The organism is Ruegeria sp. YTSA064 (assembly GCF_059610325.1).
In genome coordinates, this window is record NZ_JBXWNK010000001.1 from 284,903 (window position 1) to 394,786 (window position 109,884).

Below are 109,884 nucleotides of genomic sequence, written 5' to 3' on the forward strand. Positions count from 1 at the left end.
GTGCACCCAGCGCCCGGTTCGAGGTTCCGACCCGCCCGTCCGGTTCAAGCACCAAATCGTTGATCGGCCATTCAAGCCCATCGCTGCGCCCGGTCACCCGTCGCAAAGGGAACAGAGAAACGGTATCTCCGGCAGTCAATTCCAGCCGGATCTGGGGAGGCGCGTGAAACACTATCTCGCGTGCCCCTAACAGGATACAGGGCCGGTCCTGCAAACGAACGAGCGTATTGAACGCGACCAACTGATGATCAACCCGAGCGCCCAGAAATCCCGCTGCCAGGACGACCGGGGCAATGACATTTCGAAGGGCTTTGTCGAAATCGGTGCTGTTCTGTTCGGATATTGGATGCAGCCGATCAGCCGGTATCTGCGCGCGATGACCGGATGAAAGCGAATCGAAATCGCCGATCACCGCATCCGGAATTCGACCCGAATCAATCAACGCGGCAGCGCCCCCATCCGCTGCAACAGCGCTTTTGACGCGATTCAGGACCAGACTCACATCTTCAGATGTGATTTCCCCCCCGCCAAACAGACCGATTGGCATTTCAGCCTGAACAATCACCCCAGATTCCACAAGATTGACCATAATTCCCGGTTTTGGACATAATGAAACCACAAAATGGTAGCTTCATGACTAGAGTTTCGAGTCGATTGCTGCTGCTGTGTCTGGCGATCGGCCTGGTAGTTTGTAAAGGACATGCGTCTGATGGTACAGAACAACAAGGTACTTACCGTTTCCTACGGAACCTTTTCATGCACGCTCGAAGGCTTCGACGATTCATTTGAAACGATGAAAGCCATAGCCGAGTATTTCCGAGATCTCGCGGCGGACGACCGCTATTTTGGTTCTGAGCCCCCTCAGCCCGATGCCGAGATGCTGACCCGCATAGCCCAGCGCGATGTCGCACGAAAGGTAGAAGCCAGTCAGAACGACAGCGGTCTGCTGCTACGCGCGACCGAGACCGACGCCCCTGCAGTACCGACCCCCGCTGCACCTGCAGTACCGACCCCCGCTGCAGTCGCGAGTGCGCCTGAGCCTGTACCTGTTCAGACCACCGATGTTGTTCCCCCCGCCCCTGCGCCCGTCGCGGCACAATCCGCTCCTGCAGTGGACAGCCCAGCGGCCGACAGTATTGCGGCCAAACTCCAGCGCATCCGAGCTGTGGTTTCGCATTCCGAAGAAGTCTCCCCCGGCTATTCAGAGGACGAAGACTCCAGCTATCTTCAGCCTGTGAAGCCAAAGGTTGATGCCATCTCTGCCGCCTTTGAAGCAGGCGCACTGGATCCCGCCGACTTGCAGGAAGCAGAAGAGGATACCTTCCCTGCGCCCAAGCCCGAGCTGGCTGCCGAACCGGAACATGTCGACGAGTTAGCCGAAGCACAGGCCGACGAGGCGGCTCATGTTACGGAACCAGAAAGCTCAGATGAATTGGTTGAAGAGACCTCAGATGAAACGGTAGAGGAGACCTCCGACGATCTAAGTGCATTGGTCGCTGCCGCGGAATCGGCGGATGAAGCTGAAGAAATCGGAGCGTCGGAACCTGCCACAGCTGATGTAACGGAAAACGACGTTCTGTTTTCTGATCTGGATGATGAGGCCCCAGAAGTCGAGGAAGAAAACCCATCAAACATTCTAGGCGATGAAGCCAGTAGTGTTGCCTCTGAGGCAATGACCGGAATCGAGCACGGCATCATCTCGGTCGAGGAAGAAGCGCTTTTGTTGGATGAGATCGCGCTTGTTGAATCCGAACTCGAAGCAATTTCTGAAGCCGATGTGCCCAGTATTTCTGGACCAGATGAGGACGTCTCGCGCCTAATGGACGAAGCAGATGTTCAGCTGGACGATCCCGCTACCAGCGATCAGCGTGAAACCTACTCGCACTTGCGCGCTGCGGTCGCCGCGACCGAGGCCGAACGCGAAGCCGTAGGCGACAAGACAAAGACACCCGAAGATGATTTTCGCGGCGATCTGGCCTCAGTCGTCAATCCACGTCGTCCCGCGGTTGAAGTCACCAGCCAGCGCCCGACCCCAGAATCGGCCGCCCCCTTGAAGCTGGTTGCCGAACAGCGCATCGATACCGAGAATGCCGATACTGGCCCTGTTACGCCGCGCCGGATCACTTCAACTGATGAAGACACGGGTGAAGAAGAAGGCGGATTTGCCACTTTCGCACAGGAACAGGGCGCCCAGTCGCTGCCTGATCTGCTTGAAGCTGCAGCTGCCTATCTGTCCTTTATCGAAGGTCAAGAGCAGTTCTCGCGCCCGCAACTTATGAACAAGGTCCGCTCGCTTAAGCAAGATGCGTTTAATCGCGAAGAAAGCCTGCGCTCCTTCGGTCAGTTGCTTCGCGATGGCAAGATCGAGAAAGCTGGAGGTGGTCGATTCGCTGCCTCAACCGACATCGGCTTCCGCCCCAATGACAACGAACGCGCTGCGGGCTAGGTCCCAGCGAATCCATTACCCCCCTCGAGTCGTAGTAGGGCCAGAGGATACTCTGGCCCTAATTCTTTTAATAGCGCGGCTTCGGCGCGACCAACCAGATTAGAATAATAAGGCCAACGCCACGTAGGGGCCGGTCAGGATCAGATCGATCAATTCACGTCCATCTTGAAACACAACATCCAGATGGCGGCACCCACCGGCGACGCTGATGCCAGGTCGTCATTTCTAGTTGGCTTGTGCCAGCGCCTCCCACTGTAACTCTGAACCATAACCAAAGCCGCCAATGTTTCCTATTGCGGTGACACTCCATCGATCGTTCAGAGCACGACTGTAGCGCGCTCCAACCAACGGGTCAGTCCAAGTTTGATCCGCGCTGAATGTGCGAACCAGCACCGTGGTTGAGACATCAAGATCCCAATGGCGCAGCCCGGCAATCGCTTCCAGCCGCGACTGTTCATCTTCATAAACCGCGAAACCGGCCCCCAGCGATGTCATGGTGCCCTCAAGCTCTCAACTGGCGGCGTTGTTAGATGGTCCGATGGAAACATAGTCTCCTAGGTTCAGGTAGTTGAACTCGCATCCAATGGACCATCCGCCATTCCGGGCCTCGCCTACAATCAGAATTGCCCCCTTTGAAATATTGAAGATCGAGGTATCCCCGTTCACCGGCGGGTTCGGCCCCACTTCAAGGGAGGTCCTGAATTCCAGCCCCCCAAAAAGGGTGCGACCGTGTAGCTCCAGTCTCCAGCCTGAGCGCCGTATGCGACACAAGACGCGGCGAACGCCGCGAAAAGCCCTTTGTTCATGCCCTAACCGCCCTTACCTGCAACGCGTTTAAGCTGCAGTCAGCGTGCCTCGCGAATGACGCACCGGCAGTCGGAAAGTCTAATTTTGATCCTGATCTGGGTCTTCTTTACCCACACCACGAAAGACAAACTTGAAGGGTAATGCCCATAGAATGCCCAACGCGACATAGACCAAAAGCTCCGGCCAGATTGGCGGGCGGTCCAGCCAGTTCACGATAGTCACAACCGCAACGATATAGACTGGCAACCCGACCAGCAGCAGTACCAGAGACCAGCGCCGCCGTGCTTTGTAGCTAAGGCCAGGCTTGTCGCTACCGCTCATCAGTCTGCAAACGGGTCGGTAACCAGAATGGTATCCTCCCGCTCCGGGCTGGTGGACAATAGGGCAACCGGGCAATCGATCAGTTCCTCGACCCGGCGCACATATTTGATTGCGTTGGCTGGCAGATCAGCCCAGCTGCGTGCACCTTCGGTTGATTCGCTCCACCCCGGCATCTCTTCGTAGATAGGAGTGCATCGCGCCTGTTGGTCGGCGGCTGTCGGCAGATAGTCCAGACGTTTGCCATCCAGCTCGTATCCAACGCAGATTTTCAGTGTCTCGAACCCATCCAGAACATCCAATTTGGTCAGCGAAATGCCGTTCACACCGCTGGTCGCGCAGGTTTGGCGTACCAGACAGGCGTCGAACCACCCGCAGCGTCGCTTGCGACCCGTCGTCGTTCCGAACTCATGTCCCCGTTCGCCCAGACGCTGGCCATCTGCATCGTCCAACTCGGTGGGGAATGGCCCCTCACCCACGCGGGTCGTGTAAGCCTTGACGATGCCCAGAACGAAGTCGATCGAGCCCGGTCCGATTCCGACGCCCGTTGAGGCCTGGCCTGCAATCACATTTGACGATGTCACAAACGGATAGGTCCCGAAATCAATATCCAGCAACGCGCCCTGCGCGCCTTCGAACAGGATACGCTTGCCCGCCTTGCGCTTCTCATTCAGCACCTTCCACACCGGTGCTGCGAAAGGCAAAATTTGCGGCGCGATCTCTTTCAGCTGCGCGATCAACGCGTCCCGATCAATCGGATCAAGCCCCAAACCATTGCGCAGCGCGTTGTGATGGACCAGCGCCCGATCCACCCGGAGCGCCAGCGTTGCGTCATCGGCCAGGTCAGCCACCCGAATTACGCGACGCCCGACCTTGTCTTCATAACACGGACCGATCCCGCGACCGGTTGTCCCGATCTTGGCGACTGAATTCTGGCTCTCGCGCGCACGATCTAACTCGCCATGGAACGGCAGGATCAGTGGGGTGTTTTCAGCAATCATCAGCGTCTCAGGCGTGATATCAACGCCTTGGGCACGGATTGTTCCGATCTCTTTGATCAGGTGCCAAGGATCAAGAACAACACCATTGCCGATCACACTCAGCTTGCCGCCGCGCACCACGCCCGAAGGCAGCGCGTGCAGTTTGTATACCTCGCCCTCAATGACCAGTGTGTGCCCGGCATTATGTCCACCCTGAAAACGCGCGATCACATCTGCACGCTCGCTGAGCCAGTCGACAATCTTGCCTTTTCCTTCGTCACCCCACTGGGCGCCGACAACAACCACGTTGGCCATATCCGGTCCTTTTGCGCTGAATAATCAAACCTGGCTCATATAGCGAGGCACAGACGGCAGGGAAACCGATATTTCGCCGCAGTTGAAAATCGCGCTGCGCGCGATGCCTCCGGCGGAGGTACTTTGGGCCAGATGAAAAACGGATCCCCTGCTTCATCTGGCCAAAAGTACCTGGGGGGAGCCGCCCGGACGGGTGGCGGGGGCAGAGCCCCTTCTGCTTTTAGCGTAAGTGTACGGGGTGACCGTGGGGTGTTGTCAGATAGGCCTCTTCCCATGCATTGCGAATATCTTGGACATCATCAGTGGGTGCTTTTCCCTGCTCAGCCAGCAGCGCCTCCAAGGTCTCCAACCAAGCGTGAAAGTAATCGTCACCACCATCCAGTTCTTTTTTGAGGCCGTTCCGTTTCAAAGTAATGGAAAACCGCTCTGCCCAGTCCGACCAATCAAACCGGCCCGCTTCGTTCAAAGCTACGGTGACTGCAAAAACCTGCGCGTGCCAGGGCTCGGCGAAAATCGGCTCCGGGGCCGAATGGGTGATACAATCGCTCATGCGGGCTCCAGATAAGATTGCCACAGATCCAATACGACCTCGTCTGATGGATGCTCAGGATTTGCCCAAAGCTCCGAGGTGGAAAACGCGACGGCGTAAAGCGGCTCAGGGGCCTCACCCAATTCATGGGCGTTGGAATCCGGCAGCACATGGGTGCCATGCAATCTGAGAATGCGACCCTTTGCGCCCGAGGCATAGGCCGGAAGTCGGGTGTGGCCGCCCTCAACCAGGCGATTTGCGCTTTGGCCCAGAGTTCGGACGGCTTGCCCGGTTTCAAACCGAACTTCGACGTTCGACGGGCGATCCGCGGGTCCACCTTTGGCCAAAGCGTCCGCGACTGCCTCAGCCTTCAGGGTGCGCTCTGCCAAAGGATGGTCACCATCCCGGTCCACACCGCGCAAATCTTCAAGCGTCAGGACACCCTTATCGACCAAAAGATCGGCTAGACCGGATATCCACTTCTCATAGTAGGAAAACCGCGCGTAGTCTTTAGGAGACAGTTTTTCACGCGCGTGGCGTGAGATATCGATATTCCATTGCCCCAGAAATCCCGCAGCGAGTGTTACCGCCAGCGCCCGACCGTGCCAGTCTTCTGCAAAGACCGGAGCGTCCTCAGCCTCCGGTACAACCGAGCCATCGCCAAAACGCCCTCCCATGTCATGAATCCGCGTCATGATGGCACCTTGGGCAGCCCGGTGCCGATCATACTGTCACGGATGACCAGCGCAGCGAGTTCTTCCTCACTCAGCCCTTCGCTGCCCTCGGGGCGCATCGGCAGGACAAGATAGCGAATCTCGGCGGTCGAGTCCCACACCCGTACGGATGTATCTTCGGGCAGCGTCACGCCAAATTCGGCAAGAACCTTGCGCGGTTCGCGTACGGCACGGGCGCGGTAGGCATCGGATTTGTACCAACCCGGCGGGATACCCAGCAGCGGCCACGGGTAACAACTGCACAAGGTGCAGACGACCATATTATGCTGTTCAGGCGTGTTCTCGACGACCACCATGTGCTCACCCTGTCGGCCGTAATAGCCCAGATCGGCCACGACCGAGGTGGCATCCTCCAGCAGCGCGGCTTTGAAATCGGGATCACTCCAGGCCTTGGCAACGACATGCGCGCCGTTCTGCGGGCCAATCTTGTTTTGATAGGTGTCGATGATTTCATCTAACGCCGCCGGATCGATCAGCCCCTTGCGGGTCAGAATCGTTTCAAGCGCCTTGACGCGAAGCGCGGGTTCAGGGGGCAACAGAGCGTGCGGGTGGTCGTGATCATCATGTGGCATGGGGCGCAGCCTGCGCGACAGAACGGCGCTCTGTCCAGTCTCTTTGGTGTGATATGAAACATCACCGCACGTGATGCCAACTCGTGACTTGCCCCCAGCATCAAACTTGCATAAGTACCACGCGATACACGCCACGCTGTACAGGACCACCATGGAAAACGTCGTTCTCATCATCCACCTTCTTCTGGCTTTGGGCCTGATTGTCGTTGTGCTGATGCAACGTTCCGAAGGCGGCGGCCTTGGCATGGGTGGCGGTGGCGGCGGGGCCATGACGGGCCGCGCGGCAGCGACCGCTCTGGGCAAGCTGACTTGGATCCTGGCTGCGTGTTTCATCGTAACCTCGATCACGCTGACGATTTTGGCCGCTCAGAAATCTTCGGGCAGCTCGGTGATTGATCGTTTGGGCGTACCTGCTCCGGCACCGGCTGAGGAAAGCGCTCCGGCGGTTCCATCTGCGGATGAACTGCTGCCGCCAGCACAAGGCGACAACGCTCCGCTGATCCCGCAGGCTGCCGACTAAGCCACAAAACCTAGAAATTCATAGGGGAACTGCAACAGCATCTTGCGGTTCTCTTGCGCTATGTGCGCGAATCCTTTATATGTGAAGTCCCGTGATGCAGCGGTTTTTTGTAAGCCGCCGGGCAGCTGATAATGACGTCTCACGGGAGCAGCCGAACAACATGGCGCGTTTTATATTCATCACTGGTGGTGTGGTTTCATCCTTGGGCAAAGGACTGGCTTCGGCGGCTCTGGGCGCGCTGTTACAGGCCCGAGGGTATTCGGTGCGTCTGCGCAAGCTGGACCCCTACCTGAACGTTGATCCGGGCACGATGTCGCCGTTCGAACATGGCGAGGTGTTCGTCACTGATGACGGGGCCGAGACCGATCTGGACCTTGGCCACTATGAGCGATTCACCGGCGTGGCCGCACGCAAAACCGACTCGGTCAGCTCGGGACGGATTTATTCCAACGTGCTCGAGAAAGAGCGCCGTGGAGATTACCTCGGCAAAACCATTCAGGTGATCCCGCACGTCACCAATGAGATCAAGGACTTCATCGCCATTGGCGAGGATGAGGTTGATTTCATGCTCTGCGAAATTGGCGGAACCGTGGGTGATATCGAAGGCCTGCCCTTCTTTGAAGCCATCCGCCAGTTCAGCCAAGACAAGCCGCGCGGTCAGTGCCTTTTCATGCACCTGACGCTGCTGCCCTACATCAAAGCCTCGGGTGAACTGAAAACCAAACCGACCCAGCATTCGGTGAAAGAGCTGCGCTCGATCGGTCTTGCGCCTGACATTCTGGTGTGTCGCTCGGAAGGACCGATTCCGACGAAAGAACGCGAAAAGCTGGCCCTGTTCTGTAACGTCCGCCCCGATAGCGTTATTGCAGCGCAGGATCTGTCCACCATCTATGACGCCCCGCTGGCCTATCACCGCGAAGGTCTGGATCAGGCGGTTTTGGACGCGTTCCAGATCAGTCCTGCCCCCAAGCCCGATCTGGCCAAGTGGGAAGACGTCAGCGACCGCATTCACAACGCAGAGGGCGAAGTGAAGGTCGCGATCGTCGGCAAATACACGCAGTTGGAAGACGCTTATAAGTCGATCGCCGAGGCGTTGACGCATGGCGGCATGGCCAACCGGGTCAAGGTCAAGGTCGAATGGGTTGATGCCGAGGTGTTCGATACCGAAGACGCCGCCCCCCATCTCGAAGGTTTCCACGCCATCCTCGTCCCCGGAGGGTTTGGCGAACGCGGCACTGAAGGCAAGATCAAGGCTGCTCAATACGCCCGCGAGCACAAGGTGCCCTATCTGGGCATCTGTCTGGGCATGCAGATGGCGGTCATCGAAGCTGCACGCAATGCGGCGGGAATCACCGAGGCCGGGTCCGAGGAATTCGACCACGAGGCCGGAAAAAAGCGTTTTGAGCCCGTTGTTTACCACCTCAAGGAATGGGTGCAGGGCAACCACAAGGTCGAGCGCAAAGTCGGTGATGACAAAGGTGGCACCATGCGTCTAGGCGCCTATAACGCCGTCCTGGCCGAAGGCTCCAAGGTCGCAGACGTCTATGGCAGCACCCAGATCGAGGAGCGCCACCGACACCGCTATGAAGTTGACATCAAGTACCGCGACAAGCTGGAAAAAGCCGGCCTGAACTTCTCGGGCATGTCCCCTGATGGCCGTCTGCCCGAGATCGTCGAATGGTCGGATCATCCATGGTTCATCGGCGTTCAGTACCACCCGGAACTGAAATCCAAACCCTTCGATCCGCACCCCCTGTTCCGCGAGTTCGTGCGCGCCGCAAAAGACACCTCGCGTCTGGTCTGATCACGGACCGATAACAGTATTGTACCCCTCGGCGCGAAATATCTTTACGCGCCGACCAGTTACACGGTTAACTGCCGCCATAGCAGCGACAGGAGACCGGCCATGACCAACCAGATTACCCAAGCAGAAACTTTTGCCGCACTGCATAAGAAGGGCGATCCGGTCATCCTTTACAATATCTGGGACCCCGGCAGCGCCGCCGCTGTGCGCGATGCGGGGGCCAAGGCACTAGCGACCGGCAGTGCTCCGGTCGCGATGGCACAGGGGTTTTCGGATGGGCAGAACATCCCCTTTGATGCGGCGCTGGACAACGCCCGCCGCATTGTTGAGGCGGTCGATATCCCGGTTACGATGGACCTTGAAGGCGCCTATGCCGAAGATACTTTCGGCATATCGGCCAATGTCAAACGCGCGCTGGAAACCGGCGTAATCGGCTTCAACTTCGAGGACCAAATTGTTGGTACTAAAGAGCTTTATGACACTGAAACCCAAGCCGCGCGTGTCGCCGCCATGCGCGAATCTTGTGATGTTGCGGGTGTGCCTGCTTTCATCAACGCCCGCACCGATATTTTCCTAAAGGCGGCTCCGGAAACGCATAACCAGGCGATGCTGGATGATGCCATGGCCCGCGCCAAAGCCTATGCCGATGCTGGTGCCAGCGGCTTCTTTGCACCGGGACTGAAAGACGAAGCGATGATTGGCCAGCTTTGCGAGGCCACCGACCTGCCGGTCAACATCATCGCCCTGCCCGGCACGCCGGTTACGCCAACGCTTGCAAAACTCGGCGTGGCGCGGATCAGCTATGGCCCGGTGCCTTATCGGCAAATGATCGCTTGGCTGCAGGACAAAGCACGCGAGGCGCTGCAGACAGGCGGTTGATCCACTTTTAAGGGATTGCATTTTATGCGGTTCCTCCGCACCTTGCATCAGATACCAGCGGAGGAATTGCCGTGGCCAGAGGTTATTGGGTCGCCCATGTCGATGTAGACGACATCGAAACCTACAAATCGTATGTCGCTGCCAACGCGGCCCCTTTTGCCGAATATGGCGGCAAATTTCTTGTGCGTGGCGGTGAAAGGACCGAGGTCGAGGGCAAAGCCCGAGCCCGTACAGTCGTGATCGAGTTTCCCAGCTATGAACAGGCCCTAGCCTGTTATGAATGTGCAGGATATCAGGCCGCCAAAACCCTTCGTGAACCGGTATCAACCGCCGATCTTGTGATTATTCAGGGCTATGAGGGCTAGCACCGCTTGGCGCACCTCGAATTACGGAATATCTTGACCTCATGTTGAAAAAATTCTTCCAGGCCTTCCGGCCTCCGCAACATGACAAGTTGCCCGATCCTGATGCCGAACTGGCTTTGGGGGCGCTGCTGGTGCGCGTGGCACAGGCCGATCGCGACTATAAGCTGGAAGAGATCAGCCTGATCGACCGCATCCTTGCGCGTCTCTACCAGCACAACGCGATCGAGGCCGCCAAGGTCCGCGCCACTTGCGAGAAGCTGCACGCAGCCGCCCCCGAAACCGACACGTTCGGCAAGCTGATCCGCGAAACCACCAATCTGAACGAACGTCTGGCCGCTCTGGACGCGCTTTGGGAGGTGGTGCTGGCCGACGGCAATACGGATGAAGGAGAAGTCAAGATGGTCGAAGAAGCCCGCATTGCCATGGGTCTCAGCTTCAACGACAGTAAGGCCGCACGCGAACGGATACAAAGCCGCTTGGAAGCGACCTAAGCAGCCTCTATATCTTTGACCATGTTCAGTGATTTCCTGTCCCGGCTCACGCAGCCGCAGCCCGACCCGCTTGTCGAAGATGACGCCCGTCTGGCCCTCACCGCCTTGTTGGTGCGAATTGCACGATCCGACAATGACTATGCCGATACCGAAATGGCCCGGATCGACCGCATCTCGGCTGAACGTTTTGGCCTGTCCCCGTTCGAAGCCGCCTCCCTGCGCGCCTGTGCTGAAGATCTTGAGGCAGAAGCCCCCGACACCGTCCGCTTTACCCGCGCCATCAAAGAGGCCATTGCCTATGATGATCGCCTAGCCGTGGTGCAGGCAATGTGGTCGGTTGCATTGGCAGATGGACACCGCAGCGGAGAAGAGGATTCGCTGCTGCGTCTCGTCGTAAGCCTGTTGGGTGTCAGCGACGTGGATTCGGCACTGGCACGGCAAAAAGCAGCCAAAGCCTGAGCCAATTGCAGCACAGCCAAGCGAAAAGCCCAACTACGAAGCTGCTGGATAATTTTACCTGAGCTGAGAAAGCTTGATGTCGGCTTCGTGTCCAATCTAGACATTGACGATTGGCTATGCGCACTGTGAATCATGGCGCTGACGGAAGACCTGAAGCAAATTCTAGAAACTGCTCTGCCAACCGATCCCAGCTTTCGTCGGATCGATAAGGCCGTGATAGACAGCTGCCTTAGTGAAACCCGGCGATACGCCTCGGAGGGCTGTATCGAAGCCTTCTTGATGTCCGCGATGCGCCTATTGGCACTCCCCCAAAATGGGCACACAAGGCTGATCCCGAATGATGCGATCTCGGTGCTGCCGCTGAGGTTCGTGAACGTGGGGCGTTCAGTGCAAGTCATGGGGGCGGCACCAGGGGTAATTGCACCGCGTGGAAAATTGATCGCGATCAACGGTGCGGCTTTGAGCAAAATTGAAGCCACGGCAGAGAATTTTCTGGCGGGAACATGCCAAAGGAAAAGGGTCATCGGTCCGATCCTTTTTGCGTGGCCGTACGCTTTGGCACATTTGGGTTTTTCGTCAAACGGCAAAGCGACCGAATATCGTGTGCAGGACGAAAATGGACAGATAGCGAATCTGAAATTGGCAAATGAACATACGGTTCCCGGATCGATGCTCTACCCGAGAAACGAGCACGGCAAGGCTGATCCAGCTTGGGAGCCCGAGATTTTTGTGGAAATACAGGACTGGCAAGAGCTTGGGCTATCAATAGTGTTACCAAGCTTCTTTGATCCGAACGAAAGTGCGCTACCCAAAGCCATCTCAGCCGCAGTGGAACATGTGCGCGCCGGCTCGACCAAAACACTTCTGATTGACGTTCGCGGAAATACTGGTGGCGACTTTCTTCTAACGATGCCTTTGATCGACGCGATCTCGGAAAGCGCAAACAAGCAGGTTGTTGTGCTCGTCGATAAATTCACGTTTTCCGCAGCGATAGTGTTTGTAGCGATCCTTAGACATCGATTGGGAAACAGGCTCAAACTCATCGGGGAAGAAATGGGTGACGGATTGACGTTCTTTGCCGAGGGCGGGTTGCTCGATTTGCCGGTTAGCGGAGCGGTCGTTCGATACTCAACAGCCTTTCACGACTGGAAGAATGGAACGTCTGACGAAACCACACCGCCCGATATCGCGCGGCAAATCGTACCCGCAGGAGCACTGAGTTTAGATTTGGAATGGGTCGCACGGCCTACTGGTGAGGATGCAAACGTCGCGTTCTATCAACAAATTCTCAAAAGCGTGAACGATTAGACGAACGGCCGGTAAGTCCCGCAATGTTGGCATTGGATATCGTTCGTATGATGGTGGTGTCGATAGCCTGAGAACCGTCACTGCAAATCTCATAAGGTTACCTGTCTGTTCGCCCTAACGGCACGCAAATCGCCCAACCAACTGACAATTCTGACAGCGTCATTGGCCAAATTGGCTATTTCTCAGCGTGAACTTGTTATTTGCGCATTGCATTAGCCCGATTTTTCAGCCCTATTACCGCACCAACACCAATCATATCTGGACAGCCCGTGACAGACGCCGCTCCCGTCATCGAGATCAAGAACCTTCACAAAAGCTTTGGCCAACTTGAGGTGCTCAAGGGCGTGGATATCACCGCGCATCGCGGCGACGTTGTCTCGCTGATCGGGTCTTCAGGCTCGGGGAAATCCACCCTATTACGCTGCTGCAACCTGTTGGAAGACAGCCAAGAAGGCGAGATTCTGTTCAAAGGCGAACCTGTCCGCTGGACCGGCAGCCACAATCACCGTCGTCCCGCCGACCCCAAACAGGTGCTGCGCATCCGCACCAACCTGTCGATGGTGTTTCAGCAGTTTAATCTGTGGGCGCATATGACCATCCTGCAAAACGTGATGGAGGCCCCCGTCACCGTTCTGGGCCGAGATCGGTCTGAGGTTGAGGACAGCGCACGCAGGTATCTGGAAAAGGTCGGCATCGGCGACAAATGCGATGTTTATCCGGCACAGCTGTCGGGCGGACAGCAACAGCGCGCCGCGATCGCGCGCGGCCTGTGCATGGAACCGCAGGCGCTGCTGTTCGATGAACCGACCTCGGCGCTCGATCCCGAACTGGAACAGGAAGTGATCAAGGTGATCAAGGATCTGGCCGCGGAAGGCCGCACCATGATCATCGTGACCCACGACATGAAGATGGCTGCGGATATCTCGAGCCACGTCGTCTTCCTGCATCAGGGCCTGATCGAAGAAGAGGGCCTGCCAGAAGATCTATTCACCACCCCTGAATCCGAACGGCTTCAGGGCTTTCTCTCCGCCACTCAGGCGGCTTAATCAACGGACAGAACCAATAAGGGGAGTAACAATGAAAAACCTGATTCTGACCACTGCAGCACTGGCGCTGACCGCCGGTATCGCCATGGCCGATACCGTGCGCATGGGCACCGAGGGTGCCTATGCGCCTTGGAACTTCATCAACGACGCGGGCGAGATCGACGGTTTCGAACGTGAACTGGGCGATGAGCTGTGCAAGCGCGCGAATCTGGAATGCGAATGGGTCAAGAACGACTGGGATTCGATCATTCCGAACCTGGTGTCGGGCAACTATGACGTGATCATCGCAGGTATGTCGATCACCGACGAGCGCGACGAAGTCATCGACTTCACCCAGAACTATACGCCACCGGATCCGTCTGCCTATGTTGCGCTGTCCGATGACGTTGACGTCGCTGGTGGCGTTGTCGCAGCTCAGACCGGGACCATTCAGGCGGGTTACATTGCTGAATCCGGTGCAACTCTGGTCGAATTCGCCAGCCCTGAAGAAACCATCGCAGCCGTCCGCAACGGCGAAGCCGATGCTGTGCTGGCTGACAAATCCTTCCTCGCACCGATCGTCGAAGAAGACGGTGAGCTGAAATTTGTTGCCGATGACGTACCGCTGGGCGGTGGCGTCGGCATGGGCATCCGTGAATCGGACGGTGAACTGAAAGAAAAGTTCAACGCAGCGATCCAATCCATGAAGGACGATGGCAGCCTGAACGAGCTGATCACCAAGTGGGAAGTGTCCTCGACCTTCTGATCTGATGATCCAAGTGGCGCGCCCTGAACGCTGGGCGCGTCCCTGCAGCGCCCTTGCCAGTCTAAGAGGCCCGCCATTTTCTCGTACTGCTCCGATCCCGATACGCTGGGTACATTCCGTTGGTTCTCATGCTACCTGACCAACGGTGTCCACTGGTCGTTCTACGCCTCATTCCTCAAGGTGCTGGCCTTGCTGGCGGTCACCGCCCCGGTTGCATTAGGTTTTGGCTTTGTCGGAGCCATGGCAGCGCGCTCGCATATCCCGCCGGTTAGCTGGTTGGGCAAAGGGTATATCGCGATTGTACGCGGTGTGCCGGATATTGCTTTTTTCATGTTCTTCGTGATCGCTCTGGATCAGGGTTTTGAGTGGGTAAGACACAAGATTCTCTGCCCCGACTGGACCGATCCGATCCGTCAGGGCAACGATTTCCTCGTCTGCCAGGCCGCCAAACTGCCACTGGGCAGCGCCCCTGAATGGGTGCACGAAACCTATGGTTTTTTCCTCGCGGTCATCACATTTTCCATTGTGTTCGGCGCTTTCGCTGCCAACGTCTTGTTCGGCGGCATGCGCGCCGTGCCGCATGCGCAGCTGGAAACGGCAGAAGCCTACGGCATGACCCGACGCCAGACATTCTGGAAAATCCTTGTTCCTCAAATGTGGGTCTATGCCCTGCCCGGTCTGTCCAACCTTTGGATGGTGTTGATCAAGGCGACCCCCCTGCTGTTCCTGCTGGGGGTCGAAGATATCGTCTATTGGGCCCGCGAATTGGGCGGCACAAAAACTTCGAAATTCACGCAGTACCCCCATGGCGATTGGCGCATGTGGTACTTCCTTGGATTGCTGATCTTTTACCTTGGTATGACGCGTTTCTCGGAACTCGGGCTTGAAAAACTGATGCGTCGCCTGTCCCACGGTCAGGCAACATCCGGCGGAGAGCTTCTGCGTAAGGAGACCACCGCATGAGCTGCATCCAGACCATACAGGATTATGGCCTCCGTTCGCTTGGCTTCGGTGAACGCCTTCTGCCCAAGACCGATTTCACATTGTGTGAGCAGTTTACCCTGATCGGCTCGGGCATGATCTGGAACGTCTATTTCGGCGCGATGGCGCTGGCGACCGGGTTCTTTTTGGCCACTGCACTGGCCGTTGGAAAAGCATCCACCAACAAATGGCTGCGCAAACCGTCCGAGTGGTTCATCTTCCTGTTCCGGGGGTCGCCGCTCTTCATTCAGTTCTTCTTTGCATATTTCTTCTTCCTGTCACTGAAGAAAACTTACCCGATGTTTGACGCTCTGACCTCGGCTTGGCTGGGCGCCCTGATTGTGCTGTTCCTGAACACAGCCGCCTATTCGGGCGAGATCTTCTATGGCGCCCTACGCTCGATCCCCAAGGGAGATATTGAAGCGGCAGATGCCTACGGCATGTCGGGCTGGTCCCGGTTCCGCCGCATCGTCTGGCCCACCATGCTGCGGTTGGCATGGCCCGCCTATACGAACGAGGCGATCTTTCTGTTCCACGCAACTACGCTGGTCTTCTTCTCGGCCTTCCCGGCCTGGCAGCAAAGGGGCGATGCGCTGTACTACGCCAGCTATTTCGCGGACAAGACGTTCAACCCGTTCATCCCCTACCCGATTCTGGCATTCTATTTCATCCTGTTGACGCTGGTGATCGTTTGGGGGTTTGGCATGATCAACAAACGCCTGAACCGCCACCTGCCAGCCGAGCGAAAAGCAAAGATGCGGTTCCGCCTGAACCTTGCCCGCTAAGCCCAGTCCACTGGATTGAGTCGGAACAGTTTCGAAAGCTGCTCGTAGACTTCTGGCACCTCGTGCTTCAACGCACGGGGGCGCTCGAAGAATACTTCGACCGAGACCGCAAAGAACTCTTCATGCCCCGTCGCACCATAGGGGTCGATTACCGTACGCCGCCCGCTCTCAACAGCGTGGACATGCGCGTCATAGGCGGTCAGGAAAACCTTTTCCCATTCGGCAAAACTCTGCCCTTCGCTCAGGATCGGCACACCATTCGTACCTCCGGACAGATCATCAATCTGATGCGCAAATTCGTGTAGCACCACATTCTGCCCATCGCGATCATCCAGCGCGCCCTGCCGACTGTGTGCCCATGACAAAATGACCGGCCCGCGATCCCAGCTTTCGCCGGTTCTCACGATCTCTTTCTCAGACACGACATAACCCGAGCGTCGCTGCTGCTTTGACTTGAACGCATTGGGATAGATCAGGATCGTCGTCAGGTTATCGTACCATAGGTCACTGTTGATCACGAGCAGACAGGCTTGCGCCGCAATCGACAGCTCCATCTCTTCGGTCACTTCCAACCCGTCGCAGCCATAAAAGCTGACCTGATCCAGAAACAGATTCACTTTGCCATCCAGGTGGCTGCGCAATGAGGCGGGTAGCCGCCGGATGATGGGCACCTGTTGTTCGATGATGTCACCCTGATGCGAGGTCAGATGGGTCGCCAGCAGTGCCGCGCGGGCCTGCTTTTTGGACCAGAGATAATAGCCGATCCCGCCAGCGATCAGTAATGCAGTAGTAAGAAAGATGAACATACCCGAGACTATAGGCATCACCGCTCCGGGCACAATCAGGTGCCTAACTGTTGTACAACTCGGAAGAAAGCGGTTTTGATCCCTGTACAAGTTGGAAGATTTCCAGCTTCGGCCCTCATCGCAAAAAGCGTTGACTCATAATTTGATCAAATTTAGTGACAAGGCGCCAATCCTGATTTAAACCTCTCGTGACAAGACCACGGAGCCCCCAATGGACCTGAGCGCCCTGCACACATTTCGCGTCGCCGCCTGTGACCTGAACGGACAGATGCGCGGCAAACGCGTGCCGCCCTCCTATGCCAGCAAGCTGGATAAGGGGGCTGTTCGAATGCCGTTCTCAGCGCTCAATGTCGATCTTTGGGGAGCCGATATTGATGGCAGCCCGCTGGTCTTCGAAAGCGGAGATGCCGATGGCGTCCTACGTCCGACGGGGCGGGGCCCAGTTCCGGTGCCCTGGCTCGACACAGCCACGGCTCTGGTGCCCATGTGCCTTTATCATGATGATGGAACTCCCTTTGCGGGCGATCCCCGGCACGCGCTATCTGCTGTACTGGACCGCTATGCAGAACGAGGCTGGTCGGTTGTTGCCGCCACTGAGCTGGAATTCACTCTGCTCGACGCTTCAGGCGACCAACCGCAAGCTCCTATCAACCCGGTCACCGGCCGCAGACTGCAGGACGAGGCCGTTCTATCGATGGCCGAGATGGATGCCTTTGATGCGTTCTTCACCGATCTTTACGATGGCTGCACCGCAATGGGCATCCCGGCCCAAACCGCCATTTCTGAGAGCGGGATTGGTCAATTTGAGATCAACCTGAATCATCAGGACGCCTTGCGCTGCGCCGATGATACGTGGCTTTTCAAAGGCTTGACGCGTGGTCTTGCACGAAAACACGGATTCACTGCGACCTTCATGGCCAAACCTTACGCCGAGGATGCTGGCAACGGGATGCATGTGCACTTCTCGGTTATAGACGCTGATGGCCAAAATATCTTTGACGACGGGGGGGCCGAAGGCACCGAATTGCTGCGCTCAGCGGTTGCGGGATGTCTGGCCGCAATGCCCGGCTCAACCCTGATCTTCGCGCCGCACGGAAACTCTTACACACGGCTTGTACCCGGCGCGCATGCCCCCACTGGTGCCAGTTGGGCCTATGAGAACCGCACAGCCGCCCTGCGCATTCCGGGCGGTGCCCCTGCCGCCCGACGGATCGAACATCGCGTCGCTGGGGGAGACATCAACCCCTATCTCATGCTGGCCGCCGTGCTAGGTGCCGCGCTGCTTGGTATAGAGGACGCCTTGCAGCCACCTGCTCCGATATCCGGAAATGCTTATGAGGTTGCAGACCTTCCGCAGCTTGCTCCCGACTGGTCCTCGGCAATTTCCGCATTTGAGACAGACCGGTTGGTTGCGCGCATCTTCCCTGCTGACCTGATCCGCTACATGGCGATGACAAAACGGCAGGAAATCGCACGCTTCGCAGAGCGGCCCCCAGAAAGCCACTGGCTTAGCTATCTCGAGAGCGTATGAGCCTCTTGCCCGCCTCGTTCTGCTCCGCTAGAATAAATTTGATCAAATTTGGTGAACTATGAAAATCGGCATCCTTGTAACCGGCCACCCACCCGACGAATTGTATGATCAATTCGGGGAATATGATGGAATGTTTCGTGCATTGCTGGGCGGCAACGGCTTCGAATTCCAGACATATGCAGTCGTCGATGGCGAGTTTCCTGAGGACGCACATCAGGCGGATGGATGGGTCATCACGGGCTCACGCCATGGTGCTTACGAAGATCACCCGTGGATACCACCGCTCGAGCAATTGATCCGGGACATTCAGAAAACCGGAAACCCGCTGATCGGTGTCTGCTTTGGTCACCAGATCATCGCGCAAGCCCTTGGTGGAAAAGTGGAAAAGTTCAAAGATGGTTGGGCCATTGGACGCACCGATTATCGTTTTGGCGATCAATCCGTCTCCCTGAACGCATGGCATCAGGATCAGGTGACCCAACTGCCCGAAGGTGCTGTGGTCACTGGCACGAATGACTTTTGCCAAAACGCCATGGTCACTTATGGCGATACGATCTGGACCGTGCAGGCCCATCCTGAATATGGAAATGACTTCATTCAGGGCTTGATGGAGACCCGAGGCAAAGGTGTGGTTCCTGATGCGTTGATGCAGGCGGCCGCGAACCGGCATGATGCCCCGGATGACAATGCCAAAATCGGTCGCCACATGGCAGAATTCCTAAAGAAAGCGAGGGCCTAATGGCCGACTGGACAGATCAACTGCCTGAAGCGGCACGCACCTACTTTGAAGGCAAACGGCTGGATGAGGTTGAATGCATCATCTCTGACCTGCCCGGCATCGCCCGCGGCAAGGCGGTCCCGGCGTCAAAGTTTGCCAAGCAATCCTATTTTCACCTACCCGACAGCATTTTCTACCAGACCATCACAGGGGATTGGGGCGAAGCTGCAGGTGAGGACGGTTTCATTGAGCGGGACATGATCCTGAAACCCGACTTCTCAACTGCGTCGGCCGCTCCTTGGACGGGCGACTGGACCTTGCAGGTGATTCACGACGCGTTCGACCGAGATGGCGAGCCGATCCCTTTCAGCCCCCGCAATGTGCTCAAACGCGTTGTGAAGATGTATCACGACAAAGGTTGGAAGCCGGTTGTCGCCCCTGAGATGGAATTTTTCCTTGTCGCGCCGAATGTAGACCCGGCGCAAGGGATCAAGCCGATGATGGGCCGCTCGGGCCGTCCGGCGGCGGCGCGGCAGGCCTATTCGATGACGGCGGTCGATGAGTTCGGGCCGGTGATCGACGACATCTACGACTTTGCCGAGTTTCAGGGGTTTGAAATCGACGGGATCACGCAAGAAGGCGGGGCCGGGCAGTTGGAGATCAATCTGCGTCATGGCGATCCTGTAAAACTGGCCGATGAGGTATTCTACTTCAAACGTCTGATCCGCGAAGCCGCGCTGCGTCATAACTGCTTTGCAACATTCATGGCGAAACCGATCGAGGATGAGCCGGGCTCGGCCATGCACATCCATCACTCAATTATCGATATGGAATCGGGTCAGAATATTTTCTCGGGCCCTCAGGGCGGAGAAACGGACGCCTTCTACAACTTCATCGCCGGCTTGCAAAACCACCTGCCCGCAGGGCTTGCGGTGATGGCGCCGTATGTGAATTCTTATCGCCGCTACGTCAAAGACCACGCGGCTCCGATCAATCTGGAGTGGGCGCGCGACAACCGCACAACCGGCATTCGCGTACCTCTGTCCGGCCCCGAGGCGCGACGGGTCGAGAATCGCATCGCAGGCATGGACTGCAACCCTTATCTGGGCATCGCATTGTCACTGGCCTGCGGCTATTTGGGGCTGACTCAGCAAGAACGCCCACGCCGCCAATTCTACGGTGACGCCTATGAAGGCGACGGCGATATCCCTCAGATCATGGGTGAAGCCCTGGACTTGTTTGATGAAGCAACAGCCCTGCACGAAGTTCTGGGTCCTGAATTCGCCCGCGTCTACGGCATCGTCAAGCGTGCTGAGTACGAAGAGTTCTTGCAGGTCATTTCCCCGTGGGAACGCGAGCATCTGCTGATGAACGTCTAAGGCAACGACGCGATGAACCTGCTGTATTCCAATGATCGCAAGGCGGAGTACCCGCCGAGCTGGTACGCCGCGACTGCGCATCCATTCGACCGCTATCCGGCACTTGTAGGCGACCACACCGCGGACGTCTGCATTGTCGGGGGCGGATATACGGGCCTTTCGGCCGCTTTGCATTTAGCTGAGGCCGGGTTCGATGTTGTCCTGCTCGAAGCTCACCGCGCGGGCTTTGGCGCTTCGGGTCGCAACGGAGGCCAACTGGGCAGCGCACAGCGGATGGACCAGGAGGATCTTGAGCGGCTCGTTGGCGATGACGACGCCTTAAAGCTTTGGGATCTGGCCGAAGATGCAAAGGATCTGGTCAAATCACTGATCTCAAAGCATCAGATCGACTGCGATCTGAAGCCAGGAATTGCGGTTCTGGGCTTCAACGACTCGGAGCGCGCTGAGCTACATGATCACGCGGCGCATCTGTCGGGCAGATACAAATACGACCAAATCGAAGCCCTGGATGCCGATGCTGCGCGCGGGCTTTGTCCCTCACCTGCCTATGCGGGTGGGTATCTGGACAATGGTGCGGCGCATTTGCATCCGTTGAACTATGCGCTTGGCCTCGCGCGCGCCGCGGTCGGAGCGGGGTTACGACTGCATGAAGACACCGAGGTTCTTGGCATCGATCAGGGCGCTCGCGTGACTGTGCGCACGGAAAAAGGCAAGATCACCGCAGATAACGTTATTCTGGCCTGCAACGGATATCTCGGCGATCTGAACCGGCAAGTTGCATCGCGTGTGATGCCCATCAACAATTTCATCACGGCAACCGAGCCATTGGGCGCCGAGGCGCAAAAGGTATTGGCCAAGGATATCGCCGTTGCTGACACGAAATTCGTGGTGAACTACTTCCGGTTAAGTGCAGATGGAAGGCTGCTGTTTGGGGGTGGCGAAAGCTATGGTTATCGTTTCCCCGAGGACATCGCCGCCAAGGTGCGCAAACCGATGACCGAGATTTACCCGCATCTGCGAGACGTCAAGATTGACTATGCTTGGGGTGGAACCCTCGGTATCACCATGCGGCGTATGCCCTACCTCGCCCGGATCGCACCGAATATCCTGTCCGCCTCGGGTTATTCCGGTCACGGCGTTGGCACTGCGACCCATGCGGGGCAACTAATGGCACTGGCGATTCAGGGACAGGCTGAGGGGTTTGATACCATGGCCCGCGTTCCTGCGCTGCCATTCCCTGGTGGACCCGCATTGCGAACGCCCCTGTTGATCTTGGCGATGACTTGGTACGCGACGCGCGACAGGCTGGGTATCTGAACACATTCCATACGACGAATTGGTGAAATCTCGCTGACGATGCGAATTGGGACTTGGCTTGTCAGAGCATCGAATTTATATTTCCCAAAGATAAAATTCGGGAAATCCAAATATGACGCTTGTACCCAACGTTCATGAAGCCGAACCTATCCCCGCAGCCGCAAGAGACGCCATCGACGCCCTGATGAAGTCAGGCGATCTGTTCCGCTATACCGCCCCGCAGGATGCGCCTGTCGCCCTGCTGGAAACAGAATTCGCAGAACTACTTGGCACGAAATACGCGCTCGCTGTTTCGTCCTGTTCCGCAGCACTATTTCTGTCGCTCAAAGCGTTGGGCTTACCCCGCGATGCGCGGGTTCTGATTCCCGGATTTACCTTTGCGGCCGTGCCGTCTTCAATCGTGCACGCGGATTGCATTCCGGTTCTGTGCGAAGTCGGCGACAATTATCGCGTCGATGTGGCCGACTTCGCCGCCAAGCTCGACAGCGTGCAGGCGGTGATCATCAGCCACATGCGCGGCCATACTTCGGATATAGACGCCATCATGGAGTTGTGTGACGCACTCGATATCCCTGTGATCGAAGACGCGGCCCATTCACTGGGCACAACCTGGCATGGGCGTAATATTGGCACTATCGGCAAGGTAGGCTGCTTCTCGTTCCAGTCTTACAAGATGATCAACGCCGGTGAAGGTGGCATTCTGGTTAGCGATGATGCTGATCTGGTTGCTCAGGCGGTCATCATGTCGGGTGCGTACGAGCATAACTGGAAAAAACACTCGGGCTCGTCAGAGCTGGAACAGGCCTTTGCCAAATGGCAGAACCGATTGCCACTGTATAACTTGCGCATGAGCAACCTCAGCGCCGCAGTCATTCGCCCGCAAATCCCCGAACTGGCCCGCCGAGTGCGCGACGGGCTGGCAAACCATGACTATGTGGCTGATCGACTGAACACGTCGCCCTATATCGATGTCCCTGCCCCTCTGGCGCCCGAGCAGCGCGCACCGGATTCAATCCAGTTTAATCTGGTTGACCTTAACGACGAAGAAATTCGCGCCTTCGCCGCTGCTGCCGAAGCGCGTGGCGTCAAAGTGCAGGTGTTTGGCATGAGTCAGGACAATGCCCGCGCCTTCTGGAACTGGCAGTTCCTGCCCGAGCAGTTTGATCTGCCGCAGACCCGCGCAATGTTGATGAAGGCCTGTGATGTGCGCCTGCCTGTGCGCCTGACACGCGAAGAGCTGGACGTCATTGCCGACATCCTACTGGCCTCGATTGGTGAAGTTGTTGGTCCGATGCCGGTTTATGGCACCTAGCTCTAACGCCTGCCCAGATCGAACTCCTGTATAGACAGAAACAATGCATCAATCCCATCGGGGGTTGGTGCAATACGCGATAGTATTCCTGCAACGGCGAGGCCCGCATCGGTTTGTACGAGGAACGGTGCACCAGAATCTCCCATCATGACCGGGCAAATCCCATGGAAAAGCCCATCACCTGACGGGTTTGGGGCACATGAGCCCGTTTGACTCAGCACATGCGGGCGCAATCCGGGGTACCCTACGACCGAACCGACCCTCTCAGCGGTCTGGAAAATCGAGAAAAAGCCCAACTGGACTCCAATCGGCTGGTCCAGTTCCAATACGGCCCAATCCAGATCAGCGCGATTGTTGAAACGACCACCGACACCCTGCTCTGCATCAAGCCGGTAGGCAGTGACGGATGAGACAGCAATGGCCTCACCGCGTTGATAACCCGATGCAAAGCGGATGCTGCCAGGAGGGATCCAGCGCTGACGGGCAGTGTTGAACAGACAATGCGCTGCGGTCAGAACCAAATGTTCAGCGACAAGAACACCCGTGCAGTGCGACCGTTGGCTACGACTGGCAAAGTTGACGCGCCCTATCGCGCGCCAAGGTTCAGTCGAAGCGTCCAGAATTTCGCGCGCGCGGATATCATCGCAGCCCGCAGCGGTATCGTGTCCTAATGTGCAGACAGGTTCCCAGATCGACGTGAACTGCCCTTGTGCTGCAGTCTGGGATGCCCAAAGCACCGCGCACAGCACAAACAGCCAACGCATCGGTAAAATCAGCTCAGCTTTGAAAGCTTCTGCTGCAAATCGGCAAGCTGCTTCTTGATGTCGTCCAGATCTTCTTTCGGCTCGGACGGTGCCTCAGGCTCTTGCTCGGGGCTGGACCAGTTGCCAGCCAAGCCCCCGGTCATTGCCTTCAGGAAAGCCTTTTGCTGCGCCTGCATCGCGTCGAAACCCGGCATCTGTGACATCGGGTTCATCGCATTCATGTTTTCCATCATCTTGGACTGGCTTTCACGCAGCATCTCGAACGAGCTCTGCAGGAATTGTGGCATCATGCCCCCGCCCGGCACCATGTAGCTACGGACCAGATCATTCAGGACGTTGACCGGCAGCACATTCTCGCCACGGCTTTCGTGTTCGGCAATGATTTGAAGCAGATATTGGCGGGTCAGATCATCGCCGGTTTTCAGGTCGATGATCTGCACTTCACGCCCGTCGCGAATAAAGCCCGCGATATCTTCAAGCGTCACGTAATCGCTAGTCTCAGTATTATACAGCCGACGGCTGGCATAACGCTTGATCAGCAGAGGTTTTTCTTGTTCCGACACCCTGTACCCTCCCCAAGGATGATGCGTTGCAGCAGAGGTTATGCGACTGCAGAACAAAAAGAAAGGGCAGGTCAAGCGACCTGCCCGCAGCGATTGCACCATTTGGGAGGAATGGGTGCTAAGTCGCAGTCTTATCTTACTTTGCAGTTGCTGCTTTCTTTGCTGCAGCAGTCACCTCGTTGGTGGCTTTTTTGACAGCTGCAGTTGCATCTTCTGCAGCGTCTTTGCCAGCCGCCATCAGCAGCTCAACGGTTTCGGTCTGAACTTTTTTCGCAATCTCAGCGAAAGCAGCCAGGTTTTCAGCAGCAACTTCAGCCGACGCGCTTGCGAAGTCGGTTGCGGCTTTTGCGTAATCTGCAGGCTCGGTTTTTGCTTTCGACATCTCGGTCAGTTTGGCCAGAGTTTCTTTGGTCCATTTGTTCGAGATTTCAGCCGATTTTTCAGCTGCGTCCAGAGCAACACCCGACAGCTTTTCGTTCAGCGAAGCGGTCGATTTGAATGCGTCTTCCAGAGCGGTTGTGTCAACCGGGAACGCGCCCATCATGTCTTTCAGGGTCGCGGTAAAGTCTTGGGTCTTTGCCATTGTCCTAAATCCTTCTAGCCGTTCCGGGCCCACCCCGGTTCTCATCAGCTTGAAGGCAATATGATTGCTGCATCGCAGCATTGCAAGTTTTTTCTTGCTGCGATGCAGAAAATTTTGAGTTTCAAAGTGATATCAGCGGTTTGCCTTGACCAAAACATAGGTCCCCGGAGCCGGACATAAGCGCGGATGATCCGAATCGCCGGTATCCCGGGCCGGAACCTGCTTGCCTGACCGCTTCTTCAACCACGCTTCCCACATCGGCCACCACGAACCTTCGTGGAAGTCAGCCTCTTTCAGCCAGGTCTCAGCATCCGCTTTAAGATCAGGGTTGGTATAGTGGCCGTATTTCTTCTTACTGGGCGGATTGACGATGCCTGCGATATGACCGGACTCAGACACGACAAAGGATTTTGATTTCGAACCCATCTGCTGCACACCGCGATAGCAGTCTTTCCAGGCGGCAATATGGTCTGTTTCACAGGTAATCGCCATAAGCGGCACATCCACATCTTTGATATGCAGCTTCTGCCCCAGCAATTCGAACCCGTCCGTCACGAAACCATTGCCCTGACATAAACCGCGCAGATACTGGATCGCCATCTTTCCTGGCAGATTGGCCCCATCACCGTTCCAGTAAAGCAGATCGAAGGCGGGCGGTGTCTCACCCATCATGTAGCTGCGGATCGCCGGTGTGTAGATCAGATCCCGTGAACGCAGGAAAGACATCGTCCGGCCAATGATCCAGGCCTTCAGCACGCCGTCTTTTGAAACCTGATCTTCGATCCCATCTACGAAATCGTTTTGCAGGAACGGCGTAAATTCTCCCTGCTCGCCAAAATCCGTCAGAGTTGTGAAGAAGGTAGCCGATTTGACCGATTTGTCGCCGCGTTGCTTCATTAGCGAAAGGGTTAGGCTGAGTGTCGTTCCAGCAATGCAGTAGCCTACCGCGTTGACCTGCTTGACCTTGCAGATTTTCTTGGCCTCTTCGATGGCAGTCAGAAACCCTTCCTGAATATAGTCTTCCATCCCGATATCAGCATGAGAGCTGTCGGCATTGACCCAGCTGACCACAAACAGGGTATAGCCCTGCTCGGTCACCCATTTAATCAAGCTGTTCTGAGCCTTCAGGTCGAGGATATAGAATTTGTTGATCCAGGGCGGGAACAGAACGATCGGGGTTTCATGCACCGTCTCGGTCACCGGTTTATATTGTATCAGTTCCATCATCCGATTGCGGTAAACGACGTCTCCAGGCGTTGTCGCGATATTGCCACCGATCTCAAAGGCGCTTTCGTCGGCGAGCCGGACAACCATCTCGCCGTCATTGGCCTCAAGATCGGATACGAGGTTTTCAAGCCCTTGTATTAATGACTGACCTTCAGTCTCGACGGCTTTCTCCAGCGCATCGGGGTTGGTGGCCAGAAAATTCGTCGGCGCCATCATATCGATGATCTGTTGCGAGAAATAACGCAGGCGCTGTTTGTCTTTGGTATCTAGGTCATCAACAGATGCGACAGCCTGAGCGATCGCATCAGCATTGGCCTGGTATTGCTGGCGGATCAAGCGGAAATAGGGGTTGGTGTCCCACATCGGGTTGGAAAACCGCTTATCTTTGACTGGGGCGTCCGGCTCTTCGCTTTCGCCAGAAGTCATCGCTTTCTGCGCTTCGGCAAAGTTGAGTACTGACTTTCCCCAATACTCAATCTGTTGTTCCAGCAGCTTTGAGGGGTTTTGCATGACATCGGCCCAATAGGCTGTTGCTGCTTTTGCAAAAAGCTCTTGATTCGGGCCGTCTAACGCAGGGGTATGCGGCGTTTTTCCCGCCATGACTTCGACGAGGCGTTTGGACAATTCTTCGACTTTGCCCATATTTTCTTTAAGTCGTTCAATATGTTCTTCAGTCAATTCTGGCGTCTGGTCGTCGGTAGTTGTCATTTTAACAATTCCCCCCTAGTCTCGCTGCTGTGCAGAATAACGTCGTAGGCGTCGGGGGGCAAAGCGGCGAATGGTCCGAATTCTCAGGCTGATACTCAGGAGGCACATTCGATGCGCTACATGATGACTTACGACCTGATGGAAACCATGCGTAACACCAACCAATGGCTTGGTGCAACCGCCAGCGCGATGGCGTCCTATCCCCTGTTTTCGATGACACCCAATCCGGCCTTCAACTGGATGGCAGCCTGGGGTGAAGTAACCGAGCGAACATTCCAACGTATGGTCGTCAAACCCGATTGGGGTATTCGCACCTTCACCTGCGAAGATGGCAAGGACCATTTGGTCGATGTCACAACAGTGCTTGAGCGCCCGTTCGGCGACCTGATCCACTTCCGCGTCAACGGGCGTGAAGAGCAGCCTCGCAAAGTTCTGCTGGTGGCACCCATGTCGGGCCATTATGCGACGCTGCTGCGCTCGACCGTCAAAAGCTTGTTGGTCAATTGCGAGGTTTACATCACCGATTGGCATAATGCGCGCGATATCCCTGTGTCCGAAGGCAAGTTCGATGTTGAGGATTACACCCTCTACCTTGTCGATTTTATGAAAGAACTCGGGCCCGACACACACGTTGTCGCCGTTTGCCAGCCTGCCCCTCTGACATTGGCCGCAACCGCCTATCTGGCCGAAGTCGAACCAAAAGCGCAGCCCAGCACACTGACCTTGATCGGTGGGCCGGTCGATCCGGATGCGACCCCAACCGAGGTCACGGATTTTGGTCGCCGCGTTACAATGGGCCAACTGGAAGAAACCATGATCCAGCGCGTTGGTTTCAAATACAAAGGGGTCGGTCGCATGGTCTATCCCGGCCTGCTGCAACTTGCCTCGTTCATGTCGATGAATGCCGAGCGTCATAGCAAGGCGTTTTCGGACCAAATCCAGCGGGTGATCCGGGATGAAGCTTCGGATCACGATGCCCACAATCGGTTCTATGATGAATATCTTGCCGTGATGGACATGACGGCCGAGTTCTACCTTTCAACCGTCGAACGGGTCTTTAAGAACCGCGAGATTGCGCGGAACGAATTTGTTGTCGCCGGACACAAGGTGGATATCGGCAAGATTACCGATGTCGCCGTGAAATCGGTTGAAGGCGCGAACGACGATATCTCGGCACCCGGTCAGTGCATTGCAGCGCTTGATTTGTGCACCGGCCTGCCGGACAGCAAAAAAGCCAGCCATGTCGAACCTGGCGCTGGCCATTATGGTATTTTCGCGGGCCGCAGCTGGCGTGACAACATCCGCCCGCTTGTGATTGATTTCATGAATGAAAACAGCCGCAAGAAACCACGCCGTCGCGCCGCCAATAGCAACAAAGTGGCATGAGCGGCACCGCAGCCAAGGAACTTTCCTTCAGCTGTGACTGCGGCGCGCTTTCTGGCCGCATCACAGAGCGCGGCGTCAAATCAGGTACGCATGTCGTCTGCTTCTGCCATGATTGTCGCGCAGCCCAGCTTTATTTCAAACAGCCAGACCCGGCCCCCGGTCCTGTCGACATTTTTCAGATGGCCCCGGAAGAAATCGAGTTAGACCGAGGAGCCGAGCACTTGGCTTTGATGCAGCTTAGTCCCAAGGGCATGTTGCGGTGGTATGCCAAATGCTGCAACGCGCCATTGGCAACAACGCCATTGACCCCCAAATTTCCATTCGCGGGGGTTATTGTGAAACGCATCCCCGACAGCAACAGTCTTGGTCCCGTTACCACACGCGGATTTGTGCCCGGGCCTGATGGCAAACAATCTCATGAAAAAATTCGCTACGCGGCCATGGGATTGCTGAAGCGGGTTCTAAAATCGCGCCTGTCGGGAAGCTGGAAGAAAACACCGTTTTTCGATTCCGAGACGGGCACCCCCGTTGCTCAACCGACCATTTTAACAAAAGAAGAACGCGCAGCTTTCTACGACTAGGTCAGCCGTAGCGGAGTTTGAACCCAGTCCTACAGCGTTTCAGTTACTGTGTCAGGAGCTTCCAGTGTTGGGAAATGTCCAGCTCCATCAATTACATGCAGCACCGCATCCGGAATGAGATCTGCCACGAAAGCGTGTTTCCGCACCGTGTCTTCGGCATCATGAGCACCGCACATGATCACGGTCGGCCTCTTGATCCGTCGCAACGTGCCTTGCTGATCCGGACGCCGCTGCAATATTCGCATCTGTCGCACAACACATCCGGTCCTAACGCCCCGGCCATCTGCAATACATCATCGAGAATCGGAATTCGTTTCGGTCCTGGGGCCAGCATGTCTGAACCGATCACGCTGCGCATGACGTCGTCCAACCGTCCCGCCTGCGCCCCTATGATCAATTCTTCGCGGTCTGCAGCGATCTGAGGCGTGTCCGCCTGCACCTCTGCCGTGATCAAACATAATCGTGTCACCCTCTCAGGCGCGCGTCGCACAATTTCAAGCGCGATGCTTCCACCCAGACCAAACCCACACAATGCGAACCGATGCGGTAGTTGATCCAGCAGACCCGACGCGATCTCCTCTATCCGCTTACCACCGGTGATTGGTGCAACCGTGACCGCACGATCATGCGACATCGCTGTGATCTGCGCCTGAAACAACCGCGCGTCACACATCAATCCGGGCAGCAAAACCAACGGCTCGATCACCCTGGCGCCCTCCGCTCGTTGTTTATTGTTTTGTTACAGGATGAGAGGATTGCCAGGGGCGGGCAAGTAAAACTTCAGGGATAACTGATCGCCCTGAATGGCGGAAAATCCGCGTAGCGCGCCTGCCTTTGTGCCAGCGTTTCTTCCGGATCGGCCCCCGCCCGCAACAAGCAGCCGCGCGGCGCAATATAACTGTCGATCCGCCTAACAGGCTTGGGCCGCCATACCAGATTGAACGCGCAGAGTTTCGGAAAAAACCAGATTTCAGAGTAATCCAGATGGTCATGCAACCACCACGCAAGATCCCGCCAATCGCGCCCTTGTTCATACCGGTCGGCAAACCATGGTATAACGACCGAAGCACCCGCGACACGCGCGTCGCCTTCGCCCCAGTCCCAGATGTGGCACTCTAATGGGTTGTCATTGCGGGCGCAGTTCAATCTGTTCTCGTTCCCGAACCGGTTCAAGGACCGAGAACGATAGCCCGAGCGTACAGCGACCCGCCCAAAGGTCTCTTCCAGTGGATCCATCAGTGTTTCACAAAACGCACGCCCCGTTTCGATCGCAAGATCGGGGTTGTCAGGTACGTTCTGTATCTCGTGAAAGTTTCCAATTTCGGAATAAAGGAAATCCCGCATGAAGAAATGCCGGGAAAGGCGCACACGACCCAGGTTCTCGAGGCTCCACATGCTGCCCGGCCGACGCACGATCAGTACCCGTTCCAGCGAAAGGAACCGTCCGCTGCTAAGGTCGAGAACGGGTTGAACGCAATTTCCCAGATCGTCTTGTCCGGAGCGCGAAAATACCCGTGATGTCCGCCCCAGAAGACGTCTGATGCTGGCTTGAGCACCTCCGCTCCGGCACGTTCCGCCTGATCAATCAGCGCTGCCACGTCATCTTTCGCTCGGCAGTTATGGCTTAACGTCATTGACCCGCCTCCCAGAGTTGCGACGTCCACTCCCATTTCGTCAGCCAAAGCGGCAAGTGGATAGAGGCCCAGCGTTTGCCCGATCAGATCAAACGCAATCACCCCATCCGGACTTTCAACACGTCGCCAGCCCAGTTTCTCATAAAAAACAGCGGCTGTTTCTAAGTCTTCGACGCCGATCGTGATCAGACTTACACGCTGTTCCATCACTCAATCCCCTGCTCCGATAGCCACTCCAACATACCTGAGACCGTTGCATCCGTCTGACCGGGCGACATCAACCGCCCCGCCACAACGTGCGAAGCTGGATCATCCCCGGGGCCCATGGTCACCAATGCAACCGAGGCCGGGCCTCCCCATGCCTTTGCCACTTCATGCGTTCTGTCCGGCCGCACGACTTGATCGTCATCCGAGAACCAGAATAGCGCGGGGATCGGTGCACCTGAAAAGTCCAACCCATAGACTGCATCTACGATGACAGACATCGGCACAACCGCCTCCCATGGGTAGATTGTTGTCCAATACCTATTCTTTTCAGTATCAGAACTGGATACATCCCGCTCGGCCCCCATCAAAAGAGGCAACCAATCTCGCGCCCAAGGCAAAGTTGGCACCCAGGCCGCAGCCATGTTCACACCGAAGTTCGGAGAGACAAAAATCATCGCGGCCACATTCGCACTCAGTTCGGTATCCAGCGCAGCTGCTGCCGCCAGAGTTCCGCCAGTAGATGTCGAGATTACAACTACCTGCTCTCCGACTGCCCGGGCTGCTGCCAACCCCTCGGCCGCATCCCGCATCCAGCCCGATGCTGTCCCTTCAGCCATCGCGTCACCATCACGCCCATGCCCTTGAAGCCGGGTATAAACAAGGTTGGCGCCCAGCGCCTCTGCGACTCGATCGGGCACCGGCCTGATCTCTTCTGACGAGGCCGAGAACCCATGGATATAAAGCACGGCGTACGGTGTTCGCTGCTCATAAAACTCATCCTGCCAGATCACACGCTTTTCGACCCCCGGCTCGATGTCGTCATAGGCAGTTTCGATGCTTTCAAAATAGACCTGAACGCCTTCACCAAATTTGCGTGGATCGAAACGGGGATGCAGGTCTACAGGCTCACGGGGGCCAAATACGAAGACCAACCCACCAATCAGGGCCAATCCCAGCAGCAGACGCCCCAAAATCCAGCCAAAGCGCTGCATCAGGTGCCTCCTATTACGTCGCGAACGGCCTGCTCGATCAAACCAAGGCACGGTCCATCCGAGAATCGGTGATCCGCGTCTTTGACTAGCAGAAGCTGCATGTCTTGACCCGACGCGTGGTTAAGCAAGCCTACTGCTGTTTCAGTGGATACCGCCGTATCTGCCGTTCCCTGCAGGAAACGCACCGGGAAGGGCAATTTAAGCGGCGTACGCAAAACCAGACGCTGCCGCCCATCTTCAATCATCCGCTTGGTAATGACGTAGGGCTCCATATAGTCCGAAGGCAGCTCCACATGCCCAACGGTCTCCAGATCAGATTTCTGCTGATCTGAAAACGAAGCCCAATACCCGTCTTCGGTAAAATCCGGCGCTGCGGCGATCGTCACCATACCCGCCATCCGCTCAGGCATAACCCGCGCAAGCAACAATGCCTGCCATCCGCCCATGGATGATCCCACAATAATCAACGGGCCCGCGGTCAACCGTGAGACTGCAGCCAACGTATCCTCGTGCCAGTCCCCAATGCACCCGTCGGTAAACTCACCGGAACTTTCACCATGCCCCGAATAATCGAAGCGTAAGAAAGACTGCCCTCGCGCCCTGGCCCAGGCCTCAAGATGCACAGCCTTGGTGCCTTCCATGTCCGATTTCAATCCGCCCAGAAAAACGATGGTTGGCCCCGTTCCTTCAGACTTGTGATAAGCCAGCCGTCGCCCCTGCGCTGTCTCAAGAAATTTCGTCTCTGCCATGAAATCCTCTTTTCTTTTCCCGCATCATGCACGTCATCACGCGCTTCGCAATTCCCCGACCCCTTTTTCATCCGGCCAAAAATATCCCGGGGTGCGCGAGGGGCAGCGCCTCTCGTTTCCACCCTTGACACGCGCATCCCCACCTGCCACATGAGCCGAACACACATAACCCGCAACCGGGCGTTCAGTGGGCGCCAAACCGACGAGGAGAGCCGATATGGCCCTGGACTCACAGTCAGTCTCCCTTACTTTTCCCGATGGCAATTCCCGTACCTTTGACGCAGGCGTCACGCCAGCTCAGGTCGCTTCCGACATTTCAACATCGCTGGCGAAAAAAGCGATCTCGGCGACGGTCGATGGTAAACATTGGGACCTGCAGTGGCCCATCGAAACCGATGCACAGATCGCCATCCATACCATGAAAGACGAAGCGCAGGCCAATGAGCTGATCCGTCACGATCTGGCGCACATCATGGCACGCGCCGTGCAGGAAATCTGGCCGGACACTAAGGTCACCATTGGCCCCGTGATCGAGAACGGCTGGTATTATGACTTCGACCGGGCCGAGCCGTTCACTCCAGAAGACCTCGGCAAGATCGAAAAGAAGATGAAGGAAATCATCAACAAGCGCGACGCCGTGACCACCGAGGTCTGGGATCGTCAGCGTGCGATCGATTTCTATGCGGCCAATAACGAGCCCTACAAAGTCGAGCTGATCGAGGCCATCCCGGGCGATGAGCCATTGCGCATGTACTGGCATGGCGACTGGCAGGACCTATGCCGCGGTCCGCATCTGCAGCATACCGGACAGGTGCCGGGCGATGCGTTCAAACTGATGTCCATTGCCGGTGCCTACTGGCGCGGCGACAGCGACCGCGCCATGCTTCAACGCATCTATGGCGTGGCCTTCACCGGCAAGGAAAAGCTGAAGGCGTATCTGCATATGCTGGAAGAAGCCGCCAAGCGCGATCACCGCAAGCTGGGCCGCGAGATGGACCTGTTCCACATGCAGGAAGAGGCTCCGGGGCAGATTTTCTGGCACCCCAATGGTTGGACCGTTTACACCCAACTTCAGGACTATATGCGCCGTCAGCAGCGCAAGGGCGGTTATGTCGAGGTCAACACGCCTCAGGTTGTCGACCGCAAGCTGTGGGAAGCCTCGGGTCACTGGGACAAATATCAGGAAAACATGTTCATCGTCGAAGTCGACGAGGAACATGCGCGGGAAAAGGCTATTAACGCCTTGAAACCGATGAACTGCCCCTGTCACGTGCAGATATTCAACCAAGGCCTGAAATCCTATCGCGATTTGCCTTTGCGTATGGCCGAATTCGGATCGTGCAATCGGTACGAACCCTCGGGTGCTCTGCACGGTATCATGCGCGTACGCGGCTTTACCCAGGACGACGGGCACATCTTCTGCACCGAAGACCAGATCGAATCTGAAACCGCCGAGTTCATTCGGTTCCTGTCCGAGATCTACAAAGACCTCGGGTTTGAAAACTTCTCGGTCAAGTTCTCGGATCGCCCCGAAAAGCGGTCTGGCTCCGACGAGGTATGGGACAAGGCTGAGGCCGCCCTGCTCAGTGCGACCCGTGCCGCAGGGATCGAACCGGAACTCAACCCGGGTGAAGGGGCGTTCTATGGCCCGAAACTGGAGTTCGTTCTGACCGATGCGATTGGTCGGGACTGGCAGTGCGGCACCCATCAGGTGGACTTTGTTCTGCCAGAACGTCTAGACGCCACATATATCGGCGCCGATGGCGGCAAACACCGTCCGGTCATGCTGCACCGCGCGACACTGGGTTCGTTCGAGCGGTTTATCGGCATCTTGATTGAAGAACACGCAGGCAAGCTGCCCTTCTGGCTTGCGCCGCGGCAGGTCGTAGTCGCCTCGATCACGTCCGAGGCTGATGCGTATGTGGCCGAAGTGGTCGAAGCCTTGCGCGCCGCTGGTGTTCGGGCCGAAGCTGATATTCGTAACGAGAAAATTAACTACAAGGTCCGCGAGCATTCGGTTGGCAAAGTCCCGATCATTCTGGCCGTCGGTCACCGCGAAGTTGATGAGCGCACGGTCAGTGTCCGCCGTCTCGGTGAAAAACAGACGCAAGTTCAGCCGCTTGAATCTGTAACAAAAGAGTTGGGTCAGGCCGCAACGCCGCCAGATCTGCTGTAACATTCGGTGCCAAATTGCCGAAAATCCGGCCCTGATTTTAGGGCCGGATTGAAACAAATACCATTTTTCATTTCAAAAACAGTTTGTTAACCTTCAAGGGGCCATGACGGTCTTTGACGGGGTTGTGAGACACGGGCTCGTGAATTCAACTCTGAGCATCAAGCTACTACCTTTGTCATTGTCACAAGCAGACACTTAAAGTCAGCAAAAGGAAAATCCGAGATGTCGAACACCGCAAAAACACTGGTTATCGCAAGCGCAGTTGCCGCCGCCGTTTCCGGCGCTGCAACAACGGCGACCGCTCAGGCCAAAGAGAAATGCTATGGCGTTTCGCTGGCCGGTCAAAACGACTGCGCGGCTGGCCCCGGTACGACCTGCGCGGGCACGTCAACTGTAGATTATCAGGGTAATGCATGGACTCTGGTTGACGCAGGCACCTGCGCGGACATTGAGCTGCCAAAAACAGCAGATGGTGCGGACCGCAAAGGCTCGCTCGAGCCGCTGGAACGCGATCTGCCTGCATAAGACTGCCCGAATTAACCGGAAAGGGCGGGCACCATCGCCCGCCCTTTCTGTGATGATCAAGGGATTTGCACATGTTAGACAATGCTCTCAGATCAAATCGATTGCCCGCCGCCCCAGGCGTCGGATATAAACCGCAGCATTTCTCGCAAATCCTTGAGCATGCTAAGCCAGTAGAATGGCTTGAGATTCATGCAGAAAACTATATGGGCGATGGCGGGCGTCCTTTAGCACAACTGCGCCATCTATCCGAACAATTTCCCATATCCGTTCACGGCGTTGGCCTCTCCATTGGTGGTGAAACACCGCTGGACCCAGATCACCTCGCACGCCTGAAACACTTGGTTGGTTGGCTGAACCCAGCAAGCTTCTCGGAACACTTGGCATGGTCAACTCATGACAGTCACTTCCTGAATGATCTGCTGCCCCTGCCCTATACCGATGCCACTCTGACCCGCGTGTGCGATCATATTGATCAGGTGCAAGGGGTCGTTGGACGGCAAATGCTGTTGGAAAATCCTTCCAGCTATTTGGCTTTCGAAGAAAGCACCTGGTCCGAGCCTGATTTCCTACGCGAGATAACGCGCCGCACCGGATGTGGTTTGCTGTTGGATGTGAACAACGTCTTTGTTTCTGCCACTAATCTGGATTTCTCACCTCAGGGCTATATCGACGCCTACCCGCTCGATAAGGTGGGTGAGATTCATTTGGGCGGTCATGACGAAGACGAAGACGATCACGGCCATCCCTTGCTAATCGATAGCCACGGGCGCGAGGTGGTTGATCCGGTCTGGGCATTGCTGGACTACGTTCTGGACAAATCGGGACCCAAGCCGGTGCTGATCGAATGGGATACCGACGTACCGGACTGGCCAATCCTGAGGGCCGAAGCCGAACGTGCCAAATCTGCTTTGGACAAGATTCCCGCATGAACGTATCGCAAACCACCTTCCATGACGCTTTGCTGGACGCCAACAAATCGATTCCGGGTGGTTTGGTGGATGCACAAGCAAACGCGGCGGGCCGTCGTTTCAGCGTGTATCGCAACAATGTCGCCGTTTCATTGACAGAGGCAATGCATCAGGCGTTTCCAGTCATTGCTAAGTTGCTGGGATCACAGAACATGGATGGGCTTGCCGGGATTTTCCTGCGCCAGCACCCGCCTACCTCACCACTTATGATGTTTTACGGTGACGAATTCCCTGCCTTTTTGGAAGGTATGGAGCAATTGTCGCATCTGGGATACCTGCCAGATGTAGCGCGGCTGGAGCTGGCGTTGCGGCGGGCTTATCACGCCGCCGATTGCCAGCCTATCGACCCCGAGGCATTGAGCGTCCCACCAGAAGATTTGATGCGCGCCAAGCTGACCCTCGCACCTGCGGCAACTGCTTTAAGATCTGAATGGCCTGTTCACGCGATCTGGTTGTTTAACACTGAAGACGGCGCCCCGAAACCTGAAGCGGGCGCTCAGGATGTACTGATTACACGTCCCGAATACGATCCTGCCCCGCAGCTGCTGCCACAAGGCGGCGCGGCATGGATCGCACGCGTTCAAAACGGGCAAAACATCGGTGAAGCATTCGAAGCCACCATGGCGGAAACGCCCGAGTTTGACCTTGGAACCACTCTGGCACTGCTTTTGCAGGGCGGTGCAATAACTTCCGTGACTATCGAAAGGCTGGACACATGACTGCCCTGATCTCTACCTACAATGACACGATGGACAAAGTGGCGAACACGTCCGGCTGGCTGACGCCTACCCTCGCTCGGGTTGTTTTTATCGCTGTCCTGTTCGTTTATTATTGGAACTCGGCAACACTGAAGATTGACGGCTCAATATTTTCGCCATCCGCCGGGGCATTTGGGCAAATCTTCCCCAAGGCGGCCGAAGCCGTCCTGTATGACGTCAGCCAAATGACTTTCTTCCAGCGAATTGTCATCTTCTTTGGAACCGTGGCTGAGTTTGTATTGCCCGTACTGCTGCTGGTCGGCCTGCTGACCCGTCTCGCCGCCCTTGGCATGATTGGATTTGTCTGGGTGCAGACCCTGACCGATGTTACTGGACATGGCGTCAAACTAGGTGGCTTGTTCGACAACGCGATCACGCTGATGGATCAGCGCGTGATGTGGACATTCCTATTGCTGGTGATCGTAATCAACGGCGCAGGCCCGCTATCACTGGATCGGCTGCTGCGCCTGAAGTGACTTAAAAATGCGCCTTGGGCTCGTCCGGTTTTCCAGCCGCGAGCCCAAGCATTCCTGCTGCTCCGGCAAAGGCAATTGGGAACATTGTGAAGACGCCAAAGCCAAAGGCGTAATACATCCCCGCCGCAGAAATTAGCAGTAATATGCCCGCGACCAGAGCACGTGAATGAGCCATCGCTCCACCCACTATCGCCAATAGTGGTGCCACAATCGAAGCGGTCTGGATCAGTTCCGGGTTATCGACCTGCTCGGCAATCCCTTCGATCTCACCAAATTGGTCGATCAGTTCCACAAAGCCATAGCCGAAAAATCCGACGACCATTCCGATCAGCCCGGCAATCACACCTAGTATCATGGCAGCGTTTCGCATTCACAGGTCTCCGCTTGTTGTCCATGTCACATAGGCAATTGATTAGGCAACACCAAGGGCCTGACGCGTTTCAGGCGTCCAGCCCAAATACATCCGGCCATCTGCCTCAATCAATGGTCGCTTCATCAAGGTAGGATGATCAACCAACAGCTCAAGCACCGGCCGATTTCGTGTATACTCATCCAATCCGCGCCAGGTTGTTGACCGCGTATTGAGCAAGGCTTTGCCGAAAGCCTCATACGCCTCCGACAGGATATTTTCGGGAACACCTTGCCCCCGCACGTCGACAAACTCCGCATTCGGAAGCGATTTCAATGCCTTGCGACATGTGTCGCAATTCTTCAATCCATAGAAGCGCATAGTTTGATTGATCCTGTCTTCACTGCAAAATCGGGCAATTCCATTGGCATGGCCCAGTTATTCTTGATTTTTTACTTCACCGTGCAATGTTGAAAAAGGCGAAACACGCGACCCGGGCTGTATCGTTTGGGCGAACAGTGATGTGTTGCGGTATTGCCATCCACTACCCCCACCAATTTGTGGGACAACGTGTAAGTAGAAGGAGACACGGGAAATGCCAACTGGCACCGTGAAATGGTTTAATACAACCAAAGGCTATGGTTTTATTGCGCCCGATGAGGGTGGCAAAGATGTGTTTGTACATATCTCGGCCGTAGAACGATCCGGCCTGACCGGACTCGCTGACAATCAGAAGGTCTCGTACGAGCTGGAAGACGGACGTGATGGCCGACAGATGGCGTCTGATTTGAAGCCGCTGTAAGGCAAGGCCCGCCCCGGCGGGAAAGACAAATAAGGTTGGCGGCCAATTTCCGGCCGTTAACCGTTAGCTACCCCTAAAAAACGCGCCCACCTCGGGACGCGCTATTTTCTTTTTTCCTGACTATTCAGCTTTCGCGGATAACGCCTTCGAACTCGCGCCACTCACGCGCTGTCATGCCTGAATTTTCCTGAGTAACGGTCTCACCGCTTAGCATGCGGCGCAGGCAGGTCACCATCTGAGCCGAGAGATTGACAGCACCCAAACGATAATCCTCGAACGCGCGATAGGCAAACGGCACCCAGTCAGCGACGATCTTACACATGGTATCAGCATAAACGCGGATTTCGTACTGCGCATGAGGGTCAGCGCGTAGACGCAAAAAGTGGAACAGGTTGTGCAGATCCACCTTCCAATACCATTGCGTATAGATATTGGCTGGCAGGTTCATCCGCGCCAGTTCTCGTGCCAACCCTTGCTGGCCATCCTGACCAATCATAGCTTCGTAGTTGTCATAGCATCGCGCGCTGTCGGCCTTCAAAATCTCCAACACCCGTGCGGCCTCTTCGCCCTGCAACGTGTCGCCACGGCCCTGATTGTTCACCTCAGACTGTGCGGCCACATGTTCGGGCGCGGGGATGTAGAATTCCCGATCCAGAATCGAGTAACGGGCCGAGTATTCGTTCACATTAGCAGTCCGATGGCGAATCCACTGGCGGGCGACAAAAACCGGCAATTTGACGTGCAGTTTGATCTCGCACATTTCAAAAGGGGTCGAATGCCAATGCCGCATCAGATAACGGATCAGGCCTTCGTCATTCTGCACCGATTTGGTGCCTTTGCCGTAGGATACCCGCGCGGCCTGACAGATCGCGGCGTCATCGCCCATATAGTCGATGACCCGAACAAATCCGTGATCCAGAACCTGATGCGCCGTGTACAGGTGATCTTCCATACCTTCGGCAACGACGCGGCGGGTCGGGCTCGATTGTGCGCGTTGCGCTTCAATCTCGGCCAGTTGGTCGGAAGACAGAGGCATGAAATCATCCTTTCCAGCAATGAGTCGCCCACCACTATATATCGGCTTATCAACCACCGGAACCGCGATATGTGCGGCGTAGCGCGCAATTTGCGAATTGTGTCATTCCTTCCCTCTCGACACCGCATCGCGGCGCGCTAAGGTGCTGGGCATCACAATCAATGTAAGGAAAGTCGCGATGGGGCTGACATACCTCCACACTATGGTCCGCGTGAAGGATCTTGAGAAATCCATGGCATTTTATGAGCTTCTTGGCCTGAAAGAGACCCGCCGCTACGACAGTGAAGCAGGTCGATTCACACTGGTTTTCCTCGCCCCTCCTGGTCAGGAAGACGCCCCGATCGAACTGACCTATAACTGGGATGGCGACGATAAACTGCCCAGCGACAGCCGCCATTTTGGTCACCTCGCCTATGGTGTCGACAATATTTATGAGACCTGCCATCACCTTCAGGACAACGGGATCGTAATCAACCGCCCACCCCGCGACGGGCGAATGGCGTTTGTGCGCTCGCCCGACAACATCTCTGTCGAATTACTGCAAAACGGAGAGGCACTGGAACCGGCGGAACCGTGGGCAAGCATGGAAAGCACCGGTCATTGGTGATCCGCCGGATAACATCTCTGGGGTTGCTCGTTTTAGGCGGCCCCGTTTGGGCCGAGCAATGTCGCCTTGCACTTGCCCTTGCTATGGACATCTCAACTTCGGTCGATGCTGTCGAAGATGCATTACAGCGCAAAGGGTTGGCCGCCGCCCTGATCGCACCAGAAGTGCAAGAGGCATTTTTTAGGTCTCCGCAGCCGGTTGCACTGGCGGTCTACGAATGGTCCGGCAGTTTCAACCAGAAACTTCTTTTGGATTGGCTCTTGATCGAGACGCCTGCAGACCTGCTTGCTGCCGCACACAGCATCGGCGATTCCGAGAGGTCTGCCAATGATTATCCAACAGCGATGGGACATGCTTTGGCATACGGTGCAACGCTCATGCAACGCGCGCCCCGCTGCCTGTTCCAAACCATCGACATTTCAGGTGACGGGAAAAACAACGATGGCTACGGGCCTCAAATCGCCTACAAGCATTTTCCGTTCCAGAACACGACCGTGAATGGTCTGGTCATCAACGCTGGCGACTTTGAGGGCGAAATCGACCTGATCCCGTTTTTTCAGTCCAACGTCCTGCACGGCCCCGGAGCTTTCCTTGAAATCGCAAATGGATTTGAAGACTTTGAAAACGCAATGCGGCGCAAGCTGGAACGAGAATTGAAGGGCATTGAACTTACCGAGCTGCACCCCTGATGAATGTTTCACATCTGCAGGCATGAGGTGCCGCTTCATTGGACAGTCCAATGAAATCTGGCCTCTGACCGCTTAGACAGCTAGTAAATATAGCGGATTTGATCTGTCCAGTACCGCTCGACCCGTCGCAATGAACCCGATATCTCTTCAATCCCATCCGCACCAATCACGCCACGATTTTGCAGCCCTTCTGCATGACGGGCAAATAGATCAGATACTATATCGCGAATCTCTCGCCCGCGTTGGGTCAATCGCACCCTGACAGAACGCCGGTCAATTTCGCATCTTTGATGGTGCATATACCCCATCTCGACCAGCTTCTTGAGGTTGTAGCTGACATTGCTGCCTTGATAGTAGCCTCGGCTCTTCAACTCGCCGGCAGTCACTTCATGATCGCCTATGTTAAACAATAATAAGGCCTGCACGGCGTTAATTTCCAACACACCGACACGTTCAAATTCATCTTTGATGACATCAAGAAGCAAGCGGTGCAGACGCTCAACCAGCGCCAGTGCCTCAAGATAACCCGTCATGAACCCTTTGGTCCCTGGCGCGGCGACCTGTAACTCCATACTCATCCGATCCTCCGATTCATCGCGCTGTTTCTGAAAACATGACGCGAATTTCCGAAAAATCGGTTAAGTTGAATTATCGCTTATTTCTGAAATGTTTGCGCAATGTCTGCGATCAAATCTGACAGCTCTGTCGGAGGGCTGGCCTGACCGGTGACCCACTGATACAAATCTTGGTCATTTTCGTGCAGCAACGCATCATAGGTATTCAGCCCGTCGTCATCCATCAAAGTCAGGTTGCGATCAGCGTAGGCTGTCAGGATCAAATCCATCTCTTTGATACCACGTCGCATCGAGCGCATTTTCATGCGCTTGATCCGAGTTTCTCGGGATTCGGTCATTGACTGCGTTCCAGCTTCAGGCGCAGCGACTTTTCCACCCTGGCCAAACGCTCTGAACCGGCACGCATCTCACCCCTGATTGTACGCAGTTCTGCCACCAGATCACGCAGCTCCGAGTCGACATCGCCGTTCAGGCTGGTCTCATCCATGCCGTCGCCTTCGCCGGTCAAAAGCCACATGATCGAGACATTCAACAGCCCGGCCATCATCGACAGCTTGTTGGCACGGGGTTCGGACAGATCATCTTCCCAAGAAATTATCGTCGCCTTTTTAACCCCTAGACGACGGGCCAATTGTGTCTGTGTCATACCCGCAACCTCGCGCGCGCCCGCGACGCGATCTCCAAAGGTTGCAGTGTCCGGTCCGAACCAGTCCGTTTCGTCGTTCATTGGGGTCTCCAATAGGTGAGGTTCAATTGGCTTGATCGATATTTCGGCGCACCCTATGACAGTCAGGCTGAACATACAAACTGAGGCCACCCATGAGTTTCCTGTCTGCGACATTGTCACGCGTAAAACCCTCGCCCACCATCGCCATGACAGCCAAAGCGGCCGAGTTGAAAGCTGCCGGACGCGATGTCATTGGGCTGAGTGCTGGTGAGCCGGATTTTGACACACCGCAGAACATCAAGGACGCCGCTGTTGCTGCTATCGCCGCAGGCAAGACGAAATACACTGCGCCAGATGGTATCCCTGAGCTGAAACAGGCGGTCTGCGCCAAGATGAAGCGTGACCACGGGTTGGATTATACGCCCGCTCAGGTCTCGGTCGGGACCGGGGGCAAGCAGACGCTTTACAACGCCCTTATGGCCACGCTCAATGAGGGGGATGAGGTCGTCATCCCCGCACCCTATTGGGTCAGCTATCCGGATATGGTCTTGCTGGCAGGCGGGACACCGGTGATTACTGAAACCTCGCTTCAGACCAACTTTAAACTGACGGCCGATCAGTTAGAAGCAGCGATTACGCCCAAGACCAAATGGTTCATCTTCAATTCTCCGTCCAATCCAACCGGTGCGGGCTACAGCCGAGCAGAGCTGAAAGAGCTGACTGACGTGCTGATGCGGCACCCGCATGTCTGGGTGATGACCGACGATATGTATGAGCATCTGGCCTATGACGGATTCGAATTCTGCACACCTGCACAAGTGGAACCGGGGCTTTACGACCGGACGCTAACCTGCAACGGCGTCTCCAAAGCCTATGCCATGACCGGCTGGCGCATCGGATATGCTGCGGGCCCGGTCGAGTTGATCGCGGCAATGCGTAAAGTGCAGTCGCAGTCCACGTCGAATCCCTGCTCGGTCAGCCAATGGGCTGCGGTCGAAGCGTTGAATGGGACTCAGGCGTTTCTTGCGCCAAATAACGAGATATTCAAACGCCGTCGCAATCTGGTGGTCGATATGCTTAGCCAGATCGATGGCATTTCATGCCCAACACCTGAAGGCGCATTCTATGTCTACCCGTCCATCGCTGGCCTGATCGGAAAGACCACCCCGGCAGGGACGGTGATTGACTCGGACGAAGCATTTGCCACTGCCCTGCTGGAAGAAGCCGACGTTGCGGTGGTGTTTGGCGCGGCCTTTGGTCTATCTCCCAATTTCCGAGTCAGCTACGCGACATCTGATGAAGCGCTGACCGAGGCTTGCACCCGTATCCAACGCTTCTGCGCGTCCCTGACCTGAGGTTTCCATGTCCACAATCCTGCCCGAATATTACTTCCGCGTACGCGAGAATGGCGCAGCAGTGTTCAAGATCGATACGGAAAACCGCCAACGTCGGATCGAAATGGATCAGATCGCAGTGGTCAACATCCGCAATGGTGAGGTCAAACCACAGGGTCGACGTAGTCTGTCCGACGCGGACAAAGCCGAAATCACGCGCTGGATGGAAGAGCGGAAAGCCCTGCTATCCCTCCGCGACTTGGATGATATTCATCGCGCCGTCGACCATCTGAATCTGACGACGCAATGGGCGCAGTCCAAGGCCACGGATGAGCAGTTGGAGGACGTCACGGATCGGCTATTGATGGCTATGCATGATCTGCGCTCGGTGCTTGTCCGCAAAAAATCAGATCGGATCAGCAAAGGTTGATCCCTTAGGCCGGAACTTCGCCAACCTCGCGCACAGACCGCAGCCAGAATCGCGACATCAAAAGGACAGCGGCACAGGCAAGGCCCAGCACCAGGCCAAGCCACACTCCGATCCCTTCCATGCCCTGAACGAAGCCGAAGTAATACGATGCAGGTATCCCGATCGCCCAATAGCTGAGCGCGGCCATCACCATCGGCACTTTGGCATCCTGCAATCCGCGCAAAAGACCCAGTGCGATCACCTGTGCGCCATCGACCAGTTGGAACAAAGCAGCCATTGCCAGCAGCCCGGTGCCAATCAACAGAATTTCTGGCCGTTTCGGATCATCAAATTCCATAAACAAGGAAATGAGAGGCTCTGCACAGGTCAAGAACAGAATAATGGTCAAGACTGAAACCACCAGCGACATTCCGGTCACTGTAATGGCGCCTTTTTCAAGATGTGCACGATCTCGACGACCCAATGCATTTCCCGCGCGGATTGTTGCTACATTTGACAGTCCCAGATGCACCATGAATGTCGCAGACGCGAGATTCAGAGCAATACCATGCGCCGCCAGTGGCACCGGACCCAGCCAGCCCATCATCACCGCTGAAATAGCGAACAAAGACACCTCTGCCAGTGTCGTCAGGCCTATCGGAACGCCCAGGCGTAGAACGCTCATGAACATTTCCCAATCCGGACGCCAAAAACGTTGGAACAGACTGTGTTCCGGCAACGCCTTCACCGCATAGATCACCACCGCCACCAGTGACACGATCTGCGTCACGACCGAAGCGATGGCCGCGCCCATCACTCCCAACTCAGGCGCACCCAAATTGCCGAAAATCAACGCATAGTTCGTCAATCCATTCACAACAGCGGCAACAACCGTGATCCAGAGCACAATCTGCGTTCGTTCAAGTGCGGCCAAATAGGACTTGAGGGTCATAACCAACAATGCGGGGAACAGTCCCCACCCTGCCACACGCAGGTAAATCGCTGCAGTTTCAGCGACTTGTGGTTCTTGCTTCAATGCAATCAGTATAGGTTGTGACCACCACAGAAGGGGCATCATCACCGTCGCATAGATCAAAGACAGCCACAGACCCATGCGAGTCGACCGGCGTATGCTGGTCTCATTCTCTTCAGCCGCAGCAGTCGCCACCATCGGCATAACGGCCAAGCCAAACCCTGCGCCAAACAGAAAAAGAACAAAGAAATAGCTGCTGGCCAGTGTCACTGCGGCCAGTGCCTCAACCCCGTACCATCCCAGCATGATGGTGTCGGTCAGACCGATCGCATATTGTGCCAAATGCCCACCAATCAATGGCAGGCCCAGCACTGTAATTGCCCGCAAATGGCCGGGATATGTCATCACCTTGTTCATCCCGCCAGCCTTAGGCTTGCCCGCAGCGCAAGACAAGAGCAGAACAGGTTTATTTCAATGTGAGACTTACTTGACTTGTACCAAGTGGGCCATCACCCTGTCTGGTGATGACCCGACCCGTTAGCCAATTTTCACATCCGGATGCAGTGCCGTTCCAAGAATATGGTCCGAGCGATGAATCACATGATGCGCCTGCCCCACGATCAGAGGGTCAGGTTCAACAACAATCTCGTGATCCTTGTCAGGATAATCCAACGTCGACAAAAAGTGACGCATGCAATTCAGACGCGCGCGTTTTTTGTCATTGGATTTTACAATGGTCCAGGGCGCGTCGGCCGTGTCGGTGTAGAAGAACATCGCCTCTTTCGCCTCAGTATAGTCATCCCATTTACTCAGGCTGGCTTTGTCAATCGGCGACAATTTCCATTGTTTCAATGGGTCGGTTTCACGGCTCCGAAAGCGCCGTTGCTGTTCTTCCTGCGTGACCGAGAACCAGTATTTGTAAAGCTGAATGCCCGAGCGTACCAACATCCGCTCTAACTCAGGAGTCTGGCGCATGAATTCCAAGTACTCGTTGGGAGAGCAGAACCCCATAACCCGTTCGACACCCGCGCGATTGTACCAAGACCGGTCATAAAACACCATCTCACCCAAGGTCGGCAACTGTTGCACGTACCGCTGGTAATACCACTGCCCTTTCTCTTCATCCGTCGGCTTGTTCAACGCAACGACACGGGCCTGGCGTGGGTTCAGATGCTCCATAAACCGCTTGATTGTCCCGCCCTTGCCAGCGGCATCTCGGCCCTCGAACAACAACACAAATCGCTGTCCGGTTTCCTGTGCCCACAACTGAACCTTTAGCAACTCGGCCTGTAACTCAGCCTTCTGCGCTTCATAATCCTTGCGCGCCATCTTTCGGCCATAGGGATAGTTACCGCTTTCAAAAGCTTGCCGAATTTTTTCGAGCGTCGGCGCAGAGGCCTCCGCACTCGGGGCAGTTGCCGAATTAATATGAGGTGATTTCTGACTGATCTGGGGCGTAGCATCCATACATTCTCTCCTCGGTTTCCTGTCGAAGAGAAATCTAGCAGTTCGGCACAATCAGCGCTTTGATTGGTGTCAAACAGACTTGTGTTTTAACTGAGCCTCCGGGCAGGCGCGCCGATCTGCCCTTCATCTGGCCAAAAACATCTCGGGGAGCGCGAGGGGCTGGCCCCTCGCTCCTGTCCTCACCGATGGCCCCAATCATCCGGATTTTCCGAGTTGTTCGGCGACAGTCCCAGAACGTCCCCATCCGTCGAGCACCCTAACCCAAGTACGGTTCGGTTCGCATAGGAAAAGTACGAGCATACCTGATTGATCTCAAGAATCTCTCCATCATCCCAACCAGCGGAGCGCAAACGCTCAACATCGGCTTCAGTCAAATCCGCCGGAGCTTCGGTCAGTAGACGTGCATAATACATCGCAGCAACCTGCGCCGTGTCCAAAGGCGCCTGCCCCGGTTCGCCTGCCTCAATCGCCGCCCAGATCGCGTTCCCTCGTGCTTCATCCTGCAACAACCGCTGCAGACCCGCGAAATGATGCTCGACACAATACCCGCATCGGTTCAGAGAGCTGACCCACACGCCCAGCACCTCAAGAAACCACTTCGGGATAACGTTGCCAGAATGATGCAGTACAGCCTTATACATCGCCATATGGCCTTCCATCGAGTGCGGGCGCAGGCTGTGCGCCATCATGATGTTGTCCACATTGTTGTCCGGGCCGGTGACCCGGTCATAGAGTTTGCGCAGCCTGCCCGTCGCCTCGACATAGGGTATGGTCTTGATCCAGCTCATTTGGGTTCCTGTTGTCGTAACTGATTAATGTCCACAGACTAGGAGTGCTTTGAGCAGGTGGCGAGACGAATTCGACATGTATCCGTTAGATATCGTTTGCGCAGAATGAAATACTACTTGCTTCCTGACGTTTTCAGCGTGCCTGACTTAGGGCGACGAAAAGTTGCGTTAAACGCAACGGTTACACGGCTGTCCTCGCTTTGATTTGGGTGGACCCAATGGGTCAGATAGGATGGAAACAGGATCATTTCACCCGGAGATGGGCGCAGCTTCTTTTTATTCCGAAATGCACTCGCCTCAAGTATCCGCCAATGAGGCAACTCATTCCGAGGGTCGAGAAATTCAATCATTCCAGACGAACCTTCTTCGACCTCGGGTTGAGAGACATAGTATACACCTGACCAATGCGCTCCGGGGTGCGTATGTGGTGCATTGTAACCGCCGGAGGGATTGGCGTTCATCCAGCCGAACAGTTTCAGACGAAGTTCGTCCGGTTTAACCTTGTCCGAGACCTTTCGTGTCATCTGGAAAACCGCATCTTTTGCTGCGTCGCGCAAAGTCTGAATGGCCGGCGCATCGCGTTCAAATAGATTCCCTCGTGAGTGCCAACCCCCGCGATTGGACTTTGAGACGCCTTCATCTTCCTCACGCATCTTTTCTGCCTCAAACAACAACGCCGCATTTAATGCTGCGCTGTTGGGCACTTGGAATCGCATCATTGGAGTGGAGAAAAGCTTCTCGAATTTCTTGGCTTCGGGCATGTCCTTGGCGTTACCTTCAACTAAACTGTTGGTCAAAATATTCAGATCACCCCGAGCGCACCTGCAAGAGTCTTCCTTGCCAGATCTCCTAGGGCTTTCCAAACCCACACCTTAATACTTTACGTGCGTTACCCCCTATCGTTGAGGAAATAGATCTTTGGTTCAAGTATGGCGAAACCATCCAAAGTTATATTCCCAGCTTCAGCGGCGAGTGCTCTAAATTAATCAGCAAAATTGTTGAGGATAGGAACATGAACAAGAAAACTATGGGTCTTACGACAACCTTTGTTTTGATGGCTACAACAGCACTCTCGCAAACCACCAAACAAGACGTCATCGACGAGCTTACTGAACAAGGTTTCCAGAGAATTGAAATAACAAACACGCTTTTTGGGAATCTCCGCTTTGAGGCAACTGGGCCTGGGATCGAGAGAGAAGTGGTATTGGGAAAAGATGGAACCATCGTCCGCGATCGATCTGAGCGTGACGATGAGTACGATGACGAAGAAGACGACGACAGAGATTTTGACGATGAAGATGATGATGAAGGATTTGATGACGAAGAAGATGACGGCGAAGGTGATGATAGCGAACGTGACGACGAAGGCGATGATGGCGAGCGTGACGACGGCGGCGAAAGCGACGGCGAAGGCGACAACGGTGGCGAAAGTGATGGCGAAGGCGACGACGGCGGCGAAAGCGATGGCGAAGGCGACGACGGTGGCGAAAGCGATGGCGAAGGCGACGACGGCGGCGAAAGCGATGGCGAAGGCGACGACGGTGGCGAAAGCGATGGCGAAGGTGACGATGGTGAGGGAGATGATGACTAAGGTGTATTTCCGCTTGCCCGCAAGTGAGTCTCAAGTTTGAACAATTGGTTTAACAAGGACGCCATGTTCAAGGCGGGGATCGCTATATATGCGATCTCCGCATTTGCGTTTGCGGCTGAATTGGTTGGCGAAATCACCGGATATTATCTTTTCTCTGCGAGCTGGGTGGTGCACGAAATCACCGCGCTCATCACCCTGTTCGGCTTTGTTATTGGGGGGGTGTTGATCTGGCAGAGCCACAAACTTTTTTTGCGGCGACATCAGGAGATCAAGCATAGTCTTCAGATGGCTCAAGGTGAGTTTTTCCGGATGCTAGAGCTGCAATTCGACCGCTGGAATCTGAGCGCTGCGGAGCGAGATGTTGCACTACTCACTGTGAAGGGTTTGTCTGTCGCAGAGATAGCTAAATTGCGTGAGACCAGTGAGGGCACAATTAAGTCGCAGAACAACTCCATCTACAGAAAGGCCAATGTTAAATCGAGAACGCAACTTTTGTGTGTTCTGATTGAAGAGCTATTGATTGAAGAGAAAGAGTGAACTCCTCAGTCCTTCGAATCTAGTTTCTTAAGTGTTCTGAAAGCCCGTCCGGAAATCGCCTAAAAGCAAACGTTCAAGAGCGTTTAAAGCAGAGGCTAAGCGTGCTTACAAAGTCCCGTTCTCGCGTAACGCAACAAGCGGTTGATTCAATGCCGCAAAAACTGCTCAGATCAATCGCAGTTCAAAACACCCACAACACCTCGCGTCCCTCTTCCCCCGGACCACATCACCTGCCATAATAGGGGAAACTCAAAAACAAGAGCAGCACCCATGCCCGACGATCTGTTGACGCCAGAAGCGACCACAACTTATGACGCCTCGTCCATTGAGGTGCTCGAAGGGCTGGAACCGGTTCGAAAACGGCCCGGCATGTATATCGGTGGTACCGATGAGCGTGCCTTGCACCATATGGTGGCCGAAATCCTAGACAACTCGATGGACGAAGCCGTAGCGGGCCATGCCAACCGGATCGAGGTCGAACTGCATTCCGATTACGCCCTGACCGTACGCGACAACGGGCGTGGTATCCCGATCGATCCGCACCCCAAGTTCCCCGACAAATCGGCGCTAGAGGTCATCCTGTGCACCTTGCACGCGGGTGGAAAATTCTCGGGCAAGGCTTATCAGACCTCGGGCGGTTTGCACGGCGTGGGTGCGTCTGTGGTCAATGCCCTATCGGATTCGATGGTCGTGCAGGTAGCGCGCGACAAGCAGCTGTTCGAGCAACGCTTTTCACGCGGTATCCCACTGGGCCCCGTCGAAAAGGTCGGCGCGGCGCCCAACCGGCGCGGCACCACTGTCACCTTCCATGCGGACGCCGACATCTTCGGCCATCACAAGTTCAAACCCGCGCGGCTGTTCAAATCCATCCGCTCCAAGGCCTACCTGTTCTCGGGCGTCGAAATCCGCTGGAAATCTGCCATCGATGACGGTGAAACGCCAACCGAGGCCACATTCCACTTCCCCGGCGGGCTCTCTGACTATCTTAAAGAAACTATGAACGGCTCGTCCACCTACGCCGAGCAACCCTTTGCTGGCACCGTGGACTTTCAGGAGAAGTTCAACGCCCCCGGCAAGGTCGAATGGGCGATCAACTGGACACCGTCGCGCGATGGGTTCATCCAGTCCTACTGCAATACCGTCCCCACCCCCGAAGGCGGCACCCATGTGGCCGGGTTCTGGGCCGCCGTCCTCAAAGGAATCAAGGCGTATGGCGAGCTGATCAACAACAAGAAGGCCGCGCAGATCACCCGCGACGACCTGATTACAGGCGGCTGTGCGCTGGTATCCTGCTTTATCAGTGAACCGGAATTTGTTGGTCAGACCAAGGATCGCCTCGCCACTGTCGAGGCGCAACGGCTGGTCGAAAACTCGGTCCGCGACCATTTCGACAACTGGCTGGCCGCGGACACCAAATCCGCCGGCGCCATTCTGGACTTTCTGATCTTGCGATCCGAGGAACGCCTGCGCCGACGGGCCGAGAAGGAAACACAACGCAAGTCCGCCACAAAAAAACTTCGTCTCCCCGGCAAGCTGGTGGACTGTTCCAGCTCAACACGGGACGGAACCGAATTATTCATCGTCGAGGGCGACTCAGCGGGCGGTTCCGCCAAGATGGGTCGCAACCGCAAAACGCAGGCGCTTCTGCCCCTGCGCGGCAAAATCCTGAACGTGCTGGGCGCGGCCAGTTCCAAGCTGGGCACCAATGCCGAGATCAATGATCTGACCCAAGCCTTGGGCGTTGGCCTCGGCACCCGCTTCAACGTCGATGACCTGCGCTATGACAAGATCATCATCATGACCGACGCGGATGTGGACGGCGCGCATATCGCCGCTCTGCTGATGACATTCTTCTTTACACAGATGCGGCCCATGATCGACGCGGGCCACCTCTACCTCGCCTGCCCGCCGCTGTATCGCCTGACCCAAGGCGCCAAGCGCGTCTATTGTCTGGACGAGGCCGAGCGGGACGAATGGCTGGAAAAAGGTCTGGGCGGCAAAGGCAAGATCGACGTCTCGCGCTTCAAGGGTCTGGGCGAAATGGACGCCAAGGACCTGAAAGAGACTACGATGGACCCGGCCTCGCGCAAACTGATCCGCGTCACCATCGACGAGGACGAACCCGGCGAGACCGGCGATCTGGTCGAGCGCCTGATGGGCAAAAAACCCGAACTGCGGTTCCAATACATTCAGGAAAACGCGCGGTTTGTTGAGGAGCTGGATGTTTGATTTTGTGCTTTGAGAAGTGAGCGTCGAAGATTGTGCATCGTCAGTCTAAATGACGCTAAAACTCTTTAGTTCTATCCCTTATAGATTCACAATTAGTTGTTAAAAAAATGAGAAAATTTAAGTTCAATATCGCAGCAGGTTCAATACTTCTCGCCTTCGCAACAGCCGCAAGTTCCGAGCTGTCAAAACCTGCGTGTGATTTCATTGAACTCTATGAGAGCATTGAGGGTGAGGGTTCCTTCTCAGACTTGGTCACGCATATGCCACATGACGTTGAGTACTGCCACTTGGCTGATGGCTGCGACAATGGACTGAAGAAAAGAACAAGCCCCATACAAATTACTATCGAAGATGGTGGTTCTGAGGAAACTAGAAAGCTATTTAATGTTAACTTGGCATACACCGTTAACATAGTGAGCCACTTGTCGGGGCTAAAGTTCTATCTTGATGAATATCCGGATACAGTAACAGGATTCATCCATGTAATTTTGGTTGGCGACTCTGAAGAGATAGATCAAACTACTCTGGTGCCAGAGTTTTTTGCAAAATTCCTGAAATCCGAAAAGCTAACCTGCCTCGCCACGAACTTTGACTGGCACAACGCTGATATTGAGTATTCCGAGGTTTGGATCAAAACATCGATTTCACCAAAGAAGTTTGCAAATTGTGTGAAAGAAGAAATTTTCAACGCAAGTGGCGTGCCGGGAGATCCGTTAGGTTTGGATTCCTTGTATTCGGAAGACACGTTCTCAAGTGAGACCTTTGGCCCCCCCATATTTCAAAATTTCGATGCCCGGCCTCTGATCGCCATGCAGTTAATATATCTGGATGAGATGGTGAATGGGCAGAGCCGCGCTCAAACAGAAGAGACGGTAAAACGTGTCATCGATGAATTCTGCTAGGCTCACGCAAGATTTCGCGCCCGCCTTGAGAAGTAGGCTAGGAGCGTCCATGACGCAAATCTCCGAGGATTGGTTGAATGGCGCGGAAGGTCTCCACAAGCGACGCATTAACACGCCCCTTGCCTAACCCGTTGATCCCGTTCACACTTACCCTCAATCTGTCATCCAAGAACGAGTTTTGAGGTTCCGAGCGTCCAAGACCCAATTGACCACCATCACATTTCCGAACGGGAGGACGACATGAAAACACTAACCCTCGGGCTGGCCCTGACCCTGCTGGCCTCGGCAGCCCCCGCGCAGCAGATGCTCAGCACCGCATCGCCCATTCCAGACGGCGCCGAGACGCGGTTTTGCTACTATGACGGCATGGCCTATTCGCCGGATGCGTTCGTCTTGCTGACCGGTGACAATACCGTCACCTCAACCATCAGCACGCGCGAGGAACGCTTGCTGCGGTGTCATCGCAATGACGATGGCTCTCTGGTCTGGAAACCGCAAAGCACGTTTCAAACCAACAACTGACGTAGGATAGGTTTCCAACCCATCAAAGCGTACCGGGAGCGATGGGGTGAAACCCCATCCTACCCCAATTTCTGGTCCAGCCAATCGGCGATCTGTCCGGCTGGGCCTTCCCAGCCCGGTTCCATGAACAGAAAATGCGCGTGGTTCTCGACTGGCAGAAACGTCGAGCGATCTCCGTAAAGATTCGCCAGCGCACGGCAGGTGTTGGGGTTCACAGCCCGATCCTCGGTGCCTGAAACGATCAGAACCGGGCAGTCGACCTTGTCGATATCCACCTTCATCGCGTGGTGATCGTCGAACATCCAGAAGAACATCTCGAACATCACCCGCCCGCTTTCCGGGCCGAGCTGGTCGAACACCTCATGCTGCTGCGCCTCGGGCATCTTGTTCAGCGCAAAGGGGGCCATCAGGTCGAAATCGACGCGCATGGACTGTTTCCAGAACGCCCCGCCCTCCATCAAAGCGCGCGGCACAGCACGTTCGTCGTCAGTTTCAGGCAAGGTGCCCCAAGCCGCGTTCGGGTTGATCAGGACAATTGCGCTGGCCAAACCGCGAGAGGCCACCTGTTGTGCCACTACCCCCGCGATGGCATGGCCCAGCAGCACCGGTTTGCTGTCCAAACCCTGAACGAATTCAGCTACGTCATTAGCGTAATCCAAGACGCTGGTTTCGGTCAGGCCCGGATCGGGTTCGGCGTTAGGGTCGCCGCCATGATACCGCAACGCAGGTGTGTGTACCGACCAGCCACGTGCGCGAAAGAACTCCGCGTAATCCTGCATGCACCACGGCCCGGCAAAAGCTCCGTGGATCAGAACAATCTCTTTTGTCATGAAAAACTCCCTCACCTGTGACCAATATGTGAGGTGAAGGACGAGGTCTGCAAGCCCGTTACTGCACTGCGCTCAAAGGACTGGGGTATTGTCCCCGGTCCGTTGGATGGCATTCGGGTCGATGAAGGCACATTCGACGAAGTCTGGCTGGGGTATTGGAAACGTTCGGATGAATGCGTCTCGCAGGCCCATGTTGGTAGATTGTGTGCCTGACAGAGCGCCGCGCCCGATGTCGCAGGATCAAATAAACTCGTCCAGTTTGATTGATAATTACCAACGAAAATTTTTTGCGCAGTTGCGACCGGCCCGCTCGCTCGCGGACCGGTCGAGTTGGGTCAGCCGTAGCGATAGGGCCGACCGGCCTTTTGCATTTCGGCGTTATATTTCTTGAAGATTTCAACAACCTTGGCCTTGGTCTCGGATTCAGCTGCAATCTCATCCCAGAATTTGACAGCCGCTTCTTCGACCTGCGCCCATTCGGCATCTGGAATTGTGGTCAGTTGCATCTTGGTGCCATTGACGCGAAGGTTGGCTTCACCACCCCAATACCACCACTGGCGATAATAGTGCGACTGATCACAGCAAGCGCGGAACAACGTCTGCAAGTCTTCGGGCAGTTCGTTCCAACGGTCCATATTGGCAAAGAAGTGACCCGCCCAGGCGCCCGATACGTTGTTGGTCAGGAAGTAGTTGGTCACATCGGCCCAACCGACGGTGTAGTCTTCGGTAATGCCTGACCACGCGATGCCGTCCAGCTCTCCGGTTTGCACCGCGACTTCGATGTCTTCCCACGGCAGGGTCACAGGAACCACGCCGAACTGCGACAGGAACCGACCCGCCGTCGGGAAGGTGAAGATGCGCTTGCCCTTCATATCCTCCAGCGAGTTGATCGGATCCTTGGTGGCAAAGTGGCAGGGGTCCCACGCGCCGGCACTGATATGCTTCACGCCGACCTTGGAATATTCCTCATCCCAGATCTCGTTCAGGCCCCACTGGTTAAACAGAACCGGTACATCCAGCGAATAGCGCGAAGCAAATGGGAAATAGCCGCCGAAAACAGTGACCTCGGTGGGTGAAGCCATCGAGTCATCATCCGACTGCACCGCATCGATGGTGCCCTTCTGCATGGCACGGAACAGCTCTCCGGTGGGCACAAGCTGATCGGCATAGAACAGCTCGATCTGCATCCGGTCACCTGCGATCTTGTTGAACATCTCGATGGCTGGATCGATCACATGGGCCGCAAGCGCTGGCCCCGCATAGGTCTGCATCCGCCATGTAATCGTACTTTGCGCCAGCGCCGGTGCGGCCAATGGTGCAGCTGCAACCCCCACCCCGGCAGTTTTCAGAAACTTACGTCTTGTCGTCATGTCAATTTCCTCTCCGTTAAAGTTCAAGTGCCCGTTTGCCGGGCCTTCTGGTTAATTTCCGTAAACATATCCGGGCAGCCAAAGCGCTATTTCCGGGAAGATCATGATTATCGCGAGCGCCAGAACCATTACGCCCACAAAAGGAAAGATCGAGCGATAGATATCGCGCAGCGTAATCTCGGGCGGGGCCATCGCTCGCATCAGGAACAGATTGTAACCGAACGGCGGCGTCATATAGGCGATCTGGGTCGTGATCGTATAAAGCACGCCATACCAGATCAGATCAAAACCCAATGCCCCCACCAGCGGTACATATAGCGGAGCAACGATGACGAGCATCGCGGTATCATCGAGGAACGTGCCCATGACGATAAAGCTGAGCTGCATCAGGATCAGGATCATCCATGGTGAAAGATTGAGTTGTTCGGTGAACAGATTGTCGATGGCCTTAACCGCACCCAATCCATCAAATACGGCTCCAAATCCCAGCGCGGCCAGAATGATCCACATGAACATGCAGGATATGGCCAGCGTTTGCTTGGTGCAGTCCTCAAAGATTTTCCACGTCATCCGGCGTTTGAGAACCGAGGCCGCTAAAGCCGCCAGCGCCCCGATCGCTGAACTTTCAACAAGCGAGGTCCAGCCATTGACGAAGGGGATCATCATGGACGCGAAGATAATCAGCGGCAGAGCGCCTGCCCCCAACAACCGGATTTTTTCGGCCCGAGGCACTTCGTGCGCGTCCTCCATCGCTGGGCCGAGCTGAGGTTGAATGCGACAGCGTATCCATATGTAGAGGATGAACATTGACGCCATCAGCAGCCCGGGCACAATACCGGCCAACCACAGCTGACCCACAGGTTGCCGCGCGATCATGGCATAGAGCACTAGAACCACGGAAGGCGGCACGAGAATCCCCAGGCTCGATCCGGCTTGAATGACCCCGGTCACCATGGTCTTGTCGTATCCGCGCCGCAAAAGCTCGGGCAAAGCAATTGTCGCCCCAATGGCCATTCCGGCGACACTGAGGCCGTTCATAGCAGAAACCAGAACCATCAGCCCGATTGTACCGATCGCAAGGCCTCCGTTCACCGGCCCCATCCAAACGTGAAACATGCGATAGAGGTCGTCAGCCAGGCGGCTTTCGCTCAGAACATAACCCATGAAGATAAACATCGGCAGCGTGAGCAGCGGATACCACTTCATCAGTTTCATCGCGGCCGAAAAGGGAATATCCTGCCCGCCTGTTCCCCACAGTGCCAGCGCCGCAATCGCCGAAACCGCGCCGATGGCCCCGAAAACGCGCTGGCCTGTAAACAGCATCAGCATCATTGAGGCAAACATGAAAATGGCGATATATTCCTGACTCATGCCCGGCTGACCCCGATTTCCTGCCCGTTGATCCGTGCGATGTCTTTGAAGAGTTCAGAAATTGCTTGCAGCAGCATAAGAAAGAAGCCGAACACCATAATTGCCTTGACCGGCCAGATATAGGGCCTCCATGCAGTCGATGAGCGTTCAAGTCTCCCGATCTCTTCACTGCCGGTCAGAAGACCTGTGAAATAGGAAACCGGTTCATCGCCCCAATAGCCGAGGCTGTAGGCGGTCGAACCAAGTCCACCGTAGAACAGCACGCCAAGATATAGGATCAGTAACAACACCGTGCAGGCGTCGAACCAAGCTTTCCGGCGCGGACTCCAATTGTGATAAAACAGATCCATCCGTACGTTCGAACCCAATTGGATCGAGTACGGACCTCCTATGATGTAGTAGGTCACCATTGCAAACTGCGCCATTTCCAGCGTCCAGAGCGAAGGTAGAAAGAACGTTTTCGAGATCGAGGACCACAGCAAAATACCCATCATCACAAACAGGCCCCACATCATGACCCGCCCGATCCGATAGTTCACCGCATCAACGATGCGCACATATGCGGCCATCATTTTCATTGCCGCGCGCCCTCGCTTTGGATCGCGCTCATCGTGTTTTCGATCCAGTGCACCAGATCATCAGCAATCGCTTGTTGTTGTTCAGGCGTCTCGATCAGATCATTGCGAATTTCGATCATGACGTTCAGCAAACCTCTTGGTTTCGCGTGAACATCCAGCGTATGTGCTACGCCATCGCGGGCTGAGTATGGCTCATTCAGGCGCGTCTTCAGCGGCAGGTCTGCAGGGGCCTTTTCCAGCATTTTCAACGCAAAGCGCTCGTCTTCGCCATGCAATAAGCCCAATTCGACGGTCCGTTTCTGTCCCCGATACACGGGCGTAAAGCTGTGTATTGTCACCATCAACTCAAGTGTTTCGCGATGACGATCCAACATTCCTGCAAGTTCCAAACAAAATGGCTTATAGACCTCATCGACTCGGGCCTTGCGATCAGCGTCGGACAGGGAGGCGTTGCCCGGAATGGCGAAATCCTCGCTGTTAGCAGGCATCGCATCGTCGGCTTCAGGTGGCCGATTACAATCATAAACAAGCCGCGAAACGCCTCCGTAGATCAATGAAGCAGACATTTGTCGTGCCATAGCCTGCGCGACAGGCAAAGCACCCGGATCCCATGCGATATGGCTGCGCAAAGCATCCGCGTTTAGACCCAAGTCCCTCAATTCTTTGGGTATCCGGCACGATGCATGTTCACAGACCACGATGACCGATGGGCTGCCCGCCGGTTCGCGTGCGTGAACAACTGGTCCAAAATCCAGATCCCCGACCGGCGAAAGGTTGTTTTGCGATTCCATGGGGAAAAATTTCTACACCCAGCCTTAACCTGTCAATAATTTTCCTGTAAAATATTCCACACAACCGTTTCAGATGTCAAAAATTGCACATCAGATGGTGGTCAACCAAAGAGGATGTAATCCGTGCGCGTAACTGAAAGACTCCTTGCCCATCGCGAAACGATGACCCCATCGGAGCGGCAATTGGTGAATGTGCTGCTGGATGATTATCCAATGGCAGGTCTTGGCAGCATTACGGAACTCGCAAGCATCGCCTCGGTTTCAACCACGACAGTCGCGCGTATGCTGCAGAAAACCGGATTTGTCGGCTATCCTCAGTTTCAGGCCGCTATCCGCAGCGAAGTGAAAGAGATGATCTCGGGTCCCGTTGCCAAGCGGGATGTCTGGCAAAATGATCTGCCAGAGGAACATATCCTAAACCGCTATTCCCGGCAGGCGCTGGACAACCAACGGCGTTCAATCGATGAGGTGGCTCCGGAAGAGTTCGACAGCTTTTGCCGCCTATTGTGCGATCCAGATCGACGCATTTTCATAACCGGAGGACGCATTACCGGGACGCTGGCGCAGTATCTGTATCTGCACCTGCAAATGATACGACCCGACGTGAAACTGCTATCAGATGCGGCCTCCTGGACTCATGATCTGCTTGAGGTGCGTGAAGGAGACGTGTTGGTGGCCTTGGATGTGCGGCGGTACGAAAACACCACGCTGCTGATCGGACAGCTTTGCCATGAACGAGGCGCCGAGGTCGTGCTGCTGACGGATCAATGGCGTTCGCCGATCCATCGGCTGGCAAAGCACACATTTGCAGCGCGTATCGCGGTTCCGTCTGCGTGGGATTCCATGGCCTCGATCCTGGTACTGTTGGAATGTGTGATCGCCGAAATGCAAGAACGTCTGTGGGACAGCGTGAAAGAACGTACGGAAGAGCTTGAGCAGGCATTCGACAGGACCAAACTGTTCCGCAAATTCGGCCAAAGCTCGGGATCCTGACGCCTTTTTCGTGGTGTCATGAGATACAACTGCGCGTGAACACTATTGTCTGAACAACCTCAGACCGTACATTCTGTACACATGACATTTATTGCCGACAATCAACTACCGTTGCTTATTCTTTCGTTTCTGATCGGCCTATTGGGAACGGGCTTCTTATTCCGGAAGCCAGCGGGACATCGAGCCTGGAAACTGGCAGATCTTGTCTGGGTGGTTTTGGGCGGGATCGGCGCATTGGTCGCCGTACTGGCGGGGCTCTATACATCAGACAGTTCACGATTGGATCGGCAAATTGACGTCGCTTATGCTGCAACTTTGGCCTTCGACCGCGATGCAGCACGCTTTCGACTGCGGTTTTGCGACCCGGCATATGATCCCGATACCGCCGTTTTGTGTGAAAAGGTGGAATTTTTGTCTGCCTCGACCGCCAGCAATGCGGATTTACCGCTCTTTATTGCGGTCACAAACGAAGTTGCACCGCTGCAAGGGCTGCATTTTCTGTTTGGCCGGACATCAAAGGACGAGATGGAAGAGGCTCGCGATATGGCCGCTAAGGCCGATGCTTTTGATATCCAGCAGTTTCTGGTGTTCACCTCTCTGGATGAAACCACGCAAGCCGCCGTTGACAACATGCGCCGCAAAGTACCTGCCATCGCAGGCGACTACCTGATCCTCGCCCAGAGCTATGACGATCTGATTGATCAGGTGGGCAAATTGAAGGAGGAATGGGAATATCTGCAGGCCAATGCGCATATTCTGGTCTTACAGATCATCGCCCTATGTCTGGTCAGTTTTGCGGCCCCGTTTCGCCTAGGGAAGTCCATTGTTGAACTGCGCACCGCCTTTATCCCCGATATGCCTTCGCCAACTTCGCCGGATCAGCCCCAAGAAAATAGCGCGCCAATGTCCAGAGATTCCGCGCACCCCGCCGAAACCAGCCCTGACGGATATAGCGTTCCGCATTCGTAACCGCATTCGCTTCTAACAGCACCGAGCGCGGCAGGGCGCGAACCAGGGCAACATCTTCCATCAATGGCTGATCCGGATACCCACCCGCCGACAGATAGGTCTGGCGCTGGACCAACAGTCCCTGATCGCCGTAAGGCAACCCGAACAGGCGGCTGCGCAAGTTCGCCCAGCCAGCAACCCAGAGTGGGGCCACACCCTTGGCGCGGAACCGCAAACGAAAGGCCGCAGGTTGGCCTGTGTTCAGATGTTCTGCAACCGCTGCGGTCCAGCCCGGTTGCAACTCGGTATCCGCGTGCAGGATCAGCAACCAGTCAGCCTTGGCCTCAGCGCATCCCCTCCGCAATTGCCCGCCGCGTGATGGGGCGCCTGACACGATCCGGGCCCCTGCCTCATCAGCGATCTCTAGCGTGTGATCATCCGAACCAGCATCGCTGACGATCAACTCGCGGATCAGTCCCTGTTGCAGACCTTCCATCAGCGATTGCAAAGTACTTGGCAGCTCCTGCCCTGCATTCAATGTCGGGATTACGATGCTGATTGGGGCGGACACGTCTGATACCCTCTGGTCATGGCGGCGCGTTCTCCTATATCACGAGGCCAGACCAAATGACGAGGATCAACCCATGCCCAATCGCCGCATTCTGCGCCTGACCGGCAAGGATACAGACAGCTTTCTGCAAGGGCTGATCACAAATGACGTACAGCGGTTGAATGAGGGGTTGGTCTACGCTGCCCTGCTGACCCCGCAGGGCAAGTATCTGGCTGATTTCTTTTTGAAACGGGACGGATCATCGGTTCTGCTGGACGTGGCAGAGGATCTGGCCGACGCGCTGAATAAGCGCCTGGCGATGTACAAGCTGCGAGCTGATGTTGCGATCGAAGCGACCTACCTCAATCTGCAGCGCGGCACAGGCCCCGCGCCAGAAGGCGCCCTGCCCGATCCAAGGCATCCCGATCTTGGCTGGCGCGGCTATTCTTCGGCACCGGAAGACGAAGATGGTACAGACTGGGATGCGATCCGCGTACGTCATTGCATTCCAGAGACAAATATCGAACTAACGCCAGACAGCTATATACTTGAAGCCGGTTTCGAAGCCCTGAATGGCCTCGACTTCAAAAAAGGTTGCTATGTTGGTCAGGAAGTCACCGCGCGCATGAAGCACAAAACCGAACTGCGCAAAGGCTTGCGTATTGTTGAAATTAAGGGCGCTGCACCGATCGGAACCGAGATACAGTCTAGTGGGAAGCCCGCCGGAACTTTGTTTACGCAATCCAATGGCAAGGCTATTGCCTATCTGCGCCTTGATCGCGCCCAAGGGGACATGCTGGCGGGCGATGCGATCGTGCGTTTGACCGACTAACCCCACGGATAGCCACGCGCCACGTTTTCGCTGGAACCCATCGCGCTGCGCGGTAACACTGGCGCCGGAACTGCAAGAGGGATGTAAAAGATGTTCCGGCTGTATCGGGCAATCTGGCGGGCCAGTGCGGGCCGGCAAGTAATACTAATCTTGCTGTCATTGGCAGTTGCAGCGCTGGCTGCAGTTCCGCTGGAATTTCAGCGCGACATCATCAATCACCTGACATCCGCAGATGTCGGGGTTGAGCGATTGTTGACATTGGGCGCTGGCATGATGGCTGTCATTTTGCTGAGCCTTGCCCTGAAATGGGTGCTGGGCTACCGGGCGGGCACTTTGGGCGAGGACCTGATCCGCCTGATCCGTCAACGCCTGTTGGTGCGCGCAGCTGATCTCAACCAAACCGGAGAATCCTTTCGCAAGGGAACCATGAGCACTGCCGTCTCTGCCGAGGCTGAAGAGCTTGGTAAATTTGCAGGCGGCGCCTTTTCCGACCCCGTTGTTCAGATCGGAACGTTGATCAGTGTGATTGGCTATATCTCATCCACACAACCCGGTCTGGGTCTGATCGCGTTTTCGATGATCCTTCCACAAATCATCATTGTTCTGGTCTCGCAACGGCGCGTGAACGTCTTTGTCGCCGAACGGGTCCGTATCCTGCGCAATTCAACCGACCGTTTGACGACCGAGGATATCGAGGCTGTATCTACAGATATCGACGCACTGTTTGATGACATTTACGAAACACGCCGTCGCATGTTCATCTGGAAATTGTCTGCCAAATTCTTGCTGAGCGTTATCAACGGTGCCGGGACGGTTGGCATCTTGATGCTTGGCGGATGGCTGGTTTTGCAGGGGCGTACGGACGTCGGCACCGTGGTTGCTGCCACCAGCGGGCTAACACGCATACAAGGTCCAACCGCATTCCTAATCGCATTCTATCGCCAAGTCAGCGCCAATCGCATCAAGTTCGAATTGATGCTTGAACTGTTCGGTCCAGACCCCGAGCGATACCGGCGACCGCGCAACAAAAAAGACCGCACCTAAAGGATGCGGTCTTTCGAATGTGGTTGGAACAAGCTTAGGCGCGTTCAGAATATTCCATGGTTTCCGTATTCACGATGATCATTTCATCCTGACCAATAAACGGCGGAACCATGACCTTAACGCCATTGTCCAAGATTGCAGGTTTGAACGAGTTTGCAGCGGTTTGCCCTTTGACGACCGGTTCGGTCTCAACAATCTTGCAGGTCACCTTTTGCGGCAGCGTCGCATTCAACGCCTCGCTCTCGTAGAATTCGACAACAATTGTCATGCCGTCCTGCAGAAACGGGCGGCGCTCGCCCAGCAATTCCGACGGCAGCTCGATCTGTTCGTATGTCTCAGAATCCATGAACACCAACATGCCATCGGATTCGTACAGGAATTGCTGATCTTTTTGCTCAAGCCGTACGCGCTCAACCTTGTCCGCAGAACGAAAGCGTTCGTTCAGTTTTGAGCCATTGCGCAGGTTGCGCAGTTCGACCTGCGCAAAAGCACCGCCTTTACCGGGCTTTACGTGATCCACCTTAACAGCCGCCCACAGCCCATCGTTATGCTCAAGCACATTGCCGGGGCGAATTTCGTTCCCATTTATCTTGGGCATGACTTAAATCCTTCACAAACGGTTGATGCGTCAGTTGTTGTCCCTATATCTGGCGTGACCACACCTGACAAGACAACGAAACTTAGTGCTGCACATGCAGCGAGCCATGCAAATGACGCAACGTAGTTATGCAATTTAGGTGTATCCGAATCGCATGTAATAGGTCATAAGGACCGTCACGCCGAAAATTGCAAGAGCAAGAAAAACAGGAAAAACGAGATGAGAGATTTCGTTGACGGCACTGCCTTCAATAACGAACAAGGCAATCGTGCACGCAAACTTTTCGCAGCCGTTGTACTGGCTGCCCTAGATGATGCCATCGCTGACGACAAGAAATACGGCAATGGGCCAGAACAAATTGCCCGCTGGGCCCGTTCGCGCGATGGTCGCGAAGTACTGTCCTGCGCCGGTATCGACCCCAATGAGCGGGTTGTTGGTGGATTGATGGAATTCGTCGGTCGCGGCGTCCGGACTTCGGTGGCTCTGTCACGCGAAGAAAGCGAACGCAGGAATGCGGCTCAGCAGGCCGAAGCGGCCTGATTGAACCCCGCATCCGATTGAAAAAACGCGCCCTGACGACGGGGCGCGTTTTTCATTGACCAGGCTAAAAGTACATTATCCATTGCCTTGCAACCCAGAGCTCGGCTGCAAGAAAAACTGCAATAAAGAGCTTAGCCCCTATCGAAAGGCCGCGTTGCCACAGCACCGCATAGGCCGCCAAACACACCGCCATGGATATGGGCGCGATCCAAATGGCGTGATGCGTACTGTCCCAATAGCTGATGGGGCTGTCGAAGACCCAAGAATTGAGCGGCCAGAATTGTGGCCGACCATCTCCTGCGTGCAATAAGAAATCCATCACCAAGTGCAGCAGCCCTGCGGACGCACCTATGGTCAATAGGTGCCAACCTCGCCACAGCCCTAGGCCAAGCGCGGTTCCCCACACAAAGAACGAGTTGTCGACGGCGAACACCGTTTGCCAGGCTGGCGAAAAGTAAAGCTGGTCGAATACAACCTGTGCCGGGATGTTCAGAATATACAGCGAGGCACTTGCCATCACATACAACGACAAGTCCGGCAACACCGATCCAAGTAACGCTGCGCATAATGCGGCTCCTTGGGCTGGGCGTGCAAAAGCGGCGGCGCCGATCAAAAGATGCGCAGGTGTGTTCATAGGGGGCTTTTCCTTTGCCCTTAAATCAGGTCATCTGCGCGTCAACATAGGAGACAGGCCATGGCGCGGTCCATCATGATTCAAGGCACCGGCAGCAATGTCGGAAAATCGGTTTTGGTGGCCGGACTGGCACGCGCATATACCCGACGCGGGCTGAGGGTTGTGCCGTTCAAACCACAGAACATGTCGAACAACGCCGCTGTCACCGAAAACGGCGGAGAAATCGGGCGCGCGCAAGCCCTGCAGGCGCGGGCGGCGAAACGGCCGACGCATACCGACATGAACCCGATCCTGTTGAAGCCAGAAACCGACACAGGCGCGCAAATCATCCTTCAGGGCAAGCGCGCAGGCACAATGAAAGCGGGCGACTATCGCAAAGATAAATCCAAGCTTCTGGGTGCAGCTTTGGAAAGCTTCGGCCGGTTGTGCAGCGACGCCGATTTGGTGCTGATCGAGGGCGCAGGCAGCCCGGCTGAGACCAATTTGCGCAAGGGTGATATTGCCAATATGGGATTTGCGTGTGCCGCTGACGTTCCGGTTGTTCTGGTCGGGGATATCCATCGTGGCGGAGTGATCGCCCAAATCGTTGGAACACAGGCAGTCCTGGACGCAAGGGATCTCGAGATGATCCGAGGCTTTGCCATAAATCGGTTCAAAGGCGACGTGTCCCTATTTGATGAAGGTCGCGATGACATCGCGGCCCGGACCGGTTGGCCCTGTGTCGGCGTGGTGCCCTGGTTTCACGATGCATGGAAGCTGCCCGCCGAGGATATGATGGATATTCGTTCTCATGCCGGAGGCGCGTGCAAGATCGTTGTGCCTCAGCTAGAGCGGATGGCGAATTTCGATGATCTTGACCCGCTGTCGGCAGAACCGGGTGTGACGGTAGAGATCATTCCTGCCGGCCGCCCCCTGCCCGGCGATGCCGATCTGGTGTTGCTGCCCGGCAGCAAATCCACGATTGGCGATCTGGCCTATTTTCGAGCGCAAGGCTGGGACATAGACCTCTATGCCCATGTCCGTCGGGGAGGACACGTTCTGGGCCTTTGCGGCGGATATCAGATGCTGGGAAAAACCATCGCGGATCCGGATGGCGTAGACGGTCGCCCAGGTCACGTCGAAGGTTTGGGGCTGCTGGATGTCACCACCACTATGGCCGGTGAAAAGCAGGTTACATTGCGATCAGCGACCACCCTACCCGGTAAGGAACCTGTCAGCGGTTATGAAATCCATATGGGTAGGACCGAAGGTCCGGATTGCGCCCGCGCGTGGCTGCAGGTCGGGGGGAGGCCAGAAGGTGCCGCCAGCGCCAATGGACGCGTACGCGGCAGTTATTTGCACGGGATTTTCACATCAGACGCGTTTCGCGCCAGCTATCTGTCCGGATTGGGCGTTGTATCAGAAAACGCCTATGAAGACGGCGTCGAACAGGTTCTGGACGACCTTGCCGACCATCTTGAGCGGCACATGGATTTGGACCTGCTTCTCTCGATGGCGCAGACACCAAATCGGGGCTGAGGATTAGTCTCGATCCCCAGCGGCCAATGCGCGCACAATTTCACGCCGAACCATCTTGCGCAGGTTCTTGGTAATCCGCTCGCCCAATGCGCCTTGCAGCTCCTCTCGGACGATCTGCGCAACAAGCTCGCGCAACTGCTGCGCCTCAAACACCGCACCGGTGGGCTTTGGTGTCGGATCCGCTTTGACCGAACGATCGCGTATGAACACGGCCTCTGTTTTGGACTCTGTGTCAGGTTGTGCGACTTTAGACTGCGCAAATCCCTTGTCCACTGGCCACTCGACAGCCTTTGTCTTTGTACCAGAGTACTCATCGTCGCTTTCACCATCCGGTTCCCACTGATCTTCAGTCCGGGCGATCGCGGCTTCCAAGGCTTCGATTTTTGCGCTCAAACTCCCCGCAAGGTCACGCTTTGGTTCTCCGGTGCTGACCTCCGCATGTTTGGCAGGCACAACATCGTTGGGCTGCAAACGCATCGGTTCGTCTGGGTTGTCAGGCGTATTCGCGGCCTGTCTTTCTGCCTCATCGCCCGCGCTGCTATGAGGCATCAACTTCAGAGGTGCCCGCTTCTTGGCAATCAGCGGTTCCTCGCTGACACGCAGGGCGTCGGTCAAAACCAGCCGCCCAGGCTTGGACGCCGGGGGCGAAGGGACAAAGATAAATTCCGATTCGCCACTGGCGTCTTCGTCGACCATTCGTTTAACCGACGAGAGAACGTCCTGAATATTGGCGTTTACAACACGATCCGACATATTTTTCTACCGCTCTAACCTTGGTTCGATTGTAGCCAATCAAAACCATCGCCACAACAGGTAGCGATACTGTTTAATCCCGGCGCAATGCCTTGAGCACCCGATCCAAATCGCGGCTTTGCTTGCTAACCTGCGATGGCGCCTTTTTGACGAGGTTGTAATACAAGGTCGGGTCATAAATCTGCACCGCCAGCCCCAAACGTTCTGCCGTCAACAAACCCTGCGCCTGCAGCAACTCATACGCAGCACGAGACCGCTCAGTCCGAGACGCAACTTCAGCCAACTGTGCGTCCAACAAATCCTGCTGAGCGTTCAGAACATCCAAAGTTGTACGCGCACCTAGCGTCGCTTCTTCGCGGATACCGTCAAAGGCAACTTGCGAGGCGCGAACACGCTCGGTCGAAGCCCGCAAGCTGGCCGTAGCGGCCTGAAATGCCGCATAGCGATCCGCAACTCCTTGCGTGATGTTTTTCTGTACATTCAGCAAATTCGCGCGAGACGCGTCACGCGTTGCCATCGCCCGACGCACTGCAGCCGCCAGACCACCGCCAGCATAGATCGGCTGATTGAAATTCAACGAGATCGTTGCATCGTTGATATAGTCATCGTTGTCATAGCTCTCGGTAATACCTGCATCAGCATTCAAGCTGACATTCGGTCCAAGATTGGCTCGCTGTTGCTGCACGATCAGATCCAGCGCGCGAACCTGATGCTGCGCCGAAAGTATAGCCGGGTGGTTACGCTGTGCCAGATTGACAGCATCGGATTCCGAACGCGGCAGATTTGGCAACCTCGGCTGGCCAGCCGTCCTTCCTGGCGTTTTGCCAACTGCATTCACGTATTCAGCCTGAGCAATGCTCAGGTTACCACGGGCAACGGCCAAGTCCGCTTGCGAACTGGCCAACTGTGCCTCGGACAGCGCAACGTCTGTACGTGTCACTTCACCAACCTCGAAACGGTCTTGCGAGGCACGGAGTTCCTCGGCTGACACTTCCACGTTGTTTTGGCGGATCGCGACAGTTTCTTCCTGCAGTAAAACACCTAAATAAGCATTCGCTGCACGAATTAGGATTTGCTGTTCGATATCGATCAAAGACTGACGCGTGGAAAGAACGGTTTCCTGCGCCGATTGCTTGCCCAGAACCGAAGCGCCACCGTCATAGATCAACTGGCTAAGCGTAAGGCCCGAGAAAAAACTGGAGGGTTCGGTCGTGTTGATTAGGCTGCTTGTATTGGTCCGCGTGTAGTCGCGGCTAACACGCACCGTCCAGTTGATGATGGGACGTAATGCAGACAGCGCAATTGCGACGTCTTCATCCGCTGCCCGCAGCAATGCACGGTTCTGTTCGAGCAGACCGCTGGTATTATACGCACCGATAAACGCATCTGTCAGATTGTCAGCCCAAACTGACCGTCCGGGTATTGCACTAAACGCAATACCAGCAGCCAAAGTGAGACCTTTGAGCAGCTTTCCTGTCGTCGTCCCGCGCATTACCAAATCCTCTCAAAGCGAAATTACGCAACCACCGGAGCAGTTTGCGCCGGTGTTTTCAAGTAATCAAGGCATCAAAAATACTTCTATTGCCAACTATAGCGAAAATGCACACTCAGCGCAAAACGCGGGCAAAACCGGAGCGCTGGCATTAAACGCATAGCGCCACGAAATCCGGCCTGCAGCCTTAATACCTACCCGCACAGTCCCAAGACTGCCCTCCATGAACAGGCAGACGATCCGTCCACCATCCTTGAGCTGATCCAGCAGCGTGGCGGGCAACTGCTCAACACCGCCCTGAACCAAGATTACATCATAAGGGCCATGCTCAACGGCACCCATTTCGAGAGGGCCTGTGTGAACAATTGCATTATCTGCATCGGCTTCCATCAGAAGTGTCTGCGCTTCTGCCGCCAAATAGTCTTCGGATTCCACAGCCACGACTAACTCAGCCATTCGCGCCACAATCGCAGTCGAATAGCCCAATCCAGGTGCAATATCCAAAACCACTTCATCGTTGGAAATATTCACTGCATCCAACATCTTGGCCAAAGTTCTGGGCTCCAGCAGGCAACGCCCGCCTCCCAATTCAATCAGATCGCCGACATAGGCTGCCTCGCGCTGCGAATCCGGCACGAAATTTTCACGTGCCACTGACAGCATCGCATCAATGATCGGGAATTTTGTCACATCCGAGGGCCTGACTTGAGTATCAACCATCGTAAGACGCCGGGCTGCGAAATCTGTCATTTGATCGCTCAATCCTTGTCATTCTGCTTATTGGCTTGTGCCACATCCGCCTGCCAGCAGCAACGGCTCAGACGGCAAATTCGGGCGCGGCAAAATGATCATATCAGAGCGCTTCGGAATTTCGTACAAGAGCAGAAACAATCGCACTTAAAGCTCTGGACGTTCACTCAGAAAGCTGTTAGAACGCCGACCACACCACAGCAAGTATTTGATATTGCTTGAAAAGGCGAGTTGGCGGAGTGGTGACGCAGCGGATTGCAAATCCGTGTACACCGGTTCGATTCCGGTACTCGCCTCCAATAAAATCAATGACTTGCGTCATCCTTCCTCTCCTTCACTGCCATTTTTGAAACAACCGTTGAAACTTTCACGTTTCGGTCTTGCTTCGTTCCATTTGATTTCTTGCCTCTTGAGCGCGCTTCGCGAGCTCTCTTTGCCGGATCGGGCCACCGTACTTTTTCAGCATCTCAACGCCTGAGTGGCCGGTAACAGCCTTGACCATCTCGTCATCACATCCTGCCAAATACAGCTCGATCGTCGCATTTTTCCTGAGCCCGTGGGTTTTGTAGTAGCTCGCCTTCTCGTGCTTCATCTTCTTTTTGATGGCACGCATTTCCTCGGCAACGATACGGTAGCTCACTGGTCGACCTTTCGCGTCGGTCACAACAGTGCCGTCCGTTCGTGCGAGCCCGTCGAGATGGGCTTTCAAGCGGTCGGTGAGCGGGATCCACAACGGCTTGTCGGTTTTTCCCTGCGTAAAATCGAATCCTTCATCGGAGAAGTGCTCCCACTTCATCTTCACGACATCGCCAATTCGTTGGCCTGTACCAATGCAAAGCTCATAGACCAGCCGCGCCCTTTTTGAAGCCAGCGCTTCGAACTCGGCCCGAACATCATCTGGCCAAGGCTCCCAGCCGTCGCTCTGCTGCTTGAAAAGCGGAATACCCTTCGCCGGATTGCCGTGCTCTTTCTTGATGAAGCCGATCAACCGGGCGTGATTCATCAGGACGACCATGACCTGGACAAGATAGTTGGCTTGCCGCCAATGATCCGCATTGGCGCGGTGCAGTTCGTAGATGTGATGGGTTTCGATCCTCGCGGGGTCTTTGTCGGCCCAGATCTCTCGAATATGGCTGATATACCGCCGATAGTCGGATCTGGTACGGGGCTTCAGCTTCTTGTAAGCGTCGCTTTCGTAGTAGCTGAGAATCAACGCCTCAAAATTGCGTTTCACCGGCGCAGGCGCTGGTTTTCCCTTCAGCAGGCGATTGTAGTGATCCCAAAATTCCGGGGTGCCCGCTTCCTCGTGCATCATGACCGAGATACCGCGTGAACGCCGGATGAACCGGAGATACCCCCGGTCATTGTAGACGTATTTGGGCAAGCTCTTGCGAGTCATTCGCCCATTCTCAGGTCACTGTTGAGAAAGTCGTCTGCCGCCTCTGGCGCGACCATGTTGGCATCGACGATCACGCTGCCATCGGGCTTGATCTCGAATTTCGCGCGCTGCCAGCCTGCCTCCCGCGCCTCGCGGATAAAGGCAGAGGCTGCCTGTTTCGCCTTTGTCTGTGCACTTGCTTTGGTCATCGTATCGGTACCCCACTAACCCTGTTAACAACGCGCATTATCACCCTGATCCATATTGATTTTTCCAACTGATCCAAGCGTGGATCGCCTGTCTTTCGCTGCCCGAATGGCACGGATCACTTCTGAATTTTGGGAGTTTCCATTTCGATCAGACTCCGCCTTGATCCACTCTTTAAGCTCTTGCGGAAGCCGAAGCTGCATTGGTTTACGACTGTTCATGAAACGCCTCCAGGTTGAAACCATAGCCCGTTAGTGGCACTTAGCCACTATTGCGTCAATCGATTTTTATGGCACAGTGCCACCATGCCAGAACAAAGCTCTCAAAATCAGGATAAATTCATCGTGCGGCTGCCAGATGGCGTGCGCGATCGAATACGCCTCGCAGCTGAGGCCAACCATCGCAGCATGAATGCTGAGGTCGTTGCCCTCCTCGAAGAAAACTACCCGGCTCCTGTGCCGGAAAAATTGGATGACCCCGCAGCGAGGTTACTCTTCTGGCTTGCCAAACGCATCCGCCGAAGGAACCCGAAGCCAGGGACGCCAAGGGACAAACAAGCCGCCCTATATGAGCGAATTGCGGGCGATATCGCGGAGCGTATGAAGGACATCGGCGACTAGCCCTAGTAGGCCACCCACTCATATCCATGGTTGCCTTCGTGATCTTCCCATTCGACACCGACCCCGCGCCGCCAATTTGATGACGAACAGCGCCGTGACGGCAGAACCCATTTCGGGGCAGCTGCTGGTGTCGTGCGCTGCCAACCGAATTCGCCCTGCGTGCCGTAGGTCCCGAGACGCATGTTGTAGCTCTCAGAGCAATCATCGTCGCGACCGCGCTCGCGATGGCTATAGTACCGCACATCCCAGACGCGGATCGAGCGGACAAAATCAAATTCCAGACCGCTAATGTCGATATCGGCACCGCTTTCAGCCACCTGAGCCTGAATAACCTGGGCGAGTGTCTGACCATTGTGGTTGCTGACCTCCCAGATCTTCGGGGCCGTGCTTTGCAAAGGCGCACGCTCAGAAACACCCATCGGACAACGCCAGATTTGCAACGGCGGCTCAATCGGCCAGGGCGTGATCCGGCGGATAAACACGGCACGGGCATGGGCACATTCTGCTGATGCAGGCCACCCACCAGCCAGGCAAAGCAGAATGGCGCAGTCGACCTGATAGGCTTTCGCCGCCTGCGGAACCACGCTGCAGAAAAGAGCCATCACGGCTCCAACAACCCAATTCCTGATGAACCAGCACCACATATCAATAGTTTCCTTTTGATTACATTACTGCATTATTGACACATTACTTCCTCCCTCCCCCTCTACACCATACGCGAGCATGCCCTTTGTGAGGCTCGCGCGCGTTTTGTGGAATATATTCCGTAGAGCGGTTCTTGTGATCTGGCCGAATAGAGGCCATGAAATTAAGGGAACGAGTAGGGTTAAATGTCCGGAATCTCAGAAGTTCCAGAGGATTAAGCCAAGAACAACTAGCGTTAGCTGCGGATGTGGATCGCAGCTATATCAGCGAGATCGAACTCGCCAAAAATTCAGCATCAATCGATGTTCTGGAGCGGATTGCGGATGCTCTCGGCGTCGATCCCAAGGAATTGTTTAACGAGAGGGGCTAGTTTTGCCCGAATTTGAGAGCGTTCGCACAACGGCCGAAGCCATCGGCCGCATTACGTGTATCAAGACAGGCGAAGAAATCGGCCTGCTGTATCAGTGGGATAACGGCGAGACACAAGCAGCGCTATACAATGACAGCCGCCCTAAAACACCACTCTGCTCGGATCATTCCCCTGAACCGGACCTTGGCGCAAAACGCAGCTAACGGCCGGAACGAGCCCATTGTATCGAATGCCGCGCAATGCGCGAATGGCAGCTTCGTTAGTTCGGTCCTGCGGCGAAGGGTGGAACGACCCCTCGTTTCGATATCATCACGATGATCGCCGTGACCGTGATCTGGACCGCTGCGAACACCACCATCGCCGACAGAAGGCCAAGCATATCGGCTAGTGCGCCACTTGCGATCACAGGAAGCGAAAACCCGAAATACGCATAGACGAATAGACCCGCGGTCGCCCGTGCTCGGTCGTCCGGCGCACGCAATGAAACTTCCGCCAATGAAGCGAGATAAGTGAAGCCGTAGCTGGCCGCACTGGTGATACAGGTGCCGACGAGAACGAATGCCAGAACCTTCAACCACACACCGGCCAGAAGGACGAGAAAGCCGAGCGGGATCAAAACGAACCCGAGGGCGAGCGCGCGGTCGTTGGTCATGCGCCGGGCAATCGGTTGACAGAGAAACCCCACGAAGATCGCCAGAAAGATGACCAGGCCCGTCCACCCACCGAGATCGTTCGCGGCAAGCTCCAGCGGGATGACCGCGATGGTCATGCCGGTCGTGGACCAGGCAAGCGCCATTGCGGCCCCGAACATCCATGTGCCGGAAGGGAAGACCGGCAGACGCAGAAGGGACACGGGGCGAGGCTTGTCCATTCGGGGCAGTCCGAGGGCAATCACGGCGAGGACCGGAGCCGCCATGAACAGGGCGATGTAGCTGGCGGGCAAAAGCGTCGGACCCTGTACCCCGAGACTGATACCGGTCGCCAGAGCGCCGCCACCAAAGCCGAGAGACGTAGCAGAGGTCACGATCAGGGCGGCGTTCTTAGCGCGGTCCAAGCCGAGAATTTCCGTCATGTAGGCCGTCCCGGCGGTAGTCGCCAGACCAGTTCCGACCCCGAGCAGGAAACGCGCGACGACAAGACTTGTCCAGCTTGGCACCTGCACGAGAAGCGCCGTCGCCACTGCGCCTAGGATCAACGCCAGCGCAATCGGACCCCGTCGTCCAATCCGGTCCGACAGCCCACCGAGCAGCAAGAGCGTCGGCATGAGACCCCCGACATAGGCCGCGAACGCAACCGTCACCGCCGTCGCCCCGACATCACTTTCCGCTGCATAGGCATCATAGAGCGGAGCCTGAAGGTTCACGGCGAACGTCACCGTGAAAAGGCCAAGAGCGAGCAGCGATACGGGGATCAGTTTGGACATGGGGCGCGGACCTCGAAGATTGACTTGAGATCGGAATGCCATGAGATAACAAGTATGACAATTTTTTGATTGTACTAAATACAGTGAGAATATGAGGAAAGCTCGTTACATACGCCTCGCCGACATGATCTCGACCGCGATTCAAGAGGGCAAGCTGGCTCCGGGCACGAAGTTGCCCACCCATCGCGCGTTTGCGGAACAGTTCAATGTGGCCCTTGCCACTGCGACTCGTGCCTACGGGGAGCTGGAGCGCAGAGGCATGATTGTCGGCGAAGCTGGTCGCGGCACCTTCGTGCGCGATCTCGGACTACCTCCTACGCTGGGGGTCCGACAGACCGCCAGCGATGGCCTCATTGACCTGGTTTTCAACATGCCGGGGGACGCGAGCGATGCGGATATGTTACGGGCGGGCCTGCGGCGACTTGCGGCGGCGGGCGACCTTGAGGCGATGCTGCGCTACCAACCTCACGGCGGGCGGACGCACGAACGCCGGATTATTGCCGAAAGCCTTGCCCCGACCCTTGGTCCTATCGACCCTGAATGCCTTCTGGTCACGTCAGGCGGCCAGCATGGGCTGGCGACCATCGCCCTCGGGCTCTTTCGACGCGGCGAGAGGATCGCAAGCGACACCCTGACCTACCCCGGCTTCAAATCCATCGCGGCGTTGCAGGGCCTCGAAATAGTTCCGGTCGAGGGACGGCGTGGCGTGATGGACCCCGACGATCTGGAACGACAGTGTCGCGCACGCAAGTTGCGGGCGGTCTATCTGATGCCATCGGTTCACAACCCCTTGGGTTCGGTCATGGATGAGGCAACTCGCCTGCACCTGATCGAGGTCGCGCGCGCGCATGACCTGTTGCTCATCGAAGATGCGGCCTACGCGTTTCTTGAGCCCGATCCGCCGCCAAGCCTCATCGCTCTCGCGCCGGAACGAACGATCCATGTAGGGGGCTTTTCCAAAAGCCTCGCGACAGGGTTGCGTCTGGGCTACTTGATCTCTCCTCTGGCCCACACAGACAGATTGCTTGAAGCGATCAGAGCGACGACCTGGAACGCCCCGGCGCTGATTTCCGGTCTGGTCTCGGGCTGGGTGGAGGACGGCACACTTGCCAACTCAGAAGAGACCCGGCGACGGGACGGCGCGGAGCGTCAGCAGCTATGCCAGACCGTTTTTGATGGACGGTCCAATCTTTCACATCGCAACGCAGGCTTTGCCTGGTTGCCGCTCGAAAAGGGTGTTCGGGCAGAACCCATCGTCACACGTTTGAAAGAGCACGGTATTTCCGCATCCGGTGCAGAACCTTTCGCAACGACGGTTGCAGTGCCCCAGGCGCTTAGGCTTGCTTTTGGCGGCGTGCCGAAAGATGAGCTGGAGGAGGTCTTTCAGATAGTTCGCAAAGCTGTCGATGGGGCTTCCATGTCGTGAGAAAATTCCGAGAGCTGACATTCGTGCAGCCGCAGCGAAATGGTGCTTCGTCCGCATCTTACCAGTTCGTTGATCGCGCCGCGAAAGGCAGCTTTTCAGGTTTTGGCCCTACCTCAGAGGAACCGCCGTACCCGCGACGAGTAGTTCTCGAATTCGGTGCCGTATTGGTCTTTGAGCCAAGGCTCCTCGGAAAATGGCGCGGCAATAAGCACCACTATCCCAGCCAGTCCGACAACCATGGCCCAAGGCGCTGCTGACAAGATCATCCAGCCACTTACGATGCCAATGTCAGCCATATACTGCGGGTTCCGCGAGTAGCCATACATGCCTTCGGTGCGCAGGGTCCCTTTGGCTCCACCTGTCTGCGGCACCCCGAAATGTGAGACTTCCATCCACACGACAATATTGCCGATCAGGATGAGCGGCAGGCCGACGCCAAACCGCAACCAACTTGGAATGACCAGATCAGCCCAACCCCAGACACCAAGCAGGATGAGAACCCCGAACAGCGTGAATGTTGGCACCCAGACAAAGAAAGGCGTGAGTGTCGTGTAGCGTCTTGGCGGCCATATCCGCCGCTCAGGAAAGGCAATCGACCAGAGGATTGCTGCTAGCGTCATGGCGGCAACGCCCAGACCCAGCATAATGAGAAAGCCCTGCATCATGCCTCCGCGTGTTTGTGGTCGATTGTTTCCCGTCGCTCTGCGAGGGCTTGCCGCACGATTTGGAAAGCGGACGACAGGAACAGTCCAGCCATAATCGTTGCGACGATCAAATCAGGCCAGCCTGTTGCTGTACCCCAGACGCCCAAGGCCGCGAACATGACGGCGACGTTGCCGATGGCGTCATTGCGCGAACAGAGCCAAACCGACCGCACGTTGGCGTCGCCGTCTTTGTAGCGCACCAGTAAGAACACACTGGCAAGGTTGGTGAGCAAAGCCAGAAAGCCAACAGCGCCCATGATCTCGGCTGTCGGAACTCCGACATAGAAGACGCGGTAGACGGTCGATCCGAAGACCCACAGCCCCATCAGCAAAAGACTGAAACCTTTGAACAGCGCGGCATTGGTGCGGGCGCGAAGTGACGCCCCAATGACGGCCAGAGAAATGCCGTAGGTCATTGCATCACCCGCGAAGTCGAGGGCGTCGGCCTGCAACGCCTGTGACTTGGCAAAGTGGCCCGCAGTCATCTCAACCGCGAACATTGTCGCGTTTAAGGCAATGACGATCCAGAGCCGTCGTTTGTAATCATCTGAAACGCCGTCAAACTTGGCGTCATGTCCGCAGCAACCAGCCATCAGATCGCCTCCCGCGTTTGAAAGTTTGATTGAACCGGAACAAGGTTCGCCTCGCCCCCGGGGATCGTTGGGACATGGCCTATCCGCATTTTCTTGACGCGGTGGTTCATCCAGTGACGCACGATTAGGCGATACAAAACTCCTTTCACACCCGACAACTGCCTGTGATTTTCATAGAACGCGTCAGGATCATCGAACGTGCCGAAGTCATGATTGATTCCGGTCTTTTGAATGTAGGTGCTTGCGCCGCGCCAAGCGACGTCAGGGTTTTGGAGGCAATTTGTCCCTGCGCCGTAAGCGCATAGCGAGTTGCGATCTGGAAAAGCACCTTGCAGCGCAGCAAGGACAGGTGGGTCCAGAATGAAGCCCTCCAGCTCGAGCCATTGTCCTTCGTGTTGGATTTCGACCCACGAATGGATGATGTTTGCGGGGGCAAGCGGGTAGACCAACTCCGGCACCACCCCGCGCTGCAACCGTTTGTCGATGGTGAAACCATGGAAGCGGCACGGCACGTCAAGGGCGCGCAGGAGTGCCATGAGCAAAGTGCCCTTCGTATTGCACTGCCCATAGCCATCAGCCAGCACCCTGGAAGCTGGCAACGCATCATCGGAATTGTAGCCGAACAGGATTTCGTTGCGGACAAAGTCATAGGCTGCGCCAATCCGGTCGGTCTGAGACAGGTTCAGCCAGCCACGGTCCGTAACGAGGTGCTGGATGGGTGGCGCTTCGAAGTCCAGAAGGGGGGTCGGGGACAGGTATTGGTCGGTCATGGTAGCCTCTTGAGTCTGTGTCCCACCCTATCTACAATCTCTAGTGACTAGAGGTTCAAGAGGTTTCTTCATGTTTTCTATCGGCGAGCTTTCAAAGCGCACCAAGGTCAAGGTTCCAACCATCCGTTACTATGAGGAAATGGGGCTGTTGGCAGAAGCTGAGCGCACAAGTGGAAATCAAAGACGGTATGACAAAACCGGATTGGAACGGCTGAGTTTCATCCGCCATGCGCGCGATCTGGGGTTTTCGATTGAAGCCATTTCATCGCTTATTGAACTACAGGAGCATCCAGACCGATCGTGCGAAACCGCGACGGACATCGCCGTGTCGCAGCTAGCGGACGTGCGTGAGAAAATCAAACGGCTCAAGCTATTGGAAAAGGAACTGATCCGAATCTCCAAGGGCTGTGATGGACAGGGCATATCTGAAGATTGCTATGTGCTGGCATCTCTGGCGGATCATGAGCTTTGTAGCAGGGAACACTGACGGGGATAGCAGACATTCCAAATCGCAACGGCAACGGCGGCAAAGTCCCGCGTTGGCGACATTCGCCGCCACTCTATCGAACGGCAACTTTCTCATCTTGGTGGCGGGCTTCATTTCCTCACACTGTCCAGAATTTCCATAACACGTGCGTAGTCTTCGCTGGCTGCGCGTGCCTGGTCAAATACCTCCCGCCGTTGCTGATCCAGGCAACGGAAGTACCGCTCGACATCGGTAAAATACGTCTCCGCATCGCGCCTCAACAGGTCCGCATATACCCGAACGTCGTCGGCATTGGTCGGCATCCACGGCTGCACAGGCGGCAGGCAACTGCCTGCGATCGCGGCAGAACCCCAGCTTAGGACGACCATAACCACCCATGTTTGTTTCAAAAGCCCCATATTATCTTGGCTCATCCACTCCATTGCAGTAAATTTGTTTCAACGCATGAAGGGCGCAACAACTCAAATTGCACCTATTGATTGCAAGATTATAATATTGTATCGGTTCGGTAGTCCATGAGGGACTGCCGGGCTCATGCACAGTTCTGCAAGGCTCGATCCTATGAATTTGATGCAAGACGCCCCAAATGTTGTCAGTGAAGACGGGCTGCGCAAACTGCTTGCCGAGGGTCATTCGGCGGATGTTGTGTGCCGGGTTACGCCCAAACGTACAGGTGCTCAGTGGTCCGGAGTTTGGACCGTGCATTGCGTCTCGCCTGATGGCGAGACGCGTCGCCTGCTCGTCACTGCACGCAACAACATGGCAGCTCGGGAATTCAAGACAATCAACGGCTTATCCAGCTTCCTTGCTGGCCTTGGTGTTTCGATTGTCTCGATCCCGATGCTTGAAGGCAAGATCGCCTCACACAAACTGGACGACGCGGGCTAAGCCACTTGCCGTCCTCGCAGCATTCCTTGCTGCACCCGCTTACTCTGAAGGCTTCGTGCTCTCCATGCGGGCCGATGGCCAGCTAGAAACCAAAGCCCCCCAATCGGGTTTTGCTCAAAGCTATGTCGACGGAATTGGTGCAGACCCATCAGAGCTGATCGTTTTCTCCGCGCCTGAGCCAGAAGATCCGCCTCCTGCACCCGCCCGCGCAGTTCCCCGCCCCGAAATTCTCACAGCACTTGAAAGCACAGCGCATCGTTATGGCGGGCACCCTGCATTGCGCCGCGCCGGTCTGTCGGTGACGGAATGGCAGGCCCTCTTCCAAGCCAATATCGAGATTGAAAGCGCCTATCGCCCGAATGCGCGTAGTTCCGCAGGGGCGATTGGCCTCGGTCAGTTGATGCCCGCGACGGCCGCGCAGCTCGGCGTGGATCCGCATGACTGGCAAGCCAATTTGGATGGCTCTGCCCGTTACCTCCTAATGATGCTGGCGCAGTTCGGCACGCCCGAACTCGCGCTCGCTGCCTACAACGCGGGGCCCGACGCGGTCGCACGCTATGGCGGCATTCCTCCCTACCAAGAAACCCAAAATCACGTGCGCCGCGTCATGGCGGTGCGTGACCGACTGACTGGAGCCTCCTGATGCACATTCATTTCCGCACGATCCTGTCGCTGGCTCTGGCCAGCTTGATGATTGCCAACCCCGCCTTTGCGCAGAGCATCGACCTCTCGCCGGTGCAGAACCTGCTGCAAGGTATCGTCGACACGATCACCGGCCCCTTGGGTATTGTCATCGGCACCTTGGCCCTGATCGGTGTGTTCCTCTCTTGGCTCTTCGGCATTCTGGATTTCCGCCAAGCCCTTTGGGTGCTTGTTGCAATTGCAGGCATCGCAGCTGCACCGACCATCGTGACCGCGATCTGGGGCGCGTAAATCCGGCATGGCAACGCAAACCCGCCTCTTTCTGGGCCTGATCCGGCCACCAAAGCTTATCGGCTTGCCCATCATGTATGCCATGGTTTGGCTCTTCGGGTTTGTGTTGCTGTTTCTGTGGGTCCAGAGCTGGCCGGTGATCATCATCGCCGCTCTGGCCTATCCCGCGCTGTGGAAAGCGGCGGACTGGGATCCGGCCTTTCTTGAGGTGATGGTCACCGCCCTGCAGGAAACGCCCCCGACGCCAAATCGCAAGATCCATTCGGGGGACAGCTATGCTGCATAACACCTCGGATGATCTTGCGACGCTACCTGACTGGGCGCGCAAAGAGCGCCCGATGGCCAGCATGCTTCCCTATGTCAGCCTCGTGAATGATGTGACGATCCGCACGCGCGGCAATGCGCTGTTCCAGTGCATCCGTCTTGATGGCGTCAACAGCATGACCAGCGATGACGCGCATTTGGAGAAGATCCGCGCGCTCTTTGCTGCGATCATCGCGCAGATCGGGTCAGAGTACAGTTTCTACGTTCACAAGGTTTCAAAAGCGATCGAAACCGGCTTGCCACCAGTGCCCAATGAGGGGTTTGCCCAAGCCCTGGACAGCCGTTGGCAATCGGCCATGGCGCGGGCAGGTCTGCGGGACAAGACGCTCACGCTGACAGTTCTGAAACGTCCTCCCCTCGGTGCGCGGCTGCGTCTGAAACGTGCAGACTCAATCTCACAGCTGAAAGACCAGACGGCCAAGCAGCTGCGCAAGCTCGAGGAGGTCGTTGGGTTTCTGCTGTCGTCTTTTGCGGAAATGAACCCACATCTGCTTGGGGCCGAAAGCGGCGAGCTACTCGGGTTCCTCGGGGCGCTCAACATCGGCCAAGAGCGACCGCTCTTCGCAAAATCGCGCTTTGGCGTCATTGCCGAAGATGTAGCCAACACGCGCGTCACTTTTCAGGGGCGCGACTTTTCCCTCGACGATGGGACGGCAGGTAAGCGGCTTGGCACCAGCTTTGCGATCAAGACCTACCCGGCCAAAACCAGCTGCACGATGTTCGATGAGCTGAACCTGCCTGTCGAAATGGTGGTTTCGCATTCTTTCACACCTATCAACAGCAACATCATGGCCAGCCGGATCAAGCGCCAACAGCGCCTAATGAAGGCCAGCGATGACGGCGCGATTTCCCTCGCCGAAGAACTGGTCGACGCGCTGGACGATCTTGAATCCAAGCGGCTCAGCTTTGGCGATCATCACATGACGGTGACGGTCTTCGCCGAGACAGAAGAAAAGCTGGAAGCGATTGCCGCTGAAGTGCGCAACATCGCCGCCAGCGAAGGGGTCAATCTGGTGAACGAGAGCTTTGCGGCGCGGACCCACTATTTCGCGCAGCATCCGGGCAACGGGCAGATGCGCAGCCGCAAGGCTGCCATCACGAATACGAACTTCGCTGACCTTGCGGCGCTGCATCGGGGTCAACTGGGCAAACCTGGACACAAAGTGCCTTGGGGCAAGCCGATCACTCTCTTCCCGACGCCTGAACGTTCGGGCTTTCTGTTCAACTACCATGAGACGGGTCAGCCGGACAAAGAGCCAACCGGCGGGCACACCTTGATCCTGGGCCGCCCTGGCTCCGGCAAATCGGTGTTGTCAGCCTTCCTCATGACCCAAGCCCGTCGCTGCGACGCGCGCGTGTTTGTGTTCGACTATCGCGCGGGCATGGAAATGGCGGTGCGCGCCAATGGCGGGCGCTACAGCGCCATCAAGGCGGGTGAAGCCACAGGTCTGAACCCGCTCCGCACGGAGATCGACGGGCGCGGGCAAGCCTGGCTTTCTGATTGGCTGGCCACGCTGCTGCATCGCGCCGACAAACCCCTGAGCCCTATTCAGATCAACCGCATTCAGGAAGTGGTACGCCAGAACGCCGGGGCGAGCGATGCCGCCCTACGCAACTGGCAGGATTTGGCCTCCCTCTTTGTGGCGGGGGCAGATGAAGGGGATCTGTTCGAACGGATTCAGGAATGGACTGCTGATGGCCGCTACGGTTGGATTTTCGGGCAAAGCTCTGAGGATACCTTTTCGCTCGATGGTGATGTGGTCGGGTTCGACCTGACCGGCATTCTCGACAGCGAAAGCGAGAAGGAACGCATGGCGGTCCTGTCCTACCTGTTTCGACGGGTGGAGCGGGTGATCGAGGACCGCAAGCCGACGCTGATCATTATCGATGAAGCCTGGAAGGCGCTCGACAACCCGTATTTTGCCGACCGGCTCAGCAACTGGCTGGTCACGGCGCGGAAACAGAATGCCGTCGTTGTGATGATGACCCAATACGCAAGCCAGCTTGAGAAAACCCGCACCGGCAAAACGATCGTCGAGGCCGTTCCGACGCAGCTTCTGCTACCCAACATCCGCGCCTCGGCCAGCGATTACACTATGCTGGGCCTCACTGAAAAAGAGCTCAGCGTTCTGCTCAGCACAGGCAGCAATTCCCGTCTGGCGCTGGTGCGTGATGATCAAGGCTCGGTGGTGATCGACGCTGATCTCAGCGCGCTCGGCCCCTACCTCACGATCCTTGGCGGCATGGAAAAAGGCGAAGCGCTGGTGGGCGCGGATTACCGCCAGAACCTCGATTTTTGGAGACAGATTGATGCGTAGACTTTGCGTGCTGACCCTCACCCTTTTGACCCTGACAGCCTGCGCGGAATATCGGCTGTCTGAAGCCGAATGCTTCAACTCCTTTGCCGAGGTCAGCCGCAGCAACTGCAATTTTGAACTGCTTGGGCCGATTGGTGGTCTCGGTGAGTAGGCACCACCTGCATATCTTTGCGGGCTTGGTGTGGTTCGCCGCGCCAATGGCCTATGCCCAAGGCGTGCCGACCTTTGATGCGGGCATGTTCTTTCAGCGCGAGCGCGTGCTGCAACAGGGCGAACAAGATCTGGCGCTGCAGCGGGATCGGTTGACCACAGAAGAAGAGCTTGAGGCGCTCGAGCAGGAACAACTCCAGGCGCTGGAAGACATCCTCGATGCCACGACGTTGGCCAGCGGGAATTCCGGCACACTGGTCGCAAGCCTAGAAGCTGGTTCATCGCCTGAAAGCGCCGCAGAAACGCTCTATGGCCCGGTAGACCCAAACCCAGGCGCTGCTCAAATGTTCGGTGACGCCTCCGGCTCGATAGAACAGCTGATCATTCGCGCGGCTCAGGAAACGCACCATATGTCCGGCGTGCGTGCGGCGGGTCTCTCGCCCAAGCAATGGCGCTGCCTGTTGCAGGCGCTGATCTGGCAAGAAAGCCGCTTCACCATCGGAGCGCGCTCCCCAGTCGGTGCATTTGGCCTGACCCAGATCATGCCCGGCACAGCACAGGATCTCGGGATTTATCCAGCCTACTATGAAAACCCCTTCATCCAGGTCACTGGCGGCGCGCGCTATCTGGCGCAGATGCTGGCCATGTTTGATGGCAACATCATTCACGGGCTGGCCGCCTACAATGCAGGTCCCGGCAATGTGCAGCGCTACGACGGCGTGCCGCCCTTTGCCGAAACCCAGCACTACGTTCAGGTGATACCTGAGCGTTATAATCTCTACCTTGCCCGCGTGGGCGGCGTCGACGCGCTTGGCACCATTGATCCAGTTTTACTCGCCAACTCCACCATGAGCCTCGCCTCGCTCAGTGCAGGGGTCTATGGCGATTACTCCTTGGTCTCCGTGCAAGCGGCCGCGCTTCGGGTGCAGGACATCATCACCCGCATTGGCGAGACAGATGACATTCACGCGGCAATGTCTCTCAACACCTATGCGCGGGCCGAACTCGCTCGCCTGATCGCCATCCGCACGCGCCTTAAGGCCGCCCATACCCGCCCGCTCAGCGCGTCAGAGCTGGCCATGGCGGCGGCACAGGCACGCGAACAAGACTTCATGCAATTCGATCTGGAGGCATTCCGATGATCCGCTTTCTTTCTGCCGTAGCCACCTGCGCATTGTTGGTTGCGTCTCCTGCAACGGCTCAAGGCGTGCCGACGGTCGACACACGCAACATCGCGCAGGAAATCCGTCAGCTGCAGCAGATGCTGGAGGATTTCGGGATTCAGACCGATCAGCTCGACACGCTTCTCGAACAGCTCGACCTGGTGCAACAACAGCTGGACACGCTCAATGAGACCTACGCAGCCCTGACCGGCGCGACAGACATCATCGAGATGGCCATGGGCGGCGACTTGGACGGGCTGCTTGATCAAGAATTCGGCGATCTTCTTGGCACCATACGGCAAATCCAGAGCGGCGATTTCAGCGGCCTCATCGGCAACTCGGCCCCTCAAATGGAAGGCCGCATGACGCAAGCTCTCGAGGAAGCAGGCTTTGACCAAGATAGCCTGTCCGACATGGCCAGCAGCGGCAATCCTGGGGCGGAGCGCATTGCGAGCCAGGCGGGTACCGGAGCGGTGATGTCGGCGGCCGCTGAGAACAGCTATGAAGAGGCTGCGCAGTCTCTTGAACGGGTCGAGCAACTGGTTTCCCTGATCCCCGACATGGAAACGCTCAAGGAAGCCGTGGACCACAACACCCGCGTCACGGCCGAGCTGGCAATTGCCATGACGCGCATGTGGGAACTAGAGGCCATTCAGACCGTCGGCGCGGGCCAGTCCGGCGTGGTGGATGCCGCCACGCTGGCCGAAGAGCGCCGCTACATGGACTTCACCCTGCCAGACCTGCGCGCGGACTGACCCCATGAACAGCGAGGCAGAAATCATCGAAGAAGAGCTCGTCTACGGCGCACGACGACGCGAGCTCTTGTGGCAGAAGCTGGGGCTGGCAGGCATGGCGTTTGGCATGGCAGGTTGCCTCGCCGCTGCCCTCGTCGCCCTGTTCGACGTGGACCCGCCGCCCATGATCGTGCCCTTTGATAGCGAAACCGGCATGGCCCTCCCGAATGCCATGGTTGAAGCGGTCTCACTCACGGAACGCCCCGCTATCATTGAGGCACAGGTCTACCGCTATGTCATTGATCGAGAGACATACAATCAGCTCGACAATGACGTGCGCGTGCGGCGGGTCCTGGACCAGTCGGACGGCGCGGCAGCTGCAGGGCTGCGTGCATTATGGACCAGCGGCCACGAAGCCTATCCGCCCGACAGCTACGGCACAGACGCGCGGCTCGATGTCGAGGTTCTGTCGATCACCCATATCAGCGCCAATCGTGCCCAAGTGCGCCTTCGTAAGCGGCTGAACTCGCCGCGCGGCACGCAAAACGGGCTCTTCACCGCAACGCTGATATTTGAGTTTCGGCCCGAGAATAGCCGGTCGATCGACGATGTCTGGCAGAACCCTTTCGGCTTCACCGTCACCGAATATGCGATCCGCTCGGATCGTCTGGAGTAACCAATGCGTCGCCTGTTCCTGACTCTCGCCTTCCTCGTGCCGCTTGCTGGCACCGCCTATGCCGAAACGCAGCCGCGCCAAGGCCCCTATGATGCACGCGTCCGACTGGCCACCTATCAGGATGGGCAGGTCTACCGGATCCGCACTAGCTTAACCCACGTGACCAGCATTGAATTCGGCCAAGGCGAGACCATCCGCTCGATCATTGCTGGCGACACTGAAGGGTTCCTCTTGGATGGCGTGCCCGGCGGTCAGGCCTTTGCGATCAAGCCGGTTTCGCGCGGAGCGCATACCAACATCACCGTCTACACCAATCGGCGCAGTTACTATTTCAACGTCACCGAGGCGAGCTCGCCGACCTTCTATGTCATCCGCTTCAGCTATCCTGAGTCCGCTCCGCAGCAATCCCGAGTGGCCGCAAGCCAACCTGCAAACCACGCCTATGGCGTCAGCGCGCGATCCGAGATCACCCCCCGCGAGATTTGGGACGACGGGACCTTCACCTACTTCCGCTTTGCTGCGAATGCGCCGTTGCCTGCGATCTTTCGCTGGTCTGCTGGCAATGAGCGGAGCGTGAATGCGCTCGCGCGACCAGACGGCGTGATCCGTGTTTCAGGTGTTAGCGATCGATGGGTTCTCCGGCTTGGGGAGGACGAGATCTGCGTCCAAGAGATGAGCGAGGCAAATCAAGATGAGTGAAACAGCTGAGCTTAAGAAGCGCCTCGAAGCGCTTGAAGGTAAACCACAAAACCTAAAAGCGCGGCCATCTTTTGTTGCCATCGCCCTGGGCATTGGGGCAATCGCGGCCCTTGGTGGTCTTTTGCTGTTGTTCTCTGACAGCTCTGAACCCGATAGCCTGCAAACAGCGTCACCGGATGAATTCCAAGCGGCAGGTCCGGGCTTTGGTGCGCTTGAGCCCACGCCTGCACCGATTGACACAATCCCGCCGCCGGAGCCGGAACCAGACAGCGAAACAGACGAGCTACGCGCGCAAATGGATGCAATGCGGAGCGAGCTCGAAGCCCTGCGCGACGCACCTGCGCCTGAAGCCCCAACCGTCGACCTCGAGGCATTGGATACCTTGGGCGCGGAGATCGATGCCCTGCGAAGCGAGGCGGCAGCAACGCAAGCCGCTTTGCGCGAAGAGTTGGAAGAACGTGCCCGACAAATCCAGCGACTGCAGAACGATCTAGAGCTTGCACGCCTGGAAACGCCGCGCACGCCCGCACCAACCGGCCCCACGGCCGAAGAACTGCGCCTTCAGGAGCTCGAGCGGCGGCGGCAAGCAGAACTTGAGGAACTCCAAGCCCGTATCGCCAGCCCGATCATCGCCTTTGGCGGCACCGGAGGCGGCAACAATGAAACCGCCGCGCAGCAGCGGCGGCTTGATGGCGACACAGAGTTTGTCCGCAATGGCGCTGAACCCGCTGAGGTGACGCAGGCCCAGTTGATCGTGAACCCGTCAAACACGGTCGTTCAGGGCACGATGATCCAGGCCGTGCTTGAGACAGCGATCGACAGCTCGCTCGCCGGTCAGGTCCGCGCGATGGTGTCTGAAGATGTCCACGCCTATGACGGCTCGCGGATCCTGATCCCGCGCGGCGCGCGCCTTATCGGACGCTATCAGTCTGGCCTCGACATCGCACAGCAACGCGTGACGATCGCATGGGACAGGATCATTCTGCCCAGCAACCAGACCGTCGAAATCAGCGCCTTCGGTGGCGACGAACTGGGCCGCTCCGGCACAACCGGCTTTGTCGACAGCCGCTTTGGCACACGGTTCGGGTCAGCCGCCCTAATATCGCTGATCGGAGCCTTGCCCGCCGTGGCCGCCCAAAACACCGAAGATGAGATCACCTCTGATGTGCTCGAGAGCATTGGCGAAGACCTTCAGGACAGCGCGCAAAGCGTGATTGGCGAATATCTCTCCGTCTCGCCCGTGATCTATGTCGATCAAGGTGCCCGCGTCACCGTGATGGTCGACCGCGATCTGGAGATTTTTTGACCATGGCGGCCAGCTATCTGCAAAGCTCGATGGACAAGATCCCCGAGGCGCGTGACCCCAAGCTGATCGAGCTTTGCATCAACCCTGACGGCACGCTGTGGGCCGAGTTTCAGGGGGATCACTTTATGCGGCGCGTCAGTCGACAGCTCTCGCAGAACGAGATCAAGGACTTGGGTAATCAGATTGCGTCCGCCGCGAACACCACGCTTAGCCGGACCAAGCCTATCGTCTCGGTCAGCATCGCCTACCGCGACCGCCCAATCCGAGCGCAGGTCATCCAGCCCCCCGCTGTCGATGGCGGCTACGCGATTTCGCTGCGGTTCTTTGCGGACCTGCCATTGGACCAGATCAAGCTGTCTTACTTGTTCGGCAAAGAACGCAGCAACGAGGGTGCAAGACGCAAGCGCAATGCCGAGCTGCGGGATGTCGTGGCCACCGGCGATATCGACGCCGCGATCAAGTTCTGCGTCACCCACAAGCTCAACATGATCGTGTCCGGCGGGACCTCGACCGGCAAGACCGTCACGGCGCGCAAGATCCTCTCCTTTGTGCCAGCCGACGAGCGCATCATCACAATCGAAGAGGCCGCCGAATTGCGTCCGACGCAACCCAATGTGGTCACGCTGATGTCTGACCGCGACGAAGCCATGCGCAGCGCTGACGTCCTGCTGACCTCCACACTGCGCATGCGGCCGGACCGTATCGTCTTGGGTGAAGTACGCGGCAAAGAGGCCATGACCTTCCTTGAGGCCATCAACACCGGCCATGGTGGCTCACTTACTACCCTGCACGCTGAAACACCTCAGCTGGCCGTGCAGCGCCTCGCCATGGCAGCCCTGAAAACCGACGTGCCCATGACCTACCAGGACATGAACGACTACATCACCCGCTCAATCGATGTGATCGTCCAGGCCGGTCGCCATGAAGGCGCGCGCGGCATCACTGAATTCTACCTGCCGACCGATCCGGCCCATTCAAAGGAAACAGCCCATGTTTGAATACAAGATTGAACAGATCAACACCGCCAAGACAAAGCCTCCGAAGATCGAAGCGCAGCTGACGGCCCTTGGTCAGGATGGCTGGGAGCTGGTCTCAGTGGTACCGGATTTCGACGGCGAACATATTCTGAAGGCCTTCATGAAACGTCGCACCAGCGCGAGCGCCTAAAGCAGACCGAGGAAGATCCGATGGGCGTCGTCACCTGGATGGTAGAAACAACCGACAGCTTTCTGGAAGACGCGGCTCAAACCACCTTTGGCAACGTCGCGGGTCAGCTTGGCGGCGTCATTGCCGTGGCATCAACGCTCGCCGTGATCGGCGTCTTCCTCAACATGGTGTTTCAGTACAAATCCATGGACGGGCGGACCGCCTTCTGGTTCGCGCTCAAACTCATGCTCATCTCGGTGTTTGCCATGAACTGGGTCCAATTCAACGCTGTGGCCAGCGCTCTCATCAACGGGCTCGACCAACTTGCGGGCGGCATGGTGGCGGGTCTTGGCGGCGGCGGTGCGGGCGCGTCCTACTTTGCCGGGGCTTTTGACGATCTCATCGAGGAATTTGGCGACTATCTGAACGCGGCCGGTGACAACATGCACTGGATGGCCGGAGCCCTGATCGGAGCAATCGGCGCGTTCCTGTTAGGTGTGATCGGTGCGCTCTGCGGGCTTGTCCTGATTTTCGCGAAGATCATGCTGGCGTTCATGATCGGCATCGCCCCAATCATGATCGCGCTGTCGCTGTTCGACGTCAGCAAGGACTATTTACACCGCTGGCTGTCCAGCACTGTGTCCTACGCGCTCTATCCCCTCGTGATCGCGGGCGTGTTTTCCACCGTTGTCGGCATGTCACGCTCGCTCATGACCGAACTCGGTGATCCCTCCGGTGCGAGCAACATCGGCGCACTGGTGCCTTTCTTCATGATGATGTTCCTCGCAGGAGGCATGATCATCGCGACCCCGTTGATCGTGCGCTCAATCTCAGGCAACTTCATGATGGCCGGACCGCCGAGCATTCCCGATCCCGGCGGGTTCGCAAAGGGCTTGATTGGCACCAAAGGGTCACGGGCGCGGGCACGGTTTGGGACCCGATCAAATGGAGAGATTGCAGGGGCTGGGATACGCCAGGCAGGCGGTGCGACTATTTCTATGGTTCAGCGGGTAGCTGAAAGAGCAAAGCGGTTGGAATAGGGATTTTCGGCCTATAGTTGCAAAACTTGAAACGCTGTGGGCTCTCAGTCAGCGGACAAAGCGGACTATTGATACGAAGAGGGCGTAAGCTCTGAAAAACATCAGATGAAAAGTTGTAAGCCCAACGGCCAGACCTGGCCCGCACTAGGGTTGGACGGCGAACTGCTAAGGCGACAGACTCGGTTCAAAACCGCCCAACCCAAAGGAATGCGCTCATCAGGTCAGGATTCATTGGACCAGTTTTTTGAGTATTGATATTATTCTTCAATGAAAAAGAAATTTGATGTCATACAGTTAAGTGCCTCTGATCTTGTCGGTCATTTGAATTGCAATCATCTCACCGAGCTCGATCTGAATGTTGCTTCCGGCACTCTTCAAAAGCCCAAAGTTTGGGACCCACTTCTGGAGATACTACGTGAGCGCGGACACCGCCACGAACAGGAATTCGTGCAGCATTTATCCGATCAGGGCCTCTCCAGTGTAACAATCGATGGCGTAGACATCACCGACGACGCCGTCGCCCAAACCAATGATGCGATGGCACAAGGTGCGGATGTAGTCATCCAGGCTGCGCTACGCGACAAACGCTGGTCAGGCCGCGCCGACATCCTCCGCCGTGTCGAAGAACCCAGTGATCTTGGGGCGTGGTCCTATGAGGTCATCGACACCAAGCTCGCCCGCGAGACCAAGGCAGGTTCCGTTCTTCAGCTATGCCTCTACGCCGATCTTCTTGATCAGGCGCAGGGCGTTGCCCCTGAATTTATCTATGTCGTTGCGCCGTGGTCGAACTTTGAACCGCAACAATTCCGATACGTTGACTATGCGGCCTATTTTCGGAAGGCGAAATCAGCCATCGAAGAAGCGACGTTGAATGATGCGCCTCCAGCGCACTACCCCGCACCAAAAGAGCATTGCGATATCTGTCGATGGCGCGAACGCTGCGAAGCCAAGCGCCGCGAAGACGATCATCTGTGCCTTGTTGCCAACATAAGCAAGAACCAAACAACCGAGCTTCAGGAGAATGGAATAACTACCGCCTCTGCCCTCGCAGCGATGCCCTCGCCCCTCCCGTGGAAACCTCAGCGCGGATCGGCTCAGTCATTTGAGAAAATTCGAGAGCAAGCGCGCATCCAGATCGAGTCCCGGAATGCTGGCGAGCTCAAATTCGAACTTCTGCCCGTCATACCAGAAACAGGCCTGTGCATCCTCCCGGAGCCGTCTGAAGGCGACATCTTCTTTGATATTGAGAGCGATGCATTCGTCGGTGAACATGGCATCGAATATCTGTTCGGCTACACATACCGAGATGCGGACGGGAACTGGGAATATACGGCTGACTGGGCTTTTGACCGAGACAGAGAGAAAGCCATCTTCGAGCGTTTCGTTGATTTCGTCGTCGAACGTCGCAAAACCTATCCCGACCTCCATATCTATCATTTTGCACCCTATGAGACCGCTGCGCTCAAGCGCTTGATGGGGCGCTATGCCAGCCGTGAGAATGAAATCGATAAATTCTTGCGCGCAGAACTCTTCGTCGATCTGCTTTCTGTTGTTCGGAATGCTGTGCGTGCAGGCGTGGAAAGCTACTCAATCAAGAAACTTGAACCGATCTACGGCTTTGTAAGATCAACTGAGCTTTCCGAAGCCAACCTTGCTCTTAAGAGCTTGCAAGCCGGATTGGAGCTCGGCGACATCGAGTCCATCAGCGACGAGCATAAAGCCACCGTGCAAGGCTATAATCTCGATGACTGCGCCTCCACCGCTGCCCTCCAAAATTGGCTTGAAGAGCAACGACAAAGCCTGATCGATCAGGGCATCGAAGTACCGCGCCCTCCGCTCAAAGACGATCAAGAACAAGAAGAACTCAGCGAGCGCCAGCTCGCGATCCTCGATCTGATCGAGCGCCTGACGTCCGATGTTCCTGTCGATATTGAGGAGCGCACTCCGGAACAACAGGCGCGGTGGCTGCTCGCCTATCTCCTAGAATGGCATTGGCGGGAAGAAAAATCGTCATGGTGGGAGTTCTTCCGCCTGAAAGAACTCACCGCAGAAGAGCTCCTTGATGAACGCCCCGCGCTCGCTTTTTTGACCTATGTTGACACCGTCGATCACACCAAGACAGGTATCCCGACAGATAGGTATCGGTTCGTGCAGCAGGATACCGATTTGCGCGGTGGAGAAAAACTCCGCTCTGCTGGCGGTGAATCCTTCGGTAGCATTGTCGAGATCAATGCCGATGCGCGAACGGTGGACATCAAGAAGTCGAAGAAGACGGCAGAGCTGCACCCTGAAGCTGTCTACGCTTTCGATAACTTTCCCGGGAAAGAACAAGCCAGTGCGATCTTCCGGATAGCGGAGTATGTCGCCAAAAATGGTATCGAGGGTGATGGGCCGTATCTCGCCGCTCGCACGCTACTTCTTCGCGAGCGGCCCCGCATTGGTGTTCAGCCGATCAGGCAGGACGGTGAGGACACGCTCGAGGCGGCACTACGTATCGCGAATGCTATCGATGGTGGAGTGCTTCCGATCCAAGGGCCGCCCGGAACGGGAAAGACATTCACTGGCGCACGGATGATCTGCTGCCTTGTAGAACGCGGCCTCAAGGTTGGGATCACAGCGAATTCGCACAAGGTCATTCGCAACCTCATTGACGGTGTCGTCAAAGCCTCGCATGAGATGGGCATTGATCTAACCTGCCTGCAAAAGCTGTCAGTGAATGCCGATGATGAAGACCGATTGATCTTCACCAAGGACAATGGAGCCGTCTTCGACTGCTTAAGCTCCGGCGCCTGCCAAGTTGCAGGAGGAACTAGCTTCCTTTGGGCGCGCGAAGACGCCCAAGACACACTTGATGTTCTGGTTGTCGATGAAGCTGCTCAGATGTCACTCGCCAATGTCGTAGCGGTTTCTCAAGCTGCACCTACTCTGATCCTGCTCGGCGATCCGCAGCAACTCGATCAGCCAAGCCAAGGCTCTCATCCCGATGGAACAGACGCCTCATCTCTCCAGCATATCCTGGGCGATGAGCATACGATCAGCGCAGATCGCGGACTTTTCCTCGAACAGACATGGCGTCTGTACCCTGAAATCTGCGCCTTTAATTCAGAGCTTTTCTATGACGACAAGCTCCATGCCAAGGAGAGCTGCGCGCTGCAACGGATCATCTCGGAGGACCAAGACGCTCTAATCAATGGCAGCGGCTTGCGCTACCTCCCCGTCCAGCACACGGGCAATAAAAGCTTCTCACTCGAAGAAGCCGACGCCACGGCACAACTGGTCAACAACATCCTTGTGGGCACACCCAGTTGGATCAACCGCGACGGCGAAGAACAGCCCCTCACCTTGGACGACATCGTCATAATCACACCATACAACGCACAAGTGTTTGAGATTCAGCAGCGCCTGCCCAACGCACGGGTCGGAACGGTGGACAAATTTCAAGGCCAGGAAGCCCCCATCGCCATCTACTCCATGGCAACATCCAGCCATGCCGATGCCCCGCGCGGCATGGAATTCCTCTACAGCGCCAACCGTTTCAATGTTGCGATCTCACGCGCCCAATGCGTCGCGATCCTAATCGCCTCCCCTGACATCTTCGAAGCGGAGTGCAAAACCCCAAGACAGATGCAGCTCGCCAATGGTTTCTGCCGCTATCTCGAATGTGCGTCACCTCTGAGCCTGGAATGAGGTGCGCGTGAACAAGATCGACGTGACAGAAAGCGTACCCCCAACGATCCGAGATTTCCTTGAGGCAGGTCAGTGGAAACACGCCCTGTTCACAACCTATGCTCTCAGCCTCAGCTACTTTGAATCCGAAGTTCTCCGCCCGCTGATACAAGCGGGATGCGACGATATTTGGCTGGTGGCAGACGCCCAAGGATATCGTGCATCTCTGCTTGAACGGCGATCAATGCGTGTCGGGCAGGAATACAGACTGGTTCCTGTCGGTCTGCCGAACGGAGTTTTTCATCCGAAATGTATTTACCTGTCATCGCCCGAACAGGATGTGCTTCTTGTCGGAAGCGGCAATCTGACGTTTGGAGGACACGGGCGGAATGCCGAAGTCTTCGAAGCCCTGACGCCTGAAAACCATGCCACCGCATTCCAGGACTATGCGGACTTTCTTCTGGGTTTGGGCACCCGCTCAGATATTCAAACTGGACTGACGGGCTGGATCGATGAGTTTGCCGCGCGTGCAGAGCAAGCATCGCGGCGCGGCACAGATGATAGTTCAACCCCACCGATCAGACTCCTGCACCCTCTAGAGGCACCGATCTCCGATCAGCTTGTGGACGCGGTGAGCATACGCGGCGCGTGCGAAGAGTTGAAAATCATCTCGCCCTATTTCGACCCAAATGGTTTTGCCGTTCAAAATCTGGCTGAGAGAACAGACGCGCAAAAAACAACAGTCGCCGTCACGTCCCCCCAGGGAAGCCCTTTCCCGTTTGCCGATGCCGCCTCTTGGAAAAAACCCGTCACACCGAAAGCGCCCGTTCTTTCAGGTCAAAAATTCGTTCACGCAAAATGGATTGAACTGACGACAGCGGACGGGACGGTGCTGTTGACAGGCAGCGTGAACGCCACACGAAAGGCCTTGACCACAACGGACAATGTCGAACTCGGCGTGCTTCGGCTGATGAACGAGCGAATCTCCTTTCTGGACTGGACGGAAAGCGACGCCCCGAGCTTTGACGCTGATACCCAAATGCCCTCCGGTCTCGGATCATCAGAGATCGTTTTCGCTCGATTCGATCAGCGCGACACACGGATCTTGAAGGGCTCACTTCTCAGTCTGCAAGAGACTGAAGGTTCATGGACGTACCGACTGACCCAAGCGGATGGCGCATCGGTTGCAGGAGATGTGACCGTCAAGGACAATGGCTCATTCGAAGTCTTCAATGAGAATCTCGATGGCTTTGCTGAGCTGCCCGCACTTCAAATCGCTCTAAAACGAGATGACCGCGAAGCCCGTGGCTGGGTTCACAATGACCTTTTGCTCAGTATTGGGTCGCGGCGACGACTGACCGCTGGTGCATTGAGCCGCCTCATGCGCCGAGATGGCACGGATGATGATATCCAGGCGTTGCTGGATTATCTTAGCGTCCAAGCTGACAAGCATTTGCGCATCTTCAATCTTCCGGTGGCAAGTGACGACGGCGAAGACGCGCCAAAAGATACGGACGAACAAACTGTCAGCGTGCTTATTGATGATCTCGCCCCAATGCCGGACTTAGACAATATTGAGGGGTTCAAAAACCCCGCGGGCAGCGCGGGCCAGGATCACTTTGAAACTGCGATGTTGCGCCTCCGACGAATGTTGCTCGGTCATGGGCGCAAGATTGCATTATCGCGCGCCGACAACGCAGATGCCGTCGTCGCTGAAGACGAAGAGAATGACGAGCGCCAAAGATCCAACGACGATGATGCCTATAGACTTGGGCTAAAAGATTTTGAACGTTCGCTCGATCAGATGATCAAGGACGCAGAAGATCGCCCTGACGCGCTCAAGGGTCTGCTCGTGATCCAGCTTGAAGTCGGCATGTGGATGCGCCTGCATCGCCTGGATGACTTGGATAGTGCGCGCGAATTCTTGGGTCGATGGTTTGTAAATGCAACAAAGCGCGGTCTTGCAGGTGAAGACAATCTATCTGCGTTGACACAGCATATCTTTACCTCTGCCGCAATCCTTGCCGCCTTTGCCGATCCTTATTCAGAGACCACTCAGTTGGTCGCCTTACATGATGCATTAGAACGATTTTGCTCCGGTATCGTCGATGAACCGAATGCACTTGAGAGTCTGGTACATGACCCGAAAACGGGCTTTGCGTCTACGCTCCTCCCCGAACTTGACGAAGACGCACTGGAAGCGGCCTTAAAATCTATTTTGAGCACGAGAACGCGTCGCAGACAGCTTGAAGACGCGCTTCGTCTTGCGGAGCGCGGGGACGATATTCCGAGCGACTGGGAAATATTTGGCACACCGCTTGGCCAATCTCTCCACGCAAAACTGATTAAACCGAATTGGAACAAGCAGATCAAACGCGCAATCCCGAATTACACGGGTTGCAGCCATTGCTGGTGCGCCTACCCCATCCAGGAACTCAATCAGTTTCAAAGTCAACGAATTGGTCATTGTATCCAGTGCAAGAAGTTTTCGTTGGATATTGAGCCATGAATATAGAAGTCCCGCAGAAGCCTTTCTTCCTTCCTCCGCTCGACCGAGAGAATAGCGGTGTCGATTTTCTGGGTCTGCGCCAAGCCAATCTCGACATGATGGGAGAGATGATCCCGTCCATCAACAACGTCACCTCCTATATTCGGCCCTTCTCGCTTCTGTCTTGGATTTACTGGAAGTTTCATGATCTCTGTAAAGAGGATGGGATCAAAGAAGCGAACAGCGACGATCTCAAATTTTTTCGTGAACGCATGGAGGTTCTCTTTACATGGGGCGCGAGCCTCCATGAAACATCCGAGCGCATTCCAGGAGTTTCGGCTACGCCGCCGCCGGACAAGGATGGCGTGAAACCTCTGACCTTTGACGCGTGGGGCCGCGTGCAAAGCAGTACGAGCTTGATCGCCGCGCTGTGGTACGGGCCTGCATCTAAAACCGTGACGGGGCTCGGATTTCTATCTCCTGTTCCAGGGCGGGGCGGCTTCTTCAGAGTATCAAGCGCAGGCGTCGCTTTGGCAAAAGCACTCGACAAAAAGCTTCGCGAGGATAGCGAGAGATATAGCAGCTTGCTGGCAACGCTCGATCCCGTCGAAGCAAGAGAGAGTGATGCCATCGCCTTATGGTCGCTCTGGTCTCCCGAGACCGTCGAGCATGAAGAAATGGCTATCTTCTCAGACGCCTTGACGTCTGAAGAAGCCATCGGCTCGACCGATACGCTTCTGGGCAAGCGCAGCACCACCTTTGCGCTGGCACGCCATCACTTACAGCAAGTTGGCGCGGCGCAGAGCATCCCAGAGATCAGACGCGGCATGTGTTTCTCCGTTCATTCTGACGGATCGACTTATGTCGTCCCAAACTCGCTGGAAGAATGCCGCCGAAAATGGGTGGCGCTGCAAATGCGCCAGCTTCAACGACTTTCCTTGGAAAGCCTGCTCAGCTGGTGCGAAGACCAGATACTTCGCTACGATCTCGTTGATCCGTCTGCGATGGCTGCGCGTTTCAAAACGTCTTGGACGCCAGCCGATTACGGTCTCGGCGAGGATCAAACCCTCGAAAATCAGATCCAGGAACTGGACGCGAAGTCTCGTTCTGTCGAAGAATTCATTGCCTCAGTCAACACAAATGCCCTCCCTGATCCCTTCTCGGTCATGGCCGAGATCACCGAAAAATTTCGCCAGCGTGATCCGGAGTTTGCCGCACCATGCTTCTTCGGACTTCTGCTCTGCGCCGCATTTGCGGGTGCAGAAAACGCTCCATCGAACATGGTTCAACTCGGCACTGCGCCGCGCTTATCTCTCAGTGTACTGCGAAACAGATTGACCGGTCTTGGCGATGTCACCGCGGCGGAAGCCTTCGAATACATTGTGGAAGCCATGGTCATCAGCCAGCACTTTTCGACAGCAGTGAACCGCTTCGATGGACGCAACCAACGCCTGCGCCTTTCTATCGAAGAGACGGGCCTGACGGCACTCGTGTCATCGCCTTGGCAGCCAACAGTCACGGAAGATCGTCTCGGTACGTTGCTGTCGCTTGCCGCTCAAAGTGATCTTATCGCAACAACTGACGATGGAGAGTATCTTATTTCGCCTCGGGTCGCCTGATACCACCCGGTTTGAGGCTTCAATTGTCCGCCTTGGTCTTGCCAAAAGATCCGCGTTGCTGATCTGAGTTCACATTCATCCCTGAGCGGCCTTTTCCATAAACCTTTCCACCCTTTTAGTTCCGGCCTGGTAGTCACCCAAAGTGGCCTTAGAAGCTGACTGTGCATTTGGAATGCCGGACGCTAATTCTTTGATCTCATCGCGCCGTTCCTGAGTACCTTCTAGGGCATCATCGGCACCTCCTATCGGCACTTCCAACGCCCCAATCTTCGCCTCCAGTGCCTTGATCTGCCCTTGCAGCCCGCGCATCTGGTCCCCCGCAGATGGATATGGCAGCTCTCCGGTCTGCTTGTCGAAGATCTGCTGAAAGAACCGGTCTTCATAGTATTTGATCCGTTTGGCCCGCACGGGCATTTGCGCGTCGACCACCAGAACGATGTCATCAAGATCCATGCGCCGCGCCTCATCCTCGGGCAGCAAAGCGGTTTCTTCGGTCCGTTCAGACATACTGCGTCCGGCAAAGGGGTTGCGACCGACAGAGCGTGAACGAGTCACAACGCGCTTGGTTGTTTTGCCGACGGCTTTGCTGAGCTCTTCGATGGTCTTTTCATCTGAGGGGGTCAGGTAGAGCTTGATACCCGCGTTGCCCTGCAAGGCGCGGCGGGCGTTTTCACCGTAGATTTCGTCCAGCGCCGGGATCGTTTGTGTGACGATCGCGAGGTTCGCCCGATATGACCGTAGGGTTTCGATGCTGTCCAGAACAATGGGCATTTTGCCCAGGCGGTTGAACTCATCGAGCATGATCATCACAGGCCAAGGTTCGTCCTTGCCAGGTTCATGGACTTGTAACGATGCCAGCAAGTCCGAGAAAAAAAGGCGGATCAGCGGGGCGAGCGGTTTCACCATGAGCGGTTCAACCACAAGATAGACCGAAAACGGCGTCTTTCGGATATCGCGAAAATCGAAGTCCGAAGTTGCGGTCGCACGGTCGATGGCCGGGTTTGACCACTGCTTGAGTCCAGATGTCATCAAGAGCGACAGGTAGGACGTTAGTGTGTCGTTGTTGGTCGAGGCCATGCGCATGAAGATCAGTTTAGCAGCTGGATTGACGACTTCGTCGGCGCGGCGGCGATACTCCTTCTGCTTGTCCCCGCCAGATGCGGTGATGCGGTAGATCTCGCCCAGGGTCGGCCGCTTTCGCTCGAACGCCAAAAGCCCTGCCGCCACGAATAGGTCGATACCGCCATCGAGGAGCCCTTGGACCCGGTCGTTATCTACTTGCAAGAACAGCGAAGCCAGAAGTTGCAGCTCCATCTGCTGGCGGTCGACATTTTCGAGCGCCGATATGCGCAACAAAGGATTGTAGCGGTGCGAGCGGCCGTCCTTCCAATCAGTTGGCGCAAACCGGAACACCTTGTCGCCTTGAGCTGCCCTGTGGCGCGCCGTTGCCTCGAAGTTTTCGCCCTTCACGTCCAGCACAACCGCGCTGCCCTGATAGGTCAGAAGGTTTGGGATGACGAAACCCGTCGTCTTGCCGCGTCCGGTCGGGGCCACGATCAAAGCATGGGGAAAAACCTTGGACATGACAAAGGGCTTTCGGCTCTTAGGCTTGCCCATTTTGCCGAGGACAAAGCCGTGGCCGGGCTTTCCGAAAAAGCCGTTCCGCTTCATCTCGGACATGTGCTGCCAGTGGGTTTCACCGAACTTGGTCAGCGCGTCGTTCATCAATACAGCGCTGAGCAAAACACCGGCACAAGTGCAGATCCCCGCGATCAAGTGAACAATCTGCATATCGCCCGGATGTGTCGTTCGAAAAACCCCATAGCTTCGCGCCAACATCAGGAAATCGATATCCGCCCCGACCCCAAACCAGCGGAATGTCAGAAAGGCCGACGCCAGAACATAGCCCAACACAGCGCCGAGAAGAGCAAAGCTCATGACGCTGAGTGCGATCCGCGTCTTACCCATGCGTCACACCCTTTTCGCCATCGGCATCGACATGCCGCTCGCGTTGAACATCAATTTCTTCATTGGCGATTTCGTCTAGGACATGCTCCATCGCAACACTGTTCGCCAGAGCGGCATCGCTCTGCAGATAGGCCTTGGCAGCATAGAGCCGGTCCAGGCGGTCTTCGATATGTTCCTCCAGCGCAGTCTCATCGCCAATCGCCAAGCCCGGGGTGTTTTCTTCACCGGCCAGATCCTCCAGTTCGGCCCTCAAGGTCTCGCGCTCCAGATCGCTGCGGAATGGATCTGCGGTCGGGTCGTCCCTCATACGGCGCAGGATATCAGCTGTGGTCGGCGGCAGCCGGTCGATGATGGCGTCCTGCCGGTCGGCTTCCACCGCCCCACTGTCTTTGAGAACGTGCGTCTCGGCCAACACACGGCCTAGATCACTGTGCACCTGGTCGAGACGGTCGATCGCTCTTTCGAGCTCATCGGCGCGAGACAGGTCAAAGCCGTCCTTCTCGGCAATCGCCTTCAAATCCTGTCCAAGCCATTGCCGCTCGAGCGCGGCATTGCTCGCGCCGATTTCAACGCGACGCGTCACCTCTTGCGCGTCAATGCCGGTGCCTTTCAAAGCCTGCTGAAGACGCTCTGCCAGAGCTGGATCCTGCAAAGCGCCTTGGGCCTCGGCCCGTATGTTCGCAGCGGAATAAATACCACTTTGGGACGCGTCTTCGAGCAAGGTGTGGGACTGCGTTCCCATTGGGCTCAGATGTGACAGTGAACGATAGATGTCGTTCAGCTCATGCTCGAGCGCCGCGCGCCGCTCTACCGGGGCGTCCGCCACAATGCGCTCAGCTTGGTTGATCTTGTCGTGAAAGGCATCCACGACCTCATCAAACGAGTGCTGTTCTTCAGCCATGCCATATACCTTTCCATCTGCTTCAATCGGTTTGCCCTGCGCCAAAAGCGTCGCGGCCTTGTTCAAGGCAGCTGCAATGTCATGCTGGTTCTCGCGCGAGGCCTCGGCAGCCAGGCCGCGATAGAGCTGCGCGTTTTGCGCCACCTCGGCCAAGGCACGGTCAAGCTCTGGCCCCACGCGCTCGCGGTCAGCCAACTTCTGTGCGGTGGTTTCGGCACGACGCTGCTCTACATCGCTCGGCCTCTTCGTCGTGATGCCACGTTCGAGCTTTCGCGTCGCCTCAAGCCTCAACCCATAGCGGTCGGACACCTCCACCATGGCCTCGCGAAAACTGTCGTAGTTGAAATGGTGCCCCTCCTTCAGGAAGAAGAACTCCCCATCCTTGCTGCGCCGGTTCAGGACGACATGGGCGTGCGGATGATCCCGGTCCTCATGCACGGCTGCGATGTAGTCAAAATGGCTGCCTTCGCCCTGAAAGAACCTCTCGCAAACCTCGCGCGTAATGTCGGCGACATCCTCGCCGCGCGTGCCAATTGGGAAGGCCATCAAGAGATGCGAGGTATGCCCCAGTTTGGGGTGGAACCCCTCATTCCACTGCGCTGAAAACCGGCGTGTGGCCTGCTCGATCTCTTTGGCTGACAGAACGCTTTGGCCGTCATAGGTGCCACGGCTGTCGATGATAAAGCTCGACTTGGTGGTCAGGTATTCCAGCTGGTTGCGCAGCTGCGCTTTGTTATGCGTGCCGCCGTCGCGAATGGCTTTGAAGATCGCGGGCGAATGCCCCATCGCCGCCCGGGCCATTTGCTTGGCACGGGCACGCGGCACGCTGCCGCGAATGCGGCTCCAGTCGCGATCGAAGAAGGCCTCCTGCGCGGCAGCAACGGCGCTATTCCGGGCCATCGGCAAAACCTCCCAGTACGCGAGCAACCTCGCCGGACAGCGCGCTTCGGCGGCGCTGCGCCATGTCCTGAACCTGGTCGGCGATATCGAAAATCAGCCCGGCCAAGGCGCGGACCTGAGCATGGGCGGAATTGCCATAAGGTGGCGTCTTGCCCTGACGTTTTGCCTCGTTCAGGCGCTGCGCAATCTGGTTGGTATTGTTGCCAGTGCGATTGAGAGAGGCCGACAATCCCTGCATCTGATTGGCCAGTTCATCATCAGGGACAAAGAGATCGTTCGAGGCATGGATCAGCCGACGCAGCCCTTCCGCCCGGCTGGCGATATCATGCCGCGTCAGCACCGCATCAAAGCCCGCCAACTCCTTAGGCGTCAGCCGGACATTCACCAGCTCAGAGCGCACACGCGCATCAAGCTTGCGGCTTTGATCGGCCTTCAAGGTGTAAAAAATGCTGCGGGTCGTGACGCCGAATTCGCGGGCCAGATCCTCGATCGGCACCCCTTCGGCACGCTTGCGCACGATGGCAAAACGCTGGTTCTGCGTCAGTCGTTTGTGCCGTGGTGCGCTCGGTCGTGCCATGTGAAGTAATCACCCCTATTTCTTGCCAGCATCATACAGGCAGCCCTGTTATGGCACTTCGCCATAATTGATTCAATATTATAATATTGCATCAACTGCCTGTATTCCGTTTGGAGCAGCCATGGGCTGCGACCGCCATATACTTGCGCTGGCAAAGACCAGCGCTACACTGGCGGCATTGATTTTGGTTTTGTGAGGTTCGAGATGGGGCGCGGCGGCTATTCAGGTGGCAGCACGATCATTTACCCAGGCGGGCGGGGCTGGTCTTATGACCCGCTTTCTCCGATGCCTGGAACCAAGGGGCAGAAAGGCAAGAAAAAAGCCAAAGCTAAGAAGCCTAAAAACGCACCGACGAACGACGACTTTCTAGAGCACTTTTCCCTATCGTGTGCCTGCTGCAGAATTTTGGGCATTGAATGGCCTAGCGCCAGTAACGACGAGCGTCGGAACCCGCTTATGGATTCTAAGAGCGACGGATACCACAAGCCGTTCCGCCAAAAAGTGGGAAGGCAAAGAAAGAAAGCTAATCGGATTCTTTCCTCCTATGCGGCTCAATGTGCCGCCTCTGACAAAAAAGGCGAGGTGCGACCCAAAATCCCAAAATCGATACGGTTTGCTGCTGAGGTTTCGAATTTTTCGTCTCGACTGGAGCAGAGGATTAAGGAGCATAAGAACCCTCCCCACCACCAAACCGATGCCGACAACTCACCCCAAACCGTGAAGTGAACGCGGTTGCCCGCGTCCACTGCCATTTTTGATCTCTTCCAAGGTCATCGCAACGCCTCCTCAAGAATTGCGAGAGCCCCAAGACAATCGTCGATATAGGGCTGCTCCTCACCCTCCAGATCGTTCAGCTCCAGCCGGTTCAACACCGCGTAAAGCGTGGCACGCGCCTCGCGGGCGGCGCTTCGCAAGCTGACGGTATCTTCCAGACGCGCGGTCGCGAAATCATCGCTGTGATAGTCTGGGGTCATCGGATTTCTCCCGCCTGGTGCTTCCAACGCGGGGCGATGTCCTTGAACGGCACAGTGAAGGGTGGCAGCGCGTCAAAGCCGTTCGAGCTCTTGGCCACCTTCACTTTGGCGCAATCATCCTCAACACTGAGGATCTCGACACAGAACACGCCGCCCAAACCTGACGGAACAACGATCTCCTTCAGCTCGTGCCGATGCTTCCCGCAATAGACGCAGGTGCTATAGAGCCCGTCGATGATGTGACCGCCGGTCGTGCGATCACAGTCGCAGGTCCAGAATTTCGGGGGCTGATACTTGTGAGCCATTTGTGGCCTCCTCTTAGGTGCTGCGGTTGGGGCTTGGCTCCCCTTCCGCCGATGGGCTGCACACCGGCCAATCTGATCTGACCGAATACGCATGTATTCGGCGGAACAGAGTGGGTGGGGGCACAGCCCGACCCACGCCCCTGGAGCGGCCAGTCAATGGGTCAAAGCCAGCAACTGGTGCGGCCCGCAGCGCGCCCGCGCGAGGACACGGATTGCAGGCTTTGACGACGCGGCCACGCCACGCTTGCCCATTGACGGGACGCGACAGGGATGTTGGGCGGACCAATCAAACTGAAAAGATTCTGAAGGAGGTGAGCGGGCTGAAAGCCAGCCGATCCTCCGCACAGTCCGTTTCTAAGAGCGGCCCGTGCGCAGCAGCACGGGCCACAATTTCTCACATGGTTCAAAATGCCTGCGCCCCGCCACATGAGGCGGGGCGCAGGTGCTCAAAGCTCAACACCGGCCTTCAAGTTGCCGTCCGGATCCAGCCATTTGCACGCCTCTGCGCAATCCAGGCAAATACAGGTGCCACTGCCTTTCACGATGACCGGCGCAAGAAAGATCACTGGGTTTGACGCGCAGCATTTGCGGCACGTCATCGGGGGTAGGATTGCGGGGCCCCTCATGCTGCGGCCGCTTTCGATTGACCTGCGGCTGCAAGGACAAAATCGGCTGCCTTCTGCGCCTCGGACGCCGCGCGGAAAATCGCTCGTTTGTCCTCTTTGAGCGCTTTCAACCACCCTTCAACATAAGCAGCGCTTTGACCGAACTCAGGCGCGACGCCAATCTGAGCACCAAGGAAACAAGCACCGATTTCCGCCACCAGCTCTTCAAAGGCATAGGCTTCGCGGTTGGCAAATTTCTTGATCCGCTCAAGCCGCTTTTCACTGCCCGTCCAGTGGGTCTTATGCCGATGTCGGCATAAGGCCCATAATGCCGAGCTTCGGATTATGCCGCGCCGATCCTTACAACCTTTTGCGTTGCGGTCAGACCGGCGCGGCGTGTCGGCATAATTCAGATCGCTTCCAGGAAAGCCAGCAGTTCATCTCCGGGTCGATAACGCCCGACCGTTTTCCCAACTGGCTTCGTCAGCGCCATCGCCCTTTCTTTCAGTTCGATATCGGCATGGATGTAGACTTGTGTCGTTTCAATCGATTCATGGCCCAGCCAAAGGGCGATAATCGTTCGATCCACACCGCTCTGGAGAAGCTGCATTGCAGCGGTGTGGCGCAAGACATGCGGTGTGACGCGCTTCAACCTGAACGTCGAACTGGTCGCAGCCGCAGTGGCCGCGTGTTTCCGAACAATTCGTTCAACCGCATCCCTGCTGAATGGTCTGCCACGAATGGTTGCGAACAGGGGATCGCTGGGTTCAGCCGCGATCTGTGCGAGCCATGCCTTCAATGCATCCCTACTGTCCGTGCGAAGCGGCGTTGCACGTTCTTTTCGACCTTTGCCCATGCATCTAAGGTGTGCTCCGGTGCCGAGCTCGACATCGGCAATGCGAAGACCTATCACCTCCGACACCCGCAAACCTGTTTGAAGCATCGTAAGGAGCAGAACTCGATCCCGCCGACCGAACCAGGTCGATTGGTCAGGTGCTTCCAGCAACGCCTCCATCTCAACACGGGTCAGGAAGTCAACAACCCGTTTTTCGTGCCTCTTGGAGGGCATCGCCAACACCTTCTGGCAATGATGCAACAATTGGGGTTCACAACCTGCGACGTATTTGAAGAACGACCTAATTGCGGCAAGGCGGGTGTTTCGACTTCGAGCGCTGTTACCCCGTTCTTCCTCGCAGAAGGTCAGGAACCGCCCAATAATATCGGCATCGATATGGGCCACATGCAGTTTGGTCGGCGGCAACCCGGTCTCTGCCGTCGCGTATTTAAGTAAGAGCCGGAACGTGTCGCGATAGCTGGCAATTGTGTTCGGGCTGGCCTGCATCTGGGTCAACAGCCGCTCAGTGAAGAACCGCTGCACGTAGACGGGCAAGGGATAGGTCACGATCATGATGCACCCTCCAGAACCCGCTGCTCTGCTCGTGCAGCGGCCAACTGCATCAGCTCGGGAACGGCCTCGATGTACCAGAACGTATGCTTGGGCTCGGAATGGCCGAGATAGGTGCTGAGCTTGTACATTTCGGCTTCGATGTCCCGACCATCCCGGAACCAGTCTAGGATGGTGTGAACGGCAAATGTGTGCCGCAAGTCATGGATGCGTGGCCCATGACCGTGCCTATTGAAGGCTTGCGGAGACCGAATGCCAAGGTTTTTGCTCACTTGCGCGAAGTTGTACCGAGCTGCGCAGTCCTTCGCATGTTGGCCATCTTCCTGGATGAAGAACCGCGATGAGTCTCGCGTAACCACCCGATCCAGTTTCCTGGCATATTCGGCCAGCCGATGGGCAGTGTCGTTGTTTATGGGAAGCTGCCGATCTCTACCATTCTTCGTGTTTCTAAGTGTGAGAAGGGCACGATCAAGATCGACGTCATTCTTTTCCAAGGACAAAGCTTCGTTCACGCGCATGCCCGTCACCGCGATCAAGCCGAACAGAGTCTGCCAAAGAGCGGCTCGGAGACCGTAAGGCGACGGAAGCCGCCCAGCCTCTGCAACAATTTCCGCAATTTGTATCGGCGCGTAAATGTACGGCACCCGTCTCCGATAGCGCCCTATGACAAGCTGGCTGGATGGGACCTCGGTCTGATCGTCGTGCTCTGCAAGCCAGAAGGCAAAGCTGCGCACCATACCAAGGCGATGAGACCATGTATTGTTATCCGCGCTGCCGTAGTTCGCCTTCCAATCAAGGAACAAGGGTGTCGAGATGTGATGGAACCCGTTCTCATCGCCAAAAGTCGTGAACTTGCGCAGCACCCGCTCATCAAACGAGAGATCAAATCCCATCGAACGTCGAAGGGCCACGTATTCGTCCAGTCGTTGATTGAGCGTCTTCATTGTACGCCTCCCAAAGTTGGCCAAGGCCGCGAGATTGAGCGTAGGGCATCCAAATCATGTTGCGCGTATATCGTCGTTGTCATCGCAGATCGGTGACGCAGAACGTCACCGATCTCGGCCAGTGATGCGCCCTTTCGCAGCATGTCAGTGGCGAGGCTGTGCCGGAGAATATGCGTGCCGATATAGGCTTGTGGCGGACTGATCCCGGTCGCATCATAAGCATCACGCAGTATCCAGCGAAGGATTTGAGCGTCCTTGAACCGCCTGAACGGCGGTTTGACTGAGACAAACAGCGCACGGTCCGGACCACGGCGTTCATTCTTGATGTAATCGACAATCGCCTCTCCAACCTCAGCCGACATTGGCATCCGATCATGCAACTGCCTTTTGCCACGGATCAGGATTTCACCGGCGCGCCAGTCGATGTCGTCCAGCTCTATCGCCGTCACTTCCGGTGCTCGCAAACCGAGCCGGGCGATCAGCATCAGCATCGCATAGTTCCGCCGTCCTGTTTTCTTGTGATCCCGCACCACCTCGATCAGACGGTCGACCTCTTCGGGCTGCAGATATCGCGGAATGCCGGTTGGCTTCGGATGCCGCGCCTTCGGAACGGCATTGCTCAGGTTGCGTTCTGTCTTCCCGCTCCAGAACAGGAACTGGAACAGGTTGCGAAGATGAGACGGGCCGGTCTTGTCCCGGGGCGCGTTTTGCGCCTCCCGCAAGCGAAGTATGAAGCCTGAGATATCATCGGGCTTGATACTATTCAGATCTCCCAGACCAGCACCAAACTTGGCTGTCAGGAACCGGTCATAGAACCGCAAGCAGTGATAGATAGTGTCCTCGGACAGGCCGCGCTGAACGCGGAGGTAGGTTTCGTATTCGCGTTTCAACACTGCCCTGGGGGACATGTCGAGCGGCGGCTCAGACCGTGGCGGTGCGCCAGCAATTTCGATCAAGTAATCCCTGAAGCGATTGAGCCGGTACCGACAGTGCTTTTGGTCTTCCGCTGTAGCGGTGTTAATGATTGGCGTTTCGAGCTCGGCCACCCAATCGTCTGTCAAGTCATTGGGGCTGAGGTTTTCCGAAAGCATTGCCGCCCAGAACGCCTCGGCTGTGGCACCGTATTTGGCAACGGAACCGCGACCGTATCCGTCAGCTTCAATCCGCAGCACAAAGCCGGTCGCTTGGTTGTCCAAGGATTCCGAGGTTCTTGCCGTCTGATCTGGTTTCGCGTCATTTTCCATAAGTGTTTCCTTCATCTGGTTGAAGGTTGTGCTTATGGCAGGTCACCGAAGCAGACGCTCACGGGTCGTGGAAAGATCGACACAATGTGGGACAAAGCACCATTTCGCTGCAACCGCCCCAAAGTCTGCTTTTGGGCGTTGGTCAAAGAAAAGACGATCGTCAGTTCTCCGGGACATTGGCCATATGGAAACCTTCAGCGAAGGCAGAACGGTAGGCCGGGTCCTGAATCGATGCGGTCGCCAAGAGCGCCTCTATGGTTGCTGTACGACCAAGTGCTTCGTATTCCATGGCCATCCACTCTGCCTCGTCTACGTTACCCAACTGGCCATAGGTCGCGATCAGAAAGCGATACGGATATGGGGCGCTCGGGTTTCGGTCACGGGCACGGACAAGGATTGCTTCGGCTTCTTCAAAGTTTCCCAAAAAGTAATTCGCCATACCGTCTGCAAGATCGTACCAGTACGGTGGGATAGGATTACGATCAAATGCTTGGTCGATAAGGGGCAATGCCTCTTCGGCCCGGCCATTAAAAATGTGAACATTGGCAAGAAACACGTAAGCGTCGTCGTAGTTGGGGTCGAGGCGAATGGCGGTTTCATATGCCTCGGTTGCACGCGCCTCATCAGGGGCAAAGTTGCGTGTATAGAGGCGACCAAGAGAGAAATGGGCAAACGGCAAATCAGGGTCGAGTTCCAAGGCCCGATTGGCATGTTCAAACGCAGCCCGAATGTCCCGGTCGCGATCACGCGTCCAGCCGTTTTCAACCCTGAAGCTATAGACCTGACCTAGATGGGCATGAGGTAGCGCAAAATCGGGATCAAGCCTGATCGAATTTTTCAAAGCGGCCTCTGCTTGGAGATTGGTCTCCATCGTATAAAGGTTTTCGAGTTCACGGCCCTGAAGATATGCGTCATGGGCGTCTACGTTGTTAGTGCCCCGAACACCGAGACGTGCGCGTTCCGTGCTTGATAGTCCGATAGAAAGCGCCCTGAGCAATTCACGGGCAACCTCGTCTTGGAAGGCGAAGACATCATCTGGCGTGCCCTCGTAGCGTTTAGCCCACAAATTGGCTCCGCTTTCGCCATCGACCAGAGCGACAGAAATGCGCAGGCTGCCTGCAATCCGCCGCACGCTTCCTTCGACAATGACATTTGCACGCAGTAGATCTGCCATCTCTTGGACGTTCATGCTTTCGGTATCGATCGAGAAGCTGGCACTTCGCGAAATTACACGAATGTCGGAAAGCCCTGACAAGTCAATTATGAGGTCGTCGGCAAGTCCGTTTGAAAAGTATGACTGGTCGGGGTCACCGCTCATGTTCTGAAACGGCAACACCGCGACTGTAACATTTTGAGATGGCGGGGCAGGTTTGCTTGACCAATAAAGACCCCCAAGTAAAACGACGACAAACATGGCGACCAGCCCTACGAGCCAAGGCTTACTTCGCAGCTTCTGAGCGTTACCCTCGCCGATGTCGGGGTCGCTTTTTTCAAGATCGAGACGGTAGCCCATTTTGGGCACGGTTCTTAAAGCCACACCGCTGACCCCGCGAAGTGCTTTGCGAATTTCTGACGCGCATTGCACCAAGCTGTCTTCGGTGACGTGCGTTTCAGGCCAAATCCGATCCAGCAGGTCGCCTTTGGAGATCACAGTGCCAGCATTGTCGATAAGCTCGGTCAAGAACCGTGTGGTTTGCGGTCGTAGGCCCGTCACGTTTCCCGAGTGATCGATCTCTCCTGTCGATGGGTCAAAGAAGGCCTCTCCGATCTGAATATGAACTTGGTTTTTCGGCATTTCTTCGGCGGTCTTTCGGGATTTTCGGAACAGGTCCCATGCAGTCTAGCAGCAGTTGGCGATCGGGCAAAGAAAGCGACGCCTTTAATGACAAATGAAGAAATGGAGACAACTCATGACCAAGACAGTTTTACTCACAACTGCACTCGCATTTGCTGTGACAACCGCACTAGCTGGTGAAAGTGTAACTTACGAAATTGATGGCGAAACGTTTGATGGATACTTGGCTCAGGCCGAAACGCCACGTGGGACAATCGTGATCCTGCCCACTTGGAACGGCTTAAGCGACTACGAAAAAGATCGGGCGCAGATGTTGGCGGATATGGGGTTCACCAGTTTTGCCGCCGATCTCTACCCTGCTGGTGAAAATCCAACGACCATGGAGGCCAAGCAGCAGGCGTTGCAGGCGCACTTGGCAGATCAAGTCGGGATGCACGCCATGCTCCGGGCAGCTATCACTGCTTCTGGGGAAGAGGGAGACGAGCCTTTGTTCGTGATGGGGTACTCAATGGGTGCAATCACGGCGATGGAGCTTGCCTGGTCAGGGCTGGGCAACGAATTGGGTGTTGACGGTTACATCATATTTTCCGGGCGCGTATCCGATACGAAAGGCAGGATCATGCCCGACGAAGTCGCGCCGTTCTTTGTAGCGCAAGGCGAAGCAGACACGCAAGTCAACGTTGGTGGGCTGACCAATTTCATCGACGATGTCGAACTAGCAGGCAGTGAGGTGACGGCACATGTTTATTCTGGTGCCGGACACCTCTTCTCTGCCTTTGGCTTCCCAAATTATGATGCGGAAGCCGACGCTGATAGCTGGGAAAAGTTGATGGATTTCCTCGCCATTCAAGGGGGGTCCTGAGGCCCTAGGATGGGTCAAATGGTGGGCTGAAATCAGAACGTCCGCCGATAAACCCGCCATTCCCTCCTACCGCAGCATTCGGTAAAAAGGGCTCAGAGTCCGAATTCGCCGCGTCAAGCGCGAACGACCGCTCCTTGCTGCCAAAGTTTTATGCCGACACACCGCCCCTGTCCTCTCGATAGACAGCGTGTTCTAAGGTTCGGCGCGGCATAATCCGAAGCTCGGCATTATGGATCACCTCATGGGCCAATGTCCCATAATAGCCTGCCGCATCGTGAAACGTGGCGATCGGCGGCATGTGGATGTGATCTTTGGCGGGGCTGTAATAAGCGCGTGGGTCGTCGCTGGTGAGGATCTCCGCCCCCGTTCGGCTGAAAAACGCCTCAAGCTCCGGATCTTCCGCCGTGCCAAGATCACGCGGGGCCTCGGGCCGGATGTAGTGCTCCTCCGGCAAACCCTCGATCTGATCCGCGTTAAACACGCGATAGGCGCGCGCATAGGGCAGCTCCTCCTCGATGCCCAATTCGTTTTCTCGGGTGAACGTCCCGTATTTGACCACGGTCGACGACGTTTCGCCTTTGCGGACTTGGCCGCCCAGCTCCTGCGCCTGTTTGTAGGTCATCCAGCGGCTGGACACATAGCCATGCTTTGCTGCCATGACCCAGAGCATCAGGATATTAATCCCGCGATACTCCTCGGCATTGTGTCGGGTCGGCAGGGCAATGCCGGACGCGCTTCCGATCCACGGCTTGCGCCAAGGCGGCGTGCCTGCCTCGATCTCTGCAATAATGCTGTCGGTGACATGGGCATAAACATCAAACTTCGGTGCCATTTGTGGCCTCCTCGATCAAAGTGACGCGGGTGAGGCTCCGCGCCCCCTTCCGCCGTTGGGCTGCGCCTCGGCCACCTGATCTGACCGAATACGCATGTATTCGGCGGAACAGAGTGGGAGAGGGCAAAGCCCGACCCACGGCCCTGAACGGGGCTGTCAATCGGCCACATTTGCGAAGAAAATGTCTGCGCCAAAATCAGACGCCAATTTGCCGCGCAAGGAATGGCTCGCCCGCGAGACAGGGGAAATTGGTGGCTGATTTTGGGGATGGACTAAGGTTGACCGC

Annotated in this window: 123 protein-coding genes, 1 tRNA gene and 1 pseudogene (1 of these 125 running past the window's edge); 66 read left to right on the plus strand and 59 right to left on the minus strand. The window is 56.2% G+C overall.

Translation table 11 applies throughout. The features are described 5' to 3' along the window. Positions 1-589, minus strand: partial view of a thiamine diphosphokinase gene (locus tag AC2FI7_RS01365; RefSeq protein WP_010439199.1) — the 5' portion only. Its footprint begins 119 nt before the window's first position; only the first 589 of its 708 coding nucleotides appear in the window; the start codon lies at positions 587-589; its stop codon lies beyond the left edge, outside the window. Between the two features lie 120 nt (positions 590-709). On the opposite strand from AC2FI7_RS01365, the gene AC2FI7_RS01370 reads away from it, so the two are divergent. Next, positions 710-2,446: a hypothetical protein gene (locus AC2FI7_RS01370; RefSeq protein ID WP_496815566.1), complete on the plus strand. Its 1,737-nt coding sequence runs from the start codon at positions 710-712 to the stop codon at positions 2,444-2,446. Between the two features lie 225 nt (positions 2,447-2,671). Here AC2FI7_RS01370 and AC2FI7_RS01375 read toward each other — a convergent pair whose 3' ends face one another. The 6 genes from AC2FI7_RS01375 to nthA form a co-directional block, all read right to left on the minus strand. Beyond that, positions 2,672-2,941: a hypothetical protein gene (locus AC2FI7_RS01375; RefSeq protein WP_010439195.1), complete on the minus strand. Its 270-nt coding sequence runs from the start codon at positions 2,939-2,941 to the stop codon at positions 2,672-2,674. A 390-nt stretch (positions 2,942-3,331) separates the two neighbouring features. Then, positions 3,332-3,574, minus strand: coding sequence for a DUF2842 domain-containing protein (locus AC2FI7_RS01380; protein WP_496815567.1), 243 nt, complete (start codon positions 3,572-3,574; stop codon positions 3,332-3,334). After that, positions 3,574-4,866, minus strand: coding sequence for an adenylosuccinate synthase (locus AC2FI7_RS01385; RefSeq protein ID WP_010439192.1), 1,293 nt, complete (start codon positions 4,864-4,866; stop codon positions 3,574-3,576). The genes AC2FI7_RS01380 and AC2FI7_RS01385 overlap by 1 nt, the downstream gene beginning before the upstream one ends. A 220-nt stretch (positions 4,867-5,086) precedes the next feature. Further along, a complete protein-coding gene (locus AC2FI7_RS01390; protein WP_010439189.1) occupies positions 5,087-5,416 on the minus strand; it encodes a nitrile hydratase accessory protein in 330 nt (109 codons plus the stop codon). Beyond that, positions 5,413-6,090 carry a nitrile hydratase subunit beta gene (gene nthB, locus AC2FI7_RS01395; RefSeq protein ID WP_496815568.1) on the minus strand — a complete coding sequence of 226 codons (678 nt, stop codon included), beginning with the start codon at positions 6,088-6,090 and terminating at the stop codon, positions 5,413-5,415. Before nthB ends, AC2FI7_RS01390 begins: the two co-directional genes overlap by 4 nt. After that, positions 6,087-6,701, minus strand: a complete 615-nt coding sequence (nthA, locus tag AC2FI7_RS01400; RefSeq protein WP_029621743.1) for a nitrile hydratase subunit alpha — start codon at positions 6,699-6,701, stop codon at positions 6,087-6,089. The genes nthB and nthA overlap by 4 nt, the downstream gene beginning before the upstream one ends. Before the next feature lie 151 nt (positions 6,702-6,852). Between nthA and secG the strand changes: the two genes are divergently transcribed. The 11 genes from secG (at position 6,853) to AC2FI7_RS01455 (ending at position 16,084) form a co-directional block, all read left to right on the plus strand. Further along, complete coding sequence (gene secG / locus AC2FI7_RS01405) at positions 6,853-7,221, plus strand: preprotein translocase subunit SecG (RefSeq protein WP_010439184.1); 369 nt, start codon at positions 6,853-6,855, stop codon at positions 7,219-7,221. Between the two features lie 160 nt (positions 7,222-7,381). Beyond that, entirely contained in the window at positions 7,382-9,025 is a 1,644-nt protein-coding gene (gene pyrG / locus AC2FI7_RS01410; RefSeq protein WP_010439182.1) for a CTP synthase, read from the plus strand. A gap of 102 nt (positions 9,026-9,127) precedes the next feature. Beyond that, a complete protein-coding gene (locus AC2FI7_RS01415; protein WP_010439180.1) occupies positions 9,128-9,904 on the plus strand; it encodes an isocitrate lyase/PEP mutase family protein in 777 nt (258 codons plus the stop codon). Positions 9,905-9,975: 71 nt separating this feature from the next. Continuing rightward, a complete protein-coding gene (locus AC2FI7_RS01420) occupies positions 9,976-10,269 on the plus strand; it encodes a DUF1330 domain-containing protein (RefSeq protein ID WP_010439177.1) in 294 nt (97 codons plus the stop codon). 41 nt (positions 10,270-10,310) lie between these two features. Next, positions 10,311-10,760 (plus strand): tellurite resistance TerB family protein, encoded by a 450-nt coding sequence (locus AC2FI7_RS01425; RefSeq protein WP_010439176.1) that lies wholly within the window; start codon positions 10,311-10,313, stop codon positions 10,758-10,760. 21 nt (positions 10,761-10,781) lie between these two features. After that, positions 10,782-11,219, plus strand: a complete 438-nt coding sequence (locus AC2FI7_RS01430; RefSeq protein ID WP_010439172.1) for a tellurite resistance TerB family protein — start codon at positions 10,782-10,784, stop codon at positions 11,217-11,219. 132 nt (positions 11,220-11,351) lie between these two features. Then, positions 11,352-12,527 (plus strand): S41 family peptidase, encoded by a 1,176-nt coding sequence (locus tag AC2FI7_RS01435; RefSeq protein ID WP_010439170.1) that lies wholly within the window; start codon positions 11,352-11,354, stop codon positions 12,525-12,527. Between the two features lie 269 nt (positions 12,528-12,796). Continuing rightward, positions 12,797-13,573 carry an ABC transporter ATP-binding protein gene (locus tag AC2FI7_RS01440; protein WP_010439167.1) on the plus strand — a complete coding sequence of 259 codons (777 nt, stop codon included), beginning with the start codon at positions 12,797-12,799 and terminating at the stop codon, positions 13,571-13,573. Between the two features lie 31 nt (positions 13,574-13,604). Beyond that, the gene (locus AC2FI7_RS01445) at positions 13,605-14,318 is read left to right on the plus strand and encodes a transporter substrate-binding domain-containing protein (RefSeq protein ID WP_010439165.1); all 714 of its coding nucleotides are present in this window, start codon (positions 13,605-13,607) and stop codon (positions 14,316-14,318) included. A gap of 75 nt (positions 14,319-14,393) precedes the next feature. Next, on the plus strand, positions 14,394-15,281 hold the full coding sequence (locus AC2FI7_RS01450; protein ID WP_029621742.1) for an ABC transporter permease: 888 nt from the start codon (positions 14,394-14,396) through the stop codon (positions 15,279-15,281). Continuing rightward, positions 15,278-16,084, plus strand: coding sequence for an ABC transporter permease (locus AC2FI7_RS01455; RefSeq protein WP_010439160.1), 807 nt, complete (start codon positions 15,278-15,280; stop codon positions 16,082-16,084). The genes AC2FI7_RS01450 and AC2FI7_RS01455 overlap by 4 nt, the downstream gene beginning before the upstream one ends. On the opposite strand, the gene AC2FI7_RS01460 is transcribed toward AC2FI7_RS01455, so the two are convergent. Continuing rightward, entirely contained in the window at positions 16,081-16,908 is an 828-nt protein-coding gene (locus AC2FI7_RS01460) for a M90 family metallopeptidase (protein WP_238528765.1), read from the minus strand. The two genes, AC2FI7_RS01455 and AC2FI7_RS01460, sit on opposite strands and share 4 nt — an antisense overlap. A 193-nt stretch (positions 16,909-17,101) precedes the next feature. Between AC2FI7_RS01460 and AC2FI7_RS01465 the strand changes: the two genes are divergently transcribed. The 5 genes from AC2FI7_RS01465 to AC2FI7_RS01485 all read left to right on the plus strand — a co-directional run bounded on the left by AC2FI7_RS01465 (position 17,102) and on the right by AC2FI7_RS01485 (position 23,147). Next, positions 17,102-18,421 (plus strand): glutamine synthetase family protein, encoded by a 1,320-nt coding sequence (locus AC2FI7_RS01465; protein WP_010439156.1) that lies wholly within the window; start codon positions 17,102-17,104, stop codon positions 18,419-18,421. Positions 18,422-18,479: 58 nt separating this feature from the next. After that, positions 18,480-19,160, plus strand: a complete 681-nt coding sequence (locus tag AC2FI7_RS01470; RefSeq protein WP_010439155.1) for a type 1 glutamine amidotransferase — start codon at positions 18,480-18,482, stop codon at positions 19,158-19,160. Continuing rightward, entirely contained in the window at positions 19,160-20,518 is a 1,359-nt protein-coding gene (locus tag AC2FI7_RS01475; RefSeq protein ID WP_010439152.1) for a glutamine synthetase family protein, read from the plus strand. Before AC2FI7_RS01470 ends, AC2FI7_RS01475 begins: the two co-directional genes overlap by 1 nt. A gap of 12 nt (positions 20,519-20,530) precedes the next feature. Continuing rightward, positions 20,531-21,835, plus strand: a complete 1,305-nt coding sequence (locus AC2FI7_RS01480; RefSeq protein WP_496815569.1) for an NAD(P)/FAD-dependent oxidoreductase — start codon at positions 20,531-20,533, stop codon at positions 21,833-21,835. A 112-nt stretch (positions 21,836-21,947) separates the two neighbouring features. After that, positions 21,948-23,147: a DegT/DnrJ/EryC1/StrS family aminotransferase gene (locus tag AC2FI7_RS01485; RefSeq protein ID WP_010439150.1), complete on the plus strand. Its 1,200-nt coding sequence runs from the start codon at positions 21,948-21,950 to the stop codon at positions 23,145-23,147. Between the two features lie 2 nt (positions 23,148-23,149). Here AC2FI7_RS01485 and AC2FI7_RS01490 read toward each other — a convergent pair whose 3' ends face one another. The 4 genes from AC2FI7_RS01490 to AC2FI7_RS01505 form a co-directional block, all read right to left on the minus strand. Then, positions 23,150-23,911, minus strand: coding sequence for a trypsin-like serine peptidase (locus tag AC2FI7_RS01490; protein ID WP_010439149.1), 762 nt, complete (start codon positions 23,909-23,911; stop codon positions 23,150-23,152). A gap of 8 nt (positions 23,912-23,919) precedes the next feature. Continuing rightward, positions 23,920-24,474 carry a polyhydroxyalkanoate synthesis repressor PhaR gene (gene phaR / locus AC2FI7_RS01495; RefSeq protein WP_010439148.1) on the minus strand — a complete coding sequence of 185 codons (555 nt, stop codon included), beginning with the start codon at positions 24,472-24,474 and terminating at the stop codon, positions 23,920-23,922. 136 nt (positions 24,475-24,610) lie between these two features. Then, the gene (locus AC2FI7_RS01500; protein WP_029621740.1) at positions 24,611-25,057 is read right to left on the minus strand and encodes a phasin family protein; all 447 of its coding nucleotides are present in this window, start codon (positions 25,055-25,057) and stop codon (positions 24,611-24,613) included. Positions 25,058-25,189: 132 nt separating this feature from the next. After that, on the minus strand, positions 25,190-26,992 hold the full coding sequence (locus tag AC2FI7_RS01505; RefSeq protein ID WP_496833117.1) for a PHA/PHB synthase family protein: 1,803 nt from the start codon (positions 26,990-26,992) through the stop codon (positions 25,190-25,192). A gap of 111 nt (positions 26,993-27,103) precedes the next feature. Here AC2FI7_RS01505 and phaZ point away from each other — a divergent pair, with 111 nt between their 5' ends. Both phaZ and AC2FI7_RS01515 read left to right on the plus strand, forming a co-directional pair. After that, on the plus strand, positions 27,104-28,378 hold the full coding sequence (gene phaZ, locus AC2FI7_RS01510) for a polyhydroxyalkanoate depolymerase (protein WP_010439145.1): 1,275 nt from the start codon (positions 27,104-27,106) through the stop codon (positions 28,376-28,378). Then, positions 28,375-28,959, plus strand: a complete 585-nt coding sequence (locus AC2FI7_RS01515) for a DUF6151 family protein (protein ID WP_010439144.1) — start codon at positions 28,375-28,377, stop codon at positions 28,957-28,959. Before phaZ ends, AC2FI7_RS01515 begins: the two co-directional genes overlap by 4 nt. Before the next feature lie 29 nt (positions 28,960-28,988). Here the strand turns inward: AC2FI7_RS01515 and AC2FI7_RS01520 are convergent, their stop codons facing one another. The 6 genes from AC2FI7_RS01520 to AC2FI7_RS01545 all read right to left on the minus strand — a co-directional run bounded on the left by AC2FI7_RS01520 (position 28,989) and on the right by AC2FI7_RS01545 (position 32,541). After that, positions 28,989-29,087 (minus strand): alpha/beta fold hydrolase, encoded by a 99-nt coding sequence (locus tag AC2FI7_RS01520; RefSeq protein WP_420794972.1) that lies wholly within the window; start codon positions 29,085-29,087, stop codon positions 28,989-28,991. A 50-nt stretch (positions 29,088-29,137) separates the two neighbouring features. After that, a complete protein-coding gene (locus tag AC2FI7_RS01525; protein WP_310793651.1) occupies positions 29,138-29,665 on the minus strand; it encodes an alpha/beta fold hydrolase in 528 nt (175 codons plus the stop codon). A 74-nt stretch (positions 29,666-29,739) separates the two neighbouring features. Continuing rightward, entirely contained in the window at positions 29,740-30,354 is a 615-nt protein-coding gene (locus AC2FI7_RS01530; protein ID WP_010439143.1) for a hypothetical protein, read from the minus strand. 20 nt (positions 30,355-30,374) lie between these two features. Then, on the minus strand, positions 30,375-30,800 hold the full coding sequence (locus AC2FI7_RS01535; protein ID WP_010439141.1) for a VOC family protein: 426 nt from the start codon (positions 30,798-30,800) through the stop codon (positions 30,375-30,377). Beyond that, positions 30,800-31,792, minus strand: coding sequence for an alpha/beta hydrolase (locus AC2FI7_RS01540; protein ID WP_010439138.1), 993 nt, complete (start codon positions 31,790-31,792; stop codon positions 30,800-30,802). Before AC2FI7_RS01540 ends, AC2FI7_RS01535 begins: the two co-directional genes overlap by 1 nt. Continuing rightward, positions 31,792-32,541 carry an alpha/beta fold hydrolase gene (locus AC2FI7_RS01545; protein ID WP_010439134.1) on the minus strand — a complete coding sequence of 250 codons (750 nt, stop codon included), beginning with the start codon at positions 32,539-32,541 and terminating at the stop codon, positions 31,792-31,794. The genes AC2FI7_RS01540 and AC2FI7_RS01545 overlap by 1 nt, the downstream gene beginning before the upstream one ends. Positions 32,542-32,758: 217 nt before the next feature. Here AC2FI7_RS01545 and thrS point away from each other — a divergent pair, with 217 nt between their 5' ends. The 5 genes from thrS (at position 32,759) to AC2FI7_RS01570 (ending at position 37,444) form a co-directional block, all read left to right on the plus strand. Further along, positions 32,759-34,717 carry a threonine--tRNA ligase gene (gene thrS / locus AC2FI7_RS01550; protein WP_496815571.1) on the plus strand — a complete coding sequence of 653 codons (1,959 nt, stop codon included), beginning with the start codon at positions 32,759-32,761 and terminating at the stop codon, positions 34,715-34,717. 222 nt (positions 34,718-34,939) lie between these two features. Next, positions 34,940-35,242: a BufA1 family periplasmic bufferin-type metallophore gene (locus AC2FI7_RS01555; RefSeq protein ID WP_010439128.1), complete on the plus strand. Its 303-nt coding sequence runs from the start codon at positions 34,940-34,942 to the stop codon at positions 35,240-35,242. A gap of 71 nt (positions 35,243-35,313) precedes the next feature. Next, positions 35,314-36,171, plus strand: a complete 858-nt coding sequence (gene bufB / locus AC2FI7_RS01560; RefSeq protein WP_010439125.1) for an MNIO family bufferin maturase — start codon at positions 35,314-35,316, stop codon at positions 36,169-36,171. Then, on the plus strand, positions 36,168-36,929 hold the full coding sequence (locus tag AC2FI7_RS01565; protein WP_010439123.1) for an HvfC/BufC N-terminal domain-containing protein: 762 nt from the start codon (positions 36,168-36,170) through the stop codon (positions 36,927-36,929). Before bufB ends, AC2FI7_RS01565 begins: the two co-directional genes overlap by 4 nt. After that, positions 36,926-37,444, plus strand: a complete 519-nt coding sequence (locus tag AC2FI7_RS01570; protein WP_010439120.1) for a DoxX family membrane protein — start codon at positions 36,926-36,928, stop codon at positions 37,442-37,444. Before AC2FI7_RS01565 ends, AC2FI7_RS01570 begins: the two co-directional genes overlap by 4 nt. A 1-nt stretch (position 37,445) precedes the next feature. Here the strand turns inward: AC2FI7_RS01570 and AC2FI7_RS01575 are convergent, their stop codons facing one another. Together AC2FI7_RS01575 and AC2FI7_RS01580 are read right to left on the minus strand one after the other, a co-directional pair. Then, on the minus strand, positions 37,446-37,814 hold the full coding sequence (locus AC2FI7_RS01575; RefSeq protein WP_170770290.1) for a hypothetical protein: 369 nt from the start codon (positions 37,812-37,814) through the stop codon (positions 37,446-37,448). A gap of 42 nt (positions 37,815-37,856) precedes the next feature. Continuing rightward, positions 37,857-38,174 (minus strand): ArsC/Spx/MgsR family protein, encoded by a 318-nt coding sequence (locus AC2FI7_RS01580; protein ID WP_496833119.1) that lies wholly within the window; start codon positions 38,172-38,174, stop codon positions 37,857-37,859. 214 nt (positions 38,175-38,388) lie between these two features. Here AC2FI7_RS01580 and AC2FI7_RS01585 point away from each other — a divergent pair, with 214 nt between their 5' ends. Beyond that, entirely contained in the window at positions 38,389-38,595 is a 207-nt protein-coding gene (locus AC2FI7_RS01585; RefSeq protein WP_010439113.1) for a cold-shock protein, read from the plus strand. Positions 38,596-38,719: 124 nt separating this feature from the next. Here AC2FI7_RS01585 and thyX read toward each other — a convergent pair whose 3' ends face one another. Next, positions 38,720-39,631 carry an FAD-dependent thymidylate synthase gene (gene thyX, locus AC2FI7_RS01590; protein WP_010439110.1) on the minus strand — a complete coding sequence of 304 codons (912 nt, stop codon included), beginning with the start codon at positions 39,629-39,631 and terminating at the stop codon, positions 38,720-38,722. Between the two features lie 178 nt (positions 39,632-39,809). On the opposite strand from thyX, the gene AC2FI7_RS01595 reads away from it, so the two are divergent. Then, positions 39,810-40,238: a VOC family protein gene (locus AC2FI7_RS01595; protein WP_010439108.1), complete on the plus strand. Its 429-nt coding sequence runs from the start codon at positions 39,810-39,812 to the stop codon at positions 40,236-40,238. Further along, positions 40,232-40,927, plus strand: coding sequence for a DUF1194 domain-containing protein (locus AC2FI7_RS01600; RefSeq protein WP_010439106.1), 696 nt, complete (start codon positions 40,232-40,234; stop codon positions 40,925-40,927). The genes AC2FI7_RS01595 and AC2FI7_RS01600 overlap by 7 nt, the downstream gene beginning before the upstream one ends. Positions 40,928-41,007: 80 nt before the next feature. Here the strand turns inward: AC2FI7_RS01600 and AC2FI7_RS01605 are convergent, their stop codons facing one another. The 3 genes from AC2FI7_RS01605 to AC2FI7_RS01615 form a co-directional block, all read right to left on the minus strand. Beyond that, complete coding sequence (locus AC2FI7_RS01605; RefSeq protein ID WP_170538906.1) at positions 41,008-41,505, minus strand: MarR family winged helix-turn-helix transcriptional regulator; 498 nt, start codon at positions 41,503-41,505, stop codon at positions 41,008-41,010. A gap of 77 nt (positions 41,506-41,582) precedes the next feature. Then, positions 41,583-41,840 (minus strand): succinate dehydrogenase assembly factor 2, encoded by a 258-nt coding sequence (locus tag AC2FI7_RS01610; protein ID WP_010439104.1) that lies wholly within the window; start codon positions 41,838-41,840, stop codon positions 41,583-41,585. Then, a complete protein-coding gene (locus tag AC2FI7_RS01615; protein WP_496833121.1) occupies positions 41,837-42,229 on the minus strand; it encodes a helix-turn-helix domain-containing protein in 393 nt (130 codons plus the stop codon). The genes AC2FI7_RS01610 and AC2FI7_RS01615 overlap by 4 nt, the downstream gene beginning before the upstream one ends. 92 nt (positions 42,230-42,321) lie before the next feature. Here AC2FI7_RS01615 and AC2FI7_RS01620 point away from each other — a divergent pair, with 92 nt between their 5' ends. Further along, entirely contained in the window at positions 42,322-43,524 is a 1,203-nt protein-coding gene (locus tag AC2FI7_RS01620; protein WP_010439100.1) for a pyridoxal phosphate-dependent aminotransferase, read from the plus strand. A gap of 7 nt (positions 43,525-43,531) precedes the next feature. Next, positions 43,532-43,933 carry a hypothetical protein gene (locus tag AC2FI7_RS01625; protein WP_010439098.1) on the plus strand — a complete coding sequence of 134 codons (402 nt, stop codon included), beginning with the start codon at positions 43,532-43,534 and terminating at the stop codon, positions 43,931-43,933. Positions 43,934-43,937: 4 nt separating this feature from the next. Here AC2FI7_RS01625 and AC2FI7_RS01630 read toward each other — a convergent pair whose 3' ends face one another. The 4 genes from AC2FI7_RS01630 to AC2FI7_RS01645 all read right to left on the minus strand — a co-directional run bounded on the left by AC2FI7_RS01630 (position 43,938) and on the right by AC2FI7_RS01645 (position 47,901). After that, positions 43,938-45,302, minus strand: coding sequence for an MATE family efflux transporter (locus tag AC2FI7_RS01630; protein WP_010439094.1), 1,365 nt, complete (start codon positions 45,300-45,302; stop codon positions 43,938-43,940). Positions 45,303-45,422: 120 nt separating this feature from the next. Then, positions 45,423-46,352 (minus strand): polyphosphate kinase 2, encoded by a 930-nt coding sequence (gene ppk2 / locus AC2FI7_RS01635; RefSeq protein ID WP_010439091.1) that lies wholly within the window; start codon positions 46,350-46,352, stop codon positions 45,423-45,425. Positions 46,353-46,531: 179 nt separating this feature from the next. Then, on the minus strand, positions 46,532-47,140 hold the full coding sequence (locus AC2FI7_RS01640; RefSeq protein WP_496815572.1) for a carboxymuconolactone decarboxylase family protein: 609 nt from the start codon (positions 47,138-47,140) through the stop codon (positions 46,532-46,534). A 113-nt stretch (positions 47,141-47,253) separates the two neighbouring features. After that, on the minus strand, positions 47,254-47,901 hold the full coding sequence (locus AC2FI7_RS01645; RefSeq protein ID WP_010439086.1) for a TIGR02466 family protein: 648 nt from the start codon (positions 47,899-47,901) through the stop codon (positions 47,254-47,256). Between the two features lie 251 nt (positions 47,902-48,152). On the opposite strand from AC2FI7_RS01645, the gene AC2FI7_RS01650 reads away from it, so the two are divergent. From AC2FI7_RS01650 to AC2FI7_RS01670, 5 genes are all read left to right on the plus strand, one after another. Further along, the gene (locus tag AC2FI7_RS01650) at positions 48,153-48,731 is read left to right on the plus strand and encodes a hypothetical protein (RefSeq protein ID WP_010439084.1); all 579 of its coding nucleotides are present in this window, start codon (positions 48,153-48,155) and stop codon (positions 48,729-48,731) included. A 36-nt stretch (positions 48,732-48,767) separates the two neighbouring features. Continuing rightward, positions 48,768-49,268, plus strand: coding sequence for a helix-turn-helix transcriptional regulator (locus AC2FI7_RS01655; protein WP_010439082.1), 501 nt, complete (start codon positions 48,768-48,770; stop codon positions 49,266-49,268). Between the two features lie 270 nt (positions 49,269-49,538). After that, positions 49,539-51,497 (plus strand): DNA topoisomerase IV subunit B, encoded by a 1,959-nt coding sequence (gene parE / locus AC2FI7_RS01660; RefSeq protein ID WP_010439079.1) that lies wholly within the window; start codon positions 49,539-49,541, stop codon positions 51,495-51,497. A 107-nt stretch (positions 51,498-51,604) separates the two neighbouring features. Next, entirely contained in the window at positions 51,605-52,399 is a 795-nt protein-coding gene (locus tag AC2FI7_RS01665) for a hypothetical protein (protein WP_010439076.1), read from the plus strand. A gap of 240 nt (positions 52,400-52,639) precedes the next feature. Next, positions 52,640-52,921, plus strand: coding sequence for a hypothetical protein (locus AC2FI7_RS01670; RefSeq protein ID WP_010439073.1), 282 nt, complete (start codon positions 52,640-52,642; stop codon positions 52,919-52,921). Positions 52,922-52,980: 59 nt separating this feature from the next. Here the strand turns inward: AC2FI7_RS01670 and AC2FI7_RS01675 are convergent, their stop codons facing one another. After that, a complete protein-coding gene (locus AC2FI7_RS01675) occupies positions 52,981-53,751 on the minus strand; it encodes an alpha/beta hydrolase (RefSeq protein WP_010439070.1) in 771 nt (256 codons plus the stop codon). Positions 53,752-53,784: 33 nt separating this feature from the next. On the opposite strand from AC2FI7_RS01675, the gene AC2FI7_RS01680 reads away from it, so the two are divergent. Next, the gene (locus tag AC2FI7_RS01680) at positions 53,785-53,964 is read left to right on the plus strand and encodes a hypothetical protein (protein WP_010439067.1); all 180 of its coding nucleotides are present in this window, start codon (positions 53,785-53,787) and stop codon (positions 53,962-53,964) included. Between the two features lie 122 nt (positions 53,965-54,086). On the opposite strand, the gene AC2FI7_RS01685 is transcribed toward AC2FI7_RS01680, so the two are convergent. Genes AC2FI7_RS01685 through AC2FI7_RS01700 form a run of 4 tightly spaced genes read right to left on the minus strand, consistent with a single transcriptional unit; the run spans position 54,087 to position 57,861 of the window. Beyond that, a complete protein-coding gene (locus tag AC2FI7_RS01685) occupies positions 54,087-55,121 on the minus strand; it encodes a TRAP transporter substrate-binding protein (RefSeq protein WP_010439065.1) in 1,035 nt (344 codons plus the stop codon). 51 nt (positions 55,122-55,172) lie between these two features. Continuing rightward, on the minus strand, positions 55,173-56,492 hold the full coding sequence (locus tag AC2FI7_RS01690; protein WP_010439063.1) for a TRAP transporter large permease: 1,320 nt from the start codon (positions 56,490-56,492) through the stop codon (positions 55,173-55,175). Then, positions 56,489-57,070: a TRAP transporter small permease subunit gene (locus AC2FI7_RS01695; RefSeq protein WP_010439060.1), complete on the minus strand. Its 582-nt coding sequence runs from the start codon at positions 57,068-57,070 to the stop codon at positions 56,489-56,491. Before AC2FI7_RS01695 ends, AC2FI7_RS01690 begins: the two co-directional genes overlap by 4 nt. Next, positions 57,067-57,861, minus strand: a complete 795-nt coding sequence (locus AC2FI7_RS01700) for an N-formylglutamate amidohydrolase (protein WP_010439057.1) — start codon at positions 57,859-57,861, stop codon at positions 57,067-57,069. The genes AC2FI7_RS01695 and AC2FI7_RS01700 overlap by 4 nt, the downstream gene beginning before the upstream one ends. A gap of 123 nt (positions 57,862-57,984) precedes the next feature. On the opposite strand from AC2FI7_RS01700, the gene AC2FI7_RS01705 reads away from it, so the two are divergent. Both AC2FI7_RS01705 and AC2FI7_RS01710 read left to right on the plus strand, forming a co-directional pair. Further along, positions 57,985-58,854 (plus strand): MurR/RpiR family transcriptional regulator, encoded by an 870-nt coding sequence (locus AC2FI7_RS01705; RefSeq protein ID WP_029621737.1) that lies wholly within the window; start codon positions 57,985-57,987, stop codon positions 58,852-58,854. A gap of 81 nt (positions 58,855-58,935) precedes the next feature. Beyond that, positions 58,936-59,691, plus strand: a pseudogene (locus AC2FI7_RS01710) (hypothetical protein); the annotation flags it as partial. A gap of 7 nt (positions 59,692-59,698) precedes the next feature. Here AC2FI7_RS01710 and AC2FI7_RS01715 read toward each other — a convergent pair. Beyond that, positions 59,699-60,373 (minus strand): TIGR04283 family arsenosugar biosynthesis glycosyltransferase, encoded by a 675-nt coding sequence (locus AC2FI7_RS01715; RefSeq protein ID WP_496815573.1) that lies wholly within the window; start codon positions 60,371-60,373, stop codon positions 59,699-59,701. A 73-nt stretch (positions 60,374-60,446) separates the two neighbouring features. Between AC2FI7_RS01715 and ygfZ the strand changes: the two genes are divergently transcribed. Next, positions 60,447-61,184: a CAF17-like 4Fe-4S cluster assembly/insertion protein YgfZ gene (ygfZ, locus tag AC2FI7_RS01720; RefSeq protein WP_496815574.1), complete on the plus strand. Its 738-nt coding sequence runs from the start codon at positions 60,447-60,449 to the stop codon at positions 61,182-61,184. A 90-nt stretch (positions 61,185-61,274) separates the two neighbouring features. Beyond that, complete coding sequence (locus tag AC2FI7_RS01725; protein ID WP_010439045.1) at positions 61,275-62,228, plus strand: ABC transporter transmembrane domain-containing protein; 954 nt, start codon at positions 61,275-61,277, stop codon at positions 62,226-62,228. A gap of 34 nt (positions 62,229-62,262) precedes the next feature. Here AC2FI7_RS01725 and efp read toward each other — a convergent pair whose 3' ends face one another. Next, the gene (gene efp, locus AC2FI7_RS01730; RefSeq protein ID WP_010439041.1) at positions 62,263-62,826 is read right to left on the minus strand and encodes an elongation factor P; all 564 of its coding nucleotides are present in this window, start codon (positions 62,824-62,826) and stop codon (positions 62,263-62,265) included. A 219-nt stretch (positions 62,827-63,045) separates the two neighbouring features. Here efp and AC2FI7_RS01735 point away from each other — a divergent pair, with 219 nt between their 5' ends. Continuing rightward, positions 63,046-63,366, plus strand: coding sequence for a DUF6280 family protein (locus tag AC2FI7_RS01735; protein WP_008757056.1), 321 nt, complete (start codon positions 63,046-63,048; stop codon positions 63,364-63,366). Positions 63,367-63,430: 64 nt separating this feature from the next. Here the strand turns inward: AC2FI7_RS01735 and AC2FI7_RS01740 are convergent, their stop codons facing one another. Next, entirely contained in the window at positions 63,431-63,979 is a 549-nt protein-coding gene (locus tag AC2FI7_RS01740) for a cobalamin biosynthesis protein CobQ (protein WP_496833123.1), read from the minus strand. An 81-nt stretch (positions 63,980-64,060) separates the two neighbouring features. Between AC2FI7_RS01740 and AC2FI7_RS01745 the strand changes: the two genes are divergently transcribed. Further along, positions 64,061-65,518 carry a cobyric acid synthase gene (locus AC2FI7_RS01745; RefSeq protein ID WP_010439031.1) on the plus strand — a complete coding sequence of 486 codons (1,458 nt, stop codon included), beginning with the start codon at positions 64,061-64,063 and terminating at the stop codon, positions 65,516-65,518. A 3-nt stretch (positions 65,519-65,521) separates the two neighbouring features. Here AC2FI7_RS01745 and AC2FI7_RS01750 read toward each other — a convergent pair whose 3' ends face one another. The 3 genes from AC2FI7_RS01750 to AC2FI7_RS01760 form a co-directional block, all read right to left on the minus strand. Further along, positions 65,522-66,271 carry a hypothetical protein gene (locus AC2FI7_RS01750; RefSeq protein WP_496815576.1) on the minus strand — a complete coding sequence of 250 codons (750 nt, stop codon included), beginning with the start codon at positions 66,269-66,271 and terminating at the stop codon, positions 65,522-65,524. Positions 66,272-66,344: 73 nt separating this feature from the next. Next, a complete protein-coding gene (locus AC2FI7_RS01755; protein WP_010439027.1) occupies positions 66,345-67,763 on the minus strand; it encodes a TolC family outer membrane protein in 1,419 nt (472 codons plus the stop codon). Between the two features lie 96 nt (positions 67,764-67,859). Next, positions 67,860-68,513 carry a protein-L-isoaspartate O-methyltransferase family protein gene (locus AC2FI7_RS01760; RefSeq protein ID WP_010439025.1) on the minus strand — a complete coding sequence of 218 codons (654 nt, stop codon included), beginning with the start codon at positions 68,511-68,513 and terminating at the stop codon, positions 67,860-67,862. Between the two features lie 225 nt (positions 68,514-68,738). Here AC2FI7_RS01760 and AC2FI7_RS01765 point away from each other — a divergent pair. After that, positions 68,739-68,812: transfer RNA gene (locus tag AC2FI7_RS01765), tRNA-Cys, on the plus strand. Between the two features lie 68 nt (positions 68,813-68,880). Here AC2FI7_RS01765 and AC2FI7_RS01770 read toward each other — a convergent pair. The 3 genes from AC2FI7_RS01770 to AC2FI7_RS01780 all read right to left on the minus strand — a co-directional run bounded on the left by AC2FI7_RS01770 (position 68,881) and on the right by AC2FI7_RS01780 (position 70,319). Next, positions 68,881-69,828, minus strand: a complete 948-nt coding sequence (locus AC2FI7_RS01770; protein WP_496833125.1) for a site-specific integrase — start codon at positions 69,826-69,828, stop codon at positions 68,881-68,883. A gap of 80 nt (positions 69,829-69,908) precedes the next feature. Beyond that, positions 69,909-70,100: a hypothetical protein gene (locus AC2FI7_RS01775; RefSeq protein ID WP_024096637.1), complete on the minus strand. Its 192-nt coding sequence runs from the start codon at positions 70,098-70,100 to the stop codon at positions 69,909-69,911. A gap of 24 nt (positions 70,101-70,124) precedes the next feature. Then, entirely contained in the window at positions 70,125-70,319 is a 195-nt protein-coding gene (locus AC2FI7_RS01780) for an Arc family DNA-binding protein (protein WP_172623872.1), read from the minus strand. A 33-nt stretch (positions 70,320-70,352) separates the two neighbouring features. Here AC2FI7_RS01780 and AC2FI7_RS01785 point away from each other — a divergent pair, with 33 nt between their 5' ends. Next, positions 70,353-70,718, plus strand: a complete 366-nt coding sequence (locus tag AC2FI7_RS01785) for an Arc family DNA-binding protein (protein WP_496833127.1) — start codon at positions 70,353-70,355, stop codon at positions 70,716-70,718. A 2-nt stretch (positions 70,719-70,720) separates the two neighbouring features. Here the strand turns inward: AC2FI7_RS01785 and AC2FI7_RS01790 are convergent, their stop codons facing one another. After that, the gene (locus tag AC2FI7_RS01790; protein WP_496833129.1) at positions 70,721-71,320 is read right to left on the minus strand and encodes a hypothetical protein; all 600 of its coding nucleotides are present in this window, start codon (positions 71,318-71,320) and stop codon (positions 70,721-70,723) included. A 200-nt stretch (positions 71,321-71,520) separates the two neighbouring features. Between AC2FI7_RS01790 and AC2FI7_RS01795 the strand changes: the two genes are divergently transcribed. After that, on the plus strand, positions 71,521-71,733 hold the full coding sequence (locus AC2FI7_RS01795; RefSeq protein WP_170610065.1) for a helix-turn-helix domain-containing protein: 213 nt from the start codon (positions 71,521-71,523) through the stop codon (positions 71,731-71,733). Between the two features lie 2 nt (positions 71,734-71,735). Then, positions 71,736-71,936 (plus strand): hypothetical protein, encoded by a 201-nt coding sequence (locus tag AC2FI7_RS01800; RefSeq protein WP_496833131.1) that lies wholly within the window; start codon positions 71,736-71,738, stop codon positions 71,934-71,936. A gap of 56 nt (positions 71,937-71,992) precedes the next feature. Here AC2FI7_RS01800 and AC2FI7_RS01805 read toward each other — a convergent pair whose 3' ends face one another. Next, positions 71,993-73,156, minus strand: coding sequence for an MFS transporter (locus tag AC2FI7_RS01805; protein ID WP_496833223.1), 1,164 nt, complete (start codon positions 73,154-73,156; stop codon positions 71,993-71,995). 91 nt (positions 73,157-73,247) lie between these two features. On the opposite strand from AC2FI7_RS01805, the gene AC2FI7_RS01810 reads away from it, so the two are divergent. Then, on the plus strand, positions 73,248-74,582 hold the full coding sequence (locus tag AC2FI7_RS01810; protein WP_496833133.1) for an aminotransferase-like domain-containing protein: 1,335 nt from the start codon (positions 73,248-73,250) through the stop codon (positions 74,580-74,582). 113 nt (positions 74,583-74,695) lie between these two features. Here AC2FI7_RS01810 and AC2FI7_RS01815 read toward each other — a convergent pair whose 3' ends face one another. The 3 genes from AC2FI7_RS01815 to AC2FI7_RS01825 are packed head-to-tail and all read right to left on the minus strand — an operon-like array spanning position 74,696 to position 76,649. After that, on the minus strand, positions 74,696-75,244 hold the full coding sequence (locus AC2FI7_RS01815) for a methyltransferase family protein (protein WP_159452530.1): 549 nt from the start codon (positions 75,242-75,244) through the stop codon (positions 74,696-74,698). Continuing rightward, positions 75,244-75,879 carry a cation efflux transmembrane domain-containing protein gene (locus AC2FI7_RS01820; RefSeq protein WP_058249367.1) on the minus strand — a complete coding sequence of 212 codons (636 nt, stop codon included), beginning with the start codon at positions 75,877-75,879 and terminating at the stop codon, positions 75,244-75,246. The genes AC2FI7_RS01815 and AC2FI7_RS01820 overlap by 1 nt, the downstream gene beginning before the upstream one ends. Further along, positions 75,879-76,649, minus strand: a complete 771-nt coding sequence (locus AC2FI7_RS01825) for a transglutaminase-like domain-containing protein (RefSeq protein WP_058249368.1) — start codon at positions 76,647-76,649, stop codon at positions 75,879-75,881. The genes AC2FI7_RS01820 and AC2FI7_RS01825 overlap by 1 nt, the downstream gene beginning before the upstream one ends. A 70-nt stretch (positions 76,650-76,719) precedes the next feature. Here AC2FI7_RS01825 and AC2FI7_RS01830 point away from each other — a divergent pair, with 70 nt between their 5' ends. Beyond that, the gene (locus AC2FI7_RS01830) at positions 76,720-77,136 is read left to right on the plus strand and encodes a MerR family transcriptional regulator (RefSeq protein ID WP_058249369.1); all 417 of its coding nucleotides are present in this window, start codon (positions 76,720-76,722) and stop codon (positions 77,134-77,136) included. A 110-nt stretch (positions 77,137-77,246) separates the two neighbouring features. On the opposite strand, the gene AC2FI7_RS01835 is transcribed toward AC2FI7_RS01830, so the two are convergent. Next, positions 77,247-77,549 carry a hypothetical protein gene (locus tag AC2FI7_RS01835; protein ID WP_496833136.1) on the minus strand — a complete coding sequence of 101 codons (303 nt, stop codon included), beginning with the start codon at positions 77,547-77,549 and terminating at the stop codon, positions 77,247-77,249. A gap of 157 nt (positions 77,550-77,706) precedes the next feature. Between AC2FI7_RS01835 and AC2FI7_RS01840 the strand changes: the two genes are divergently transcribed. The 17 genes from AC2FI7_RS01840 to AC2FI7_RS01920 all read left to right on the plus strand — a co-directional run bounded on the left by AC2FI7_RS01840 (position 77,707) and on the right by AC2FI7_RS01920 (position 96,286). Next, positions 77,707-78,024: a hypothetical protein gene (locus tag AC2FI7_RS01840; RefSeq protein WP_496833138.1), complete on the plus strand. Its 318-nt coding sequence runs from the start codon at positions 77,707-77,709 to the stop codon at positions 78,022-78,024. Between the two features lie 64 nt (positions 78,025-78,088). Further along, positions 78,089-78,667 (plus strand): lytic transglycosylase domain-containing protein, encoded by a 579-nt coding sequence (locus AC2FI7_RS01845; RefSeq protein ID WP_496833140.1) that lies wholly within the window; start codon positions 78,089-78,091, stop codon positions 78,665-78,667. Then, positions 78,667-78,957, plus strand: coding sequence for a TrbC/VirB2 family type IV secretion system protein (locus AC2FI7_RS01850; RefSeq protein WP_298842840.1), 291 nt, complete (start codon positions 78,667-78,669; stop codon positions 78,955-78,957). Before AC2FI7_RS01845 ends, AC2FI7_RS01850 begins: the two co-directional genes overlap by 1 nt. A gap of 7 nt (positions 78,958-78,964) precedes the next feature. Continuing rightward, positions 78,965-79,243, plus strand: a complete 279-nt coding sequence (locus tag AC2FI7_RS01855) for a VirB3 family type IV secretion system protein (protein WP_027259537.1) — start codon at positions 78,965-78,967, stop codon at positions 79,241-79,243. Continuing rightward, positions 79,233-81,599: a VirB4 family type IV secretion/conjugal transfer ATPase gene (locus AC2FI7_RS01860; RefSeq protein WP_496833143.1), complete on the plus strand. Its 2,367-nt coding sequence runs from the start codon at positions 79,233-79,235 to the stop codon at positions 81,597-81,599. Before AC2FI7_RS01855 ends, AC2FI7_RS01860 begins: the two co-directional genes overlap by 11 nt. After that, positions 81,592-81,750, plus strand: coding sequence for a hypothetical protein (locus AC2FI7_RS01865; RefSeq protein WP_496833144.1), 159 nt, complete (start codon positions 81,592-81,594; stop codon positions 81,748-81,750). Before AC2FI7_RS01860 ends, AC2FI7_RS01865 begins: the two co-directional genes overlap by 8 nt. 46 nt (positions 81,751-81,796) lie before the next feature. After that, positions 81,797-82,891 (plus strand): lytic transglycosylase domain-containing protein, encoded by a 1,095-nt coding sequence (locus AC2FI7_RS01870; protein ID WP_496833225.1) that lies wholly within the window; start codon positions 81,797-81,799, stop codon positions 82,889-82,891. After that, entirely contained in the window at positions 82,888-83,667 is a 780-nt protein-coding gene (locus AC2FI7_RS01875) for a type IV secretion system protein (protein ID WP_496833146.1), read from the plus strand. Before AC2FI7_RS01870 ends, AC2FI7_RS01875 begins: the two co-directional genes overlap by 4 nt. 4 nt (positions 83,668-83,671) lie before the next feature. Beyond that, a complete protein-coding gene (locus AC2FI7_RS01880; RefSeq protein ID WP_496833148.1) occupies positions 83,672-84,322 on the plus strand; it encodes a VirB8 family type IV secretion system protein in 651 nt (216 codons plus the stop codon). Between the two features lie 3 nt (positions 84,323-84,325). Next, positions 84,326-85,021 (plus strand): TrbG/VirB9 family P-type conjugative transfer protein, encoded by a 696-nt coding sequence (locus tag AC2FI7_RS01885; protein WP_496833150.1) that lies wholly within the window; start codon positions 84,326-84,328, stop codon positions 85,019-85,021. Then, the gene (locus AC2FI7_RS01890) at positions 85,014-86,327 is read left to right on the plus strand and encodes a TraB/TrbI/VirB10 family type IV secretion system protein (protein ID WP_496833152.1); all 1,314 of its coding nucleotides are present in this window, start codon (positions 85,014-85,016) and stop codon (positions 86,325-86,327) included. The genes AC2FI7_RS01885 and AC2FI7_RS01890 overlap by 8 nt, the downstream gene beginning before the upstream one ends. 2 nt (positions 86,328-86,329) lie before the next feature. After that, positions 86,330-87,325, plus strand: coding sequence for an ATPase, T2SS/T4P/T4SS family (locus AC2FI7_RS01895; protein ID WP_496833154.1), 996 nt, complete (start codon positions 86,330-86,332; stop codon positions 87,323-87,325). Beyond that, positions 87,318-87,494, plus strand: coding sequence for a DUF4177 domain-containing protein (locus AC2FI7_RS01900; RefSeq protein ID WP_169730823.1), 177 nt, complete (start codon positions 87,318-87,320; stop codon positions 87,492-87,494). Before AC2FI7_RS01895 ends, AC2FI7_RS01900 begins: the two co-directional genes overlap by 8 nt. Before the next feature lie 20 nt (positions 87,495-87,514). Then, the gene (locus AC2FI7_RS01905) at positions 87,515-88,513 is read left to right on the plus strand and encodes a TrbL/VirB6 family protein (RefSeq protein WP_496833156.1); all 999 of its coding nucleotides are present in this window, start codon (positions 87,515-87,517) and stop codon (positions 88,511-88,513) included. Positions 88,514-88,780: 267 nt separating this feature from the next. Next, positions 88,781-92,200 carry a TM0106 family RecB-like putative nuclease gene (locus AC2FI7_RS01910; RefSeq protein WP_496833158.1) on the plus strand — a complete coding sequence of 1,140 codons (3,420 nt, stop codon included), beginning with the start codon at positions 88,781-88,783 and terminating at the stop codon, positions 92,198-92,200. 637 nt (positions 92,201-92,837) lie between these two features. After that, entirely contained in the window at positions 92,838-94,688 is a 1,851-nt protein-coding gene (locus AC2FI7_RS01915; RefSeq protein ID WP_496833160.1) for a phospholipase D family protein, read from the plus strand. Continuing rightward, positions 94,685-96,286 (plus strand): hypothetical protein, encoded by a 1,602-nt coding sequence (locus AC2FI7_RS01920; RefSeq protein ID WP_496833162.1) that lies wholly within the window; start codon positions 94,685-94,687, stop codon positions 96,284-96,286. The genes AC2FI7_RS01915 and AC2FI7_RS01920 overlap by 4 nt, the downstream gene beginning before the upstream one ends. A gap of 75 nt (positions 96,287-96,361) precedes the next feature. Here the strand turns inward: AC2FI7_RS01920 and AC2FI7_RS01925 are convergent, their stop codons facing one another. From AC2FI7_RS01925 to AC2FI7_RS01935, 3 genes are read right to left on the minus strand one after another with little or no spacing between them, the layout of a single operon-like run. Next, positions 96,362-98,254, minus strand: coding sequence for a type IV secretory system conjugative DNA transfer family protein (locus AC2FI7_RS01925; RefSeq protein WP_496833164.1), 1,893 nt, complete (start codon positions 98,252-98,254; stop codon positions 96,362-96,364). Then, the gene (locus tag AC2FI7_RS01930) at positions 98,247-100,055 is read right to left on the minus strand and encodes a relaxase/mobilization nuclease domain-containing protein (RefSeq protein ID WP_496833166.1); all 1,809 of its coding nucleotides are present in this window, start codon (positions 100,053-100,055) and stop codon (positions 98,247-98,249) included. Before AC2FI7_RS01930 ends, AC2FI7_RS01925 begins: the two co-directional genes overlap by 8 nt. Continuing rightward, entirely contained in the window at positions 100,042-100,632 is a 591-nt protein-coding gene (locus tag AC2FI7_RS01935; protein WP_496833168.1) for a hypothetical protein, read from the minus strand. The genes AC2FI7_RS01930 and AC2FI7_RS01935 overlap by 14 nt, the downstream gene beginning before the upstream one ends. A 204-nt stretch (positions 100,633-100,836) precedes the next feature. On the opposite strand from AC2FI7_RS01935, the gene AC2FI7_RS01940 reads away from it, so the two are divergent. Then, entirely contained in the window at positions 100,837-101,358 is a 522-nt protein-coding gene (locus AC2FI7_RS01940) for a hypothetical protein (RefSeq protein WP_496833170.1), read from the plus strand. Between the two features lie 44 nt (positions 101,359-101,402). Here the strand turns inward: AC2FI7_RS01940 and AC2FI7_RS01945 are convergent, their stop codons facing one another. From AC2FI7_RS01945 to AC2FI7_RS01975, 7 genes are all read right to left on the minus strand, one after another. Then, a complete protein-coding gene (locus tag AC2FI7_RS01945; protein WP_055190657.1) occupies positions 101,403-101,606 on the minus strand; it encodes a hypothetical protein in 204 nt (67 codons plus the stop codon). Then, complete coding sequence (locus tag AC2FI7_RS01950) at positions 101,603-101,911, minus strand: hypothetical protein (RefSeq protein WP_496833172.1); 309 nt, start codon at positions 101,909-101,911, stop codon at positions 101,603-101,605. Before AC2FI7_RS01950 ends, AC2FI7_RS01945 begins: the two co-directional genes overlap by 4 nt. A gap of 622 nt (positions 101,912-102,533) precedes the next feature. Beyond that, the gene (locus AC2FI7_RS01955; RefSeq protein WP_496833227.1) at positions 102,534-102,929 is read right to left on the minus strand and encodes a zincin-like metallopeptidase domain-containing protein; all 396 of its coding nucleotides are present in this window, start codon (positions 102,927-102,929) and stop codon (positions 102,534-102,536) included. Then, positions 102,926-103,924, minus strand: a complete 999-nt coding sequence (locus AC2FI7_RS01960) for a tyrosine-type recombinase/integrase (protein ID WP_424991405.1) — start codon at positions 103,922-103,924, stop codon at positions 102,926-102,928. Before AC2FI7_RS01960 ends, AC2FI7_RS01955 begins: the two co-directional genes overlap by 4 nt. Next, positions 103,921-104,865, minus strand: a complete 945-nt coding sequence (locus AC2FI7_RS01965) for a tyrosine-type recombinase/integrase (protein WP_424991404.1) — start codon at positions 104,863-104,865, stop codon at positions 103,921-103,923. The genes AC2FI7_RS01960 and AC2FI7_RS01965 overlap by 4 nt, the downstream gene beginning before the upstream one ends. Next, the gene (locus AC2FI7_RS01970; protein ID WP_424991403.1) at positions 104,862-106,124 is read right to left on the minus strand and encodes a tyrosine-type recombinase/integrase; all 1,263 of its coding nucleotides are present in this window, start codon (positions 106,122-106,124) and stop codon (positions 104,862-104,864) included. Before AC2FI7_RS01970 ends, AC2FI7_RS01965 begins: the two co-directional genes overlap by 4 nt. Before the next feature lie 145 nt (positions 106,125-106,269). Beyond that, the gene (locus tag AC2FI7_RS01975) at positions 106,270-107,904 is read right to left on the minus strand and encodes a winged helix-turn-helix domain-containing tetratricopeptide repeat protein (protein WP_424991402.1); all 1,635 of its coding nucleotides are present in this window, start codon (positions 107,902-107,904) and stop codon (positions 106,270-106,272) included. A gap of 115 nt (positions 107,905-108,019) precedes the next feature. Between AC2FI7_RS01975 and AC2FI7_RS01980 the strand changes: the two genes are divergently transcribed. Continuing rightward, on the plus strand, positions 108,020-108,766 hold the full coding sequence (locus tag AC2FI7_RS01980; protein WP_424991401.1) for a dienelactone hydrolase family protein: 747 nt from the start codon (positions 108,020-108,022) through the stop codon (positions 108,764-108,766). Positions 108,767-108,914: 148 nt separating this feature from the next. Here the strand turns inward: AC2FI7_RS01980 and AC2FI7_RS01985 are convergent, their stop codons facing one another. Continuing rightward, the gene (locus AC2FI7_RS01985; RefSeq protein WP_496833176.1) at positions 108,915-109,598 is read right to left on the minus strand and encodes an ArdC family protein; all 684 of its coding nucleotides are present in this window, start codon (positions 109,596-109,598) and stop codon (positions 108,915-108,917) included. Positions 109,599-109,884 lie beyond the last annotated feature (286 nt).

What these genes read in the sequence shown, in the direction of transcription:
- nthA (WP_029621743.1), bottom strand. Translation starts at nt 6,701, where the DNA reads ATGCCACATGATGATCACGACCACCCGCACGCTCTGTTGCCCCCTGAA.
- bufB (WP_010439125.1), top strand. Translation starts at nt 35,314, where the DNA reads ATGTTAGACAATGCTCTCAGATCAAATCGATTGCCCGCCGCCCCAGGC.
- AC2FI7_RS01685 (WP_010439065.1), bottom strand. Translation starts at nt 55,121, where the DNA reads ATGACGACAAGACGTAAGTTTCTGAAAACTGCCGGGGTGGGGGTTGCA.
- AC2FI7_RS01540 (WP_010439138.1), bottom strand. Translation starts at nt 31,792, where the DNA reads ATGCAGCGCTTTGGCTGGATTTTGGGGCGTCTGCTGCTGGGATTGGCC.
- AC2FI7_RS01845 (WP_496833140.1), top strand. Translation starts at nt 78,089, where the DNA reads ATGCGGGCCGATGGCCAGCTAGAAACCAAAGCCCCCCAATCGGGTTTT.
- AC2FI7_RS01835 (WP_496833136.1), bottom strand. Translation starts at nt 77,549, where the DNA reads ATGAGCCAAGATAATATGGGGCTTTTGAAACAAACATGGGTGGTTATG.
- AC2FI7_RS01675 (WP_010439070.1), bottom strand. Translation starts at nt 53,751, where the DNA reads ATGACAAAAGAGATTGTTCTGATCCACGGAGCTTTTGCCGGGCCGTGG.
- pyrG (WP_010439182.1), top strand. Translation starts at nt 7,382, where the DNA reads ATGGCGCGTTTTATATTCATCACTGGTGGTGTGGTTTCATCCTTGGGC.
- AC2FI7_RS01370 (WP_496815566.1), top strand. Translation starts at nt 710, where the DNA reads ATGGTACAGAACAACAAGGTACTTACCGTTTCCTACGGAACCTTTTCA.
- ppk2 (WP_010439091.1), bottom strand. Translation starts at nt 46,352, where the DNA reads ATGGATGCTACGCCCCAGATCAGTCAGAAATCACCTCATATTAATTCG.
- AC2FI7_RS01855 (WP_027259537.1), top strand. Translation starts at nt 78,965, where the DNA reads ATGGCAACGCAAACCCGCCTCTTTCTGGGCCTGATCCGGCCACCAAAG.
- parE (WP_010439079.1), top strand. Translation starts at nt 49,539, where the DNA reads ATGCCCGACGATCTGTTGACGCCAGAAGCGACCACAACTTATGACGCC.
- AC2FI7_RS01605 (WP_170538906.1), bottom strand. Translation starts at nt 41,505, where the DNA reads ATGAGTATGGAGTTACAGGTCGCCGCGCCAGGGACCAAAGGGTTCATG.
- AC2FI7_RS01790 (WP_496833129.1), bottom strand. Translation starts at nt 71,320, where the DNA reads ATGGCTCTTTTCTGCAGCGTGGTTCCGCAGGCGGCGAAAGCCTATCAG.
- AC2FI7_RS01485 (WP_010439150.1), top strand. Translation starts at nt 21,948, where the DNA reads ATGACGCTTGTACCCAACGTTCATGAAGCCGAACCTATCCCCGCAGCC.
- AC2FI7_RS01750 (WP_496815576.1), bottom strand. Translation starts at nt 66,271, where the DNA reads ATGTCGGATCGTGTTGTAAACGCCAATATTCAGGACGTTCTCTCGTCG.
- AC2FI7_RS01815 (WP_159452530.1), bottom strand. Translation starts at nt 75,244, where the DNA reads ATGCAGGGCTTTCTCATTATGCTGGGTCTGGGCGTTGCCGCCATGACG.
- AC2FI7_RS01505 (WP_496833117.1), bottom strand. Translation starts at nt 26,992, where the DNA reads ATGACAACTACCGACGACCAGACGCCAGAATTGACTGAAGAACATATT.
- AC2FI7_RS01425 (WP_010439176.1), top strand. Translation starts at nt 10,311, where the DNA reads ATGTTGAAAAAATTCTTCCAGGCCTTCCGGCCTCCGCAACATGACAAG.
- AC2FI7_RS01935 (WP_496833168.1), bottom strand. Translation starts at nt 100,632, where the DNA reads ATGGCACGACCGAGCGCACCACGGCACAAACGACTGACGCAGAACCAG.
- AC2FI7_RS01885 (WP_496833150.1), top strand. Translation starts at nt 84,326, where the DNA reads ATGCGTCGCCTGTTCCTGACTCTCGCCTTCCTCGTGCCGCTTGCTGGC.
- AC2FI7_RS01490 (WP_010439149.1), bottom strand. Translation starts at nt 23,911, where the DNA reads ATGCGTTGGCTGTTTGTGCTGTGCGCGGTGCTTTGGGCATCCCAGACT.
- AC2FI7_RS01435 (WP_010439170.1), top strand. Translation starts at nt 11,352, where the DNA reads ATGGCGCTGACGGAAGACCTGAAGCAAATTCTAGAAACTGCTCTGCCA.
- AC2FI7_RS01875 (WP_496833146.1), top strand. Translation starts at nt 82,888, where the DNA reads ATGATCCGCTTTCTTTCTGCCGTAGCCACCTGCGCATTGTTGGTTGCG.
- AC2FI7_RS01465 (WP_010439156.1), top strand. Translation starts at nt 17,102, where the DNA reads ATGGACCTGAGCGCCCTGCACACATTTCGCGTCGCCGCCTGTGACCTG.
- AC2FI7_RS01415 (WP_010439180.1), top strand. Translation starts at nt 9,128, where the DNA reads ATGACCAACCAGATTACCCAAGCAGAAACTTTTGCCGCACTGCATAAG.
- AC2FI7_RS01695 (WP_010439060.1), bottom strand. Translation starts at nt 57,070, where the DNA reads ATGAAAATGATGGCCGCATATGTGCGCATCGTTGATGCGGTGAACTAT.
- AC2FI7_RS01700 (WP_010439057.1), bottom strand. Translation starts at nt 57,861, where the DNA reads ATGGAATCGCAAAACAACCTTTCGCCGGTCGGGGATCTGGATTTTGGA.
- AC2FI7_RS01565 (WP_010439123.1), top strand. Translation starts at nt 36,168, where the DNA reads ATGAACGTATCGCAAACCACCTTCCATGACGCTTTGCTGGACGCCAAC.
- AC2FI7_RS01920 (WP_496833162.1), top strand. Translation starts at nt 94,685, where the DNA reads ATGAATATAGAAGTCCCGCAGAAGCCTTTCTTCCTTCCTCCGCTCGAC.
- AC2FI7_RS01780 (WP_172623872.1), bottom strand. Translation starts at nt 70,319, where the DNA reads ATGAACAGTCGTAAACCAATGCAGCTTCGGCTTCCGCAAGAGCTTAAA.
- AC2FI7_RS01830 (WP_058249369.1), top strand. Translation starts at nt 76,720, where the DNA reads ATGTTTTCTATCGGCGAGCTTTCAAAGCGCACCAAGGTCAAGGTTCCA.
- AC2FI7_RS01545 (WP_010439134.1), bottom strand. Translation starts at nt 32,541, where the DNA reads ATGGCAGAGACGAAATTTCTTGAGACAGCGCAGGGGCGACGGCTGGCT.
- AC2FI7_RS01445 (WP_010439165.1), top strand. Translation starts at nt 13,605, where the DNA reads ATGAAAAACCTGATTCTGACCACTGCAGCACTGGCGCTGACCGCCGGT.
- AC2FI7_RS01725 (WP_010439045.1), top strand. Translation starts at nt 61,275, where the DNA reads ATGTTCCGGCTGTATCGGGCAATCTGGCGGGCCAGTGCGGGCCGGCAA.
- AC2FI7_RS01890 (WP_496833152.1), top strand. Translation starts at nt 85,014, where the DNA reads ATGAGTGAAACAGCTGAGCTTAAGAAGCGCCTCGAAGCGCTTGAAGGT.
- AC2FI7_RS01820 (WP_058249367.1), bottom strand. Translation starts at nt 75,879, where the DNA reads ATGGCTGGTTGCTGCGGACATGACGCCAAGTTTGACGGCGTTTCAGAT.
- AC2FI7_RS01455 (WP_010439160.1), top strand. Translation starts at nt 15,278, where the DNA reads ATGAGCTGCATCCAGACCATACAGGATTATGGCCTCCGTTCGCTTGGC.
- AC2FI7_RS01870 (WP_496833225.1), top strand. Translation starts at nt 81,797, where the DNA reads ATGGCCTATGCCCAAGGCGTGCCGACCTTTGATGCGGGCATGTTCTTT.
- AC2FI7_RS01475 (WP_010439152.1), top strand. Translation starts at nt 19,160, where the DNA reads ATGGCCGACTGGACAGATCAACTGCCTGAAGCGGCACGCACCTACTTT.
- AC2FI7_RS01865 (WP_496833144.1), top strand. Translation starts at nt 81,592, where the DNA reads ATGCGTAGACTTTGCGTGCTGACCCTCACCCTTTTGACCCTGACAGCC.
- AC2FI7_RS01625 (WP_010439098.1), top strand. Translation starts at nt 43,532, where the DNA reads ATGTCCACAATCCTGCCCGAATATTACTTCCGCGTACGCGAGAATGGC.
- AC2FI7_RS01760 (WP_010439025.1), bottom strand. Translation starts at nt 68,513, where the DNA reads ATGACAGATTTCGCAGCCCGGCGTCTTACGATGGTTGATACTCAAGTC.
- AC2FI7_RS01555 (WP_010439128.1), top strand. Translation starts at nt 34,940, where the DNA reads ATGTCGAACACCGCAAAAACACTGGTTATCGCAAGCGCAGTTGCCGCC.
- AC2FI7_RS01745 (WP_010439031.1), top strand. Translation starts at nt 64,061, where the DNA reads ATGGCGCGGTCCATCATGATTCAAGGCACCGGCAGCAATGTCGGAAAA.
- AC2FI7_RS01580 (WP_496833119.1), bottom strand. Translation starts at nt 38,174, where the DNA reads ATGCGCTTCTATGGATTGAAGAATTGCGACACATGTCGCAAGGCATTG.
- AC2FI7_RS01925 (WP_496833164.1), bottom strand. Translation starts at nt 98,254, where the DNA reads ATGGGTAAGACGCGGATCGCACTCAGCGTCATGAGCTTTGCTCTTCTC.
- efp (WP_010439041.1), bottom strand. Translation starts at nt 62,826, where the DNA reads ATGCCCAAGATAAATGGGAACGAAATTCGCCCCGGCAATGTGCTTGAG.
- AC2FI7_RS01860 (WP_496833143.1), top strand. Translation starts at nt 79,233, where the DNA reads ATGCTGCATAACACCTCGGATGATCTTGCGACGCTACCTGACTGGGCG.
- AC2FI7_RS01895 (WP_496833154.1), top strand. Translation starts at nt 86,330, where the DNA reads ATGGCGGCCAGCTATCTGCAAAGCTCGATGGACAAGATCCCCGAGGCG.
- AC2FI7_RS01970 (WP_424991403.1), bottom strand. Translation starts at nt 106,124, where the DNA reads ATGAAGGAAACACTTATGGAAAATGACGCGAAACCAGATCAGACGGCA.
- AC2FI7_RS01985 (WP_496833176.1), bottom strand. Translation starts at nt 109,598, where the DNA reads ATGGCACCGAAGTTTGATGTTTATGCCCATGTCACCGACAGCATTATT.
- AC2FI7_RS01380 (WP_496815567.1), bottom strand. Translation starts at nt 3,574, where the DNA reads ATGAGCGGTAGCGACAAGCCTGGCCTTAGCTACAAAGCACGGCGGCGC.
- AC2FI7_RS01770 (WP_496833125.1), bottom strand. Translation starts at nt 69,828, where the DNA reads ATGATGCACGAGGAAGCGGGCACCCCGGAATTTTGGGATCACTACAAT.
- AC2FI7_RS01775 (WP_024096637.1), bottom strand. Translation starts at nt 70,100, where the DNA reads ATGACCAAAGCAAGTGCACAGACAAAGGCGAAACAGGCAGCCTCTGCC.
- AC2FI7_RS01690 (WP_010439063.1), bottom strand. Translation starts at nt 56,492, where the DNA reads ATGAGTCAGGAATATATCGCCATTTTCATGTTTGCCTCAATGATGCTG.
- AC2FI7_RS01670 (WP_010439073.1), top strand. Translation starts at nt 52,640, where the DNA reads ATGAAAACACTAACCCTCGGGCTGGCCCTGACCCTGCTGGCCTCGGCA.
- AC2FI7_RS01850 (WP_298842840.1), top strand. Translation starts at nt 78,667, where the DNA reads ATGCACATTCATTTCCGCACGATCCTGTCGCTGGCTCTGGCCAGCTTG.
- AC2FI7_RS01930 (WP_496833166.1), bottom strand. Translation starts at nt 100,055, where the DNA reads ATGGCCCGGAATAGCGCCGTTGCTGCCGCGCAGGAGGCCTTCTTCGAT.
- AC2FI7_RS01645 (WP_010439086.1), bottom strand. Translation starts at nt 47,901, where the DNA reads ATGCCCGAAGCCAAGAAATTCGAGAAGCTTTTCTCCACTCCAATGATG.
- thyX (WP_010439110.1), bottom strand. Translation starts at nt 39,631, where the DNA reads ATGCCTCTGTCTTCCGACCAACTGGCCGAGATTGAAGCGCAACGCGCA.
- AC2FI7_RS01910 (WP_496833158.1), top strand. Translation starts at nt 88,781, where the DNA reads ATGAAAAAGAAATTTGATGTCATACAGTTAAGTGCCTCTGATCTTGTC.
- AC2FI7_RS01570 (WP_010439120.1), top strand. Translation starts at nt 36,926, where the DNA reads ATGACTGCCCTGATCTCTACCTACAATGACACGATGGACAAAGTGGCG.
- AC2FI7_RS01615 (WP_496833121.1), bottom strand. Translation starts at nt 42,229, where the DNA reads ATGAACGACGAAACGGACTGGTTCGGACCGGACACTGCAACCTTTGGA.
- AC2FI7_RS01620 (WP_010439100.1), top strand. Translation starts at nt 42,322, where the DNA reads ATGAGTTTCCTGTCTGCGACATTGTCACGCGTAAAACCCTCGCCCACC.
- AC2FI7_RS01805 (WP_496833223.1), bottom strand. Translation starts at nt 73,156, where the DNA reads ATGTCCAAACTGATCCCCGTATCGCTGCTCGCTCTTGGCCTTTTCACG.
- AC2FI7_RS01650 (WP_010439084.1), top strand. Translation starts at nt 48,153, where the DNA reads ATGAACAAGAAAACTATGGGTCTTACGACAACCTTTGTTTTGATGGCT.
- AC2FI7_RS01385 (WP_010439192.1), bottom strand. Translation starts at nt 4,866, where the DNA reads ATGGCCAACGTGGTTGTTGTCGGCGCCCAGTGGGGTGACGAAGGAAAA.
- AC2FI7_RS01735 (WP_008757056.1), top strand. Translation starts at nt 63,046, where the DNA reads ATGAGAGATTTCGTTGACGGCACTGCCTTCAATAACGAACAAGGCAAT.
- AC2FI7_RS01515 (WP_010439144.1), top strand. Translation starts at nt 28,375, where the DNA reads ATGAGCGGCACCGCAGCCAAGGAACTTTCCTTCAGCTGTGACTGCGGC.
- AC2FI7_RS01880 (WP_496833148.1), top strand. Translation starts at nt 83,672, where the DNA reads ATGAACAGCGAGGCAGAAATCATCGAAGAAGAGCTCGTCTACGGCGCA.
- AC2FI7_RS01905 (WP_496833156.1), top strand. Translation starts at nt 87,515, where the DNA reads ATGGGCGTCGTCACCTGGATGGTAGAAACAACCGACAGCTTTCTGGAA.
- AC2FI7_RS01950 (WP_496833172.1), bottom strand. Translation starts at nt 101,911, where the DNA reads ATGGCTCACAAGTATCAGCCCCCGAAATTCTGGACCTGCGACTGTGAT.
- AC2FI7_RS01585 (WP_010439113.1), top strand. Translation starts at nt 38,389, where the DNA reads ATGCCAACTGGCACCGTGAAATGGTTTAATACAACCAAAGGCTATGGT.
- AC2FI7_RS01390 (WP_010439189.1), bottom strand. Translation starts at nt 5,416, where the DNA reads ATGAGCGATTGTATCACCCATTCGGCCCCGGAGCCGATTTTCGCCGAG.
- AC2FI7_RS01430 (WP_010439172.1), top strand. Translation starts at nt 10,782, where the DNA reads ATGTTCAGTGATTTCCTGTCCCGGCTCACGCAGCCGCAGCCCGACCCG.
- AC2FI7_RS01640 (WP_496815572.1), bottom strand. Translation starts at nt 47,140, where the DNA reads ATGAGCTGGATCAAGACCATACCCTATGTCGAGGCGACGGGCAGGCTG.
- AC2FI7_RS01975 (WP_424991402.1), bottom strand. Translation starts at nt 107,904, where the DNA reads ATGCCGAAAAACCAAGTTCATATTCAGATCGGAGAGGCCTTCTTTGAC.
- AC2FI7_RS01530 (WP_010439143.1), bottom strand. Translation starts at nt 30,354, where the DNA reads ATGTGGAGCCTCGAGAACCTGGGTCGTGTGCGCCTTTCCCGGCATTTC.
- AC2FI7_RS01595 (WP_010439108.1), top strand. Translation starts at nt 39,810, where the DNA reads ATGGGGCTGACATACCTCCACACTATGGTCCGCGTGAAGGATCTTGAG.
- AC2FI7_RS01960 (WP_424991405.1), bottom strand. Translation starts at nt 103,924, where the DNA reads ATGATCGTGACCTATCCCTTGCCCGTCTACGTGCAGCGGTTCTTCACT.
- thrS (WP_496815571.1), top strand. Translation starts at nt 32,759, where the DNA reads ATGGCCCTGGACTCACAGTCAGTCTCCCTTACTTTTCCCGATGGCAAT.
- AC2FI7_RS01470 (WP_010439155.1), top strand. Translation starts at nt 18,480, where the DNA reads ATGAAAATCGGCATCCTTGTAACCGGCCACCCACCCGACGAATTGTAT.
- AC2FI7_RS01810 (WP_496833133.1), top strand. Translation starts at nt 73,248, where the DNA reads ATGAGGAAAGCTCGTTACATACGCCTCGCCGACATGATCTCGACCGCG.
- secG (WP_010439184.1), top strand. Translation starts at nt 6,853, where the DNA reads ATGGAAAACGTCGTTCTCATCATCCACCTTCTTCTGGCTTTGGGCCTG.
- AC2FI7_RS01940 (WP_496833170.1), top strand. Translation starts at nt 100,837, where the DNA reads ATGGGGCGCGGCGGCTATTCAGGTGGCAGCACGATCATTTACCCAGGC.
- AC2FI7_RS01610 (WP_010439104.1), bottom strand. Translation starts at nt 41,840, where the DNA reads ATGACCGAATCCCGAGAAACTCGGATCAAGCGCATGAAAATGCGCTCG.
- AC2FI7_RS01965 (WP_424991404.1), bottom strand. Translation starts at nt 104,865, where the DNA reads ATGAAGACGCTCAATCAACGACTGGACGAATACGTGGCCCTTCGACGT.
- AC2FI7_RS01665 (WP_010439076.1), top strand. Translation starts at nt 51,605, where the DNA reads ATGAGAAAATTTAAGTTCAATATCGCAGCAGGTTCAATACTTCTCGCC.
- AC2FI7_RS01575 (WP_170770290.1), bottom strand. Translation starts at nt 37,814, where the DNA reads ATGCGAAACGCTGCCATGATACTAGGTGTGATTGCCGGGCTGATCGGA.
- AC2FI7_RS01460 (WP_238528765.1), bottom strand. Translation starts at nt 16,908, where the DNA reads ATGCCTATAGTCTCGGGTATGTTCATCTTTCTTACTACTGCATTACTG.
- phaZ (WP_010439145.1), top strand. Translation starts at nt 27,104, where the DNA reads ATGCGCTACATGATGACTTACGACCTGATGGAAACCATGCGTAACACC.
- AC2FI7_RS01480 (WP_496815569.1), top strand. Translation starts at nt 20,531, where the DNA reads ATGAACCTGCTGTATTCCAATGATCGCAAGGCGGAGTACCCGCCGAGC.
- AC2FI7_RS01500 (WP_029621740.1), bottom strand. Translation starts at nt 25,057, where the DNA reads ATGGCAAAGACCCAAGACTTTACCGCGACCCTGAAAGACATGATGGGC.
- AC2FI7_RS01630 (WP_010439094.1), bottom strand. Translation starts at nt 45,302, where the DNA reads ATGAACAAGGTGATGACATATCCCGGCCATTTGCGGGCAATTACAGTG.
- AC2FI7_RS01535 (WP_010439141.1), bottom strand. Translation starts at nt 30,800, where the DNA reads ATGGAACAGCGTGTAAGTCTGATCACGATCGGCGTCGAAGACTTAGAA.
- AC2FI7_RS01840 (WP_496833138.1), top strand. Translation starts at nt 77,707, where the DNA reads ATGCAAGACGCCCCAAATGTTGTCAGTGAAGACGGGCTGCGCAAACTG.
- AC2FI7_RS01755 (WP_010439027.1), bottom strand. Translation starts at nt 67,763, where the DNA reads ATGCGCGGGACGACGACAGGAAAGCTGCTCAAAGGTCTCACTTTGGCT.
- AC2FI7_RS01900 (WP_169730823.1), top strand. Translation starts at nt 87,318, where the DNA reads ATGTTTGAATACAAGATTGAACAGATCAACACCGCCAAGACAAAGCCT.
- AC2FI7_RS01945 (WP_055190657.1), bottom strand. Translation starts at nt 101,606, where the DNA reads ATGACCCCAGACTATCACAGCGATGATTTCGCGACCGCGCGTCTGGAA.
- AC2FI7_RS01375 (WP_010439195.1), bottom strand. Translation starts at nt 2,941, where the DNA reads ATGACATCGCTGGGGGCCGGTTTCGCGGTTTATGAAGATGAACAGTCG.
- AC2FI7_RS01825 (WP_058249368.1), bottom strand. Translation starts at nt 76,649, where the DNA reads ATGACCGACCAATACCTGTCCCCGACCCCCCTTCTGGACTTCGAAGCG.
- AC2FI7_RS01795 (WP_170610065.1), top strand. Translation starts at nt 71,521, where the DNA reads ATGAAATTAAGGGAACGAGTAGGGTTAAATGTCCGGAATCTCAGAAGT.
- nthB (WP_496815568.1), bottom strand. Translation starts at nt 6,090, where the DNA reads ATGACGCGGATTCATGACATGGGAGGGCGTTTTGGCGATGGCTCGGTT.
- ygfZ (WP_496815574.1), top strand. Translation starts at nt 60,447, where the DNA reads ATGCCCAATCGCCGCATTCTGCGCCTGACCGGCAAGGATACAGACAGC.
- AC2FI7_RS01980 (WP_424991401.1), top strand. Translation starts at nt 108,020, where the DNA reads ATGACCAAGACAGTTTTACTCACAACTGCACTCGCATTTGCTGTGACA.